Origin of the sequence: Microbispora corallina (genome assembly GCF_016863035.1) — a bacterium.
Taxonomy (GTDB): domain Bacteria; phylum Actinomycetota; class Actinomycetes; order Streptosporangiales; family Streptosporangiaceae; genus Microbispora; species Microbispora corallina.
In genome coordinates this window covers 1-112,670 of sequence record NZ_BOOC01000034.1, presented here as the reverse complement: position 1 = coordinate 112,670, position 112,670 = coordinate 1, and the positions used below count along the sequence as shown (strand labels likewise).

Annotated in this window: 103 protein-coding genes, 1 pseudogene and 1 riboswitch (1 of these 105 running past the window's edge); of the genes and pseudogenes, 52 read left to right on the top strand and 52 right to left on the bottom strand. The window is 73.1% G+C overall.

Annotated features, from left to right (window positions below):
• Positions 1-1,034, bottom strand: the 5' portion of a protein-coding gene (locus tag Mco01_RS29925) for an FAD-dependent monooxygenase (protein WP_204060207.1). It extends 439 nt beyond the left edge of the window; 1,034 of the gene's 1,473 nt are visible here — the first part of the coding sequence; it begins with the start codon at positions 1,032-1,034; the stop codon falls past the left edge of the window.
• A 108-nt stretch (positions 1,035-1,142) separates the two neighbouring features.
• Here Mco01_RS29925 and Mco01_RS29920 point away from each other — a divergent pair, with 108 nt between their 5' ends.
• Positions 1,143-2,150 carry an NAD-dependent epimerase/dehydratase family protein gene (locus Mco01_RS29920; protein WP_204060206.1) on the top strand — a complete coding sequence of 336 codons (1,008 nt, stop codon included), beginning with the start codon at positions 1,143-1,145 and terminating at the stop codon, positions 2,148-2,150.
• A 49-nt stretch (positions 2,151-2,199) separates the two neighbouring features.
• Here the strand turns inward: Mco01_RS29920 and Mco01_RS29915 are convergent, their stop codons facing one another.
• Positions 2,200-3,036 carry a class I SAM-dependent methyltransferase gene (locus Mco01_RS29915; protein WP_239104001.1) on the bottom strand — a complete coding sequence of 279 codons (837 nt, stop codon included), beginning with the start codon at positions 3,034-3,036 and terminating at the stop codon, positions 2,200-2,202.
• Positions 3,037-3,108: 72 nt separating this feature from the next.
• On the opposite strand from Mco01_RS29915, the gene Mco01_RS29910 reads away from it, so the two are divergent.
• Positions 3,109-3,711: a TetR/AcrR family transcriptional regulator gene (locus Mco01_RS29910; RefSeq protein ID WP_204060205.1), complete on the top strand. Its 603-nt coding sequence runs from the start codon at positions 3,109-3,111 to the stop codon at positions 3,709-3,711.
• Between the two features lie 93 nt (positions 3,712-3,804).
• Positions 3,805-4,398 (top strand): TetR/AcrR family transcriptional regulator, encoded by a 594-nt coding sequence (locus Mco01_RS29905; protein ID WP_204060204.1) that lies wholly within the window; start codon positions 3,805-3,807, stop codon positions 4,396-4,398.
• 5 nt (positions 4,399-4,403) lie between these two features.
• Here the strand turns inward: Mco01_RS29905 and Mco01_RS29900 are convergent, their stop codons facing one another.
• Together Mco01_RS29900 and Mco01_RS29895 are read right to left on the bottom strand one after the other, a co-directional pair.
• Positions 4,404-5,807 (bottom strand): sensor histidine kinase, encoded by a 1,404-nt coding sequence (locus Mco01_RS29900; protein ID WP_204060203.1) that lies wholly within the window; start codon positions 5,805-5,807, stop codon positions 4,404-4,406.
• A gap of 173 nt (positions 5,808-5,980) precedes the next feature.
• A complete protein-coding gene (locus Mco01_RS29895) occupies positions 5,981-6,469 on the bottom strand; it encodes a winged helix-turn-helix transcriptional regulator (protein ID WP_239104000.1) in 489 nt (162 codons plus the stop codon).
• A gap of 85 nt (positions 6,470-6,554) precedes the next feature.
• Between Mco01_RS29895 and Mco01_RS29890 the strand changes: the two genes are divergently transcribed.
• From Mco01_RS29890 to Mco01_RS29880, 3 genes are all read left to right on the top strand, one after another.
• Positions 6,555-7,379, top strand: coding sequence for an MBL fold metallo-hydrolase (locus Mco01_RS29890; RefSeq protein WP_204060201.1), 825 nt, complete (start codon positions 6,555-6,557; stop codon positions 7,377-7,379).
• Between the two features lie 119 nt (positions 7,380-7,498).
• Positions 7,499-7,945, top strand: a complete 447-nt coding sequence (locus tag Mco01_RS29885; RefSeq protein ID WP_204060200.1) for a MarR family winged helix-turn-helix transcriptional regulator — start codon at positions 7,499-7,501, stop codon at positions 7,943-7,945.
• Positions 7,938-9,353: an MFS transporter gene (locus Mco01_RS29880; protein WP_204060199.1), complete on the top strand. Its 1,416-nt coding sequence runs from the start codon at positions 7,938-7,940 to the stop codon at positions 9,351-9,353. Before Mco01_RS29885 ends, Mco01_RS29880 begins: the two co-directional genes overlap by 8 nt.
• A 58-nt stretch (positions 9,354-9,411) precedes the next feature.
• Here Mco01_RS29880 and Mco01_RS29875 read toward each other — a convergent pair whose 3' ends face one another.
• From Mco01_RS29875 to Mco01_RS29865, 3 genes are all read right to left on the bottom strand, one after another.
• Entirely contained in the window at positions 9,412-10,557 is a 1,146-nt protein-coding gene (locus tag Mco01_RS29875) for an RNA polymerase sigma factor (protein WP_204060198.1), read from the bottom strand.
• On the bottom strand, positions 10,554-10,964 hold the full coding sequence (locus Mco01_RS29870) for a YciI family protein (protein ID WP_204060226.1): 411 nt from the start codon (positions 10,962-10,964) through the stop codon (positions 10,554-10,556). The genes Mco01_RS29875 and Mco01_RS29870 overlap by 4 nt, the downstream gene beginning before the upstream one ends.
• Before the next feature lie 121 nt (positions 10,965-11,085).
• On the bottom strand, positions 11,086-11,493 hold the full coding sequence (locus Mco01_RS29865; RefSeq protein ID WP_204060197.1) for a MerR family transcriptional regulator: 408 nt from the start codon (positions 11,491-11,493) through the stop codon (positions 11,086-11,088).
• Between the two features lie 59 nt (positions 11,494-11,552).
• On the opposite strand from Mco01_RS29865, the gene Mco01_RS29860 reads away from it, so the two are divergent.
• On the top strand, positions 11,553-12,260 hold the full coding sequence (locus tag Mco01_RS29860; protein ID WP_204060196.1) for an SDR family oxidoreductase: 708 nt from the start codon (positions 11,553-11,555) through the stop codon (positions 12,258-12,260).
• Between the two features lie 192 nt (positions 12,261-12,452).
• Here Mco01_RS29860 and Mco01_RS29855 read toward each other — a convergent pair whose 3' ends face one another.
• The gene (locus tag Mco01_RS29855; protein WP_239104006.1) at positions 12,453-12,806 is read right to left on the bottom strand and encodes a YciI family protein; all 354 of its coding nucleotides are present in this window, start codon (positions 12,804-12,806) and stop codon (positions 12,453-12,455) included.
• Positions 12,807-12,952: 146 nt separating this feature from the next.
• Complete coding sequence (locus Mco01_RS29850) at positions 12,953-14,398, bottom strand: MFS transporter (protein ID WP_204060194.1); 1,446 nt, start codon at positions 14,396-14,398, stop codon at positions 12,953-12,955.
• Positions 14,399-14,561: 163 nt separating this feature from the next.
• Between Mco01_RS29850 and Mco01_RS29845 the strand changes: the two genes are divergently transcribed.
• Positions 14,562-15,146 (top strand): TetR/AcrR family transcriptional regulator, encoded by a 585-nt coding sequence (locus Mco01_RS29845; RefSeq protein WP_204060193.1) that lies wholly within the window; start codon positions 14,562-14,564, stop codon positions 15,144-15,146.
• Positions 15,147-15,210: 64 nt separating this feature from the next.
• Complete coding sequence (locus Mco01_RS29840) at positions 15,211-15,906, top strand: DUF1275 family protein (RefSeq protein ID WP_204060192.1); 696 nt, start codon at positions 15,211-15,213, stop codon at positions 15,904-15,906.
• 24 nt (positions 15,907-15,930) lie between these two features.
• On the opposite strand, the gene Mco01_RS29835 is transcribed toward Mco01_RS29840, so the two are convergent.
• Together Mco01_RS29835 and Mco01_RS29830 are read right to left on the bottom strand one after the other, a co-directional pair.
• Positions 15,931-16,587, bottom strand: a complete 657-nt coding sequence (locus Mco01_RS29835; RefSeq protein ID WP_204060191.1) for a response regulator transcription factor — start codon at positions 16,585-16,587, stop codon at positions 15,931-15,933.
• Positions 16,584-17,732, bottom strand: a complete 1,149-nt coding sequence (locus Mco01_RS29830; protein ID WP_204060190.1) for a sensor histidine kinase — start codon at positions 17,730-17,732, stop codon at positions 16,584-16,586. Before Mco01_RS29830 ends, Mco01_RS29835 begins: the two co-directional genes overlap by 4 nt.
• Positions 17,733-17,818: 86 nt before the next feature.
• Here Mco01_RS29830 and Mco01_RS29825 point away from each other — a divergent pair, with 86 nt between their 5' ends.
• Positions 17,819-19,306: a DUF1349 domain-containing protein gene (locus Mco01_RS29825; protein ID WP_204060189.1), complete on the top strand. Its 1,488-nt coding sequence runs from the start codon at positions 17,819-17,821 to the stop codon at positions 19,304-19,306.
• Between the two features lie 18 nt (positions 19,307-19,324).
• On the opposite strand, the gene Mco01_RS29820 is transcribed toward Mco01_RS29825, so the two are convergent.
• The gene (locus Mco01_RS29820) at positions 19,325-20,497 is read right to left on the bottom strand and encodes an FAD-dependent oxidoreductase (protein WP_239104005.1); all 1,173 of its coding nucleotides are present in this window, start codon (positions 20,495-20,497) and stop codon (positions 19,325-19,327) included.
• A gap of 102 nt (positions 20,498-20,599) precedes the next feature.
• Between Mco01_RS29820 and Mco01_RS29815 the strand changes: the two genes are divergently transcribed.
• The 4 genes from Mco01_RS29815 (at position 20,600) to Mco01_RS29800 (ending at position 24,541) form a co-directional block, all read left to right on the top strand.
• Entirely contained in the window at positions 20,600-21,061 is a 462-nt protein-coding gene (locus Mco01_RS29815) for a MarR family winged helix-turn-helix transcriptional regulator (protein ID WP_051457632.1), read from the top strand.
• Between the two features lie 109 nt (positions 21,062-21,170).
• The gene (locus tag Mco01_RS29810; protein ID WP_204060187.1) at positions 21,171-21,773 is read left to right on the top strand and encodes a PadR family transcriptional regulator; all 603 of its coding nucleotides are present in this window, start codon (positions 21,171-21,173) and stop codon (positions 21,771-21,773) included.
• A 48-nt stretch (positions 21,774-21,821) separates the two neighbouring features.
• Entirely contained in the window at positions 21,822-22,202 is a 381-nt protein-coding gene (locus Mco01_RS29805) for a winged helix-turn-helix transcriptional regulator (RefSeq protein WP_204060186.1), read from the top strand.
• A 65-nt stretch (positions 22,203-22,267) separates the two neighbouring features.
• Positions 22,268-24,541, top strand: coding sequence for an LLM class flavin-dependent oxidoreductase (locus Mco01_RS29800; protein WP_204060185.1), 2,274 nt, complete (start codon positions 22,268-22,270; stop codon positions 24,539-24,541).
• A 50-nt stretch (positions 24,542-24,591) separates the two neighbouring features.
• Here Mco01_RS29800 and Mco01_RS29795 read toward each other — a convergent pair whose 3' ends face one another.
• A complete protein-coding gene (locus Mco01_RS29795) occupies positions 24,592-25,359 on the bottom strand; it encodes an SDR family oxidoreductase (RefSeq protein ID WP_204060184.1) in 768 nt (255 codons plus the stop codon).
• Positions 25,360-25,432: 73 nt separating this feature from the next.
• A complete protein-coding gene (locus Mco01_RS29790; RefSeq protein ID WP_204060183.1) occupies positions 25,433-25,987 on the bottom strand; it encodes a DUF302 domain-containing protein in 555 nt (184 codons plus the stop codon).
• Between the two features lie 254 nt (positions 25,988-26,241).
• Here Mco01_RS29790 and Mco01_RS29785 point away from each other — a divergent pair, with 254 nt between their 5' ends.
• Positions 26,242-26,739, top strand: a complete 498-nt coding sequence (locus tag Mco01_RS29785; protein ID WP_204060182.1) for a winged helix-turn-helix transcriptional regulator — start codon at positions 26,242-26,244, stop codon at positions 26,737-26,739.
• 32 nt (positions 26,740-26,771) lie between these two features.
• Here the strand turns inward: Mco01_RS29785 and Mco01_RS29780 are convergent, their stop codons facing one another.
• Positions 26,772-27,755 (bottom strand): SAM-dependent methyltransferase, encoded by a 984-nt coding sequence (locus tag Mco01_RS29780; protein ID WP_204060181.1) that lies wholly within the window; start codon positions 27,753-27,755, stop codon positions 26,772-26,774.
• 401 nt (positions 27,756-28,156) lie between these two features.
• On the opposite strand from Mco01_RS29780, the gene Mco01_RS29775 reads away from it, so the two are divergent.
• Complete coding sequence (locus Mco01_RS29775; protein ID WP_204060180.1) at positions 28,157-28,858, top strand: hemerythrin domain-containing protein; 702 nt, start codon at positions 28,157-28,159, stop codon at positions 28,856-28,858.
• A gap of 94 nt (positions 28,859-28,952) precedes the next feature.
• Here Mco01_RS29775 and Mco01_RS29770 read toward each other — a convergent pair whose 3' ends face one another.
• Genes Mco01_RS29770 through Mco01_RS29760 form a run of 3 tightly spaced genes read right to left on the bottom strand, consistent with a single transcriptional unit; the run spans position 28,953 to position 31,359 of the window.
• Positions 28,953-30,230, bottom strand: a complete 1,278-nt coding sequence (locus tag Mco01_RS29770) for an RNA polymerase sigma factor (protein ID WP_204060225.1) — start codon at positions 30,228-30,230, stop codon at positions 28,953-28,955.
• A 33-nt stretch (positions 30,231-30,263) separates the two neighbouring features.
• Positions 30,264-30,635: a YciI family protein gene (locus Mco01_RS29765; RefSeq protein ID WP_036319340.1), complete on the bottom strand. Its 372-nt coding sequence runs from the start codon at positions 30,633-30,635 to the stop codon at positions 30,264-30,266.
• A gap of 34 nt (positions 30,636-30,669) precedes the next feature.
• A complete protein-coding gene (locus Mco01_RS29760) occupies positions 30,670-31,359 on the bottom strand; it encodes a DUF998 domain-containing protein (protein WP_204060179.1) in 690 nt (229 codons plus the stop codon).
• Positions 31,360-31,942: 583 nt separating this feature from the next.
• Here Mco01_RS29760 and Mco01_RS29755 point away from each other — a divergent pair.
• The gene (locus tag Mco01_RS29755) at positions 31,943-32,575 is read left to right on the top strand and encodes a TetR/AcrR family transcriptional regulator C-terminal domain-containing protein (RefSeq protein WP_204060178.1); all 633 of its coding nucleotides are present in this window, start codon (positions 31,943-31,945) and stop codon (positions 32,573-32,575) included.
• A 60-nt stretch (positions 32,576-32,635) separates the two neighbouring features.
• Here the strand turns inward: Mco01_RS29755 and rox are convergent, their stop codons facing one another.
• Positions 32,636-34,099 (bottom strand): rifampin monooxygenase, encoded by a 1,464-nt coding sequence (rox, locus tag Mco01_RS29750; RefSeq protein WP_204060177.1) that lies wholly within the window; start codon positions 34,097-34,099, stop codon positions 32,636-32,638.
• 226 nt (positions 34,100-34,325) lie between these two features.
• On the bottom strand, positions 34,326-38,432 hold the full coding sequence (locus tag Mco01_RS29745) for a SpoIIE family protein phosphatase (protein WP_204060176.1): 4,107 nt from the start codon (positions 38,430-38,432) through the stop codon (positions 34,326-34,328).
• Positions 38,433-38,627: 195 nt separating this feature from the next.
• Here Mco01_RS29745 and Mco01_RS29740 point away from each other — a divergent pair, with 195 nt between their 5' ends.
• The 3 genes from Mco01_RS29740 to Mco01_RS29730 all read left to right on the top strand — a co-directional run bounded on the left by Mco01_RS29740 (position 38,628) and on the right by Mco01_RS29730 (position 40,787).
• A complete protein-coding gene (locus Mco01_RS29740) occupies positions 38,628-38,984 on the top strand; it encodes an STAS domain-containing protein (RefSeq protein ID WP_204060175.1) in 357 nt (118 codons plus the stop codon).
• Entirely contained in the window at positions 38,981-39,952 is a 972-nt protein-coding gene (locus Mco01_RS29735) for a sigma-70 family RNA polymerase sigma factor (RefSeq protein WP_204060174.1), read from the top strand. The genes Mco01_RS29740 and Mco01_RS29735 overlap by 4 nt, the downstream gene beginning before the upstream one ends.
• A gap of 76 nt (positions 39,953-40,028) precedes the next feature.
• The gene (locus Mco01_RS29730; RefSeq protein ID WP_204060173.1) at positions 40,029-40,787 is read left to right on the top strand and encodes an alpha/beta fold hydrolase; all 759 of its coding nucleotides are present in this window, start codon (positions 40,029-40,031) and stop codon (positions 40,785-40,787) included.
• 38 nt (positions 40,788-40,825) lie between these two features.
• Here the strand turns inward: Mco01_RS29730 and Mco01_RS29725 are convergent, their stop codons facing one another.
• The 3 genes from Mco01_RS29725 to Mco01_RS29715 form a co-directional block, all read right to left on the bottom strand.
• Positions 40,826-42,316, bottom strand: coding sequence for an AAA family ATPase (locus tag Mco01_RS29725; RefSeq protein ID WP_204060172.1), 1,491 nt, complete (start codon positions 42,314-42,316; stop codon positions 40,826-40,828).
• Positions 42,317-42,384: 68 nt separating this feature from the next.
• Entirely contained in the window at positions 42,385-43,200 is an 816-nt protein-coding gene (locus tag Mco01_RS29720; RefSeq protein WP_204060171.1) for an alpha/beta fold hydrolase, read from the bottom strand.
• 212 nt (positions 43,201-43,412) lie between these two features.
• Entirely contained in the window at positions 43,413-43,895 is a 483-nt protein-coding gene (locus Mco01_RS29715; protein ID WP_204060170.1) for a hypothetical protein, read from the bottom strand.
• 178 nt (positions 43,896-44,073) lie between these two features.
• Between Mco01_RS29715 and Mco01_RS29710 the strand changes: the two genes are divergently transcribed.
• Both Mco01_RS29710 and Mco01_RS29705 read left to right on the top strand, forming a co-directional pair.
• Positions 44,074-45,777 carry a sensor histidine kinase gene (locus tag Mco01_RS29710; RefSeq protein ID WP_204060169.1) on the top strand — a complete coding sequence of 568 codons (1,704 nt, stop codon included), beginning with the start codon at positions 44,074-44,076 and terminating at the stop codon, positions 45,775-45,777.
• Positions 45,774-46,421 (top strand): response regulator transcription factor, encoded by a 648-nt coding sequence (locus Mco01_RS29705; RefSeq protein WP_204060168.1) that lies wholly within the window; start codon positions 45,774-45,776, stop codon positions 46,419-46,421. Before Mco01_RS29710 ends, Mco01_RS29705 begins: the two co-directional genes overlap by 4 nt.
• A 54-nt stretch (positions 46,422-46,475) precedes the next feature.
• On the opposite strand, the gene Mco01_RS29700 is transcribed toward Mco01_RS29705, so the two are convergent.
• A complete protein-coding gene (locus tag Mco01_RS29700; protein WP_204060167.1) occupies positions 46,476-47,384 on the bottom strand; it encodes an alpha/beta fold hydrolase in 909 nt (302 codons plus the stop codon).
• Here Mco01_RS29700 and Mco01_RS29695 point away from each other — a divergent pair.
• Complete coding sequence (locus tag Mco01_RS29695) at positions 47,383-47,673, top strand: hypothetical protein (protein ID WP_204060166.1); 291 nt, start codon at positions 47,383-47,385, stop codon at positions 47,671-47,673. The two genes, Mco01_RS29700 and Mco01_RS29695, sit on opposite strands and share 2 nt — an antisense overlap.
• On the opposite strand, the gene Mco01_RS29690 is transcribed toward Mco01_RS29695, so the two are convergent.
• Positions 47,603-48,556: a nuclear transport factor 2 family protein gene (locus tag Mco01_RS29690; RefSeq protein WP_204060165.1), complete on the bottom strand. Its 954-nt coding sequence runs from the start codon at positions 48,554-48,556 to the stop codon at positions 47,603-47,605. The genes Mco01_RS29695 and Mco01_RS29690 overlap by 71 nt on opposite strands.
• Before the next feature lie 106 nt (positions 48,557-48,662).
• On the opposite strand from Mco01_RS29690, the gene Mco01_RS29685 reads away from it, so the two are divergent.
• A complete protein-coding gene (locus Mco01_RS29685; RefSeq protein WP_204060164.1) occupies positions 48,663-49,271 on the top strand; it encodes a TetR/AcrR family transcriptional regulator in 609 nt (202 codons plus the stop codon).
• Positions 49,272-49,430: 159 nt separating this feature from the next.
• A complete protein-coding gene (locus tag Mco01_RS29680; RefSeq protein WP_204060163.1) occupies positions 49,431-50,006 on the top strand; it encodes a hypothetical protein in 576 nt (191 codons plus the stop codon).
• Here the strand turns inward: Mco01_RS29680 and Mco01_RS29675 are convergent.
• Positions 49,990-51,264 (bottom strand): FAD-binding oxidoreductase, encoded by a 1,275-nt coding sequence (locus tag Mco01_RS29675; protein ID WP_204060162.1) that lies wholly within the window; start codon positions 51,262-51,264, stop codon positions 49,990-49,992. The genes Mco01_RS29680 and Mco01_RS29675 overlap by 17 nt on opposite strands.
• A 298-nt stretch (positions 51,265-51,562) precedes the next feature.
• On the opposite strand from Mco01_RS29675, the gene Mco01_RS29670 reads away from it, so the two are divergent.
• On the top strand, positions 51,563-52,024 hold the full coding sequence (locus Mco01_RS29670; protein WP_204060161.1) for a MarR family winged helix-turn-helix transcriptional regulator: 462 nt from the start codon (positions 51,563-51,565) through the stop codon (positions 52,022-52,024).
• Between the two features lie 96 nt (positions 52,025-52,120).
• Here the strand turns inward: Mco01_RS29670 and Mco01_RS29665 are convergent, their stop codons facing one another.
• The 6 genes from Mco01_RS29665 to Mco01_RS29640 form a co-directional block, all read right to left on the bottom strand.
• Positions 52,121-52,339, bottom strand: a complete 219-nt coding sequence (locus Mco01_RS29665) for an EF-hand domain-containing protein (RefSeq protein ID WP_204060160.1) — start codon at positions 52,337-52,339, stop codon at positions 52,121-52,123.
• 116 nt (positions 52,340-52,455) lie between these two features.
• Entirely contained in the window at positions 52,456-55,722 is a 3,267-nt protein-coding gene (locus tag Mco01_RS29660) for an AfsR/SARP family transcriptional regulator (protein WP_204060159.1), read from the bottom strand.
• A gap of 63 nt (positions 55,723-55,785) precedes the next feature.
• Positions 55,786-56,925 carry a serine hydrolase domain-containing protein gene (locus tag Mco01_RS29655; protein WP_204060158.1) on the bottom strand — a complete coding sequence of 380 codons (1,140 nt, stop codon included), beginning with the start codon at positions 56,923-56,925 and terminating at the stop codon, positions 55,786-55,788.
• Positions 56,926-56,962: 37 nt separating this feature from the next.
• Complete coding sequence (locus Mco01_RS29650) at positions 56,963-57,559, bottom strand: NADPH-dependent FMN reductase (protein WP_204060157.1); 597 nt, start codon at positions 57,557-57,559, stop codon at positions 56,963-56,965.
• A gap of 198 nt (positions 57,560-57,757) precedes the next feature.
• Entirely contained in the window at positions 57,758-58,567 is an 810-nt protein-coding gene (locus tag Mco01_RS29645) for a glycoside hydrolase family 25 protein (protein WP_204060156.1), read from the bottom strand.
• Between the two features lie 11 nt (positions 58,568-58,578).
• Positions 58,579-58,716: riboswitch (cyclic di-AMP (ydaO/yuaA leader) on the bottom strand.
• A 195-nt stretch (positions 58,717-58,911) separates the two neighbouring features.
• Positions 58,912-59,790 carry an alpha/beta fold hydrolase gene (locus Mco01_RS29640; RefSeq protein ID WP_204060155.1) on the bottom strand — a complete coding sequence of 293 codons (879 nt, stop codon included), beginning with the start codon at positions 59,788-59,790 and terminating at the stop codon, positions 58,912-58,914.
• 113 nt (positions 59,791-59,903) lie between these two features.
• Here Mco01_RS29640 and Mco01_RS29635 point away from each other — a divergent pair, with 113 nt between their 5' ends.
• The 4 genes from Mco01_RS29635 to Mco01_RS29620 all read left to right on the top strand — a co-directional run bounded on the left by Mco01_RS29635 (position 59,904) and on the right by Mco01_RS29620 (position 69,161).
• Complete coding sequence (locus Mco01_RS29635; RefSeq protein WP_204060154.1) at positions 59,904-61,898, top strand: AfsR/SARP family transcriptional regulator; 1,995 nt, start codon at positions 59,904-59,906, stop codon at positions 61,896-61,898.
• 107 nt (positions 61,899-62,005) lie between these two features.
• Positions 62,006-63,544 (top strand): TIGR02677 family protein, encoded by a 1,539-nt coding sequence (locus Mco01_RS29630; protein WP_204060153.1) that lies wholly within the window; start codon positions 62,006-62,008, stop codon positions 63,542-63,544.
• An 80-nt stretch (positions 63,545-63,624) separates the two neighbouring features.
• Complete coding sequence (locus tag Mco01_RS29625) at positions 63,625-64,992, top strand: DUF2398 family protein (RefSeq protein WP_204060152.1); 1,368 nt, start codon at positions 63,625-63,627, stop codon at positions 64,990-64,992.
• Complete coding sequence (locus tag Mco01_RS29620; RefSeq protein ID WP_204060151.1) at positions 64,989-69,161, top strand: SbcC/MukB-like Walker B domain-containing protein; 4,173 nt, start codon at positions 64,989-64,991, stop codon at positions 69,159-69,161. Before Mco01_RS29625 ends, Mco01_RS29620 begins: the two co-directional genes overlap by 4 nt.
• Positions 69,162-69,211: 50 nt before the next feature.
• On the opposite strand, the gene Mco01_RS29615 is transcribed toward Mco01_RS29620, so the two are convergent.
• Entirely contained in the window at positions 69,212-69,769 is a 558-nt protein-coding gene (locus Mco01_RS29615; protein ID WP_204060150.1) for a DUF1772 domain-containing protein, read from the bottom strand.
• Positions 69,770-70,063: 294 nt separating this feature from the next.
• Between Mco01_RS29615 and sigJ the strand changes: the two genes are divergently transcribed.
• Positions 70,064-70,936 (top strand): RNA polymerase sigma factor SigJ, encoded by an 873-nt coding sequence (gene sigJ, locus Mco01_RS29610; protein ID WP_204060149.1) that lies wholly within the window; start codon positions 70,064-70,066, stop codon positions 70,934-70,936.
• Positions 70,937-71,013: 77 nt separating this feature from the next.
• Here the strand turns inward: sigJ and Mco01_RS29605 are convergent, their stop codons facing one another.
• Complete coding sequence (locus tag Mco01_RS29605; RefSeq protein WP_204060148.1) at positions 71,014-71,466, bottom strand: iron chaperone; 453 nt, start codon at positions 71,464-71,466, stop codon at positions 71,014-71,016.
• Between the two features lie 76 nt (positions 71,467-71,542).
• On the bottom strand, positions 71,543-71,899 hold the full coding sequence (locus Mco01_RS29600; protein ID WP_204060147.1) for a VOC family protein: 357 nt from the start codon (positions 71,897-71,899) through the stop codon (positions 71,543-71,545).
• Positions 71,900-72,078: 179 nt separating this feature from the next.
• On the opposite strand from Mco01_RS29600, the gene Mco01_RS29595 reads away from it, so the two are divergent.
• Positions 72,079-74,883, top strand: coding sequence for an ATP-binding protein (locus Mco01_RS29595; RefSeq protein ID WP_204060146.1), 2,805 nt, complete (start codon positions 72,079-72,081; stop codon positions 74,881-74,883).
• Positions 74,884-74,952: 69 nt separating this feature from the next.
• Here Mco01_RS29595 and Mco01_RS29590 read toward each other — a convergent pair whose 3' ends face one another.
• The 3 genes from Mco01_RS29590 to Mco01_RS29580 all read right to left on the bottom strand — a co-directional run bounded on the left by Mco01_RS29590 (position 74,953) and on the right by Mco01_RS29580 (position 77,822).
• A complete protein-coding gene (locus Mco01_RS29590; protein WP_239103999.1) occupies positions 74,953-75,870 on the bottom strand; it encodes an NADP-dependent oxidoreductase in 918 nt (305 codons plus the stop codon).
• A gap of 112 nt (positions 75,871-75,982) precedes the next feature.
• Complete coding sequence (locus Mco01_RS29585) at positions 75,983-76,582, bottom strand: TetR/AcrR family transcriptional regulator (protein ID WP_204060144.1); 600 nt, start codon at positions 76,580-76,582, stop codon at positions 75,983-75,985.
• A 256-nt stretch (positions 76,583-76,838) separates the two neighbouring features.
• The gene (locus tag Mco01_RS29580; protein ID WP_204060143.1) at positions 76,839-77,822 is read right to left on the bottom strand and encodes an ArsR/SmtB family transcription factor; all 984 of its coding nucleotides are present in this window, start codon (positions 77,820-77,822) and stop codon (positions 76,839-76,841) included.
• Positions 77,823-78,011: 189 nt separating this feature from the next.
• Here Mco01_RS29580 and ligD point away from each other — a divergent pair, with 189 nt between their 5' ends.
• The 3 genes from ligD to Mco01_RS29565 all read left to right on the top strand — a co-directional run bounded on the left by ligD (position 78,012) and on the right by Mco01_RS29565 (position 81,043).
• A complete protein-coding gene (ligD, locus tag Mco01_RS29575) occupies positions 78,012-79,025 on the top strand; it encodes a non-homologous end-joining DNA ligase (RefSeq protein WP_204060142.1) in 1,014 nt (337 codons plus the stop codon).
• A gap of 160 nt (positions 79,026-79,185) precedes the next feature.
• Complete coding sequence (locus tag Mco01_RS29570) at positions 79,186-79,977, top strand: alpha/beta fold hydrolase (RefSeq protein WP_204060141.1); 792 nt, start codon at positions 79,186-79,188, stop codon at positions 79,975-79,977.
• A 190-nt stretch (positions 79,978-80,167) separates the two neighbouring features.
• Positions 80,168-81,043: an HD domain-containing protein gene (locus tag Mco01_RS29565; RefSeq protein WP_204060140.1), complete on the top strand. Its 876-nt coding sequence runs from the start codon at positions 80,168-80,170 to the stop codon at positions 81,041-81,043.
• 896 nt (positions 81,044-81,939) lie between these two features.
• On the opposite strand, the gene Mco01_RS29560 is transcribed toward Mco01_RS29565, so the two are convergent.
• From Mco01_RS29560 to Mco01_RS29540, 5 genes and pseudogenes are all read right to left on the bottom strand, one after another.
• Entirely contained in the window at positions 81,940-83,427 is a 1,488-nt protein-coding gene (locus Mco01_RS29560; RefSeq protein WP_204060139.1) for a hypothetical protein, read from the bottom strand.
• 380 nt (positions 83,428-83,807) lie between these two features.
• Complete coding sequence (locus tag Mco01_RS29555) at positions 83,808-84,077, bottom strand: hypothetical protein (protein ID WP_204060138.1); 270 nt, start codon at positions 84,075-84,077, stop codon at positions 83,808-83,810.
• Positions 84,074-84,253: pseudogene (locus Mco01_RS29550) on the bottom strand (transposase); the annotation flags it as partial. The gene Mco01_RS29555 and the pseudogene Mco01_RS29550, both read right to left, overlap by 4 nt.
• 145 nt (positions 84,254-84,398) lie before the next feature.
• Entirely contained in the window at positions 84,399-85,133 is a 735-nt protein-coding gene (locus Mco01_RS29545) for a phosphotransferase enzyme family protein (RefSeq protein ID WP_204060136.1), read from the bottom strand.
• An 87-nt stretch (positions 85,134-85,220) separates the two neighbouring features.
• Entirely contained in the window at positions 85,221-86,171 is a 951-nt protein-coding gene (locus Mco01_RS29540) for a helix-turn-helix transcriptional regulator (RefSeq protein WP_204060135.1), read from the bottom strand.
• A gap of 175 nt (positions 86,172-86,346) precedes the next feature.
• On the opposite strand from Mco01_RS29540, the gene Mco01_RS29535 reads away from it, so the two are divergent.
• Both Mco01_RS29535 and Mco01_RS29530 read left to right on the top strand, forming a co-directional pair.
• Positions 86,347-86,796: a carboxymuconolactone decarboxylase family protein gene (locus Mco01_RS29535; RefSeq protein WP_204060134.1), complete on the top strand. Its 450-nt coding sequence runs from the start codon at positions 86,347-86,349 to the stop codon at positions 86,794-86,796.
• A gap of 178 nt (positions 86,797-86,974) precedes the next feature.
• Entirely contained in the window at positions 86,975-87,574 is a 600-nt protein-coding gene (locus tag Mco01_RS29530) for a YdeI/OmpD-associated family protein (protein ID WP_204060133.1), read from the top strand.
• Positions 87,575-87,762: 188 nt separating this feature from the next.
• Here the strand turns inward: Mco01_RS29530 and Mco01_RS29525 are convergent, their stop codons facing one another.
• From Mco01_RS29525 to Mco01_RS29515, 3 genes are all read right to left on the bottom strand, one after another.
• On the bottom strand, positions 87,763-88,191 hold the full coding sequence (locus Mco01_RS29525) for an ATP-binding cassette domain-containing protein (protein WP_204060132.1): 429 nt from the start codon (positions 88,189-88,191) through the stop codon (positions 87,763-87,765).
• Positions 88,192-88,267: 76 nt separating this feature from the next.
• Positions 88,268-88,744 (bottom strand): hypothetical protein, encoded by a 477-nt coding sequence (locus tag Mco01_RS29520; RefSeq protein ID WP_204060131.1) that lies wholly within the window; start codon positions 88,742-88,744, stop codon positions 88,268-88,270.
• Between the two features lie 60 nt (positions 88,745-88,804).
• Positions 88,805-92,335 carry a S8 family serine peptidase gene (locus Mco01_RS29515; protein WP_204060130.1) on the bottom strand — a complete coding sequence of 1,177 codons (3,531 nt, stop codon included), beginning with the start codon at positions 92,333-92,335 and terminating at the stop codon, positions 88,805-88,807.
• 323 nt (positions 92,336-92,658) lie between these two features.
• Here Mco01_RS29515 and Mco01_RS29510 point away from each other — a divergent pair, with 323 nt between their 5' ends.
• Entirely contained in the window at positions 92,659-94,032 is a 1,374-nt protein-coding gene (locus Mco01_RS29510) for an FAD-binding oxidoreductase (protein WP_204060129.1), read from the top strand.
• 11 nt (positions 94,033-94,043) lie between these two features.
• On the opposite strand, the gene Mco01_RS29505 is transcribed toward Mco01_RS29510, so the two are convergent.
• From Mco01_RS29505 to Mco01_RS29495, 3 genes are all read right to left on the bottom strand, one after another.
• Complete coding sequence (locus Mco01_RS29505; RefSeq protein WP_204060128.1) at positions 94,044-95,585, bottom strand: multicopper oxidase family protein; 1,542 nt, start codon at positions 95,583-95,585, stop codon at positions 94,044-94,046.
• A 10-nt stretch (positions 95,586-95,595) separates the two neighbouring features.
• Positions 95,596-96,066 (bottom strand): hypothetical protein, encoded by a 471-nt coding sequence (locus Mco01_RS29500; protein WP_204060127.1) that lies wholly within the window; start codon positions 96,064-96,066, stop codon positions 95,596-95,598.
• A 123-nt stretch (positions 96,067-96,189) separates the two neighbouring features.
• On the bottom strand, positions 96,190-97,401 hold the full coding sequence (locus Mco01_RS29495) for an MFS transporter (RefSeq protein ID WP_204060126.1): 1,212 nt from the start codon (positions 97,399-97,401) through the stop codon (positions 96,190-96,192).
• A gap of 99 nt (positions 97,402-97,500) precedes the next feature.
• Here Mco01_RS29495 and Mco01_RS29490 point away from each other — a divergent pair, with 99 nt between their 5' ends.
• From Mco01_RS29490 to Mco01_RS29440, 11 genes are all read left to right on the top strand, one after another.
• Positions 97,501-98,586 carry a helix-turn-helix domain-containing protein gene (locus Mco01_RS29490; protein ID WP_239103998.1) on the top strand — a complete coding sequence of 362 codons (1,086 nt, stop codon included), beginning with the start codon at positions 97,501-97,503 and terminating at the stop codon, positions 98,584-98,586.
• A 59-nt stretch (positions 98,587-98,645) separates the two neighbouring features.
• Positions 98,646-99,200 (top strand): ArsR/SmtB family transcription factor, encoded by a 555-nt coding sequence (locus Mco01_RS29485; protein ID WP_204060125.1) that lies wholly within the window; start codon positions 98,646-98,648, stop codon positions 99,198-99,200.
• The gene (locus Mco01_RS29480; protein ID WP_204060124.1) at positions 99,197-100,501 is read left to right on the top strand and encodes an MFS transporter; all 1,305 of its coding nucleotides are present in this window, start codon (positions 99,197-99,199) and stop codon (positions 100,499-100,501) included. The genes Mco01_RS29485 and Mco01_RS29480 overlap by 4 nt, the downstream gene beginning before the upstream one ends.
• A 261-nt stretch (positions 100,502-100,762) precedes the next feature.
• A complete protein-coding gene (locus tag Mco01_RS29475) occupies positions 100,763-101,602 on the top strand; it encodes a helix-turn-helix domain-containing protein (RefSeq protein ID WP_204060123.1) in 840 nt (279 codons plus the stop codon).
• A 64-nt stretch (positions 101,603-101,666) separates the two neighbouring features.
• Positions 101,667-102,248 carry a dihydrofolate reductase family protein gene (locus Mco01_RS29470; RefSeq protein ID WP_204060122.1) on the top strand — a complete coding sequence of 194 codons (582 nt, stop codon included), beginning with the start codon at positions 101,667-101,669 and terminating at the stop codon, positions 102,246-102,248.
• Between the two features lie 58 nt (positions 102,249-102,306).
• Entirely contained in the window at positions 102,307-102,954 is a 648-nt protein-coding gene (locus Mco01_RS29465; RefSeq protein WP_204060121.1) for a TetR/AcrR family transcriptional regulator, read from the top strand.
• Positions 102,951-103,577: a VC0807 family protein gene (locus Mco01_RS29460; protein WP_204060120.1), complete on the top strand. Its 627-nt coding sequence runs from the start codon at positions 102,951-102,953 to the stop codon at positions 103,575-103,577. The genes Mco01_RS29465 and Mco01_RS29460 overlap by 4 nt, the downstream gene beginning before the upstream one ends.
• A complete protein-coding gene (locus tag Mco01_RS29455) occupies positions 103,570-104,319 on the top strand; it encodes an SDR family NAD(P)-dependent oxidoreductase (protein WP_204060119.1) in 750 nt (249 codons plus the stop codon). Before Mco01_RS29460 ends, Mco01_RS29455 begins: the two co-directional genes overlap by 8 nt.
• A 154-nt stretch (positions 104,320-104,473) precedes the next feature.
• Positions 104,474-105,679, top strand: a complete 1,206-nt coding sequence (trpB, locus tag Mco01_RS29450) for a tryptophan synthase subunit beta (RefSeq protein ID WP_204060118.1) — start codon at positions 104,474-104,476, stop codon at positions 105,677-105,679.
• Positions 105,676-106,491 carry a tryptophan synthase subunit alpha gene (gene trpA / locus Mco01_RS29445; RefSeq protein WP_204060117.1) on the top strand — a complete coding sequence of 272 codons (816 nt, stop codon included), beginning with the start codon at positions 105,676-105,678 and terminating at the stop codon, positions 106,489-106,491. Before trpB ends, trpA begins: the two co-directional genes overlap by 4 nt.
• A complete protein-coding gene (locus Mco01_RS29440) occupies positions 106,488-107,243 on the top strand; it encodes a GntR family transcriptional regulator (RefSeq protein ID WP_204060116.1) in 756 nt (251 codons plus the stop codon). Before trpA ends, Mco01_RS29440 begins: the two co-directional genes overlap by 4 nt.
• Before the next feature lie 25 nt (positions 107,244-107,268).
• Here Mco01_RS29440 and Mco01_RS29435 read toward each other — a convergent pair whose 3' ends face one another.
• Complete coding sequence (locus Mco01_RS29435) at positions 107,269-107,961, bottom strand: alpha/beta fold hydrolase (protein WP_204060115.1); 693 nt, start codon at positions 107,959-107,961, stop codon at positions 107,269-107,271.
• Positions 107,962-108,023: 62 nt separating this feature from the next.
• Between Mco01_RS29435 and Mco01_RS29430 the strand changes: the two genes are divergently transcribed.
• Both Mco01_RS29430 and Mco01_RS29425 read left to right on the top strand, forming a co-directional pair.
• A complete protein-coding gene (locus Mco01_RS29430) occupies positions 108,024-108,578 on the top strand; it encodes a TetR/AcrR family transcriptional regulator (RefSeq protein WP_204060114.1) in 555 nt (184 codons plus the stop codon).
• A 71-nt stretch (positions 108,579-108,649) separates the two neighbouring features.
• Positions 108,650-111,016: an ABC transporter permease gene (locus Mco01_RS29425; protein WP_204060113.1), complete on the top strand. Its 2,367-nt coding sequence runs from the start codon at positions 108,650-108,652 to the stop codon at positions 111,014-111,016.
• Positions 111,017-111,110: 94 nt separating this feature from the next.
• Here the strand turns inward: Mco01_RS29425 and Mco01_RS29420 are convergent, their stop codons facing one another.
• Positions 111,111-111,509 (bottom strand): winged helix-turn-helix transcriptional regulator, encoded by a 399-nt coding sequence (locus tag Mco01_RS29420; protein WP_239103997.1) that lies wholly within the window; start codon positions 111,507-111,509, stop codon positions 111,111-111,113.
• A gap of 226 nt (positions 111,510-111,735) precedes the next feature.
• Between Mco01_RS29420 and Mco01_RS29415 the strand changes: the two genes are divergently transcribed.
• On the top strand, positions 111,736-112,305 hold the full coding sequence (locus tag Mco01_RS29415; protein ID WP_204060111.1) for a YceI family protein: 570 nt from the start codon (positions 111,736-111,738) through the stop codon (positions 112,303-112,305).
• 120 nt (positions 112,306-112,425) lie between these two features.
• On the opposite strand, the gene Mco01_RS29410 is transcribed toward Mco01_RS29415, so the two are convergent.
• On the bottom strand, positions 112,426-112,670 hold a 245-nt coding region (locus Mco01_RS29410; RefSeq protein WP_204060110.1), incomplete at its 5' end, for a hypothetical protein.

The window sequence follows — 112,670 nt, the reverse complement described above, 5'->3', positions numbered from 1 at the left end:
AGGCCGAGGACCGAGGCGGCGACCGGGAGGCGCTCCTCCTCGTAGGTGGCGAGCAGGCGGCCGGGGGCGCCGGCGAGGACGGCGGCCAGCTTCCAGCCGAGGTTGTAGGCGTCCTGCACCCCGGTGTTGAGGCCCTGACCGCCGGCGGGGGAGTGCACGTGGGCGGCGTCGCCGGCCAGGAACACCCGTCCGGCGCGGAACCGCTCGGCCATCCGGATGTTCACCCGGTAGACGGACGTCCAGCCCGCCCCGGTGAGGCGGACGCCGGCCCCGGCCCGGTCCAGGACGGCCTGGAACGTCTCAAGCGTCGGCTCGGGAAGATCCTCCTCGCCGTCCGCAGTGGCGGGAACGGGGGCGGTGAGCTGGAAGTCGCCCGTTCCGGGCAGCGGGCAGAGGGCGACGTCCAGGCTGCGGGTGGCCGGGTCGCCCCACATGTGCCAGTGGTCGCGGTCGAGGTCGCCGGTCGTGACGTCGCCGAGCAGCATCCGCTCCGCCGGGCGGGTCTCGCCGTGGAAGCCGACGCCGGCCGCCTTGCGGACCGTGCTGCGGCCCCCGTCGGCGCCGACCAGGTACGCGGCGCGGATCCGCTCCCCGTCCTCCAGGACGGCGGTGACGCCGTCCTCGTCCTGGTCGAGCCCGGTCAGCCGGGCGCCGTGCCGTACCCGGTGCCCGAGACCGGCCAGGCGCTCGCGCAGCACGCGCTCGGTGCGCCACTGCGGCTGCATGATCACCATGGGGTACGGCACGGCGGCGGTGGGGAGGCGGGGCTCGTGCATGCGCCCCTCCCACACGACCTGTCCGCGGTGGTAGGTCCGCAGCGGCGGGTACACGGCGCCGGTGGCGAGGAGCGCGCCGGTCACGCCGAGGTCGTCGAAGACCTCCAGTGTGCGCGGCTGGAGGCCCTTGCCCCGGGAGCCGGGGCGTTCGGCGACGGCGTCGACGAGCAGCAGGTCGACGCCGCGCCGGGCGAGGTCGACGGCGAGGGTGAGGCCGGTCGGGCCGGCTCCCACGATGAGAACGGTGGTCTGCGTCATGGAGCCACCGTGGCCGCCGCCGCTGCCGTTTCGCTGTCATCCCCCTGCCGGGACGAAGCCGCCCCGGGCGCGTCGCCGGCGTTCCCGGGCACCCGGGACAATCGGACGATGCGCATTCTTGTACTGGGCGGGACGTCGTTCGTCGGCCGCTGGGTGGTGACCCGTGCCGTGGAGCGGGGATGGCGGGTCACGACCTTCAACCGGGGGCTGCGCGGCTGGGCGCACCCGCAGGCCGAACGGGTGACGGGGGACCGGCTCAGCGCGGACGACCTGGCGCGGCTCGCCGAGGGCCGCTGGGACGCGGTCGTCGACACCTGGGCGGGCGCGCCGCGGGTGGTGCGCGACAGCGCGCGGGCGCTGAGCGGACGGGCGGAGCGGTACCTGTACGTGTCGAGCCGCGCGCTGTACGAACCGCCGCTCCCGCCGGGCCTCGACGAGACCCACCCCACGGTCGCGTCGTCCCCCGACGCCGGCACCGCCGGGTACGCCCACGACAAGCGGGGCGGGGAACTGGCCGTCGAGGAGTCCTTCGGCGACCGGGCCGTGCTGGCGCGTGCCGGGCTCATCCTCGGGCCGTACGAGGACAGGGGCCGCCTGCCGTACTGGCTGCGGCGGGCGCAGCAGGGCGGCGAGATGCTCGCGCCGGGGCCGCGCGACCTGCCCCTGCGGTACGTCGACGCCCGGGACCTGGCCACGTGGCTGCTCGACGCGGCCGGAGGAGGGGTCTCGGGGCCGGTCAACCTGGTCAACCCGGAGGGGCACGCCACCACCGGGACCCTGCTGGAGGCCGCCGTCGCGGTGACCGGAGGCGTGGCCAGGCTCGTCTGGGCCGACTGGCCGGTGATCGAGGCCGCGGGCGTGGACCGGTGGATCGCCCTGCCCGGGTGGGTCCCGCCCGAGCCCGATCTGGCCGGTCTCGTCCACACGGACACCGCGCGGGCCGAGGCGACCGGGCTGCGCTGCCGCCCCGTCGAGGAGACGGTCGCGGACACCTGGCGGTGGCTTACTGAGGCGGGCGGTCCGCCGCCGCTGCCGCCCGGCGAGCCGCCCCTCGGCATCGACCCGGACAGGGAACGGGCCGTCATCGCCGCCTGGCGCGACGCCGCGACCGCCTGACCTGTCCGCCCACCCGGTGCCCGGCGTCGTCGTGCGTACCGGGGGTGGGTCAGGCCGCGCCGGCGCGCGTCGCCGTCGCCGCCAGGGTGACGTACGGCATGGTGAAGCCGCCCCCGATCTCGTCGATGGCGGCCCCGACGGCCTCCAGCACCTCGGCGAGCGCGTCCGGGGGCAGCCGGGTGAGGACGCCGGTGGTGGGCAGATGGTCCAGCCATTCGTCGCGGGTGTAGGACTGCTCCCAGTCGAACCGCCACTGCTCCGGTTCGCCGAAGCCGCCCGCCCGCCGGATCCCGTCGGCGGCGGTGGCGAACATCGTCTGGTAGATCTCCAGGGCGGTCCTGGCCGGCCCGGAGCTGACCGGCGAGCCGGGCGCCACCCGCCGGATCACCGCGGTGAAGGCGTCCGTCACCTCGGGCGGGGCGTCGAACGCGTGCCCGAACACGGCCAGCCGGCCGCCGGGCCGCAGGACCCGCGCCGCCTTCGCCGCGCCCGCGACCGGGTCCACCCAGTGCCAGGCCTGGCCGGCGACGACCGCGTCGAACAGCCGGCCCGCCGGGTCCCACGCCTCGAACGTCGCCACCTCGGCCTCGACGCCGGTGTGCCGGGCGAACTCCGTCATCCGGGCGTCCGGGTCGACCCCGAGCACGCGGCAGCCGGCCGCCTGGAACTGCCGGGCGGCGATGCCGGTGCCGCAGCCGACGTCGAGCACGTCGCGGCCGGGGCTGCCGGCCACGATCCGCTCCACCAGGGCCTCCGGGTAGCGGGGCCGGGCCCGGTCGTACCGCGCCGGATCCACGCCGAACGACTCCGCCATCTCCCGGACCTGGTGCGGCTCACGGGGCGCCTGTCCGGAGGGAAGGGGGTGCTCCTCGGGTATAGTGGGCATGCGCCCACCCTAGTGGGCATGTGCCCACTCGGTCAACGGGGGGCCGGCCACGAGGCATGGGAGGGACGACGGGTGCCGACCGGGGTGCACATCCGCGACGCGCGCCGGCACCTGTTCGACGCCGCCGAGCGCGTCCTGCTGCGGGACGGGCCGAGCGCGCTGACCAGCCGGGCCGTCACCGACGAGGCGGGGGTCGCCAAGGGCGTCCTGCACCGGCACTTCGCCGACTTCGACGCCTTCCTCGCCGAGCTCGTGCGCGATCGCATCGCCCGGGTCGAGCGCCTGGCCGCCGCTCTGCGCGCGTCCGCGGGGACCGGCACCGTGGCGGGCAATCTCACCGGCGCGCTGATCGACCTGTTCGACGGGGTCGCGGTGGCGATCGTCGGCCTCGTCGTCTTCCGGGACGAGCTGCGCGTCCGGCTGCGTGCGGGCCGGCCGGCTGCGGGCGTCCCGGTCCTGGCGGAGGCCGGCGCGATGATCGCCGCCTACCTCTCCGAGGAGCGTGAGCTGGGCCGGATCGCGGCCGACGCCGACGTCGACTCCCTCGCGCTCTCGCTCATCGGGGCCGGGCACCTGCTGTTCGCCGGCGGGGAGGGCGCGCCGCCCGGCCCTGAGGCCGTCGACAGGGTCGTCGGCGCCGTCGTCGCCGACGTCGTGCAGAGACGGCTCCTCTGAAACGCGCTCCGACCTGGTTCGACCTGGCCCGCCTGCGCCGCGTCACGCCGGCCGCGGCAGAATGGACCGGCAGGTCCAGAAGGGGGAGGGGTCGTGGGGGCGGTGACGGCGAAGGGGGCCGCGACCCGGCAGCGGATCGTGGAGGGCGCGGCGGCGGCGATCCGCGACATCGGCGTGATGGACACCACGCTCGACGACGTACGGGCGCGGACGGCCACCAGCAAGAGCCAGCTGTTCCACTACTTCCCCGGCGGCAAGGAGGAGCTGCTCCTGGCCGTGGCCCGGTTCGAGGCCGACCGGGTGCTCTCCGACCAGCAGCCCTACCTCGGCGACCTCACGTCCTGGGCGTCCTGGCAGGCCTGGCGCGACCAGGTGGTGGACCGCTACCGCCGGCAGGGGCGGCAGTGCCCGCTCAACGTGGTGATGTCCCAGGTGGGCCACAGCACGCCGGGCGCCCAGGCGGTGGTGACCGAGCTGATGCGCCGCTGGGAGTCGGAGATCGCCGCCGGCGTCCGGCACATGCAGGCCGCCGGGGAGATCGGCCCGGCCGTCCAGCCGGAGGAGGCGGCGGCCGCGCTGCTGGCCGGGATCCAGGGCGGCGTCCTGCTCCACCTGTCCACCGGGCGGCTCACCCACCTGGAGGCGGCGCTGGACATGGGCATCCGGCACCTGCGCGGCAGCCCCTGAGCCGATCAACCGTCCGTGGCGCCCGGCCCGTCTCGCGGACGGTCCTCCAGGGGGAGCCGCAGGACGAACCGGGCGCCGTGCGGGGCGTCCTCGACCACGAGCGTCCCCCCGTGGGCCGTGGCGATGTCGCGGGAGATGGCCAGGCCGAGCCCGCTGCCCCCGGGCTCGCGGCGCCGGGCGTCGTCCAGGCGGACGAAGCGCTCGAAGACGCGTTCCCGGTCCTGGGGCGCGATGCCGTCGCCGTCGTCGGTCACCGTGACGACGGCCAGCCCGTCGCCCCGCTCGGCGGTCACGTCGATGCGGGAGGCCGCGTGGCGGCAGGCGTTGGCCAGGAGGTTCTGCAGGATCCGCGCGAGCTGGATCCGGTTGCCGCGCACCGTCATCCCGGGGCGGGCGCAGACGTGGATCGTCACCCTGTCGCAGTGGAGCGGCGCCTCCTCCCGGACGAGTGCGCTCAAATCGAGCGGCTCCTGCGCCGCCGGGTCGCCCGCGCGGAGCCGGGCCAGCACCAGCAGGTCGTCCACGATCGTCTCCAGCCGCCGGCTGACCGCCAGGGCGTCCCTGACGGTCACCTGGGCGTCCACCTCGCCGGGATAGAGCACGGCCTCCTCCAGGAGGGCACGCAGCCCGGCCAGCGGGCTCCGCAGCTCGTGGGAGGTGGTGGAGGCGAACCGGCGCTGGTGGTTCACCGCCTCCTCCAGCCGTTCGAGCGTCCGGTTCGCGGTGCGGGCGAGCAGCGTGTACTCGGTCCGGCCGGGCGGCTCGGGCACCCTCCGGCTGAGATCGCTCACCGTGATGTCGGCCATGGCCTCGCGGATCTCCGCCACGGGGCGCAGCGATCGGCCCGCCATCCACCAGTTCCCCCACGCCACCAGACCGGTGGTCAGCAGGATCCCGGCGGCGGTGAGGATCTGGAGGCGGTTCCCGGCCAGGATGGGCGGCTGAGCCATCCCCGCGTACACGACGTGGGGCTCGCCCCGCCACACCTGCTGCACGTAGAGCGGAGGGGGCAGCACGGCGCTGACCAGGACGCATCCGCCGTCGGGGAGGCACGTCACCCCGTCCTGGATCCGGTCGCCGTCCGGAGGCCACAACGTGCTCAGGCGCGGCATGCCCGCCGCCGCGTCGCTGGCGGCCACAATCCGTCCGCGGGTGTCGACGAGCTGGAGGAGGTCGACGGCGCCCCGGACGGCGGGAGTCGGCGGCGGGGCGCCGGGCCGGAAGGCGCCGATCCAGTCGGTCGCGGCCCGCTGCGCCTCCCGGAAGGCGTGGATCTGCAGCCGGTCCATCGCGAGGAAGTCGGCGGTGGCCCCGATCACGCCGAGGAACAGCAGGGTCAGCAGGGCGACGGTCATCGTGGTGCGGCCGCGAAGGGATCGGGGACGTGGCGAAAGGCGTCTGCTTCCCACAAGATCTCCCTTTCGCCCCCAAAAACCCCCTAATGACGGTATTCGGCGCGGGAATGGTGGGGCAAACGAGAGGCCCGGGAGCAGACCGGAACAAAGCCCGATCATTACCCGCCCCAGACCCCGCCGCCTCCCGAAGCCACGCTCCGTCGGCCTCTTGGGACATGGCCGACGGGCTACGAGGAGCCGTTGGCGGCGAGGTAGGCCGCGTTCAGGCGCTCGCGAACACTCGGTGATCGCGCCGGCAGTTCGGAGCCGAGGTGCTCGCGGCGAAGCTCGTCCATGAACTCCTGCCAGAGCGCGGGGCCGCCTTGTTCGAGCAGCACGGCGCGAGCGTTCAGCGCGCTGCTCGTGGGCCGGTGGCGAAGTCCCCAGCTGCCCAGCTGCGCGAACACCGGTACGAGTTGGATCGCGGGTTCGGTCAGGCTGTAGCGCGCCCGCTGGCCGGGCCGGGCGTCCTCGCGGGTGAGCAGTCCCGACCTGACGAGTCGCTTGAGGCGGTCGGCGAGGATGTTGGAGGCGATCCCCTCGATCGACTTGGCCTGCAGCTCCCGGAAGTAGCGGCGGTCTCCGAAGACGATGTCGCGAAGGACGATCAGGGTCCAGCGATCGCCGAACGCCTCGATGGCGGCGTTGATCGGGCACTCCGACCGTGGCTCATTCACTTCGCCCATACTGCTTGCAATCTACCACCGCCGGGCACTACCGTCTCGAACGAGCGGTTGCAAATCACAAGCGGAAGGGGCCGCCGTGCTGAGGCAGGTCGCGGAGGGCGTGCTGATCCACGAGAGCGAGTTCTGCCGGAGCAACGCCGTCGTCGTGCAGGGCCGCGCCGGTGTGCTGCTCGTCGACCCCGGGGTGCAGGGCCACGAGATGGCCTGCCTCGCGAACGACCTTCGCGAACCGAGCCGGCCCGTTGTGGCGGGTTTCTCGACGCATCCGCACTGGGATCACCTGCTCTGGCACCCCGGGCTCGGCGCGGCGCCTCGCTACGGCACGGCCCGCTGCGCGGCCACCGTCCGGGATCGGCTGTCGGACCCGGGTGCGAAGGCCCGCGTCGCCCAACTGATACCGCCGGACATCGTCGAGCAGGTGCCGCTGGACCTGCTCGGCCTCATCACCGGCGTGCCCGCCGGCACCGCGCGGATCCCCTGGGACGGCCCTCAGGTCCGGATCATCGAGCACCAGGCGCACGCCCCGGGCCACGCGGCGCTGCTGATCGAGGAGCACGGCGTTCTCGTCGCCGGCGACATGCTGTCCGATGTCCTGGTTCCGATGCTCGACCTGAACGCCGCGGACCCGATCGAGGACTACCTCGACGCGCTGCTGCTGCTCGAGGGCGCGGCGGACGGCGTCGACGTCCTCGTCCCCGGTCACGGGTCCGTCGGCGGAGCCGATCAGGTACGCGCACGCGTCGACCGGGATCGCGCGTACGTGCACGCCCTGCGTGACGCCCAGGTGTCCGGCGATCCGCGGATCGGCCCATCGGCCACCTATGACTGGGTGTCCGGCGTGCACGAACGGCAACTCCAGCACCTCGCCCGGCGAAGCGAGCGCGACGGTACGCACGGCTAGCTCGCGGCAGCACCGGCCCGGCTTCCCCGAGGGGCGGCGCCCTGGCGCGGACGAGTGACGCAGCTCATGCTGTACAGGTTGAACTGTACAGCTGAACCTGTGGACGTTACGGTGGGGGCATGAGCGAGAACCCGAGCCTGTCGCCTTCCGCGGTCCAGGCGTCGCGCGAGATCCGGACGGTCATCAGCCGCCTGCGGCGCCGCATCCTGAAAGCCTCCGAGGTCGAGGACATCACCTTGGGCCAGGCGTCCGTCCTGGCCCGTCTGTCCGGCAAGGAGGGCGTCACGGCGAGCGAGCTCGCCTCCGCCGAAGGCGTGCGGCACCAGTCGATGACGGCCACGGTCGCATCGCTCGCCGCGATGGGGCTGGTGGAGCGGACCCCCGACCCGGACGACGGGCGGCGCCTGCTGATCGCGCTGACCGCGGAGGGCCACCGCCGGGTGGAGGAGGGGCGGCAGGCCCGGAAGGAATGGCTCGCCGGCCAGTTGCAGGACAAGTGCACGGAGGAAGAACGGCAGACGGTGATCGCCGCCATGGCCGTCCTGGCGCGGCTGACCCATGACTGATTCGAAGGCGGCCACTCTACGAGCGACGGACACGCCGGGTTTCGACCGGCGGCTGCTGCCGCCGATGCTGCTGGGCTCGGTCCTCAACCCGATCAACTCAACGATCATCTCCGTCGCGCTCGTCCCCATTGGAACGGCCCTCGGCGCGCCGGTGTCGCAGACCGCGTGGCTGGTCTCCGCCCTCTACCTGGCCACCGCGCTCGGGCAGCCGGTCGTGGGCCGGCTCGTCGACATCTTCGGACCGCGCAGGCTCTTCCTCCTCAGCACCGGCCTCATCGGCGTCGCCGGAGTCGCCGGCGCCCTGGCGCCGAACCTGGGGGTGCTGATCGTCGCGCGCGTCCTGCTGGGTTTCGGCACCTGCGCCGGCTATCCCGCCGCGATGGCGCTGCTGCGCAGCGAGGCCAGGCGCACCGGACGGGACAGTCCCGCCGGGGTGCTGACCGCCCTGGCGGTCGCCAACCAGACCATCGCCGTGGTCGGCCCGCTGCTGGGCGGCCTGCTCATCGCGGCGGGCGGCTGGCGCGCCACCTTCGCGCTGAACGTGCCGCTGGCCCTCGCGGCCGTCCTGCTGGGGCTGCTGCGGCTGCCCAAGACGGCCGGAACGGGCGCGCCGCAGCCCGGGCGCCTGGCCGCCCGCCTCGACCTGCCCGGCATGGGCCTGTTCGCCGCGATGCTCATCGCGCTGCTGCTCTTCCTGATGAACCTGCACCTGCGCGACTGGTATCTGGCGGTGATCGCCGTCGCCGCGGGCACCGCGTTCGCGGCGCGGGAGTTGCGGGCCGCCACTCCCTTCATCGACCTGCGAGTGCTCGGGGGCAACACGCCGCTCCTGGCCACCTACGGGCGCGCGCTCGTCACCTACGTCGTCGCCTACGCCTTCCTCTACGGCTTCAGCCAGTGGACCGAGGAGGGGTACGGGCTGACGCCCTTCCACGCCGGGCTGGCGCAGATCCCCCTGTTCCTGATGGCGATCGGCGTCTCGGTCGTCTCCGGGCGGCGCCCGGGCGTGCGCGCCAAGCTGCTGGTCGGCGCGGCCGGGCAGATCGTCGCCTGCCTGGTGATGCTGACGCTCACCGGGACGAGTCCCCTGTGGCTGCTGATCCTCGTCGCCCTGCTCTTCGGCGTCCCCCAGGGGCTGAACAACCTGGCCCTGCAGAACTCCGTCTACGTCCAGGCCGACCCCGAGCGCACCGCCTCCTCGGCCGGGCTGCTGCGCACCTTCGCCTACCTCGGCTCGATGGTGGCGTCCTCCGCGACCGCCGCGTCCTTCGGGCGGCACGCCGACACCGGCGGCATGCACCGGCTCGCCTGGGTCATGCTCGGCTCCGGCGCGGTCTACCTCCTGCTGACCGTCTTCGACCGCACGCTCGGCCGCGTGGCGGCGACGGACGCCCCGGCGGCGAACTAGACCTCGTCGCTCGCGGCCCGGACCCGTGAGATCTTCGGGGACAGCGCCGACGCCGCACTCACGGACGCAGCAACTGCCGTACCCGTGCCGCCTCCCGAGTGAGGTGGTCGCGCTCCGGCACGCTGGCGGCGGCGTGGGAGGCCTCGGCGTACAGCTCGGCGGCGCGCGCGAGGTCGCCGGCGCGTTCGTGCAGGTACGCCGTCACCGCGGTGTAGCGGGGCAGGCCGGGGTCCACGCCGGCCAGCGCCGCCAGACCGGCCCGCGGTCCGTCGGCCTCGCCGACCGCCACCGCCCGGTTGAGCCGCACCACCGGGCTGCCGGTGAGGCGCAGCAGTTCGTCGTACCACTCCACGATCTGCACCCAGTCGGTCTCGCAGGCACTGCGGGCGTCGGCGTGCAGGGCGGCGATCGCGGCCTGCGCCTGGTATTCGCCGAGCCGGTCGCGGGCCAGCGCGGTCTGCAGGATCGTCACCCCCTCGGCGATCAGGCCGGTGTCCCAGTGGGATCGGTCCTGCTCAGCGAGCGGCACCAGGCGACCTCCCGGGCCGGTGCGAGAGGCGCGGCGGGCATGGTGCAGCAGCATGAGCGCGAGCAGCCCCGCGACCTCGGGCTCGCCGGTCAGGGCGGCGAGCTGGCGGGTGAGGCGGATCGCCTCGGCAGCCAGGTCGACGTCTCCGCCGTACCCCTCGTTGAAGACGAGGTAGACGACCCGCAGCACCGTCGCGAGGTCGCCGGGCTGGTCGAGCGGCAGGCCCGCGATCCGCCGCTTGGCCCGGCTGATCCGCTGCGCCATGGTGGCCTCGGGGACCAGGTGTGCCGCCGCGATCTGCCGCGTGGTGAGGCCGCCGACCGCGCGCAGCGTCAGGGCGACGGCCGAGGCCGGCGGAAGGGTGGGGTGGGCGCACAGGAAGTAGAGCCGCAGCGTGTCGTCCGTGGCGGGCGCCGGACCGGCGGGGGGCTCGACCTCCACGGCGAGCTCCCGCCCCCGCCGCGACGCCTCGGCACGGGCGGCGTCGAGGAACCTGTGCCACGCCGCCGTGACGAGCCACGCCTTCGGGTCCCGCGGTGGATCGTCCGGCCAGATCTCCAGCGCCCGGAGCAGGGCCTCCTGAACGGCGTCCTCGGCCGACGCGAAGTCGGCTCCGCGCCGGACGAGGACACCGATCACCGCGGGCACGAGCTCCCGCAGCAGCGACTCGTTCACTCGATGACCGTGAGTCGCTCGGCGAAGAGCGGCCGCACCTCGAGCCACTCGTGGATCGGCTCGCCGCGGGGCCCGGGAGCGGCGGACAGCTCCCCGGCCAGCTCGACCGCGCGGTCCCAGGACTCCACGTCGATGATCATCCAGCCGGCGATGAGGTCCTTGGTCTCGGCGAACGGGCCATCGGTCACCGGCGGGCGCCCCTCGCCGTCGTACCGCACGAACGTGCCCTCGGGTGACAGCGCCTGCTCGTCGACGAACTCACCCGTCTGCTCCAGGCGGGCCGCGAAGTCGCGCATGTACTGCACGTGCGCGTCGACCTCCTCCGGCGTCCACTGGTCCATCGACCCGTAGTCGACGACGGGGACCGGGCCACCTCGGTAGTGCTTCAGCAGCAGGTACTTCACGATGGTTCTCCTTCTGGGTCGCGCGGCCCGTCGTGGCCGCTCGTGTCCCTGGGACGGAGCCGCCACCACATTCTCGACACCCCGAAGCACGTCGACTCCCAGAACCTTCTTCCGACCGTCGCGATCACCGTGTCGCGGTGTGGTTCGCCTGCGCGGCGGCGTCCTGGCCGGCGATCCATCTACAGCCGCTTGCCGGACTTCCGGAGAACAGGATGACCGCGTCGAGGCGGTCACGGGTGCGGGTCAACGCGGCGATCTGGGCGTCGATGCGATCACGCTCGGCGGTCAGCCGGGCCCGTGACTCCGGTGTGCTGACCTTGGCCTCGACGCAGGGCAGCAGCTCGGCGATGGTCCGGCTGGACAGGCCGGCCGCGTAGAGCATCTGGATCAGTTGAACCCGGTCGGCCGCGGACTCGGGATAGTGGCGCTGCCCGGAGCCGCTCCGGTCCGCCTCCAGCAGCCCCTGCTCCTCGTAGTAGCGCAGGGCCCGTACGCTGACGCCCGACCGCGCCGCCAACTCTCCGATACGCACCGTGACCTCCGTCACAAGACTTGCCTCTGACGTCAACGTCAGGTTTTAGGTTATCCGGCATGCAGATCAACGGAGCACACGTGCTGGTGACCGGCGCCAACCGCGGTCTGGGCCGGCAGTTCGCCCTTTCCCTTCTCGAGCGCGGCGCAGGAAAGGTGTACGCGACCGCCCGCCGCCCGGACCTCATCGACGTGCCGGGGGTCGTCCCGCTGCGACTCGACGTCACCGATCCTGCGTCGATCGCCGACGCGGCGGCAGCGGCACCCGACGTCACGATCGTCATCAACAACGCGGGAATCCTGACCGGGGCGAACCTGGTCACCGGGAACCTGGACATGATCCGCCACGAGATGGACACGCACTTCTACGGCACCCTCAACGTGATCCGCGCCTTCGCACCCCAGTTGGCCGACGGCGCGATCCTCAACGTGCTGTCCGCGATCTCGTGGCTCGCCTACGACGGCGCGGGCGCCTACCACGCGGCCAAGGCCGCCGAGTGGGCGCTCACCAACGGCGTCCGCCTGGAACTGGCCGGCCAGCGCACCCTGGTGACGGGGCTGCACCTGGGCTCCGCGGACACCGACATGATGGCCTGGTACGACGGCGACAAGACCGCCCCCGAGGTGATCGTCGCGGCAGCCCTGGACGGCATCGAGGCGCACCGGCCCGAAGTGCTCGCCGACGACTGGAGCCGTCAGGTGAAGGCATGGCTGTCGGAGGACCCGGAGGTCGTCTACCGGGAAGCGGCGGCGGCCCTCTCCACCTGACCTGCCGGCTGAGAAAGTCGCGGACAGGCCGCAGCCCGTACGGGGAGTCGTGCTCGCCCGCCAGGCCGTGTCTTCGCCGTTCCCGCCTGGAGCAGGTCCCGGAGGGGATCCAAGTGCCCCACCGTGGTCCCGGCCGGCTTCGCACTCCGGCCGGGGACCACGTGGTGACACGGGCTGCACCTCCCGAAGGCCCTAGGCCTCCGGGCCCGACTGGTGGACGACGGGCCGGACCTCCATCGCGAAGTAGCGGGCGTCCGGCCAGCTCGCGGCGATCTCCACGGCCCGCTCGGTGCTGTCGCACTCCACGAGCAGGTAGCCGGCGAACTGCTCCTTGGCCTCGATGAACGGCCCGTCGGTGACCGCTGGGACGCCGCCGCGGACCCGGACCGTCCTGGTCTGGGCCGGGTCGGCCAGCGCCTCGCCGCGCAGCAGTTCACCGGAGGCGGACAGCTCCTTCATGATGGCGTCGACCTGGTCGAACAGCTCGGTGCGCTCGCCCTCGGACAGCTCGTCGACGTATCCGGGGCGGTTGTGAATCAGGATCATGTACTTCACGGTCACTCCTTGCGATGAGATTCGGGCGTCCCTTCGGAGACCTCTCACCGGATGGTCGGAGCCGTCCGCGCGTCTTCGACGTCTCCGCGTGACCGATTTTCGCGTGTCCGTTTTCCGGTGTCCGCCGGTCCCCGAGCTCAGCGCACCGGCTCCGGGACCCGTTCCGGCTCCTCCGCACGCCGGCGTGCGGAGCGGCGCGCGGACGGGACGAGCAGCGCCAGCGCGAGGGTCACCGCCGAGACCGCCGTCAGCAGCAGGAAGGCGTGGGTCCACCCCGACTCGTACGGCAGGCCGTCGGGTGCGGAGCTCCCCGTGATGACGGAGCTGACGACCGCCGCGCCGATCGACCCGCCGATGGTGCGGATGTTGGCGTTCATGCCGCCGGCCGCGCCCGTCTGGTGCGCCGGAACGCTCCCGACGACGAGGTTGGTCATCGCGGCGTACGCGAGGCCGAGGCCGAGCCCGAGGACCGCCCCGGCGACCCCGAGCTGCCAGAGCCGCTCGTGATATACGGCGAACCCGGCGCAGGCGAGCAGGCTGGACGCGGATCCGGCGACGAGCTGCGCCTTCGGCCCGGCCACCGAGGAGATCGGGCCGCTGAGCGAGCCGCCGGCGGCCATCGTGACGAGCATGGGGGCCATCAGCAGCCCGGCCTCGGTCACGCCGGCTCCGAAGCCGTACCCGGTGGAGGCGGGGATCTGCATGAACTGCGGCAGGAACGCGACGACGGAGAACATGCCAGCCCCGAACAGCAGCGCCACCAGGTTGGTCGTCCACACGGCGGGGATCCGCATCATGCGCATGTCGATCAGCGGGGAGCGCGAGCGCAGCTCGACCGCCACCCACGCCACGAGGAGCACCGCCGCGACGGCGAGCAGCGCGAGCACGCGCCAGGACGCCCAGCCCCATGCCGGGGCCTCGCTCAGCGGGATAAGCAGCGCGACCAGCCAGGCCGACAGCAGCACGGCCGCCCCCCAGTTCACCCGCCCGGGCGTGCGGACCGGGGACCGCGGGACGTACCGGCGGGCCAGGACGGCCGCCACCGTCACGACGGCCATCGGCAGGAGGAACAGCCAGCGCCAGCCGAGCCCGTCCACGACCGGGCCGGCCAGTACGACGCCGAGCCCGCCACCGGCGGCGATCAGGGCCGACAGGCCGCCGATCGCCGAGGGCACCCGCTGGGCGGGGAACTCGTCCCGGACGATCCCGAACGACGCGGGGAAGATCGCCCCGCCGAGCCCCTGGAGAACCCGCGCGGCGATCAGCACGGGCAGGTTGGGGGCGAGGGCCGCCACCAGGCAGCCCAGCGCGACCGCGCCGAGGCTGACCAGCAGCGTCCGCTCCTTGCCGATCATGTCGCCGATCCGGCCGATGAGCGGGGTGGCCACCGAGGCCGCCAGCAGCCACGCGGTCAGCACCCAGGTCACCGCGCTCTGGGTGGTGTGCAGATCGTGCTGGATCGTGGGCAGCGCCGGACCCACCAGCGACTGCAACATCGAGAACGCGCCCGTCGCGGCCGACAGCACGAGGAACGTGGGCCGGGTCGAGGCGCGCGCGGGTGAGGGTACGACAGTGGATGCCATGGAAGTCCTTCGGACCGGGAGTGAAGGCCGCTCGGAGGGCGGCGCAAGAACAGGCGCCGGCGAGGGCGCGGCAGAATGGTCGGCCTGATAAAGTCGAGGCCTGCCTCCACATTAGCGGAGGGGTGCCTCCACTTCAACCCGAGACGGAGTCTGGGAGGAATCGGTGACGGACAAGGCGCCCGGACACCCCCGGGTCGCGGTGCGCCGGCCGCAGCGGGCCGACGCGCGGCGCAACTTCGACGCCCTGCTGCAGGCGGCGCGGGAGGCGTTCGCCGAGCACGGGACCGACGCGTCCCTGGAGGACATCGCGCGCCGCGCGGGCGTCGGGATCGGCACGCTCTACCGCAACTTCCCCACCCGGCAGGACCTGTTCGACAGCGTGTACGTCGGGGAGGTCGAGGAGCTGTGCCGGGCCGCGGACGAACTGGCCGGGCTCCCGCCCTGGGAGGCGCTGGTGGCGTGGCTGCGCCGCTTCGTCGGCTACATCGGCACGAAGCGGGCGCTCTACGAGTCCCTCAACCGCGACTCGGACATGATCCGGTCCTGCCGCGAGGCCATGTACGCCGCGGGTGAGCCCCTGCTCGCACGGGCCCAGGAGACCGGGTACGCCCGATCCGACATCGGCTTCGACGACCTCCTGCGCATGATCGCCGGGATCACCGGGACCGGGTACGCCGACGACGCGCAGCGCGAGCGGGTGCTCGGCGTCGCGCTCGACGGCCTGCGGGCTCGGCCGTCCGGCGGGTAGGGGAGCGCCCCGGGCGGGGAATGCCCTGAGGACCGGTGCCGTCCCGGCGACGAAGGGCGCGAACATGGGCACAGCGGCCACGCCGAGACCGATGGACGCGTGGCGGATGGTCATGGCGACGGCCCTGACCATGGCGGCCGGGGCGACCAACGCGATCGGCTTCGTCCTGCTGGGCGGGGTGTTCGCCAGCGTCATGACGGGCAACCTGGTGGTGCTCGGCCTGGCGGCGGCCGAGCCCGACCCGGTGCTGGCGGCCCGGGCCGGCGCCGCGTTCGGCGGGTTCGTCCTGGGGGTGGCGGCGGGCGCGCGCGCCATGGGGTCCCTCGCCGCGGGGAGGCCGAAGTGGCGCGAGCGGCTGGCCCTGGTGCTGGCCGGGGAGACGGTGCTGCTGGTCGCCGTCCTGGCCGTCTCGTCGGCGGCCGGAGGACGGCCCGGGGAGATCCTCCGGCTGTGCATGGTGGCGGCGGCCTCGCTCGCGATGGGGGTGCAGAGCGGCGCCTCGCGGACGTTCGGCATCCCCGGCCTGTCGACGACCTTCTTCACGGGCACGCTGACCGGCGTGCTGACCGGGCTGGTGAGCGAGGGGGTCGTCCGGCTGCACAGCGTGGTGCTGCTCGCGGGGCTGGCGGCGGGCGCCGCGGCGGCCGGGTGGCTCGCGTTCCACGCCCCGGCGGCCGCGCCCGTCCTCCCCGTCGCCCTGGTGGCCGCCGCGCTCACCGTGGTGGCGGCGCGGGAGGCGCCGGTGGGCGCCGGCCCCTGACGGGACGGTTCGACCGGGAGGAATTCAGGCCAGCCGGTACCCCACGCCGGGCGTCGTCGTGATGACGGGCGGCTCGCCCAGCTTGCGGCGCAGCCGGCCGATCGTCACGGTCACCGTATTGGTGAACGGGTCGGCGTTCTCGTCCCAGACCTGCTCCAGCAGGGCCTCCGCGCTGAGGAAGCCGGGGCTCGCCCGCATCAGCGCCTGCAGCAGGGCGAACTCCTTCACCGAGAGGTTCAGCTGCCGGCCGTCGCGCACGGCGGTCCGGCGCACCGGGTCCACCTCGATCCCCGCCGCGCGCAGCGTGCGCGGGTGGGCGTCCGGCCTGCGGCGGGCCAGCGCGTGGACGCGCAGGACCAGCTCGGGGAAGTGGAACGGCTTGGTGAGGTAGTCGTCCGCTCCGAGGGTCAGGCCGCTGACGCGGTCGCCGGGCTCCCCGGCCGCCGTCAGCATCAGCACCATCGGGCGGTCGCGCCGCTCGGTGATCGTCCGGCACAGCGCGTCGCCGTGCAGGCCGGGCAGATCCCGGTCGAGGACCACCACGTCGTACGCCGTGAGGTCGAGTTTCGCGGCGGCCGTCAGCCCGTCGTAGGTGACGTCGACGGCCATTCCCTGGTCGCGCAGGCCCTCGGCGACGACCTCGGCGAGCGGCCGCGCGTCCTCGACGACCAGGATCCTCATGCCGGCACCCCGGCCGGGACGGCCGGCAGCGCGACGGACACCCGCAGGCCGCCCCGCGGCCGGGCGAGCAGGTCGAGCCGTCCGCCGTGCGCCGCCGCGATCGCGGCGACGATGGACAGCCCGAGGCCGGAGCCGTTGTCCGACCCGGTGCGGTCCGCGCCGAGCCGCTCGAAGGGCCGCGCGAGGCGGTCCACGTCCCGCTGGTCGAGGACCCGTCCGCCGGTCTGCACGACGAGCCGGACCTCGGCCGCCTCCCGGAAGGTCTCGACGCGGATCCAGCCGCCCTCCTCGTTGTGCGTCACGGCGTTGTCGACCACGTTGCCCACCATCCGGGCCAGCAGGGCGGCGTCGCCGCGGATGGCCGTTCCCGCGCCCAGATCACTGGTCACCGTCAGCCGGCTCGCCGCGATCTCCTCGCCGCGGCCTGTCAGCGCCCGCGCGACCAGCTCGTCCACGTCCACCTGGGGGTCGGCGTCGGGGGAGCGGGCCAGCGCCCCGTGCTCCGCCCGGGCCAGAACGAGGAGGCCGTCGAGCAGCCGGTCGACCAGATCCAGCTGCACGCGGAGCCGGTCGCCGAGGACGAGCGTCTGCCGGGGCACGCCGGGCTTGGCGACCGCGACGTCCAGCGACGCCCGCATGGTGGCCAACGGGGTCCGCAGCTCGTGCGACGCGTTGGCGACGAACCTGCGCTGGGCGGCGAACGACGTCTCCAGCCGCTCCAGCAGGCCGTCGACGGTGTCGGCGAGGTCCTTCACCTCGTCCGCCGGGCCGCTGACGCCCAGCCGCTCGTGGAGATTGTCGGCCGATATGCGCCGGGTCGCCGCGGTGATCAGCCGCAGCGGGCGCAGCACCCGCCTGGCCAGCACCCGGCCGACCACGAGGGAGACGGCGGCCATCACGACCAGCGCCAGCGCCGAGCCGATCAGGATCTGCCGGGAGTGGTCCGCGCCCGCATCGGCCAGATGACCGGGCAGGTCGTGGACGCCGCCGTCGCCGGCGGGGCCCTGTCCGGGGGCGACCCTGGTCACCTTCTCCCCGGAGAACAGGAAGGCCAGGGCCAGCAGCCCGATGCCGGACATGAGGAACACCCCGGCGTACAGGATCGTGAATCGGAGCCCCACGGTCCCGTTGCGCAGCCTGATCATCCCTCCAGCATGCCCGGCCCGGCCTAACAGCGGGATGACAGGCGGCGTTCGGCCCGTGTGAGGCCCGCGCCCGTAGGAACGACGGCATGCCCTTCAGACAAGTCCTTCACCGGGAGTGGACCGCCTTCCGCCGCCCCGGCCGGCTGATCGCCCTGGCGGCGGCGGCCCTCGCCGTGATCGCCCTCGGCCTGCTCCAGTCCTTCGGCAACCGGGTGGACTGCGGCGGACCGTGCCCCACCCCGCCCACCACCGCGGACGGCTCGACCGTCGGCGACCAGTTCTGGTTCCTGCACCGCGGCCTCGGCCCGTACGGCTCCGTCACCGTGCGGTTGACCTCGATGACCGGCACGATCACCTACCCCCCGCCTCGCCACGACCGGATCGTCTCCGGCCTGGTGCCCTGGGCCAAGGCCGGGATCATCGTCAAGGACGGCGTCCGGCAGGGCTCCTCCTACGCGGCGCTCATGATGACCGGCCGCCACGGCGTGCGGATGCAGTACGACTACGACCACGACATCGCCGGGAGCGCGGGCGGCCTCGGGCCGGGCTCCTCGCGCTGGCTGCGCCTGACGAGGGCCGGCGACACGATCACCGGTTCGGAGTCCGCGGACGGCCGGCGGTGGCGCACGGTCGGGACCGTGAAACTGGCCGGCCTCCCGGCGACGGCGCAGGTCGGGCTGTTCGCCACCTCGCCCGGCGACCTCACGCTGCGCCGGGTCGGGCTGGGCGGGGCCGTCGAGGAGGTCCGCTTCACGCAGGCCACCGGCGTCTTCGACCACGTCGCCGTGGACGGGGCGACCGCCGGCGGGTGGCGCAGCGAGGCCGTCGGCGAGATGAACCACACCGACTGGGAGAGGTACCACAACGCCTCCGGCGCCGTGGAGAAGGACGGCGTCGTCACCGTGAGCGGGGCCGGTGACATCGGCCCGAGCGCCGACGACGGCGCCCGGCCCGTCGAGAGCACCCTGCTGGGTCTGGCGATCGCCCTGATCGTCGTCATCGTCGTCGCCGCCCGGTTCGGCGCCCGTACCGAAAGGGCGGCGTCCCGCCGGGCCCTGACCGCCCGGGCCGTGGTGGCCGGCGCCGCGACGTTCGTGACCGGGCTCGCCGCCGTCGGCGTGGTCGTGCCGGCCGGCGTCGCGATCCTGGAGGGAAACGGCGTCCCCGTCCAGCCGATCTCCCTGCTGACCGGCGTCCGGGTCGTCGCCGGCGTCGCGGCGGTGCTCGCGCTGTGCGCCGTCCTGGCGTACGGGCTCGGCGTCCTGCTCCGGCGCGGCTGGGCGGCGATCCTCGTCGCGCTGGCGTTCGTCGCCGCGCCCTACGCGCTGACCGCGGTCCCGCTGCTGCCCGACGCGGTGTCGGACTGGCTGCTGCGGCTCACCCCGGCCGCGGGCTTCGCCGTCGCGCAGACCAGGGTCGCGTACCCCCAGGTGGTCGCCCACTACGCGCCGTCCGCCGGGTACCTCCCGCTCCCCGCCTGGGCGGGCCTCGCCGTGCTGGGCGCGTACACGCTGATCGTGGTGTGGCCGGCCGTGAACCGGGCCCCGGCCGACCGGCCCGTGGACTGGCGCTGATCCAGTGGCAGGCCGGGGTCAGGAACGCCGGGGCATGAACGGCTGGGACAGCGACGCGGTCACGGCCGCGAAGCCGTAGTCCAGCATCTCGGCCTCGTAGCCGCGCACGGCCTCCAGCGGGGAGACCTGCCCGGACGCGGCCGCGGTGAGGGCGCGCAGCAGCGTCTGCGCGTCCCGCAGCGCGGTGTTGGCGCCCTCGCCGCGGCCGGGCGACATGCTGTGGATCGCGTCGCCGAGCAGCGTCACGCGGGTCGCCGGCCACGGGGCGACCGGCCGAGCCGAGCGCAGGGCCACGGGGAACGTGGCGGGCGCGTCCGCCTCGTCGACGACTCGACGGGCCGCCGGGTGGAAGTCCTCGATCATCTGCCGCGCCAGGCCGTGCAACGTCTCCCCGTCCGCCTCACGGAACGCCCGGGGATCCTCCGCACCCGGCACGGTCCACCCGCCCGGCTCGGCGGCCGAGACCATCCACGCGAGGTAGTCGGGCATCGGGGTCAGCCGTACGGACGGGGACAGGCGGGCGACCGCCTCCGGCAGCGGTTCGCGGGTGCGGCAGGTGACGACCGACATCGCCCTGCCGTCGGGGGCGATCACCCGGTTGAAGGTGTCGAGGAGGACCTCGGGCAGCCATTCCAGCGTCTGCCCGGTCAGCGGCGTACGGCCGTAGACGAAGCCGCCGATGTCGTCGACCTCGGCGTCCGGGAGCAACTGGCGTCGCACCCGGGAGTAGGTGCCGTCGGCGCCGACGAGCAGGTCCGCGACGGCCGAGGTCCCATCGGCGAAATGGGCCCGCACGCCGCCGTCCACCAGGTCGTACCGGACGAACTCCGCGCCGAAGCGCCGCACGTCCTCCAGGCCGGACAGCAGGATCTCCCGCAGCGTGAGGCGGTTGACGCCGAAGGAGCGGTCGTGGGGGAGCGGCGGGATGGGCTTGCCGAACTTGGGGGCCAGCAGGTGGTCCAGGAAGGTCATCCGGGTGGCGGGCCGGATGGCGGTCGCCACGCACAGCTCGAACAGGTCGGCGGGCAGGCAGGCGCGCAGGGCGTCGGCGCCCTCCTCCTTGAGGGAGAGGCGCCAGCCCTGGCCGCGGAAGTGCTGCGAGGCGTCGCGCTCGTACACGGTGACGCCGACGCCGGCCTTCTTCAGCCCCTGGGCGAGGCAGAGGCCGCCGACGCCGCCGCCGATGATCATCACGTTCACGCGGGGTCCTTGGAGGGAGAGGGTGGGGGAGCGAGCCCACCGTACGGCAATCGCTGTCACGACAGCAACCGTCGCGGCAGCTAATGTTGGCCCATGGAACCTCGCGAGAACACAGGCGTTCCCTTCGGGCTCGTGCTGGGCGGCGGCTCACTGCTCAACCAGGTGGGCAGGGAGCTGCGCACGACGGTCGACGCGCTGCTGGCCCCCTTCGACCTGACCGCGCAGCAGGCCGCGGTGCTCCTGCACGCGTCGCGCCAGGAGACCAGCCCCAACCGGCTGGCCGCGGAGGTCGGCACCGACACGGCCGGGATGACGCGGCTGCTCGACCGACTGGAGGCCAAGGGACTGCTCGCGCGCCGCCCGCATCCGGGCGACCGGCGGTCGGTCGTGGTCGAGGTGACGCCCGAGGGCCGGGCCCTCGCGCCCCGGCTGGCGCCGGTCTTCGGCACGGCGAGCGCCCGGCTGCTGTCGGGGTTCTCCGAGGAGGAGGTGCTCCAGGTGACCGGCCTGCTGCGGCGGATGCTCGACAACCTCACCGGCCGGGGGAGGTCCTGAACGCGGCCGGTGAGCATGCGGAGCATCCGGGCGCGCCATCCGGGCGCGCCGCCCGCTAGGGTCGCCTTCGGGGGATCGTCCTGCCGGGAAGATGAGGGGTCGAGGGGGCGTGGACAAGCGGCGCAAGGTGGCCAACCCGCTGGCGCTGGCGGTGCTGGCGGAGCTGCTGACGGGGCCCATGCATCCGTACGAGATGGGCCGGCGGCTCCAGGAGCACGGCAAGGACCGGCACATCAAGTACAACCGCGGGTCGCTGTACATGGTGGTCGAGCAGCTCCACAAGGCCGGGTTCGTGGCCGAGCAGGAGACCGTCCGGGACACCCAGCGGCCCGAGCGGACCCTGTACGCCCTGACCGGCGAGGGCCGCACCGAGCTGTTCGACTGGCTGCGCGACCTCCTGGCCACCCCGCGGCCGGAGTACCCGCGTTTCGGCGTCGCGCTGTCCCTGCTCGGGGCGCTCCCTCCGGAGGAGGCGGCCGGCCTGCTCCGGCGGCGGCTGGACGCGCTGACGCGGGAGGCCGAGGAGATCCGCGCGGCCGTCCGGGAGGCCGCGGACGGCGGCGTGGTGTGGGTGTTCCTGGCGGACGACGAGTACCGGGTGGCCGTGCTCGACGCGGAAAGCCGCTTCGTGACCGGATTGATCGCCTCGCTGGAGGACCCCGACTACGTCCGGGGCTGGCACGAGTTCTTCGGCGGGACCACCGGCGCCTGACCTGCTTCGTTTTCCGAAGGGACATCGAAAAGGCGTTAGCCTGGACGTATGCCCGGCACATCCGAGACCGCCCCTAACGACACCGTCTCCGAGCCCTGCCTGCGCGGCGACGCCGCGCTGGCCCGCGCGTTCACCTTCCTCGGGAAGCGCTGGAACGCCGTGCTCCTCGGCGTCCTCGGGCGCGGGCCGGCGGGGTTCCGGGAGCTGTCGCGCGCGATCGGGCGGATCTCCGACTCCGTCCTGTCCGAGCGGCTCGCCGAGCTCACCCGCGCCGGCCTGATCGCCCGCACCGTCGACGAGGGCCCGCCCGTCTCCGTCTCGTACGCCCTGACCGACTGCGGCGGGGCCCTCATGCCCGCGCTCGAGCAGATCTCCCAGTGGGCGCAGGAGAACCTGCCGCCCGAGGGACGGCGGCAGGCGGGGGAATAGGCCCATCGCCGAACTCGCTAGGAGATGTGTAGTCACTTCTAATCTCGAAGCGAGGAACAAGGGTCATGGCGGACTACGGACACGAACCGGCCTTCGGCACGTTCATCACCCCGCGCAGCGACCGGCCGGGGGACGTCGTCGCCCTCGCGCGGCTGAGCGAGCGGGCGGGACTCGACCTGGTCACCTTCCAGGACCACCCGTACCAGGCGGCGTTCCTGGACACCTGGACGCTGCTGACCTGGGTGGCCGCGCAGACCGAACGGGTACGGGTGTCGGCCAACGTGATCAACCTGCCGCTGCGGCCGCCGGCGGTGCTCGCGCGGTCCGCGGCGAGCCTCGACCTGCTGTCGGGCGGGCGGTTCGAGCTCGGCCTGGGGGCGGGCGCGTTCTGGGACGCCATCGAGGCGATGGGCGGCCCCCGACGCACTCCGGGTGAGTCGATCGACGCCCTGAGCGAGGCGATCGACGTCATCCGGGCGGTGTGGGACCCCTCCGAGCGCGGCGGGGTGCGCGTCGACGGCGAGCACTACCGGGTCCGGGGCGCCAAGCGCGGTCCCGCGCCGGCGCACGACATCTCCATCTGGCTGGGCGCCCTCAAGCCGCGCATGCTGCGGCTCATCGGCGCCAAGGCGGACGGCTGGCTCCCCAGCCTCCCCTACATGAAGGACGGGGACCTGGAGCGGGGCAACACGATCATCGACGAGGCGGCCGCCGAGGCGGGCCGCGACCCCCGCGAGATCCGCCGCCTGCTCAACGTCGGCGGGACCTTCGCGCCGACCGGCCGGGGATTCCTCCAGGGACCCCCTGAGCAGTGGGTGGACGACCTGCTGCCGCTGGTGCTGGAGCAGGGCGTGAGCACCTTCATCCTGTTCGGCGACGAGCCCCGCGCGATCGAGGTGTGGGGCGGGGAGGTCGCGCCCGCCCTCCGCGAGGCCGTGGCGCGCGAACGCGGAGCCTCCGGCACGGCGGCGGGGGAGGTGGTGCGCCCAAAAGCACGGGCGCTCCGGCGTGACGGCATCGACTACGACGGCCTCCCCGCGGCGCTGCGGGGCAAGGCCGTCGAACCCGGCGACCGGCGCTACGCCTCGGTGCGCTCCACCTACATGCGCTCCGGATCACCCGGGCTGGTGATCCGGCCGGAAAGCGTGGAGGACGTCGTCGCGGCGCTCGGCTTCGCCCGGGCGCAGGACGTCCCGCTCGCCATCCGCAGCGGCGGCCACGGCATCAGCGGCCGCTCCACCAACGACGGCGGCGTCGTCGTGGACCTCGGCCGGCTCAACGGGATCGAGGTCCTCGACCCGGCGACCGGCCGCATCCGGCTCGGCCCCGGCGCCCGCTGGGGTCACGTCGCCGAGGCCCTGCACCCGTACGGGCTGGCGATGAGCTCGGGCGACTTCGGGGACGTCGGCGTGGGCGGCCTGGCCACGGCCGGGGGCATCGGGTTCCTCGCCCGCAGGCACGGCCTGACCATCGACCACGTCGTGGCGGCCGACCTCGTGCTCGCCGACGGCACCGAGGTGCGCGCCGACGCCGAGACGCATCCCGACCTGCTGTGGGCCGTGCGGGGCGCCGGCGGCAACGTCGGCGTCGTCACCGCGATCGAGCTTGAGGCCTACCCGCTGCGCGACGTCGTCTACGCGAGGATGGTCTTCGACGCCGCCGCCACCGCGCCGCTGCTCGAACAGTGGGGCCGCCTCCAGGAGGAGGCGCCGCGCGAGCTGACCGGCTTCCTCTACCTGTCGGCTCAGCGGGGCGCATCGCCGATCGCGCAGCTCGTCAGCGTGTACGCCGGCGACGACACACAGGCGGCCACCGACGTGCTCACCCCTCTGCTGGGACTCGGACCGCTCCTCGACCAGCAGGCCGCGATCGTCCCCTACGCCGCGATCGTCCCGGCGAGCGACACCCCGCACAACGGCGGCGTGGACCGGCCGCTCCTCGGCAGCGGCCTCGCCGGCCACCTCAGCCCCGAGATCGCCCGCCGGATCGAGGCGGGGCTGCGCGACCGGGACATCCACTGGGTGGCGATCCGCTCCGTCGGCGGCGCGGTCAACGACGTCGACCCCCTGGCGACGGCCTACGCCCACCGCCACCAGAACTTCTCGCTCTCGTCGGTCGGGGGACGGCAGGCGGTCTTCCTGCGCCACTGGGACGCGCTGCGCCCCCACCTCGACGGTCTCTACCTCAACTTCGAGACCGACACGCGCCCGGAGCGGCTGCACGACGCCTTCCCTGGCGAGACGCTCATCCGGCTCCGCCGGATCAAGGCGCGCTACGACCCCGGAAACGTCTTCGACCAGAACTTCCCCATCCCCCCGGAGGCGCCCGGCGAAGCGTGAGGGTGGCCCCGACGGCCGGGCGGAAGGCGTGTGCGGTGGGCGCACCACGACTACCACTCGATCTGGGCCGTCAGGAAGGGCTCGTTCTCGGGAGCCTCCTTGCGGGCCCGCAGGACCCGCTCGGCGGGTGCGCCGACCGGCACACGCAGCGGAGGTTCAGGCTGCTCGATCGTGTCAGCTACCGCGGCTGCCACCTCCTCGGGGGTGACGGACTCGCCGCGGAGGACGGCGAGCGCCTCGTACAGCGGGGTGTACGGGTCGTCCGCCTTCAGGAACACCTTGGCACGCTCGGCGCCACCCGAGGAGACCGCGCCGGGCTGCACCACGCTCACCTTGATGCCGAAGTGACGGGTCTCGATGGCGAGCGTCTCCGCGAGCGCCTCCAGCGCCCATTTGCTGGCGCCGTAAGGGCCGATCATCGGCAGCACGAGCCGCCCCTGGATGCTGGAGATGAAGACGAGGCGGCCGGCTCCCCTTTCGCGCATCGCCGGGAGCACGCCTTGCGCCACCCGCAGCGCACCCAGGGCGTTGAGCTGGAAGAGGCGTTCGACCTCCGCAAGCGGGACGCTCTCCAGAGGCGCGCGCACCGTCTCGCCGGCATTGCTGACCACCACGTCGATGTCGCCGGCGTCGCGGATGGCCTCGTCCACGCTTTCCTGGTCGGTGACGTCAAGGCGCAGGCGCCGGTCGACAGGCAGGTCGGCCAGCGTTTCCGGACGGCGCGCGGTGGCGACAACCCGGTGACCCCGGCCTGCCAGCTCGACGGCGACAGCCCGGCCGATGCCCTTTGAGGCGCCGGTGATGAGCACAGCGGACATGACGGATCTCCTCCTCATGAAGTGGTGTTCTCGAACCGGCCCTGCGCTTGGACGCGGGTCGATGGCCGCATCTCTACCTCGTCGCACCACCCGCCGGGACGAGCCGTTCCGGCACAGGTACGCCGAGGTGGTCGAGGAGGGCGGCGACCTTCCGGTCGAGTTCGACGCCGACGGCCGCTATCTCCGGATCGCCGAAGGAGGCGAACTGGGCGCTCGGCTGGTCGAAGGAGAAGCGCGTCACTCCGCGCGCGTCCTCGTAGATCGTGGTGCGCAGCGGAGCGTAGAGCAGGACACCGGGATCGTGATGGAACATCCGCTGAGCGATGGTCTGGTTGCCCATCAGGTACTGCACGCTGCGCCACCGGTCGCCGGAGCCGTGCATGATCGCCGTGTTGTCCAGACTCCAGAAGATCATGAAGCCGTGGGGCGCGTTGTCCGCGACGGTTCGCAGCACGGCGTCCCAGTCGGCACCGGAGAGGCGCAGGCGTTCGAACTCCGCCATGTCGAGCGGCGGCACCGCCCGCTCGTACCTCTCCCGGAAGGCCGCGAACGGCATGCCCGTGTCCACGGTCAGCCGGTGGGCCTCGTGCGCGACGTCATGCACAGGGTGGGCCTGGATGGCCGTCATGGTGATCCCCCCTCACCGGTGCCGGGGCGGCCCGGCAGCCCCCGCAGAAGTCCCTCCAGCTGCGACGTTACGTCTACAACTTGTGAAATGCAAGCCAGGGTGCGCGGCGGCGTTGAAGAGGCGGTCGCCCGGTGAGCGGCGTGAGGCCGCGTGCCAGGTCGAAGCGCCCCGGAGCGGGGGCCGTACCCTCTGCCAGGCCTCCGAGCTAGACTTGCTTCATGCAAGCCAGTGTCGGGGGCGAGAGGAGGCTTGGGATGACCACAACGCCACAGATGCCCGTTCCCTGCCCGATCGGCCGGGCCGTCGGCCTGCTGGGCGAGCGGTGGACGTTGCTCATCCTGCGCAACGCCAACCTGGGCACCACCCGCTTCGACGCCTTCCGCGCCGAGCTCGGCATCGCCGACAACATCCTGTCCAACAGACTCGCCCGGCTGGTCGAGGCCGGACTGCTCACGCGGGTGCCGTACCGCGACGGGGGACGCACCCGGTACGAGTACCGGCTGACGACCGCGGGGGCCGAGGTGCTGCCGGTGCTGCACGCTCTGGCCGTCTGGGGCGAGGAACACACCGAGCCGGCCGAGCCGACCGGCTCGATGCAGGTGATCCACCAAAGGTGCGGCCAGATCACCACCCCCGGCAGGGTGTGTGACGGCTGCGGCGAGCACGTCCCGCGCGAGGAGGAGGCCTGGATCCGCCCCTGGCTCTCTCCCGACCCGATCACCTTGGCCAGCCCGGTCGCCACCGGCACCTGACATCAAACCAAGCGTGAGCGGCGGTGGGGACGTCAGGAGATCGGGCGGCGCGCGGCGACCAGGACGGGCCCTCCGGGGACGGTCGGGAAGCGCCGGACGTCGTCCAGGCCGGCGGCGGTCAGGTCCTCGGCCATGCGGTCCGTGTCACAGGCGTTGCCGCCGTTGCGGACGGCGGTCCAGCGGCCGACCGCCGCGCGCAGGGGGTCGGCGGCGGGCGGGTTGGTGCCCGTCACGATCCACCCGCCGGGCCTCAGCGCACCGGTCAGCCGGGGCAGGGCGGCCTCCAGCGTCTCCTGGGCCAGGAACGGCGCGGGAAGCCACACCAGGTCGTACGCGCCGACCTCGGTCAGCTCGGCGACGTCCTGATGACGCAGGGTGATCCTTTCGGCGACGTCCGGCGCACCGGCCAGCTCCGTGCGGGCGAGGTCCAGGGCGCGCCGGAGGATGTCGACGCCCACGACGGACACCCGGGGCAGCTCCCTGGCCAGGGCGACGGCCAGCGCCGCCACGCCCGTGCCGACGTCCAGGACGCGTCCGTCCGCCGTGTCCAGGCGTTCGGCGAGCCCGGTCAGCCTGGGCACCACCCGGGTGGCCAGGGCGCGTCCGGTCGCGGCCGACGCCCGGCCCTGGTTCAGCAGCACCTCGTCGTCCAGCTCGGCCCAGCCGCCGCCCGCCGGGGCGGACGCCTGCGCCGCGGCGGCGACCGCCTGGCGCAGCGAGCTCAGCCGGGCCTCGACGGCGCTCCGCCCGGCCGGCCCGTCGGCGGGGACGAGTGAGGGATGCGGGACCGGCGTCGCGCCGTCCCAGGACAGCAGCCCGGCGGCCTCCAGCACGGCGGTGCGCCGGGGCGACGCCGCGAGGACCTCGGTGAGCGGCGCCGACAGGGCGTCCCGCATCGTGCCGAGCGCGGCGGCCAGGGCCCACGCCGAGGCCTCCAGCGCGGCCATCGGGTCCGGGCCGAGAGGATGCGGCGTCTCGCGGTGCACGACGCCGGGCGGAGACTGCGGTTCGGACATGTGGAGAACACCTTTCCCGTGCGCGGTGCCGTAGAGAGCGGCTCACGACCGGCTCGACGAGGAGACGACGGCCTTCCGTTTCTCCGGCCGAAGTATCGCCGTAAACCGTTCGAAACGTGACATCAACAATCGGTCGATACGGTCCCACCGAGCTCGCCCCTCGCACCCCCGGGGGCATGCGTGACGAGGCGCTTCACGATCTTAGATTATGTCAAGAATCTATCCTGTGATAGGAAAGGGACTCCACGCCTCCGGGGGCAAAGGACAGGGGAGACCACGGAGGCGTGACCGCCCCCAGGCGGTCGGAGAGCACTGCCTTCGTTCGCATCGCGCTCGCATGCCTGTCCGCGCCGGGCCCGCTGTGGCCGAGCCGAGCCGATCGACCAGCTATTGGAGAAAGAATGTCCAGCACCCCCGTGCGGTTGGCCGACAGCCGTGACATGTACGTGGCCCATCGGGTCTTCCGGCGCGAGTTCGCGGCCGCGCCTGACCTGGTGCGCCGTGTGGAACCGGGGGACGTCTCCCGCGCCCGGCTGATCGCCGACCATGTCGCGAAGCTGACCCACGAGCTGGACCGGCATCACCAGGGTGAGGATCGGCTGGTGTGGCCCAAGCTGCTGGAACGGGCGCCGACGGAGATCCTGCCGATCGTGGAGACCATGGAGCGTCAGCACAAGGTGCTGCACGACGCGTTGGTGCAGGTGGACACCGCACTCGACCGGTGGCGGCCCCGGGCCGACGCGGGCGACCGCGACGCGCTCGCCGCCGCGCTCGACGCCATGCTTCCGCCGCTGGGCGAGCACCTGGACACCGAGGAGCGGCACGTCCTGCCGCTGATCGACACGTACATCACAGAGGCCGAGTGGGCACAGGTGGCTGAGGAAGCCGTCAAGGATCAGCCGAAGAAGGCACTGCTGGTGAACCTAGGGATGGCCCTCTACGACGCCGACCCCGCCCACCTGGAGGTCGTCAAGGGCGCCATGCCGCCGCCGGTGTGGTTCGTCGTCACCCGGCTCGGTCCCCGCGCGTACGCCAGGTACGCCCGGCGGATCCACGGCACCCCCACGCCCGCCAGGTTCGACGAAGATCGCAGCCGCCGGTAGCTCGGCGGTATCGCGGCGACGGGCCCCTACCCGCCGCTCCCGCCGGCCGTGCCCACCGGCGGGCGCGACCCCCTGTTCAGGCCGTCCGGCCTGGTCAGCAGGCGGCGGCGCGGGCCAGGAAGACGGCCCGCTCCCGTTCGTTGCGGGTCAGGGCCGCGGCCCTTTCGAACTCCCGCCTCGCCTCCTCCGTACGGCCCAGCCTGGCCAGCAGGTCCCCCCGTACGGCGGGCAGCTGGGGGTAGGACGCGAGCGCCCGCTCGCCGGCCAGGGCGTCGGCGATGCGCAGGCCCTCGGCGGGACCGGCGGCCATGCCCACGGCGACCGCGCGGTTGAGCTCGACCACGGGGGAGGGCGAGACGTGCGCGAGGACCCGGTAGAGCGCGGCGATCCGCTCCCAGTCGGTGTCCTCGGCCCGCGCGGCGCGGGCGTGACAGGCGGCGATGGCGGCCTGCAGCGTGTAGGGGCCGCCGCCCAGCGCCTCGGCCCGGGCGAGCGCGGCCAGGCCGTGACGGACGAGGAGCCGGTCCCACCGGCGGCGGTCCTGGTCGAGCAGCAGGATCGGCTCGCCGGACGGGCCGATGCGCGCCGGGATCCGGGACGCCTGGATCTCCATGAGGGCCACCAGGCCGTGCGCCTCCGGCTCGTCGGGGACGAGCCCGGCGAGGACGCGGCCGAGGCGCATCGCCTCCTCGCAGAGCGACGGCCGCACCCAGTCGTCCCCGGCGGTCGCCGAGTAGCCCTCGTTGAACACCAGGTAGACGACCTCCAGGACCGAGGCCAGCCGGGCGGCCAGCTCTTCCGGGGCGGGCAGCTCGAACCGGACCCGCTTGGCCGCGAGCGTCCGCTTGGCCCGGACGACGCGCTGGCCGACCGTCGGCTCGGGAACCAGGAAGGCCCGGGCGATCTCCTCGGTCGTCAGGCCGCACAGGAGGCGGAGCGTGAGCGCCACCCGGGCCTCGGTCGACAGGACGGGATGGCAGGCGGTGAAGACGAGGCGCAGCATGTCGTCGCCGATGTGGTCGTCGAGGGCGTCGTCCAGGTCGGGCTCGGCCTCCTGGCGGGCCCGCAGATCGCGGCCCAGCTCCCCGAGCTTGTCCTCGTACCGCGTCCGGCGGCGCAGCAGGTCCACGGCCCGGTGCTTGGCGGTGGCCATCAGCCAGGCCCCCGGGTTGCCGGGCACGCCCTCACGGGGCCACCGCTCCAGCGCGATCAGCAGGGCGTCCTGCGCGATCTCCTCGGCGACGCCGACGTCCCGGACGAGCCGGGCGATCCCGGCGACCAGCCGGGCCGACTCCATCCGCCAGACCGTCTCCACCGCGTGCCGGGCGGCGTCGTGGTCGTGCTCGTACGGAGGGGGATCGGCGGCCGTCATGGCCACCGATCCAACCATCCGCGGCTCGCGCGCTCAGGCAGGGGGGCCGAAGTCCTCCGGCCCGAACACCTTCAAGATGCGGGCGTCGCCCTCCCAGCCGGCCCACAGGTCACGGTGCAGCCGCACGAAGCGGGAGGTCCACTCCACGACCTCCTCCTTCGACCTGACCTCGTAGAGGGCGTAGCTGATCATCTCCTTCGCCTCGGCGAACGGGCCGTCCGTGACGCTGAGGCTCCCGCCGGCCAGCCGGACGCGGGACCCCGCGGCGCTGGGGGCGAGGCCGGCGGTGTCGAGCAGCACGCCCGCGCCGACGGCCTCCTCGCCGAGCTTGGCGATGGCCTCCATCAGGTCGGGCGGCGGCGGGGTGTCCGGCTGGGCGGCCTCGAGCAGGACCAGGTAGCGCATGGTCGATCTCCTTCGATCGGTGAGTTCAGGCGGTTCAGGCGCCGGCGCGACGATAGAGGTGGACGGCGAGGGCGGCGACCCAGGCCCAGGCGAGCACGACCGCCGCGGTGAAGGACAGGACGGTCGCCGGGGAACCGGCCCCCGAGGCGATGCCGGCGAACGCCGCGAGGACGGCCACGCCCGTCACCCGGGAGAACGCCGCCCAGCCCCGGCGCCCTTCCCGGGAGAACCGGGCGGCGATCACCAGGCAGGCCGCCACCAGGCAGGCGAAGCCCACCCCGCCCGAGGCCAGGTGCAGCAGCCCGTGCCAGCTGACCTGTCCGGGGCCCTCCGGGGTGCCGGCGGGGAAGCCCATCGCGGGATCCGCCCGGAACGCCCCCGCGGCCAGCAGGCTCGCCCCGTACGCCCCGGCGAGCCGGGGCGCCCAGACGGCGCCGCGGCCCGGGCGCAGCGCCCGCCGCAGCCCGGCGGCGAACGCGATCGTCATGAGCCCGGTGAGCACGAAGGTCGCGACGTGGATCCATCCCAGGTCGCCGTTGCTCAGCAGGCTCCAGGAGTGCCGGGACGGGTCGAAGCCGTCGCGGGTCAGCGCCTCCGTCAGCGACACGACGACGTAGAACGGCCCCGCGAGCACGCCGTACCCGAGGAGGCTCCTGGTGGTGGCGGTCGCCGGGTCGCACACGGGGGCGTCCGTCGCCGTCGCGAGGTGGGTCTGCTGGGTCATCGCCCGTTCTCCTTCCGAGTCCGGGGACCGGCTCCGGGCCGGCCCTCCACTACGGCCTCGAACGGGAGGACCCGGCTTCGACATCGGCGCCGATTTTTCTCCGGAATTTTTTCAGATGGGGACGGCGACGGAACGCCGGCGGGTCATGGAAGCACGACGAGCCGCCTGCCTTTGAGGTCGGTACGCCGCCAGGCCGTAGGGCAGGCGGATGCCGCCGACCTCGTGCAGGACCGCTGCCTTCATCCCAGCTCTTGACCGAACAAGCGGGCGATCCGGGTCTGCCACGCCGCCAGGACGCGAGGCGCACGGGCCGGAGAGTGGTTGAACCCATGGTGCTGCGAACGGTGGTGCGATCGGTGGTGCGTGAGCGAGTGCCCCCGTCCATGGCCGTGGCGGGCCTCGCCCTGGTGGCCGGCCGGCCGCTCGGTGTGCGCGGGAATCGCGGGAACGCGATGGGTCGCCCGGTGCAGCAGGTCGCGGAGCGAGTGCCGGTGTCTCATCGGTGCCTCCTCAGGCGCATGAGTCTCTATCAATGATAGAGAACTCTATCATTGATAGAGTCCGGGAGGGAGGTGCCGGAAGATTGGCTCTGGACAAGCAGCGGATCGTCACCGAGGCCGTCGCGCTACTGGACGCCGAGGGTCTCGACGGCGTGACCACGCGCAAACTGGCCGCCCGGCTCGGCGTGCAGTCGCCCACCCTTTACTGGCACATCCCCAACAAGGCGGCGCTGGTCACCGCGATCGCCGAGGCGATTCTTGAGCAGCAGTTTTCCGAGCCGGCGCCGCCCGCGCCGGAGGAGTGCTGGCAGGACTGGCTGATCGGCCTGGCCGAGCGGCTGCGGCGCGCGTTGCTGGCCCACCCGGACGGAGCCCGGATCATCGCGGCCTCCCAGCTGTCCCTCAAGATGGCCGCCATCTCCGAACTGGCGATGAGCACACTGGTCGGGCGGGGCATTCCCTTGCGGCAGGCTCGCCTGATCGTGTTGACGGTGTTGCGCTTCACCGTCGGCTACGTCCTGGAGGAACAGGCCGGCCGCCCCGACGCCGACGCCCTGGACGGCTTCGACATGGCCGCGTACGCCGCGGCGTACCCCACCTTGATAGCCGGTGTGGCCGAGTACTTCCAGCCTGGCCGCACCGTGGACGATCTGTTCCGCGACTGTCTGGAACAGATCGTCCACGGTCCTGCGGCGCAGTCCGGCCCCACGTCCTGACCGGTCAGCCGCTCCGCAGGCGAGTGAGCCCTCGGGCGCGGCGTGGCCCTGGCGGCGACATCAGTCGGCGGGCCTGCCGAACCAGCGGGAGAGGTGGTCGTCCAGGTCCTGCTGATCGTCGCCGATCCAGGCGACGTGGCCGTCGGGGCGCAGCAGGACGCACGGAACATCCAGTGCCGCAGTGGGATCCGCGAGGTGGTCGACCCGGTCCGACCAGCCGCCGGCGGTCAGGCGTTCGGTGCGGTCCAGCAGCAGGCCGCGGCCGCGATGCAGCAGACCGTAGAGGCGGCCCTGTTTCACGTCGATGTCGCGCAGGCGGCGGCCGAGCAGGTCGGGACCCTCGCCGAAGTCGTACCGGATGCCGATCGCGGTGATCTTCTCGATCAGGTGGCGGTTCACCTCGTCGAAGTCCATCAGTTCGGTGAGCAGCCTGCGCACGGCCTGCGGGCCCGGCTCGACGGACAGCAGTTCCATCTGGGCGCGGGTGTTGTCCAGCACGTCCTCGGCGACCGGACGACGTTCGGCCTGGTAGGTGTCCAGCAGTGTCTCCGGCGCCCAGCCGCGGATCTGCGCGGCCAGTTTCCAGCCGAGATTGAACGCGTCCTGAACGCCCAGATTGAGGCCCTGCCCGCCGATGGGGGGATGGATGTGCGCCGCGTCGCCGGCCAGGAGCACCCTCCCGACGCGATAACGTTCGGCCAGCCGGGTGGCATCCCCGAACCGGGACAGCCAGCGCGGGGAGTGCACGCCGAAATCGGTTCCGGCGATGGTGCGCAACTGGCGCTTGAAATCGTCGAGGGTGGGCGGTACCGCGCGGTCGCCGACTTCTGCGGCGGGGACCACGACGCTGTAGACCCCTTCGCCGAAGGGCCTGAGCCAGAACCGCTTGTGGGTCACGCTGATCTCGGCCACCTTGGCGGCGATCTCCTCCTGCGGTACACCCACGTTCATCTCGCCCATGAGCGTGTCGGTCCGTGAGGGCTCGCCGGGGAAGCCGACGCCGAGCAGTTTGCGCACCGTGCTGCGGGCGCCGTCACAGCCGACGAGGTAACGCGAACGCAGCCGTTCCCCGTCGGCCAGTTCGACGGTCACGCCCTCGTCGTCCTGCTCGAAACCGGTGACCGCGGAGCCGCGCCGGACCTGCGCGCCCAGGTCGATCGCGTGTTCTTCGAGCAGGCGGACGATGACCGGCTGCGGGATGCCCAGCAGATAGGCGTGCGCGGAATCCAGGCCCTCGGGCGCGGGTTTGGCGATGGCGGCGAAGAAGCCGCCGGCCGGACGCCGTCGTCCGTGTTCGAGGATGCGCTCCAGCAGTCCGCGCATCGCCATCAGCTCGAGACTGCGAATGTGCAGACCGACTATGCGGACGAAGGAGACGGGCTCGGTCTCCTTCTCCAGAACGAGTACCCGCACATCGTGCAGCCGCAGTTCGGCGGCCAGCATCGCACCGGCCGGCCCGCACCCGGTGATGATCACGTCGAACGTGAGGGGCGGGTGATCGGCGGTGTACCGCGGAGAGTCCATAGGTGGTGCCTTTCGGGAGTGCCTTGGTGGAGAGGCGCTCCCGGCGACACCTACGTCAATCGCCCGACCGTGGCGCGAAGGGGGAGCACCCACATCGATACAGCGTTCATGGGTCTCACCTCCTTGGGCGGTGTCACGGTCGACTGCAAGGTACAAGCCCGGGTGTCATCCCGTCCAATCCATTTCCAGCCACGTGATCACGGCTCCGATACCTCGCGAGGCCTGCTCACCGGTGGATTTCCGTCCGCATGGTGATGGTGGTCCCCGCGTCGCCTGTTTCGACGGAGACGTGGGCCATGAGCGCCCGCATGAGGGCCAGGCCCCGCCCGCGGTAGTCGTCCCCGCGCGGCCGCGGCGTCCGCCACCGGCCGGTGTCGGCGACGGCCAGGTGGATCTCGTCCGCGGTGGCGAAGGCGACCAGCCGCACCCGCTGCCCCGGCGTGTCCCGGTGGCCGTGCTCGATCGCGTTCGCGCACGCCTCCCCGGCGGCGACCAGGATGTCCCCGAGCAGCCGGGGGGTGATGCCGAGCTGGTCGAGCCAGCGGCGCAGCGCGGTGCGCACGGGCGCGAGCTGCGCGGAGTCGGCGGGGAACGTCACCTCCAGCGGGCGGGGGTGGCGGTACAGCAGCAGCGCGACGTCGTCGTCGTACCCCTCGGGCGGCTCCAGGCCCTTCATGATCCGGTTGGCCAGGGACTCCAGGGAGTCGTTCAGTCCCTGGCGGGCCGCGTCGGCCGCCTGGCCGATCCCGGCGTCGATGGGCCGGCGGCGCCGTTCCACCAGGCCGTCGGTGTACAGCAGCAGTGTGCCGGTGGCCGGCAGCAGGCAGGTGGCCTCGGGCCGGTCCTCCTCCCGGCGGACGGCGAGCGGCATCGACCGGGCCCGGTCGAGCAGCTGCGTCGACCCGTCCGGACGGGTCAGGATGCCCGGCGGATGGCCGGCGCTGCTGTAGGTGAGCCGGCCGGTCTCCGGGTCGAGGATCCCGCAGAAGACCGTGGCGCACAGGGCTCCCGGGATCATGCGGGCGAACCGGTCGAGCGTCATGAGCGCCTGCGCGGGGCCCGACGACAGCAGTAGCGCGCGGCAGGCGCTGCGCAGCTGCCCCATCACCGTGGCCGCCTGAAGCCCGCGGCCGACGCAGTCGCCCACGACGATGCCGATCCGGCCGTCGGGCAGCTCCACGGTGTCGTACCAGTCGCCGCCGACCTCCAGCGGTCGCGCGGCCGGCTCGTAGCGGACGGCGAAGCCGGGCGGCAGCTCCGCGGGCCCGAGGATCGCGCGCTGCAGCGCCAGCGCCGTCTCCCGCTGCTGCTCGAAGGTGTGGATGCGGTGCAGCGCCTGGCCGAGGTGCCCGGCGAGCACGGCGAGCAGCGTGTGGTCCTCCGCGACGAGCGGGCGCGCCCGGGCGGGCTCGATCCACAGCACGAGCGGGCCGGCCGGGTGGTCGAGGGCGATGCCGGGCCCGGCGGGGTCGCCGGTGACGACGGGCTGCAACGCGGTGCCGCCGCGCAGGCGCTCCATGGCGGTCATCAGCGCGGGGTCCGGCTCGGCCCGGACCCCTTCCGCGGCCGCGGAGGTCACCAGCGGCTCCCGGGCGCCGTCCCACATCGCGGCGAGCACGCGGCGGGCCTGCCAGATCTCCCGCAGCTCGTCGACCGCGGCCCGCAGGGCCTCCGGCAGGCTGTCGGCCCGGGACAGGCGCACCCCCAGGGCGGCGAGGGCGGCCTCCCGCTGCGCCGTGAACCGCTCGGCCGTCACGTCGCGCAGCGTGCCGACGATCACGCGTCGCCCGCTGCCGGGGTCCTCCACCTGGTTGAAGGTGGCGGCCACCCAGATCCGGCGTCCGTCCCGGTGCCGGACGGGAGTCATGATGCTGCCCCGCGGACGGCCCACCAGCAGCCCGTACGCCTCGCCCACCTGGCGGTGGCCCTCGGGGTCGTCGGTCTCCGAGGGCCACCAGGGGTAGGGCGGGGCGTAGGGAAGGCCCTCCGGGCCGTACCCCAGGATGTCGGCGAAGGCCGCGTTGGTCTCCAGGACCGTTCCCGCCGCGTCGCAGACGAAGAACGCCTCCTGCATCGCGTCGATCAGGGCCGCGCGCCAGCCCGCCTGGTGGCTGCGCAGGCGGGCCAGCTCGATGTTGGCCCGGACCCGGGCCAGCAGGTCGGCCGCCGAGAACGGCTTGACCAGGTAGTCGTCGGCTCCCGCCTCCAGTCCCTCGATCGAGGCCTCCTGACCGGCGCGGGCCGACAGCAGCAGCACGGGGATGCCCGCGGTGCGCGGGTCGCCCCGCAGCGCGGCGACGAGCTGGAGGCCGTCCAGCCGGGGCATCATCACGTCGGTGACCACCAGGTCCGGCGGGGCGGCGCGGACGGCCTCCAGCGCGGCCTCGCCGTCGGTCACGGTGTCGACGTCGTAGCGCGGCTGGAGCAGGCGCCGCAGGTACTCCCGCATGTCCGCGTTGTCGTCGGCGACCAGCACCCGCGCCCGGCGCCCGCCGTCGAACGGCGCGGAGACCTCGCCGATCTGATCCTCCTGGTCGCCGGGGGTGCCCGGCAGCCAGCCCAGCGCCTCCTGGACGAACGGGGTCGCGGTCGCCGACACGGCCGCGCCCCCGCCGGCCGCCGGGGCCGTGCTCCCGGCCGGCAGGTGACCGTGCCCGTACGGCACCCGCAGGGTGAAGACGGTCCCCCTGCCCTCGGCGCTGTCGGCCGTGATCGTGCCGCCGTGCAGCGCCAACAGCTCCCGCACCAGGGCCAGGCCGATGCCGCTGCCCTCGTTGGACCGCGATCGCGCGTTCTCGATGCGGTGGAACCGCTCGAACAGCCGGGGCATCTCCCTGCCCGGCACCCCGATGCCGGTGTCGGAGACCCGCACCACCGCCTCGCCGTCGCCGGGCCGCACCTCGACGCGGATCGCGCCCTCGAAGGTGAACTTCAGCGCGTTGCTCAGCAGGTTGAGGACGACCTTCTCCCACATGCCGGGGTCGACGTACACCGGCTCCGGCAGCGGCGGGCAGTCGACCTCGAAGGTGAGCCCGGCCTTCTCGACGGCGGCGCGGAACACGCCGGCCAGCTCGGCCGTGAACGCGGACAGGTCGACGGGCTCGAATCCGGCCTGCATCCGGCCCGCCTCGATGCGGGAGAAGTCCAGCAGGGTGTTGACCAGCTTGCCCAGCCGCAGCCCGTTGCGGTGGATGACGTCGAGCTCCTCGCGGGCCCGTCCCCCGCCGGCGGGGAGCTGAGCCCGCAGCTCCTCCAGGGGTCCCATGATCAGCGTCAGCGGCGTGCGGAACTCGTGGCTGATGTTGGAGAAGAACGCCGTCTTGGCCCGGTCGAGCTCGGCCAGCTCCTCCGCCCGCCGCTGCTGGGCGCGGTAGGCCACCGCCCCGTTGACGAGGGCCGCGGTCTGCCGGGCCACCAGGTCGAGGAACGTCCGGTACGCCTCGTCGAGCGCCCGCCCCGCGCTGGCGGCCAGCACGATCACGCCGGCCGGCGCGGATCCGGTCTCGCCCGGCAGCGGCAGCACCACCGCCTGCGTGGGCGGCGTCTGCCAGCCGCCCGACGGCAGCTCGCCGAACCGCTCCATCACGTCGTCGACGGCGACGGGCCGGCCCGTGGCCAGCGCCTCCTCCAGCGGCCAGCCGTCCAGGGCCCCGGCGCCGCGCGGGCTGGTGGCGGCCAGGTCGAGGCCCGCGCCGTCGGGCCGGCGCAGGTAGACGGCCGCGTACGGCACGTCGCGCGCGGCGCGCTCCAGCGCCCCCGCGACCAGATGGCAGGCCTCCTCGACGCTCCGCCCGATGCCGGCCTGCGCGCCCAGGTCCTGCAGGGCCGCGAGCCGCCGCCCCGCGATGACCCGTTCGGTGGTGTCGCTGACGGCCGTGAAGACCCCGCGTACGGTGCCGTCGTCGTCGTGGAGGGGGCTGTAGGAGTAGGTCCAGTACGTCTCCTCCCAGTAGCCGTGCCGGTTCATCGGCAGGAGGAGGTCCTCCGACCAGGTGGCCTCGCCCGAGGCCGTCACCGACTCCAGCATGGGCCCGATGATGTGCCAGATCTCCGTCCACACGTGCTCGCCCGGCTTGGCGAGGGCCGGGTGCTTGGTGCCGAGCAGGGGCAGGTACGCGTCGTTGTAGAGGAACCGCAGGTCGGGACCCCACCACACGATCATGGGGAAGCGGGACGTGAGGCAGATCCGGGCGGCTGTGCGCAGGCTCGCGGGCCACTGCGCGGGATCGCCCATAGGGGTGTCCTCCCAGGCGAACTCCCGCATGCGCCGGGCCATCTCGCTGGCACCGGGGAAGATCAGGTCCCGTGGCCCGCTCCGCCCGGCATCGCTCATCCGCTCGTCCTCCCTGGTCCGGACGTCCCCGACCCGGGCGGATCACGGACGCCGCCGCGGCCCGGCCCTCCGCCCGGGGACCGCCGGGGCTGCGGCGTTTCGTAGGATAAGGCCGCGCGACCCCTGTCAGGGCGGTCGCCGTTCCGTCCGTCCAGATGGGGAGTCACCGACGACACCCGCGAGCAGGAGCTTCCGGTGCCCGACACGCCGCTGACCGTCACGACCCATCCCCACGAGGCGGGACTCGTCCTGCTCCACGTGGCGGGGGATCTCGACTTCCACACGGCGGGCTCCTTCCGGCGGGCGATCGAGGACCTGCCCGAGAGCCGCGGCCCCGGCGTCGTGATCGATCTGTCCGGGGTGACGTACTGCGACTCCACCGGCCTCACGATGCTGGTGCGGGCCTATCACCACACCCGGAGCAGCGGCACCCCGCTCGTCCTGACCGGCCCCGACGACAAACTCACCCGAATGCTGAGCATCGTCGGGCTCGACCGGCTGTTCACCGTCTTCGACACCCCGGAGGCGGCCGTGGCCGCCCTCACCGCGTGAGGCCGGACCTCACCACGCTGGCCGAACGGCACCGGGGAGAGCTGACCGGCTACTGCTACCGCATGCTCGGCTCGCCGTTCGAGGCGGAGGACGCGGTCCAGGAGACGTTCCTGAGGGCCTGGCGCGTCCTCGACCGGTACGACGAGAGCCGGGGCTCGGCCCGGACCTGGCTGTACCGCATCGCCACCGGCATCTGCCTCGACATGCTGAAGGGCGCCCGTAGGCGGGCCCGGGCCGTGGACCTCGGCCCCGCCTCCGCGCCGGGGCCCGACATCGGCGCGCCCCTGCCGGACGGCGCGTGGGTGCTGCCGGTCCCCGACGGCCGCGTCCTGCCGGAGGGCGGCGACCCGGCCGAGATCGCCGTCACCCGGGAGACCGTGGCGCTGGCGTTCGTGGCCGCCCTCCAGCACCTGCCGCCCCGCCAGCGGGCCGTGCTCATCCTGCGCGACGTGCTGTGCTGGCGGGCCGCCGAGGTGGCCGGGCTCCTCGGCGCGACCGTGGCCTCGGTCAACAGCGGCCTCCAGCGGGCCCGCGCGGCGATGGCCGCAGCGGGGGAGCCGGCGGGGGAGCCGGGGGCCGAGCCGTACCGGCCGCTGGACGAGGGGCAGCGGCGCCTGCTCGCCCGCTACGTCGAGGCGTTCGAGCGGTACGACGTCGAGGCCCTGGTCGCCCTCCTGCACGAGGACGCCACCATGTCCATGCCGCCGTTCGCCTGGTGGCTGTCGGGCCGGGCGGACATCCGCGCCGCCCTGGTCCACTCCGCGGGCCCGTGCGCGGGGTCGCGGCTCGTGCCCACGGCGGCCAACGGCATGCCGGCGTTCGGGCACTACCTGCCGGACGGCGACGGCGGGCATCGGCCGTTCGCGCTCGTGGTGCTGGAGGTCCGCGAGGGGCGGGTGGCCGGCCTGACCTCCTACCTCGACGGCCCGCGCCTGTTCCCCCTCTTCGGGCTGCCGCCGTCGCCCTGACCAGGGCTGGGATGAGTTCCGGCCGCCCGCGTCGTATCACCTCCCGGCAGACGACACGAGACGAGAGGACACGATCATGGCGGACCACATCGAGGTCAACGGCGTGCGGACCTGGTACGACCGGCAGGGCGCCGGGGAGCCCCTGGTGCTGCTGCACGGCGGGTTCAGCGACGCGCGCGACTTCGCCGGCAACCTCGCCACGCTGGCCGGCCGGTTCACGGTGTTCACCCCCGAACGGCGCGGCCACGGCCACACCCCCGACGTCGAGGGGCCGATCACGCTCGACCTGATGGCCGAGGACACGGCCGCGTTCATCGACAAGGCCGTCGGGGGCCCCGCGCACCTCGCGGGCTACAGCATCGGCGCGACCGTCGCCCTGCTGGTCGCCCTGCGCCGCCCCGACCTCGTGCGCCGCCTGGTCCTGATCAGCTGCGGCATCACCCGGGAGAGCTGGATCTTCACCCCCACCGCCGGCGCCCAGATGCCCGAACAGGTCGTGGCCGCGTACGCCGAGGTCTCCCCGGACGGCCGGGACCACTTCCCCGTGGTGGTCGGCAAGATCGTCGAGGCGGCCGCGACTGAGCCGCCGCCGCTGACAGAGGAGGACCTGCCGTCGGTGACCGCGCGGACGCTCGTCGTGGCGGCCGACGACGACATGGTCCACCTGGAGCACACCCTCGCGCTCTATCGGGGCGTGCCCGGCGCGGAGCTCGCCGTCGTCCCGGGGACCTCGCACGTGCTCCTGCACGAGAAGCCCGAGCTGTGCACGCGGATCGTGGCCGCGTTCCTGACGGAGGAGCCCCGCCCGACGTTCATCCCGATCCGCCGGGCCTGACCCGCTCCGCGCCCGCTCGCGTCAGACGATCGGGACGGTCAGGGGCCGCCGACGTCGATGTGGAAGGAACTGGAGAAGGAGGAGCCGGCCGCGAACCCCGGTCCGAAGACGGGCCCGCCGGTCTCGTCCTCGTCGCCGGGGGCGTGCTCGCCCGAGCCCAGCAGGGCCCGGGTCAGCGACTCGCGCTCGGCCAGCATCTCCTCCAGCGCCCGCCCCACGTGCCCGTCGGTCAGCACCGGCGCGTCGCCGCCGTCGTCGAGCGCGGACAGCACCGCCCGGCGCAGCAGTTCCTTGAAGAACGACGCCGTCGCGCCCTCGGTCCGCGCCACGACCGGCTCGAGGTCGGCCTCCAGCCGCAGGTCGCGGGCGTACAGGCGGAGCAGTGCCGCCCGGCCGGCGGCGTCCGGCTTGGGGATCTCCACCGCCAGGTCGACCCGGCCAGGGCGGTCGGCCAGGGCGCGTTCCAGCACGTCGGCCCGGTTCGTGGTCAGCACGAACGTCACGTCCGCGTCCGCGCCCACGCCGTCCATCGCGTCGAGCAGGGCGAACAGCAGCGGGTTGCCGTCCTCCGTGTACGACCGGTCGCGGGCCACCAGATCCACGTCCTCCAGGACGACCATGGCCGGCTGCAGCCGGCGGGCCAGCCCGGCGGCCTGGGAGACGTACCGGATGGCGGTGCCGGTCATCACGATCACCGTGCACTGGCGCATACGGCCCATGAGGTAGCGGACCGTGTGGGTCTTGCCGGTGCCGGGCGGGCCGTGCAGCAGCAGGCCGCGCTTGAGGTGCTGGCCGTGCGCGCGCAGCCGGTCGGCCCGCTCGGCGATGCCGGCGATGTGCCGCTCGATCACGTCGAGGACGCCGTCGGGGAGGACGACCTGCTCGGCGGCGAGGTCCGGCCGGGGGAGGAACGTGACGAGGTCGTTGCCCCGGTGCTCGCTCCAGGTGAACGACAGCACCTGCCCCTGGTACACGTCGTCGGCCCGCATGAGCCGCTCGATCTCGTCACGGGTGGCCGTGGCGCTCTGCCGGTCCGGGGCGAGCACGACGACCTGGCAGTGCGGCCGCCCGTGCTCCTGGGGGCCGCGCAGCCCCACCACGACGGGGACGCCGCCGGGGGAGCGGGTCAGGACCAGGCCGAGCGAGATCACCTCGGTCGTCAGGGCGGGCCCGACGGCGGCCGTGGCGTAGTCGACCGCCCCCGGCTCGAAGCGCTCCCACCCGCGGGCGGCGCCGGCCAGCATGTCGATGACCTCGTTGTGCTCACGCCCCTGGCCGGCGATCCCGAACCACTCCGCCGCCGGCGTGCGGGCCGCCAGGTACGCCTCGGCGCCCCGCTGCAGGTTCACGTGCTCCCAGGTGGGGAAGCTCTCGACCACGCTCACGACGTGCTTCAGGTCGCACCCCAGGTGCCCGGTGACCCGGGCCACCAGCTCGGGCGTCTCCCGCCCCTCCTCCAGCCGTCTGTGGGCGTCCTGCACGAGGTCGCTCAGGGCACGGGCCAGGGTCCGGGCGTCGCTGAGATCCATACGTGCAACCTTGACAGGGTTCGGAGCACTTCGCCGTGGATTGTCCTGCTCCGGTCATTTCCTCCTGGTCAGCTCTTGAGGAACGCCAGCAGGTCGTCGTTCAGCTCGTCGCGGTGGGTGACGAACAGGCCGTGCCCCCCGGTGGCGTACTCCTTGTACACGGCCCCCGGCACGAGCGACGCCGTACGACGGCCGGTGCGGGCAACCGGCGCCGACATGTCGGCGGCCCCGTGGACGACCAGCGCGGGCAGGGTGAGCGCACGCAGGGCGTCCCGGTGGTCGGCGTGGAAGAGGGACGCGAACAGCCGCGCGGTGGCCCAGGGCGACGTCGACAGGCACTGGGCGATCGTCCAGTCGATGAGGGCCGGCGAGACGGGGTGACCGAGGTGGGTGGCGTACCAGACCTGCGCCTGACGGGCGAACCAGGCCGGCCGGTCGGTGCGGAACTGGGCGAGCGTGGCCTGGAGGGCCGTCTCCGGCGCCCCATCCGGGTTGTCGGCGGTCTGCTTGAGGAAGGGGAGCACGCCGGAGACGAACGCCACCCGCGCTACCCGGTCCTCGCCGTGGCGGGCGAGGTAGCGGGCGGCCTCGGCGGCCCCGGCCGAGTGCCCGACCAGCGTGAACCCGCGCAGGCCCAGATGCTCGACCAGGTCGGCGACGTCGTCGGCCACGGTGTCCAGGTCGTAGCCGCCGGAGGGCCGGTCGGAGCGGCCGTGTCCCCGCCGGTCGAGCGTGACGCACCGGTACCCCCGCTCCACGAAGAACGGGATCTGGTACTCCCACATGTCGCCGCTCAGCGCCCAGCTCGCCAGGAAGAGGATCGGCTCCCCGGTCCCGTGCTCCTCGTAGGCCAGGCGGACCCCGTCGGCGGTCTCGAAGAACATGGCGCCCTCCCATGGCGTCGTCGTGCGGCTGACATCAGCAGTGTCGCCGGACGGCGGAGGGAGATCGATTACCTCACAGGTCATGCGGGCCCGCCCGCCATGGTCAGGCCAGGCCCGACGAGCTTGCGCAGGTTGAGGCCCTTCTGCCAGGCCGTACGCCAGGAGGCGAGGTGGCGCGCGGCCCGCTGGCCGCGCACGGCCGCGGGCCACTGTCAGCCGAGGATTGCGGAGAGGTCGCCGGCGAACACGGCGACGACGCCGAGGATCGCGATGACGAAGCCGATGATGCCGAAGGCGCGCGCCGCACCGGCCTGCGGGCGGGCACCCTTGGTCAGGCCGGCGAGCCAGGCCGCCGTGGCGCCGAAGATCGCCGGGGCGCCCGACCAGAAGAACGGCACCGTGACGAGGGACAGCGCGCCCAGCACGATCGCGCCGACGCGGGCCCGGGACGGGGACTTCATCAGGGGCAGCGCGATGGCGATGGCGATGGCGAGCGAGGCCACGCCGACAACCGAGATGCTCTCGATGCTGCTGATGGCGCCCTCGGGAAGGTACGGGTCGGTGTCGGTGAACAGGATGCTGCCGACCTGCGCGGCGATGTTGACGACGGTCGACAGGACGAACGCGCCGCCGACGAGCAGCGGGGCGGACAGGCCGCGAGTGGTGGCGGGGCGGTCGTTCGTGGCGGCGGACATGACGATTTGCCTCCCTGAGCATGGGCACCGGCCGATCCGGGGCACCACCACCGTGCGGCCGGCCGCGTCCCGCGAAACAGGCCCGTGCCGTCCCGCCGCGTCCCGGAGTGTCCCGCCGCGATCCCGTGCCTGCGCGACACCCTAGGCCGCCCCCCGTCTCGTATAGCACTATGAAGCGATGACCGACGCCGCCGCCAGCCCCCGCGGGTTGCCGCGCGCCGTCGTGTTGGCGGGGCTGGCGACCGCGGCGGGCATTGTGCCGGCGGTGCACGGGTTCGACTACGCGACGCTGCCCACCGGCGCGGTGTACGGCTTGGGCTGGCCGGCCTTCGGCATTGTCGCGGCGCTGCTGCTGGACCGTGAACCCCACTCGCGGCTCGGCCGGGTGTGCGCCGGCCTCGCCGTGGTGCCGACGCTGGTCGCCGCGGCCGCCTGGCTCGCCGGCGACGACCCGTCCGGCTGGGTCCGCCTCGAGCGCGGCTGGGGCTGGCTGGGCGTCGCGCCCGTCGTCGTCGCGTGCGCCGTCGTCGCCTGGGGCTTCGACCGCGTCGCCGGCCGCATGTCCCGGCGCCGCCTGGTCTGGCTGGTCACCGCGTCGGCCGCGCTCGTGGCCGCAGTGCTGATCGCCTCCGGCGCGGGCGGCCAGCGGGCGGCGGCGAGCGTGGAGGCGCTGGGCGTGGTGAGCATGGCCGGGGTGGTGTACCGCCTGGCGACCGTCCGCGAGCTGCGCCCCGTCGACGAGCCGGCCGTGGACGCGGCGATCGCGCTCCTCACGCTGCTCGGCGGGGCCGCCGTCGGCACGGTCGTGCGAGCGGTCGCGCAACGGGCCGGCACCCCGGGCCCGGACGTGTCCGGCGCGTTCGCCGCCATCGTCTCCGCCGTCCTCATCCTGCCGGCCGGCCTGTGGCTGCGCCGGGCATTCCTGGCCCGCCGCTACGGCCGCGGCACGATCTCGCCGGCCGACGTCGAGCAGATCACCGCCGACCTGCACGCCCAAGCCGACGTCCGGGCACTGCTGGCCAAGGCCGCGGCCATGATCGCCGCCGCGAGCGGGCACCGGCGGGTCGACCTCGTCCTCGGCCCGGACGCGCCGGAGCCGCCGGCGCATTGGGTGCTGTACCCCCTCGTCGTCGGCGGCGACCGGGTCGGCACCGTGTTCCTCGAGCCGCGCCATCCGGAGGGCCCCGAACCGTGGCAGGAGCGCGTCGTACGCCAGCTGCTGCCCACCGTCGCCCTGGTCGCCAAGGCGGTGAGCCTCGCCGTCGAGGCCAACCACGCCCGCCGCGACGTGGCCCGCCAGCGCGACGCCGAGCGCGCCCGCATCCTGGGAGACCTGCACGACGGCCTTGGCCCCACGCTCGTCGGCCTGAGCATGCGCGTGCGCGCCGAGGTGCGACGCCGCCCGACCCCGCTGCTGGAGTCTTTGGCCGTCGAGCTCGCCGACTGCCGTGGCGACCTGCGGCGTATCGTCTCCGGCCTCACGCCGTCGGTGCTCGACGAGGCCGGCCTGCCCACCGCGCTGCACCGCCTCGTCGGCTCGTTCGACGGCCAGGGCCCCACGGTGACGCTTGACAGCCGGATCGGCGAGCCGCTCGACCCGCCGGTCACGGTCGCGGTCTACCGGACCGTGGCCGAGGGCATCACCAACGCCCTGCGCCACGCCCGCGCCGAGCGGATCGCCGTCGACGTTCGTACCGAGCCTGGCGGCCGCGTCCGCGCCGAGGTCCGCGACGACGGCGCCGGCGGCCCGATAACCCCCGGCGTCGGCCTGTCGTCCCTGCGCCGCCGCGCCGAAGAGCTCGGCGGCTCGCTGCTGGTCGAGGCCGGCCCACACGGCACCCGCCTGTGCCTGGACCTGCCCTCCGCTGGAGGACCGTCATGATCCGCGTCCTCGTGGTCGACGACCATCCGATCGTGCTGTCCGGGCTGTCGGCCCTCGTCGAGTCCGACGACGGACTGGAGCTGGTCGCCGCCGCCCGCCGCGCCGCCGACGCGCTGGCCCTGACCGAGCGGCCCGAGATCACACCGCCTGACATCGCGCTGCTCGATCTGCAGCTGCCCGACGGCGACGGCATCACGCTCGGGGCCGATCTCAAGCGGCGCTGGCCAGCGCTGCGGGTCGTCGTGTTCACCATGCACGCCGACGACCGGTCGGTGACGCGCAGCCTCGGGTCGGGCCTGGACGGGTACCTTCTCAAGGACTCCGACCCCGACGACGTGCTCGCCGCAATCCATTCCGCCGCCCGCGGCACCCTGGTCCTCGGCCGCGGCGCGCAAGCCGCCGTGGTCGCCGCCGCGGCCGCTGCCCCGCCGCCGGCCGCGCTCGCCGCGTTGGACTCCCGCGACCTGGAGATCCTGGAGCTGCTCGTGCAGGGCCTGCCGACCTCCCAGGTGGCCGCCCGCCTGTTCCTGGCGCCGAAGACCATCCGCAACCGCGTATCGGTCATGCTCGACAAGCTGGCCGTTGCCACCCGCGACGAGGCGATCGCGCTCGGCCGCGCCGCCGGGCTCGGCAAAGCGAAATAGCCGAGGCAACGCGCCTGCCCCGGCCGGGTGAGCCATGCGGACCCGACCACCAGGTCAGGCCGGGCCGCCGATCCGCCGCAGGAGGTCGCCGACCGCCTGGAGGACGGCGTCGGGGCGCTCCTCGTGGATCCAGCCGTGTCCGGCGTCGCCGAGGAGGCGGTGCTCACCTCCGGGGACCGACGCGGCGAGCTCGGCGTGCAGGGCTCGCTTGCCGTCGTTGATCTGGCGCAGGAGGTGCTCCGGCCAGAGCGCGGCCTGGGTGGCGTCGTGGCCCAGGGCGGAGATCACGATCGTCGGCACGCCGGGGACCGCGGGCGCCCGCCGGATCTCCCCGGCGACGACGTCGTGCAGGTTGAGGCCCTCCTGCCAGGCCGTACGCCAGGAGGCGAGGTGGCGGGCGGCCAGCGGGCCGCGCACGGCCGCGGGCCACGCCGCGAAGTGCTCGTCGAGCTGCCCGCGGGCGACGCGGAGCTGTTCCTCGGCCGGCTCCGGCAGGTCCCGAGACTCCATCAGCTCCAGCATCTCCCGCACCTCCCGGGGCGCTCGGGGGAGCATGTCCTCGTGGAACGGGTCGAGCAGGAGCAGGCCCGCCACCTCGTCGGGGAAGCGCTGCGCGTAGTGACGGGCGTAGGCCGCGCCCAGAGAGTGGCCGACCAGCACGCGGGGGGACGGCACGCCGGCGGCCCGCAGCAGGCCGGACAGCTCATCGGTCACCTCGCCGGCCGTCCTGGGCAGGGCGACCGGCTCGCTCCAGCCGGTGCCCGCGCGATCGTAGACCACGCTGGTGGTCAGCTCGGCGACGCGCTCGTGCGTGTTCAGGTAGTCGAGGCCGAACAGACCCGCTCCCGGGAGGAACACCACGGCCGGGCCGCCGTTCCCGGAGCGGTAGAGCATCAGCCGCCGCCCGTCCACGTCGTACAGGCGTCCCAGTGGCGGCGTGTCCGTCTCTGTCACGGGGGTCATGTCCACTCCTCAATCGCCCGCCATGGCCGTCCTGCTGGCCGAGTTCGGCGCGTACCTCGACCACGACCAGGCCGACCCCGCCGCTGACCAGGTCGGCTACCGCCAGCACGCGGTGTGGCTCACCCCCCAGGAGCGCGCCGAGCTGATCGAGGACATGCGGGCGGCGATCGTGTCCCGGCTGGCCAACGCGCCCGCCCCCGGCCGGGTGCGCCACCTGCTCAGCCCGATCCTCTTCCCCGCCGAGGTCTCCGGCGAGGTTTCCGGCGAGATGGCGGGCGGCGACGCGTAAGCCTCGGGAGGGGTGCCTGGCATTCCGGCTGGTCGGAGCGGCCGTGCCCTCGCCGGTCGAGCGTGAACGCGCGTTCAGTGTCGCGTCCCATGGCCTCCGTGGCCGCCAGGATGTTGGCGTAGTCGCGTAGACGGGCGATCCGCCCGTTGCGCACGGTGAGCACAACGATGTTGGGGAGCGCGAACTCGCCGGTGGACGCGCTGGTCCCGAGGGCCTCCTGCTCGACGATGATCGTTTCCGGATCGCCGGTGTCGTGGACGGCGATAGTGCGGTATCGCTCGTACTTCAGCGGACCGGCCTTCCACCCCGCGGTTATCCAGTTCACGATCTCGTCCCGGCCGTCAAGCCGGGACGGGACGCCTGGGCGGGTGAACGGGAACTCATGGACCGCGTCGAGGGCGTACAGGCGCCTCAGGTCATCGGCGGACTGGCTGATGGAGGCGTGGCGGAAACGTTCCAGAACCTCACGCGGACCGGCTTCCTGCCCGCCGAGCGGCGCTCGCCGGGCAGACACCTTGCGGTAGCTGATCTTCCAGCCGTCGGGTTGGCGCGTGACGATGTCGTCGTAGACGACGCTGCCGGCCGTTCCGTCGGCCTTGATGCCGATTCCCTTGGATCGGACCCGGGCCGAGTGGTCGTCGATCTGAGTGATCACGATGTTGGTGACGTGATGGCCGACCGGGTTGGTCTCCCCCTGGGCGAGCGCGGCCTCACGGATGGTCGCGACCCCCTGCAACGAGCCGAGGCCGAAGTCGTCCAGGTCATAGGTGACGTCCGGGGTCAGCAGTTCGCCTGCCCGGTCCAGCTCGCCGGCGTCGGTGAGGTGGCCGTGGAGGTTGATCAGGTCGGTGATGTCGATCCGGTCCTGTTCCCTCAGCGTCATCGGGACGGCCCTCCATGTCCTGGGGCGCTATGCCATTAAGGTGAGGCATAGTCCGGTTAGATGGGCACGGTACCGGACTGTGTCCCCGGTTAGCAAGGGTGTGGTGATGGTGCCGGCAGGTCATGATCCGCGTTTGGGCGTCGAGCGTCCGAGGCGTGCGGACGCCCGACGCAACTACGAGCGGTTGGTCGAGCAGGCGAAAGTCGCGTTCGCCGAGTTCGGCGTGGACGCCTCGCTGGACGACATCGCTCGGCGGGCAGGGGTGGCAAGCGGGACGCTGTATCGGCATTTCCCCACTCGGCTGGATCTCATCGAAGCGGTGCTCTCCGAGCAGATAGCCGAGTTGGTCGACCTTGGTCGCCGGCTGCTGGCGGCCGAGGACGGGTTCGGCGCGTTGTCCACGTGGTTGCGTGCCGCAATCACGCATGGCCTGACCTATCGAGGTCTGTCGACCGCGGTGATGACCTCGGCGCTCGACCGCGGGAAGGGTCTGGTGTCAACCTGGCATGCGGAGATGTTCGAGGTGGGAACCGCGTTGCTGGCGAGGGCGCGGCAGTCAGGTGTGATCGTCGCGGATGCGGACGACGCGGATGTACTGAAGATGATCGGCGCCATCGCCTGGGCCGCCCAGGACGCCCCGGACAGCATGGCTCAAGCCGACCGCCTCCTCGCCCTCCTGCTGAACGGACTACGTCACGGCTCCGTCCGGCGATGACCAGAGCAGTGCCCGACGGCGGCGATCAGGCGTGGGGAGGGCGCGGCAGGGATTCCGGCTCAGCCGAAAATCACCGACGGTGTACGCCCTCGGGCGGTGCGTGAACTCCAGCGACCCGTTGATCGTCTTCTCTTCGTCGAGACGAGGAAGGACGACCCGATGGCCCCTCTGCGCAATGTCGCCTCCGCGCCCTGGTGGGCGGGGGTGAGCGGGCTCGCCGCCGTGGTCGCGCTCGTCGCCGCCGCGGTGTTCTGGTGGTTTCCGCGGCCGGCCGGCCCAGCTCCCGCCGTGGTCGCGGCGACCGGCTCCTCCTCGCCGTCCGCGACGGCCGGGACCGCCGGGACGGCGCACCCGGTACGGCGGGCCGGGACGCTGACCGTCCACACGGGCTGGGGGTACGACCTCGACGCCACCGGCCGGGGCCCCTGGCCGTACGTCAAAGGCAGGTGGGGCGAGCGGGAGGACGTCGGCTACTACGTGTTCGAGGGCGACCCCCGGGTCACGGCCCGGGCCGACGGGGACCGGGTGGCGGTGCTGCCCCCGGCGGCCTCCTACGACTACCGGGACTGCGCCGCGGCGGCCTTCACCGGCGCCGCCGACCACCCCCCGACCGGCCCGGACGTGCAGCCCGGACGGGGGATCTGCGTGCGGACCTCGGACGACCACCTGGCCCTGCTGACGGTCACCGCGTACGACCGGGACGGGGTCACCGTGAACGTCACGGTGTGGCAGTAGCCCCCGGCGCGGCGTGGGCGGGTGGGATGTTGTGATTGAGCCGGAAGGTGTTGTCCGGATCATAGACGGCCTTGATCTCGGTGAGCCGCTGGTAGTCCTTGGGCTCGTACGCCGAGCGCACCTCCTTGGCGGCGTCCTCGCCGTTCATGAAGTTCAGGAGACGGCCGCCGGTGCTCCACGGGACGAGCGCGTCGAGCATGCGTTTGTGTGCCGGCCGGATTTCGGTGATGTCGGCACGTTCCAGCCGGGAGACCACGTTGAACAGGTATCGCGCGTCCCGGTTGCCCACGGCGTTGGCGGCGGCCGAGGGGAGGGCGAGCCGGCCGCCGAGGTGACGCAGTTCGAAGAGGTGCGGCAGCGACGTGTGGGGTGGGGCCAGATCGAGGATGGTGCGTACCGCCGTGGTGTCGAGCTCGCCGAGCAGGGCGGTGCCGGCCTCGATGAACCCGGGAAAAGGCGGATCGGCGTAGATGGACCCGGATTCCGTGTAGGGCAGTACGCCGAGGGTGTCGCTCATCGGGCCGAGAGCCCGCAACGGCTCGACCAGGTTCTCGGCGGCATCGAGCACGTCCGCGGCGTAGGCGATGCGGACATGGACGGCCTGCCGGCCTCGCAAGGCCTCCGGGAACGCGGGGATGTCCGGATAGGACATCTGCATGATCGATGAGCTCATCTCATCGGGCACGGTGGCCGTCCAGCGCAGGTAGGTGTCGAACACCTCGGCGGCCAGTTCGCCGGGGAACTGCAGGGATCCGCCGTAGAGAGTGGTGATCGGCACGAGGCCGATCTCGATGCCGGTCACCACACCGAAGTTGTCCCGGCCGCCGCGCAGTCCCCAGAACAGGTCCGGGTAGGACTTCTCGGTGACGTGCCGCAGCCGGCCGTCCGCCGTCACGACGTCGATGCTGTGCACGTGATCGGCTGCGTAGCCGTAGCGCCGGGAGAGCAGACCAAGCCCTCCGGCCAGGGTGTAGGACACCACGGAGAGGCCCGGATAGGAGCCGGACAGCGGCGCCAGCCCAGCGGGCGCGGTCTCGTGGATCACTTCGTCCCAGCGGGTTCCGGCTGCCACCCAGGCCGTGTTCGCCTCGGGGTTGACCCGGACACCCGTCATCCGAGTGGTGGTGATCAGCACGCCGCCCTCACCGGCGATGCCGGCTGACGCATGTCCGGTGCCCTGCACGGCCACCGGGAGCGCGTGGCTTGTCGCGAATTCCACCGCGGCCAGCACGTCCGCCGTTCCGGTCGCGCCGACCACGAGGTCGGGCCGATGCTGACGAGCGAGCTGGTATCCGGCCCGTTCGGTGTCGTAGCCCTCGTCCTCGGGTGTGAGCACCGGGCCTCTCACCCGCTCAGCCAGGGCCTTGACCTCGGTTGGGTCGATGTCGGCGGGCGGGACGCGTCGTGGGGGCGAACTGCTCATGATCATTCCTCTGGCTTGTCGGTATCGGTACTCGATCGGCCGGAGCGGCCATAGACAGTAAGGTGACCGTACTATCTTGCGGCGCGGTATTGTCAAGTCGCCTGACGAATTACGGCGGAAGGGGGTGCCCGGCATGGCGACGCGCGCCGGAAGGCAGGGCGGCCAAGGTGTGAACGAGATCCCGCTTCCCGCCTTGTTCACGCAGGCCAAGGACGTCACGCTCGCGGTGCTGCACCGGCGGCTCGACGAGGAGGGATTCGAGGGGATCCGTTACAGCCATGGCGCCGTTTTCCGGTTCATCGACGCCGAGGGCTCGCGGCTGACCGTGCTCGCCGAACGCTCAGGGCTTTCGAAGCAAGCACTGGGTGAGGTGGTCACCGAGCTCGAGCGGCACGGCTACGTCGAGAGGACGACCGATCCAGACGACCACCGTGCCAAGATCATCCGGCTGACCGAGCGGGGAACGGAGGCACAGGTTGCCGCCGCTCGAATCCTCGGGGACATCGAGCGGCGATGGGCGCAGCACCTCGGCCGGGATCGGATCACCGGCATGCGCAGAGTGCTGGAAGAGGTCGTCCGCTTCGAACGAGGCTAGGCAGCGGACGGCCCGTGTCGGCGCGGTCGCAGTTGTCGTCCTTGGATGAGGCACGAGGGCCCCGGCGGGTGGCCGGGACCCTCGTCCGGGTTCCGGTCAGGCTCGGCCCGACAGCCGGATGAACTCCTCCAGGGAGAACCGGCCGTCCGCGTCGACGTCCGCGACCCGGTCGAGCTCGGCGATCGCCTCGGCGGGCAGGCCGGGGAAGTGAGCGAGAAGCTCGTCCTCGGTGATGTAGCCGTCGCCGTCGTCGTCGAGGGAGGCGAACTGGCGTCTGAGATCGGCCAGCCGTTCCTGGGTCAGTTCGTCCGACACTGTGACCTGCCTTCCGGGGAAAGTGTGCGTGTCCAGCAGACAAACTATGACGGATCCGACGTTCTACCACGTCACCGGGCCTCCGCCGCCCCGCCCGCGCCGCAGGCCGGAAGGGGTCAGGCGACCTCGGCCCGGTCGAGGAGCGAGCGGGCCTCCCCGGGCTCCAGCTCCCGCCCTCGGGCGAGCGCCTCGGCGAAGGCGTCGTCCCCGAGGGCGGCCCGGGCGGCTGCCGTCGCCCGTTCCGTGTCGCCGCGCTCGGCGGGGGAGATCGCGATGCCCGCGGACGCGCGGACTCCCGCGGCCGCTCCCAGCAGCAGGGCGGCGTGGCGGGGGCGGCCGTCGAGGGCGACGGCGGCGGCCAGGCCGGACAGCGCCTGGGCCACGTCGCCCACGGCGCCGAGCTCCCGCGCGACGCCGAACGCCTCCGCGTGGCGGGCGAGGGCGGCCGCCGCGTTCCCCCGCAGCTCCTCGACGTACCCCAGCTCGACGAGCACGCTCGGCAGGTACAGCGGCCGGCCCGGGCCGGCGTCCTGGCGCTCGGCGGCGTCCATCAGCGTGCGCAGGTGGATCTCGGCGGCGTCGAGGTCGCCCTCCCTGCGCGCCGCGAACGCCAGCCCCATCTCCGCGAACACGGCGCCGAGCGGGGAGCCCTGCTCGGTGGCCAGCCGCAGGCCCTCGCGGCAGTAGTCGCGGGCCCGCGCGTGGTCTCCGCTCTGCATGGCGATCCAGCCGAGCCACGACAGGCGCCCGGCGACGTCGGGCCACAGCTCCAGCTCCTCGGCCATGCGCAGCCCGTCGCGGTGCAGCCGGACGGCTCGCTCGTGGTCGCCGGTCAGCCCGGCGTGCGCGCCCAGCCACTCGGTGGCCTGCAGCAGCCCCCAGCGGTCGCCGAGCCGGCGGAACAGCGCCTCGCTGCGCGCGCCGTCCCGTTCGAGCGCGGCCTGGTCGCCCCTGATGTGCGCGTGCTTGGCCCGCAGGGCCAGCGCGGCCGCCTCCCCCCACGCGTCGCCGAGCGCGCGGAAGGCGTCCGCCGCCTGGTCGATGCGGCGCCCGGTGGCGTCCACGTCCCCGAGGTCGATCTCGGCGTAGGCGAGGAACCACTGCGCCCTGGCCCGTCCGCGGGGGTCGTCCACCCGCTCGTACGGTCGGAGGGCGGCGTCATGGCGGTCCGGCCAGTCCGCGGTGTCGCCGAGCAGGAACGCGATGCCGGTCTCCCAGGCCCCGACCCGGGCCCGCAGGGCCGGGGCGGCCTCGCCGCCCGCGTCGAGGGCGGCCTGGAGCGACCGCCGGGCCTCGGCGAGCCTGCCGCGGAGGAACCAGTACCAGGTCAGCGCGCCGGCCAGCCGCAACGCCAGGTCGGCGGCGCCGTCGCGGGCCGCGGCGTCGAGCGCCCCGCGCAGGTTGGCGGCCTCCGCGTCCAGCCGGCGGAGCCATCGCCGCTGCTCCGGGCCGTACAGGTGCGGCTCGGCCCGCTCGGCCAGCTCGGCGTAGTGGAGGCCGTGCCGCCGCCGTACCCGCCGCAGCTCGTCCGCCTCGCGCATCCGGTCCAGGCAGTAGGCGGCCACCGATTCGAGCAGCCGGTAGCGGGGCCCGTCGTCGTCACGCTCGGCCACCACGACGAGCGAGCGGTCCACCAGCCGGGCCAGGACGTCGCGGACCTCCTCGGCGGCGACGCCGTCCCCCGAGCAGACCGCCTCGGCGCCCTCCGCTGTGCAGCCGTCGGCGTGGACGGCCAGCCGGCGCAGCACGACTTGCTCGGAGGGGGTGAGCAGCTGCCAGCTCCAGTCGATCATGGCCATGAGCGTCTGCTGCCGGGGCGGGGCGCCCCGGTGCCCGGTGGCCAGCAGGCGGAACCGGTCGTCGAGCCCGGCCATCAGACCGCGCATCCCGAGGGCCCGTACGCGGGTGGCGGCCAGCTCCAGCGCCAGCGGGATGCCGTCGAGCCGCCGGCAGAGCACCGCGACGGCCTCGGCGTTGGCCGGCGTGAGCGCGAACCCGCGCGCGGCCGCGGCGGCCCGGGCGACGAACAGCCGCACCGCGCTGAACCGTTCCAGCTCCGCCGGATCGTTGTGGTGGGCGGGTTCCGGAGCCTCCAGGGGCGGCACCGGCCACACGACCTCGCCGGGCAGGCCGAGCGGCTCGCGGCTGGTGGCGAGGACGCGCAGTCCGGGGGCGGAGCGCAGCAGGATCGCCGTGAGCTCGGCGACGTCCTCGATCACGTGCTCGCAGTTGTCGAGGACGAGCAGCAGCCGCCGGGCCCGTACGGCGCGGGCGAGCCGCTGGGCGGGCGTCGGCGACTCGTGCGGCGCGGCGACGTCCCGGACGTCCAGCACGGCCATGACCGTGTCGGCCAGCGCGTCGAGGGCCTTTCCGGGCGTGGGGGGACGGTCGAGGGCGCCCAGCTCGACCAGCCAGGCGCCGTCGGGGAACGGCCCGCCGGGCGGGCCGGCGACCTCCACCGCGAGCCGGGTCTTGCCCACCCCGCCCGACCCGGTCAGCGTGAGCAGCCGGCTGCGCTCCAGCAGCGCCCGCAGCTCGGCGACCGCGTCCTCCCGGCCGACGAGGCCGGTGACCGCGCTCGGCAGGTTGCCTGCGGGCCGCGGGGCGGCTGCCGCCGTCGCCGGCGCGGGCCCGTCCAGTTCGGGATCCTGCAGCAGGATCGCCCGGTGCAGGTTCGCCAGGTCGGGGCCGGGCACCAGCCCCAGCTCCTCGTCCAGCCGGGCGCGCGCCTCCTCGTAGCTGGCGAGCGCGTCGGTCTGCCGCCCCGACCGGTACAGGGCGAGCATGTGCAGGGTCCGCGCCCGCTCCCGCAGCGGGTGGCGGTCGAGCAGGTCCGCGAGGTCGGCGGCGACCTCGGCCGCCATGCCGAGCGCGAGCCGCGCCCGCGCCAGGTCCTCCAGCGCGGTGAGCCGCAGCTCCTCCAGGCGCGCGACGGCGGCCCGGGCGAACGGCTCGTCGGCGACGTCGGCGAACGCCGGCCCGCGCCACAGGCCGAGGGCGCCGGACAGCAGTTCGGCCTTCTCCTCGGGGCCCGGGGCCTCGCGCGCCTCGGCGGCCAGGCGCTCGAACCGGCCGGCGTCCACTGCGTCCGCGCCGGCCCTGAGCAGGTACCCGGGCGGCGGCGACACGACGAGGGCGCGGGCCCCGGGCTCGGCGTCCTCCAGCGCGCGGCGCAGCTGGGAGACCTTGGCGGACAGCGCCCCCGGCGGGTTGCCCGGCAGGTCGTCGCCCCACAGGTGCTCCACCAGCCGGTCGGCGGAGACGGGCCGCCCGGGGTCGACGAGCAGCGCGGCCAGCAGGGCGCGCACCTTGAGCCCGGGCACCGTGACGGCGTCCCCCCGGTCGTTCCAGACGGCCAGCGGCCCGAGGACCCCGAAGCGCATGACCGTCACCATAACGGGAGGCGGCGCCTCCCGCCGTCCGGAAGAGGCGGGAGGCGCCGGGGCTCAGCTCGCGGGGAGGGCCTTCGCGATGATCGACGCGATGTGGTGGAAGGTGGTGTAGTCGCCCGCCGTCACCCGGTTCTTGGCCACGGCGATCGCGATCCCGCTCGTGTGGTCGGCGTAGGCGGCGGTGCCGCCGCTTCCGGCCATGCCGAACAGGGCCGGGCCGTCGAGGGGACCGGGGAAGCCGATGTCGTAGCCCAGCCCCCGGGTGACCGGCGCACCGGTGATCTCGTCGACGCCGCTGATCGAAGGAGCGGTGATCTCGCGGAGCCGCTCGGGCGAGATCAGCCGTACTCCGCCGGTCCCGCCCATGAGGGCGGCGTACATCCGCGCGACGGCGCGGGCGCTCATGACCCCGCCGGCCGGGATGTCGGCCGTGAGCACGTCGCGCCGGTTGCAGTAGGCGGCGGTGGGCAAGGCGGCCGGAGGCGCCGCCGTCCATCCGTTCACCACCCGGAAGAACGGCACCTGCTCGGCCATCGCCGCCATCATCTCCGGGGTGAACTCCATGCCGCCCTCCGGCTCCTCAAGGCGGGCGACGCGGCCCAGCTCGGACTCGGGGACGCCGAAGAACATCTCGTCCGCGACGCCGAGCGGTCCCGCCACCTCCTCCCTGAGCACCCGCGAGATCGGCCGCCCGGTGGCGCGCCGCACGATCTCTCCCACGATGAAGCCGTACGACTGGGGGTGGTAGCCGGTCCTGGTCCCCGGCTCCCACCAGGGGGCGGCATCCGCGATGAGCGCGCACATGCCGTCCCAGTCGGTGAGGTCCTCGGGGGTGGTCTCCACGGGCAGGCCCGGCACGCCCACCGAGTGAGTGAGCGCGTCCTTCACCGTCGCCCGTTCCTTGCCGTGCGCGGCGAACTCGGGCCACAGGTCGGCGATCCGCGTGTCGTACCCGAGGACGCCCTGCTCCACGAGCACGTGGACCACGGCGGAGGTCGCCCCTTTGCCGGTGGAGGTGACGTGAAAAGGGGTGCCGGCGGTGACGGGGCGTCCCGTCTCCGCGTCGGCGACGCCGGCGACGGCGTCGGCCACGAGGTCCCCGTGCCGGTACACGGCGACCTGGAGCCCGCGCTCCGCGCCCGACTCGACCAGCTGGTCGACGGCGTCCTGCACCTGCCGCTGAACATCGTTCATCCCGGTGTTCCTTCCAGGGCTTGGGGGGATACGCGCGTCAGCGCGTGTAGGGGGTCCTGGCGCGGGCGTCGCGCAGCGCGTACGCCCACCAGGTCAGCTCGTCCAGCACAGTGGTCGCGGCGGTGTTGCAGGCCGCCGTCGGCAGCGGCCAGCTGCCGTCGGCCGCGAACAGCTCCCAGTAGCACGGCAGGCTCACGACGGCCTGGACGGGCACCGCGTGCAGCTCGCCGAACACCTCCCGCAGCTGCGCGGCCGCGTGCAGGCCGCCCGACTCCCTGCCGTACGCGACGAAGGCGACGGGCTTGGCCTGCCATTCCTCGTAGTACCAGTCGATGGCGGTCTTCAGCGGAGCCGGGAAGCTCCGGTTGTACTCGGGCGTGACCACCACGAAGGCGTCGGCCGCCGTGAGGCGCGGGGCCAGTGCCCGTACGCGATCGGGCACGGCCTCGTCGTGGTCGGTGAGGGTGTCGGGCAGCCGCGCCTCGGCCAGGTCGATCACGTCGAGCTCGAGCTCGCGGCGCCGCCGCGCCCGTGCGGCGAACCAGGCGGCGGCCGTCGGGCCGAACCGGCCGTTGCGGGTGCTGCCGATGATGACCGCCACCCGCAACGGCGTGCCGTCCCGTGTCTCCGGCATCTCCGGCCTCCCTCGGGCTGTCCGTCCACCACGACGATCGTGCCCGAGGGGGTTTACGGTCTGTTTACGCCGGCCTGCCGGGAGGCCGCGCCCCCGGCGTCAACCGGCGAGCGCCTTGTGACGGCCTCGGTGACGGCCTCGGTGACGGCCTCGGTGACGGCCTCGGTGACGGCCTCGGTGACGGCCTCAGTGACGGCCTCAGTGACGGCCGAGTGCGCGCAGCTGGTCGGGTGTCAGCGAGGAGACGTTCTGGTCGATGGGAGTGTCCGTGTACTGGTGGATGACCCAGGTCTTCCAGTCGGCCGGGGGCGTGACCGAGCCCTTCGGGATGCCGTAGTAGGCCACCCACAGCGGGTACTGGCCGAGCCCGTGGCCGTAGCGGTCGGCGAAGTTCCACCCGCTGTAGAACATCGGGGTGACGCCGGTCTTCTCCTTCACGTGGGCCAGCCACGTCTTCGCCCAGGCGTTCACGTGCTGGACGGACTCGCCGTCACTGGTCTCGAGGTCCAGCACCAGCAGGTCCCCGGGGCGGGCCTGCTGCCGGTTCACCACCGACAGGAAGTAGTCGGCCTCCGCGACGGGGTCGTTCGACGGGTGGCCGTAGTGGTAGACCCCGCGCACGATGCCCTTCTTGGCCAGCTCGGCCCAGTGGCGGGCGAAGGCGGGGTCGACGAAGTCGAGGCCCTCGGTGGCCTTGATGATGCCGAACTTGGCCGGGCTGGCCTTCCAGTCGTGGTCGGCCTCGTATCCGGAGACGTCCTGCCCGTAGGTGGTAGCGGCCCGGGCCGATCCGGCCTTCACGTCGTGGTCGGCGCCGTTGCCTGCCGGGTTCGCGGCGTCGAGGGTGGCGGCGTGCGCCGGTCCCGCCACGAGGGCGGGGACGGCGGCGGCCGTGCCGGCCGCCAGGGCTGCGGAGAGGGCCAGGGTCGCGCCGGCGAGGGCGGGACGGGACGAGCCCAGCCGCTGTTTCAGCGCGTGGGCGGCCCAGCTGAGCCGATGGGTGGGCATGTGGGGTTGACTCCTTCTTCCATGCCGCCTACCGGGTTAGCTGACGGGTTCGGGCAGGAAGTGCCCTACGGGGCGCGGTCGCGCTCCGATTCACCCCGGAAGAGGTGGGTCCCCGGCTCCGCGAGGTGCGGATTCGGCGGCCGCGCGCTCCAACGGGACGGGGTCCCACGGAAGCGCGCGGTCCGGGCAACGTGCCGGCAAGGGATACGACGGAGAGGACATCGTTCCGCATACCGGCGTTGACTAAAGGTACACACAATCCCAGAAAGGTGTAAATAGGACAAACCACTCAGTAAGGAATGATCTGGACGGGCGCGTCGAGTTGTCCTCATTCCCCGGGGGGTTCAGCGGGCGAGCAGGGTCCGCAGGGCGCCGGCGACCTCGTCCGGGGCCTCCTCCGCCATGAAGTGGCCCCAGCCGACCGTTGTGTGGTCCAGGTCGGGCGCCCACGCGCGCCACAGGGCGGCGGCGTCGTAGCCGAGGGCGGAGCCCCAGTCCTGCTGCAGCACGGCGACGGGCATCCGCAGCCGGGTGCCGGCGTCCCGGTCGGCCCGGTCGTGCTCGACGTCGACGCCGGCGGACGCGCGGTAGTCGGCCACGATCGAGGGCACCGCCGCGCGGCAGGCGTCGAGGTAGGCGGCGCGGACGTCGGCCGGGACGGCTCGCGGGTCGCCGCTCCACTGATCGAGGAAGTGGCCGAAGAAGGCGTCCGCGGTGGCGGCGATCATTTGCTCCGGCAGCCCCGGCGGCTGGGCCATCAGGTACAGGTGGAAGCCGACGGCAGCCGTGACGCCGTGCATCACGTCCCACATGTCGAGGGTCGGCAGGATGTCGAGGCAGGCCAGGTGGGTGACCGCCCGCGGGTGGTCGAGCGCGGCCCGGAAGGCGACGAGCGCCCCCCGGTCGTGCCCGGCCAGGGCGAACCGCTCGTGCCCCAGGGCGCGTGCCAGGGCCACGACGTCGGCGGCCATCGTGCGCTTGGCGTAGGTCGAGGGGCCGGCCTCGGCCGGTTTGTCGCTGGCGCCGTAGCCGCGCAGGTCGGGGCAGATCACGGTGTGGTCGGCGGCGAGGACGGCGGCCACGTGCCGCCACATCAGGTGCGTCTGGGGGAAGCCGTGGAGCAGCACGATCGGGCTGCCCGAGCCGCCGACCGCGGCGTTCAGGGACACGCCGTCGGCTACCGGGACGCGCACGTAGTCGAATCCGGAGATGGCCAGTCTCATGATCACTTTCCTTTTCGCAGGTGAGCGGGCGCGTCCCAGCCTCCCGGGGGCGGATGAGCATCCGATGAGCGCGCTACCGTGACCGGGAGCAGGCGCGGAGAGGACGGTCGTGAGTGGGGGTCACGTTCGGGGTGCTGGGCCCGGTGACGGCCTGGGACGGCGGCGGTGACGCCGTCGCCCTGAAGGGGCCGCGGCACCGCGCCGTGCTGGCCCGCCTGATCGTCGCCCGCGGCCGCGTCGTCCCGGTGACCCACCTGGTGGACGACCTGTGGGAGGACCCGCCTCCGGACGCGGTGGGCGCGGTGCGCACGTTCGTGGCCGCGCTGCGCCGCGCGCTCGAGCCCGGACGCCGTCCGCGCGGCCCCGCCCGGCTGCTGGTCACCGAGGGACCGGGGTACGCGCTGCGGGCCGCTCCGGAGGCCGTGGACGCCTGGCGGTTCGAGGGGTCGGTGGCCGAGGCCGCCGCGCTGCCGCCCGGAGAGGCGCTCGCCCGCCTGGAGGAGGCGCTGAGGTGGTGGCGAGGCCCGGCGTACGCCGACTTCGCCGGCCACGACTGGACGCGCGCCGAACGCTCCCGCCTGACCGAGCTGCGGCTGCACGCCGCCGAGCGGCGGGCGGAGACCCGGCTGGCCCTGGGCAGGGCGGGTGAGGCGGTGCCCGACCTCGACGCGCACGTGGCCGAGCACCCCTGGCGCGAGGAGGGCTGGCGGCTGCTCGCGCTCGCCCTCTACCGGACTGGGCGTCAGGGCGACGCGCTCGCCGTCCTGCGCCGGGCGCGCACGCTCCTGGTCGAGCAGCTCGGGGTGGATCCCGGCCCGGACCTGCGCCGCCTGGAGGCCGACATCCTCCACCACGCCGACCGCCTCGACCCGGACGCCGCCGGCCCCGCGGGGCGGGTGTGGGCGCGGGCGGCCGCCGTCTACGACCGTACGGTGGCCTCCGGGGCGAGGGCCCGGCTGGAGTCGACGGTGGGCCTCCTGCGCACCCTCGCGGTGACCGGCGGCGACGGCCTGGAGGCGGCCCGCGAGCACCGGCTCGCCGCCGTCGCCGCGGCCGAGGAGCTGGGCGACGTGGAGCTCACGGCCCGTGTGATCGGCGCGTACGACGTCCCGGCGATCTGGACCCGCGTCGACGACCCGGCGCAGGCCGCGCGGGTCGTCGCGGCGGCGGAGCGGACCCTGGCCCGCCTCCCCGGCGGGGCGCACGACGGCGTGCGGGCCCGCCTGCTGGCCACGATCGCCCTGGAGTCCCGCGGAACCCGTTCCGCCCGCGGGCCCGAGGCCGCGCGTCAGGCGGTGGGGATCGCCCGCCGCCTGAACGACCCCGCGCTGCTGGCGTTCGCCCTGAACGGCGAGTTCATGCAGACGTTCCACCGCGCGGGCCTGGCGCCCGAACGGGACGGGATCGGCGCCGAGCTGGTCGATCTGTCGGCCCGGCACGGCCTCGTCACCTACGAGGTGCTCGGCCATCTCGTGCGCATGCAGGCCCGTTCCGCGCTCGCCGACTTCGGCGGCGCGGACGGGCACGCGGCCGCCGCGGACCGGCTGTCGGAACGGCACGAGCTGCCGCTGGTGGGGGTGTTCACCGGGTGGTACCGGGCGCTGCGGCTCGCCGCCGCGCTCCGAGCGCCGGGAGCCGAGACGACGGGGGCGGAGAGGGCGGAGGCCGAGGTGGAGGCGGCCTACCGGGACGCCGTCGCACGGCTCGACGGGGCCGGCATGCCCGGGCTGGTGCGGGGCCTGCCCGCGCTCACGCAGCTGTCCCTGCGCGTACGGCGAGGGCTGCCCATGGAGGAAGACGCTGACTGGGGGCCGTACGAGCCGTGGGCCCGGCCCCTGGTCCTGCTGGCCCGCGGCCGGCGCGAGGAGGCCGCGGCGGCGCTGCGCGCGGCACCAGATCCGCCCCGTGACCTGCTGTTCGAGGCCATGTGGTGCCTCACGGGCCGCGCGGCCGTCGCCCTCGGCGACCGGGAGACGATGGAGCGGGCCCGTGACGCGCTCGCGCCCGCGGCCGGCGAGCTGGCCGGGGCGGGCAGCGGCCTGCTCACTCTCGGTCCGGTCGCCGGTCACCTCGCCGCGCTCTCCGCCGCCCTCGGCACCCCGGGATAGGTGCCGGCGCGCTGCTCGTCGCACCTCGGGCGTACTCGTGCCATACCGGTGCAGCCGAGCGTCGTCGCGTCGGAACTGTCGGTGGCGTGCGGGATACTCACGTGGTCATGGCAGATTCACGGGGTGGAAACAGGGCGCTCGATCTCGACGCGCTCGCGGTGGGGGACAGGTTCCGGCTGTTCAACTTCACCCACAGGGACGACTACGTCGTCTATCTGTGGGTGCTCAGGGCGATGGACCGGCTGCGCGCCGTGCACCGCGTCCAGGTGGGCAGCGAGGACGTCGCGGCGGCGATGGCGGAGCTGGCGCTGGCGCACGACGGGGTTCCCATGGTCGACGGCTCGCTCCGGGGCCGGCTCGACGCCCTCGCCGCCGACGGGATCGTCCACCGGCTGGAGGACGCGTCCCGGGCGGGCTCGCTGGAGCGCTACCGCAACCGGCAGTCCGTCTACCAGTTCAGCGAGCTCGGCTACCGGGCGTTCACGGCGGTGGAAGACGTCCTGGCGGCCCGCGTCCGCGACGCCAACCTGTCCCGCCTGGTGTTCTCCGACATCCTCGACGACCTGAGGTCGCTCGCCGCGGCCAACCGCGCCGGCGACGAGGAGCAGGTCTACCGGCGCATCTCCCGGCTCGACCAGGTCATGGAGGACATGGTGCGCCGGTCGGCCCGGTTCCACGTCACCCTCGGCGAGATCGTCACCTCGACGGAGGCGTCGCCCGAGCTGTTCCTCCGCTACAAGAATGCCCTGCTCACCCACATGACCGACGTCATGGCGGAGCTCGACCGCCACCTGCCCCGCCTGCACCGGGCCGTCCTCGACGTGGAGGCCACCGGCGTCGCCACCATGCTGGTGCGTGCGGCCGACGCCGACGACAGGCCGTTCCTCAGCCCGGGGGAGCGGATGGAGGACTGGAAGCGCCGCTGGGAGGTCCTGCGCGCCTGGTTCACGGCGGAGCCGGGCGCGGAGTCCGGCGCCGCCGAGCTGCGCCGCGCGACCCGCGCCGCCGTGTCCGGGGTCGTGGCCCTGCTCCGGCAGCTCACCGAGGCCCAGCGCGGCGGGGTGAACCGCGCCTCCGAGCTGCGGCATCTCGCGGAGTGGATCTGCGACACCCCCGACGAGGACGCGGCGTACGCGCTGGCGGCGGCGGCGTTCAACCTGGGGTCGGCCCGGCACATGGGCGGGGCCTACGACGACGTGGAGCAGATCTCGCCGCGGGCCACCTGGTGGGACGCGCCCGGCGTCGAGGTCGCGCTCACGCCCTTCCGTACGGGGCGGCAGGCCGGGCCGGGCATCCCGCAGCCCGTCCGGGTCGATCCGCGCAGGCGCGCCGACCTGCGCCGCGAGCAGATCGCGGCCAGGGCGGCCGAGCGCAGGGCCGCCCGGAGCCTGGCGGAGCGCGGACCACACGGTCGGGCGCTCGACGAGGCCGAGACCCGCGTGCTGCTGGCGCTGCTGACCAGGGCGCTGGAGGCCCGCTCGGTGGTGTCCGGACGGCTGGGGTCCGGCGACGGCAGCGACGACACCGTGGTCCTCCGGCTCGTGCCCCACTCCGCGGGCAGCAGCGTGCGGACTCCGCACGGCCTGCTGCACCTGCCGGGGTTCGCCCTCGAGATCGCGCCCCGCGCTGGGACCGCCCATGCCTGAGCCCCTCGCCGCCGCCGGCGTCCCGCCCATCGACCCCGCCGCCCACGTACGGCAGATCGCGCCGCGTTCGGGGAGCGCCCATGCCTGAGCCTCTGGCCGCCGCCGGCGTCGCTCCCGCAGATCTCGGCGGCTACCAGGAAGCGGTGCGGCTCGTGCTGACGAGCGACCTGATCACGACCGTCCACCCTCGTCCCGGTGTGCTTGAACGCGTGCTGCCCTGGGCCGACCAGCTGACCCGCGACCTTCGCGACCTGTTCGGCTACACGCTCATCGCGACCACCCGCCAGGTACGGCTGATCCGGCGGTTCGACGCTCTCGACCCGTCGCGGGGGAAGATCTTCGCCAACAGGGCGGCCAGGCCCTTCGACCGCAGGCGGCTCGCGTACCTCTGCCTGGTGCTCGGCTCCTTCCAGCGCTCCCGGGTGGAGATCAGCCTGGCGGACCTGGTGCGCCTGTTCGCCCCCGCGGCCAACTCCATCCCGGGGCTCGGCTTCGATCCGCTGGTCACCGGCCATAAGGCGGCGGTCGTGGACGTGATCGGCTGGCTGGTGGAGCGCGGCGCGCTGAACCTGTCGGACGGCTCCGTCGAGGCGTGGGCGCGTGGCGACGGGGGAGACGCCCTCTACGACATCGACCACGACATCTGCGCGGCGATCTTCCGCCCGTCCCGCCCGATACAGCACCTGACCAGCGCCGCCGGCCTGCTCGACGGCCTGGACGGCGGCGCCGAGGCACGGGTGCGCCGGCTCCTGCTGGAGCGGCCCGTCGTCTACTACGCCGACCTCGACGCGGAGGCCGCCGCCGTCCTGCGACGCGACGACCTCGTCGACAACCTGGCACGCCTCACCGGCCTGGTGGTGGAGCGCCGCGCCGAGGGCGTGCTGCTCGCCGACCCGGGCGGCAGATTCACCGACCGGGCCTTCCCCGGCAGGGGCGGCGCCGTCAACCGGGCGGCCGGGCTCCTGCTCGCCCGCATCGCCGACGCGCTCGAAGAGGAGCGGTCCGCCCCGGCCTCCACCGGGACGTTCGAACGGCTGGAGCCGCCGGTGGAGGCGGACGTCCAGCGTGACCTCCTCGCCCGCGTCGACTCGGCGCTGCCGCAGGCCGGCGTCGTCCGGGACCTCGCGTGGTCGTCCGGCCAGACGCCGCCGATGCCGCCGGACCGTCCCGACCCGCTCGTCCTCCTCGAACGCCACCGGCTCGAGGCGCTGATCGAGGACCTGTACGAGACGTTCGGCGCGGCCTCGTTCACCGGCGCCTGGCAGCAGGACCCCCACGGCCTGCTCGACGCCGCGCTCGACCTGCTGGCTGACCTGCGTCTGGTCCGGCCGGTGCCCGGCGGGGTGCTGCTGCTCCCGGCCGCCGTCCGCTACCGCAACATCACGATGGCGATCCCGGCGCCGCCCAGGGGCCAGACGGATCTGTTCGAAGGAGGAGACCCGGCATGACCCGGTTCAAGCCGTCCCGTGCCGGCCTGATCAACATCTGGGACTACACCGACGAGGAGTTCGCCTTCGCGGACGGCCGGCTGGTGCTGCGCGGGCACAACGGCTCCGGCAAGACCAAGGCCCTCGAGGTGCTGTTCCCCTTCATCCTCGACGGCGTGGTCGACGCCCGCCGGCTCGACCCGTTCAGCGGCGAGAACCGCACGATGAAGTCCAACCTGCTCTACCGGGGGCAGGAGTCCGAGTACGGCTTCGTGTGGATGGAGTTCGCGGACGGGCGGCGGACGGTCACCCTGATCGTCGCCATGCACGCCCACCGGGACCGGCCCGACGTGAAGCGGACCTATTTCGTCACGGCCAAACGCGTGGGCGTCGACTTCGGGCTCCTCTCGGAGGAGGCCCGGCCGCTGACCGACCAGCAGCTCAAGCGCGTGCTCGAACCCGGCGCGGCCCGATCCAACGCCACCGACTACCGCGACGCGGTCGACGCGGCACTGTTCGGCCTCGGGCGGGAACGGTACACGCAACTGCTCGACCTGCTGCTCGCGCTGCGCCGTCCGCTGCTGGCCAAGGACCTCGACCCGGTCAAGGTCTCCGACACGCTCACGGCCGGACTGAGCCCCGTATCCGACGACCTGATCGAGCAGGCGGCCCGCGACTTCGACAATCTGGCGGCCGTCCAGCGCCTGGCCGAGGACCTCGCGGCGGCCGACTCCGCCGCCCGCGACTTCCTGGCCAGCTACGCCGACTACCTGCGAGTCGGCGTGCGCGGGTGTCTCGACCGGATCGAGGCGCGCACCGAGCAGGCCGTACGGCCGGCCGTGCTGGTCGGCGAGGCGCGGGCCGAGATGCGCCGCGCCGAGGCGGCCCAGCGGGAGGCGGAGGAGGCGTGCGCCGCCGCGGTCGCGGAGCAGAAGAGGCTGGAGGCCCGGCTCGACGCCCTCAAGCGGCACGAGGCCTACACCGCCCAGGGCGAGCTGGAGAGCCTGCGCGCCCGGGTCGCCCAGGGGGCCCAGGAGATCGCCCGGATGCGGGAGGCGAACGCCAGGGGCGCCCGGCACGTCGCGGACCTGCGCCGCGAGGCCGCCGAGCTCGACCGCGAGCTGGCCGAGGCCAGGGAGGCGGCCGGGCGCCAGGCGGCGGCGAAGGCGGAGGCCGCCGACCTCGCCGGGATCCCGCGGGACGAGGGGGGCGACGTCCCGGAGATCAGGGCCCGGGCCGTCGCCCGGCTCCAGGACGTCGAGGACGTCCGCCGCGGCCTGCGGAAGGTCGAGGAGGCCGAACGCGAACGCGGCCGGGCCGAGCAGGCCGTGCAGCGGGCGCAGCAGAAGATCGACGCGGGCGGGCACGCGTGTGAGAAGGCCGAGCACGCCCTCGCCGAGGCGGTCGGCCGGGCCGAGGCCGACCTGCGCGCCTGGGCCGGCAGGTGGACCGGCCGCGCCGAGCTCGCCGAGCCCGTCGTGCCTCCGGGCGACGGCGACGCCCTGGCCGAGAGCCTGGCCAGGCTACGGGAGCCCGGGGCGCCCAGTCTGGGCGAGGTGTTCGGCGACCTCGTCGAGGCGCGCCGCTCCGCGCTCGCCGCAGAGGCGGCCGGGCTGGACGCGACACTGGAACGCCTCACCGTGGAGATCACGCGGCTGACGGCGGAGCGGGACGAGGTCGCGTCCGAGCGGGACGACGCGCCCCCGCTCGTTCGGCAGGCCGATCGCGAGGGGCGGCCGGGAGCGCCGCTGTGGCGGCTGGTGCGTTTCGCCGAGGAGGTCGGGCACGCCGACGCCGCCGCCGTGGAAGGGGCCCTGGAGGCAGCGGGGCTGCTCACCGCGTGGATCCATCCCGACCCCCGGCTGACCGTGGAGGCGCTGGAGAAGGCGGAGCCCGACGCGTACCTGCTGCCGGCCCCGCCCGGGCTGCGGCCGGCCGGGCCGACGCTGGCGAGCGTGCTGGTGCCCGAGGATCAGGGCGCTGTGCCGGCGGAGGTCGTCTCCGGCGTGCTCGCGTCGATCGCGCTGACCGAGGAGATCGATCCGGCGTCGGGCACGCCGGCGGTCAGCACCCGGGGACAGTTCGGTGTGGGCGTTCACCTGGGCGTCCGGGCCAAGGACGCGCCGGAGTACATCGGCGCCACCCATCGGGCGGCCCGCCGGGCCAACCGCCTCGCCAAGTACGGCCGGGAGATCGGCGACAGGTCCGGTGATCGCGAGCGGGCCCTGGCGGCCCGCGCCTCCCTCCGTCAGCGGCTCGACGACCTCGGCCGGGCGCGGGGTGAGCTGAGGCCGATCGGCCGGGACATCCCCGGCGCCGCGGCGGCGCTGGCCCAGACGTCGGCGCTGCTCGCCGCGGCCCGTACGGAGCTGGCCGAGGCCGCCACCGCCCTCGACGCCGCCACCGCCGAGATGGACGCTGAACGGCGGCGCCTCCGGCAGACGGCGGCCGACCTGACCATGCCGTCCGCCTCCGACGAGGTCGAGGCGGTCGCCGCCGCCATCGGCGACTTCACCGCGGCGGCGGACCGCCACGCCCAGCAGCTGGCCGCGGTCGGGAGACTGGACAGAGACCTCGCCGGGCGGCTCCGAACCGTCGAACGGCTGGAGGCCGAGCTCGCCGCCGCGTCCGACGACCTGGCGGACAAGGAGGAGGCACACCTGGCCCTCGCCGAACGCCTGGCCGCCGCCGAGGAGGCGCTCAGCGCGCCGCTCAAGGAGATCCTCGACCAGATCGGCGACGCCGAGCGGGCCCTGGCCGCGGCGACCGGCGCCGCCCGGGCCGCCGAGCAGCGGGCCCGGGACGAGCACGACGCGCTGGTGAAGGCCAAGGTCTCCTACGAGCACGGAAGCGCCTCGCTCGTGTCCGCGCTGCGTGAGCTGCTCGACCAGCTCGCCTCCTTCGCGCCGTTCACCCAGCCGGAGCTGCGGCCGGTGCTGGGCGTCGCCGCCGCGCCGGTGTGGCCCGACACGGCACGGTGGCCCGAGCCCGAACGGGCCGCCGCCGACGTCGTCGAGCGGCTGGCCGGCGAGGACGCGGTCACGGCGGTGCGGGCCGTGCTGCCGGACGGCGCGGCGGACCTCCTCGCCCTTTACGAGACGGCGGCGGCGGGGCGGCAACCGGGGGAGGCTGCCCGCAAGCGGGCCCGCGACCGGATGTCCCAGGCCCTCAAGGAGTTCGGCGAGGCGCTGAACGCCTGCGAGGAGGACTACCGGCTCGACTGGGAGCAGGGCGAGTCGCTCGTCCTGGTCCGGGTCCACGACGCCGACGGCCGTCACCCGGTGGCCGTCTTCGCCCGGCGCGTGGCGGAGCGCGCCGAGGAGCAGGGCGTGCTGCTGGAGGAACGCGAGCGCAGGGTCCTGGAGGACGAGCTGCTCGCGGGCCTGGCCCAGCAGGTCTTCGACCGCGTGATGCTGGCGAAGGACCTGGTCAAGGGCATGGACGCGGACACCAGGTCCCGGCCGATGTCGACCGGCACGACTGTGGGCATCCGGTGGGTCGTCTCCGACAGGGTCACCGACGCCCAGCGCGAGGTCTCCGAGCTGCTCGGCCGCGACGATCTCGGGCCCGCCCGGCTGGCCGACCTCCGGCGGCTCCTGAGGCAGATGATCCACGAGTACCGGGCCGGGCACCCTCGGGCGACGTACAAGGAGGCGCTGTCGGCCGTCCTCGACTACCGCGCCTGGCGCTCGTTCGAACTGCGGCTCAAGGTCCCGGGGGAGGAGGAGGTCAAGCTGAGCAGGAAGCGCCACTCCCAGATGTCGGGCGGCGAGAAGTCGGCCGCCATCCACCTGCCGCTGTTCGCCGCCGCCAACGCCCTGTACGGATCGGCCGCGCCCACCTGCCCCCGCATGATCGCGCTCGACGAGGCGTTCGCCGGCATCGACGACGTCTACAAGCCCGACCTGCTCGGGCTGACCGTGCGCTACGACCTCGACGTGTTCATGACCGGCCACGACCTGTGGGTCCGGTACGACACGGTGCCCGCGGCGGCCCACTACGACATGCACAGCGACAAGGCGTCCCACACGGTCTCGGCCATGCTCGTCCTGTGGGACGGGTGCGAACTCGTCGACTCCGCCGCCGGGTTCTCCGGCAACGACGAGCTCGCGGGAGAGATCCTGGGATTCCCGCCGACCCGCCGCGTCCCGGAGGAGGACGGCGTCCTGATACCGGCCGGCGGCGAGTGACGGGCCGGCCCTCCGTGGGCCGGGGCCGGGCACTCACCGCGAGGCTGCACTCACCGCGAGGCGGGGTCATCAGCGCGGGCGGCGGAGCCGTGCCCGCCGCGGTCGGTGGCGAGCGCGACGCAGGCCAGCACGGCCGAGCCCAGGCCGAGGCCGGTGCGCACCCAGTTCCAGCGGTACCAGGTCGCCAGCTGGGCGTGCACCTCCTGTGGCGGAAAGGACGGGTCGAGCAGGGCGAGGTTCGCACCGACGAAGTAGATCGGCAGGAGCGCGATCGTCCCCGCCATGCCGGCCGTCGCCAGCACCCAGAGGAGCCTGCCGGGCCGGTGACGCCTCACGCCGGTGTACGTGACGATGCCCAGCAGCACCGCGGAGGAGAGCTCGAAGGGGAAGACCGTCGCTCCCGTGACCGGCCCGGACACCGCGAACCGCGCCAGGAACGCGGCCGGGTCCATCGCCCGCCATTCCGGGACGAGCACGGTCTGGCTGAGCAGCGCGCCGCCCGCGAAGGCCGCCGTGCTGGCGACCGCCATCGTGTCGATGACGCCACCTCGCCGTCCCGGGCCGGCGACGTCGCCGGAAGAGGACAAGGTCTGCCGGGTCCAGGTCATCGTTCCACTCCTCGTCGTCTCGGCGTACCGACGGCCACCGCCCGGCGTCCGCGGAGACCGGCCTCGCCGACGCCGGTCGGCGCGTACGGCCGGTGCCGCGCGCACGGGCAAGGACCGTGGGCGCGTGCGGGCCGGGCACCTGCGGCGGGCACGGGCGGCGACCGTGCAGCGCGTGCGCCCTTGAGCGGGCGTGTGCGGGCGGTGCGCTCGTACCGCCGGTGACCGGGATCGCGTCACATCGGCCGCGTCTGTTCTGTCAGTGATATGACAGATCGCGACGAGGGATTGTGACCGATGGACGACGACTGGCTGGCGGCACGGTTCGAGGCCCACCGCCCTCATCTGTGCACGGTCGCCTACCGCATCCTCGGTTCGGTCAGCGAGGCCGAGGACGCGGTGCAGGAGGCCTGGCTGCGCATGAGCCGCGCCGACACGGACGAGGTGGCGAACCCGGGCGGGTGGTTCACGACGATCGTGGCCCGGGTGGCGCTGAACATGCTGCAGTCGCGGAGGGCGAGGCGCGAGGAACCGCTGGCCGTGTACGTGCCCGACCCGGTGGTGAGGGCCCCAGACGGAGCCGACCCCGAGCAGCAGGCGCTGGTGGCCGACTCGGTGAGCCTGGCGCTGCTTGTCGTGCTCGACACGCTGGCTCCGGCCGAGCGGCTCGCCTTCGTGCTGCACGACATGTTCAGCCTGCCTTTCGATGAGATCGCCGCCGTCGTGGGCCGCTCCCCGGCCGCGGCCCGGCAGCTCGCAAGCCGGGCGCGACGCCGCGTCCAGGGCGCCACCGTTCCCGACGCCGACGTCCCCCGTCAGCGGGAGGTCGTCGACGCCTTCCTCGCGGCGGCGCGCGACGGCGACTTCGAGGCGCTGCTCGCCCTGCTCGACCCCGATGTGACGCTGCGGGCCGACGTCGGCGCCCAACCCCCGGGCGCGTCGCGGGTGATCTGCGGCGCGGCCGCCGTGGCCGGGCAGGCACTCGCCTTCGCGTGGCGCGCGGAGCTGGCCCGTCCCGCACTGGTGAACGGAGCGGCCGGGGTGCTCGTGGCCGACGGCGACCGGCCGGTGGCGGTCATGGGCTTCGCCGTCGCGCGGGGGAGGATCAAGGAGATCGACATCCTCGCCGACCCCGCCCGGCTGCGCCTGCTCGACCTTCCCCGCCTCTGACCCCACGGCGAGCGATCGTCGACCTCCGCACCCTCGGCTCACCCCGGGGGTCGTGGGCAACCGATGACGGCCGCGTCTCAGCTGACCGCCTGCTTCACCAGCACACCGATCCGCGCCTCCACCTCGGGCGTCATCTCGGTCAGGGCGAAGGCGACCGGCCACATCGCGTCCTCGTCCAGTTTCGCCTGGTCGCTGAACCCGAGTGTCGCGTAACGCGTCTTGAACTTCTCCGCGGGCTGGAAGTGGCAGACGATCTTGTCGTTCAGCGCGTAGGCGGGCATCCCGTACCAGAGCCTCGGTGCCAGTTCCGGAGCGCCGGCCATGATGACGGTATGGACGCGCTCGGCCATGATCCGGTCCGCGTCCCGCATCTCGGCGATCTTCGCGAGGACGTCCCGCGCCGCCTCCGCCGCCTTCTCCGCGCGCGAGCCCCGTCGCGCCGCCTTCTTCCCTTCTTCGGCGTGCGCCTTCATCGCGGCCCGCTCCTCGGCCGTGAATCCCTCGTACCTGCTGTCTTCGGTGGTGCTCATGGCGGAACTTCTCCTTGAAAACATTGATATCCGGCTCGTCGAGTGCCTCGGACGGGTGCAGCCTCCCAGATGAAGGTCAGCGGTCCTGCAGCAGCCCGAGGACGTTGCCGTCGGGGTCGACGACGGTGGCCACCAGGCGGCCGCCGCCCACCTCGTGCGCGGCCTCCTTCACAGTGGCCCCGGCGGCGACCACCTCGGCCAGCTTCGCCTCGATGTCCGGTACGTGCCAGTAGGCCACCGGTGAGGTCATGCCCTGCGGCCCACCGTCCGGCACCAGTCCGATGTGCTGGCCCTCGGCGTCGAAGCCGACGTAGTAGGGCGAGTCGGTCTGCGGCGGGTTGCCGAGCAGGGCCGCGTACACCGTCTTGGCCCTGGCCAGGTCGGCCACGGGGTGCAGCACGGTCCTGATCACCGGAGGGAAAGCGTCGGTCATGGTCACTCCTGTGGTGGTGGGTCACATCGACCCGCTGTCTGCGTGGTCACAGCTTTCTCCCGCGCCTGGCGGGTCCGCATCCGTGGTGAGTACGGAACCGGCCACGGATCGGCGGCACGGATGGCGCACGGTGCCCATTGCGGGGGGAGCACGATTGGGGATGCGACAAAATGGTGGCGATGGTGACAGGAGTGGAGATCTCGCCTCGGGAAGCCGAGGTGCTGGAACTGGTCGGGGCCCATCTCAGCAACGCCGAGATCGCGGCACGGCTGTGCATCTCGGTGCGTACGGTCGAGAGCCACGTCTCCTCGCTGCTGCGCAAGCTGGAGGTTCCGGACCGGCGTGAGCTCGCCCGGCGTGCGCCCGAGCCGGCCGCCGCCGCTCCGTCGCATCCGGAACCGGTCCTGCCGACCCGGCTGACCTCGTTCGTCGGGCGGGTTCGCGAGCGGACCGAGCTGATCCAGATGATCGGCACCCACCGCCAGGTGACCGCGGCCGGTCCCGGTGGAGTGGGCAAGACCCGGCTCGCGCTGGCGGTGGCCGCGGAGGCGGCCGGCGACTACGCCGACGGGGTGTGGTTCGTCGACCTCGTCCCGGTCACCGATCCGGGCATGATCGCGTCCGCGGTCGCCGGGGCGCTCGGTCTCGGTGAGCAACTCGGCCGTGACATGACCGAGTCCGTGGTCGCCGCGCTGGCCGACCGTCACGCGCTGCTGGTGCTGGACAACTGCGAGCACGTGGCCGACGGGGTGGCGCTGTTTCTCGAACGGCTGCTGGCGACGTGCCCTCGGGTGACGGTGCTGGCGACCAGCCGGGCCCGGCTGATGGTCCCGTTCGAACGGGTGTATCCGGTCCCGCCGCTGTCACTGCCGGCCGACGGCGAGTCGGACGCGGTCGCGTTGTTCATGGAGCGGGCGGCGGCGGTCGGCCGGCCGCTGGATCCTCCGCTGCGCGACCAGATCGCCGCGATCTGCGAGCGGCTGGACGGAATGGCGCTGGCGATCGAGCTCGCCGCCGCCCGGTATCCCACGCTCGGGCTCGACGGCATCACCGCCGCCCTGTCCCACCCCCTGCGGATGCTCACGGGCGGCTCCCGCGCCGATGAGAGGCACCGTTCGGTCCGGACGACGCTGGACTGGAGTCACGCCCTGCTGGAGCCGGCCGACCGGGCGCTGCTTCGCCAGGTGTCGGTGTTCGTGGCGCCGTTCACCACTGCGGCGGCGGCCGAGGTGACCGGGGGCGAGGAGGGCCTGGTCGCCGACGGCCTGGCCCGGCTCGCCGAGCAGAGCCTGCTGGTGGTGACGGCGTCCCCCGGCGGGACGCGATACCGAGCGCTGGAGACCATCCGCCAGTACGCGACGGAGCGGCTCGCCGAGGCCGGCGAGCTGGACGACGTCCGATCCCGGCACCTTCGCTGGTGCCTCGCCGAGGCCGCCGGCCTGAGCGTGGTGGGAGAGGACTGGCGGGCCCGGTTCGACCTGGTGGCCGACGACCTCCGCGCGGCCCTGGCGTGGGCGGCCGAGCGGCCGGAGCGGCGCGCGGACGCGTACGCGCTCGCCCGGCACCTGGCGGAGCTGACCTTCACCCGTCACCTGACCGGCGAGTCGCAGCGGCGCTATGAGCAGGCGGCCGGGCTCGCGGCCGGCCCCTCCGTCGCCGCGTCGATGCTTCGGCAGGCCGCGGCCGTGGCCGGCTGCCGGACGATCGGCGATGACATGTACCGCCTCCGCCTGGCCGCCGCCGACGCCGCCCGCGAATCCGGCGACACCGCCGGAGCCGCCGCCGACCTGGCGACCGCCGCCACCATCGCGTTCCGGTTCTCGACCACGTTCGTACGGCTTCCGTCCCCCGAGGAGGCACTCGTGCTGGTCAGCGAGGCGCGAGAGACGGCCGGCGACGATCCGGCCGCGCGGGCCGCGGTGGCACTGGCCGAGGCCGCTGTGCTCACCGACGCGTTCGGCGCCGCCCAGGGGCCGCCCGGCAACGCCGTACCCGAGACGATCGCGCGCGCCGAGCGCGCGGTCGAGCTCGCCCGCCGGACCGGCGACCCGCTCGCCGAGTCGGCCGCGCTCGACGCGCTCACCGGAGCCCAGAGCTGGGCCGGCGACACGTTCGCCACCGCGGCCACGGCACGGCGCCGCATCACGCTCCTGACATCCCTGCCGATCTCTCCGGCCGGCACCCACGAGCTGATCGACGCGCTCAGCATGGCCACCGAGGCCGCTCTCGGCGCGGGGGACGTGCCAGGCGCTCTCCGATGGGCACGCCGGCTGGCCGGACACCCGTCGCTGGCGGAGGTCGGTCACCGCGCCACGTGCCGGCTGCTGATGGTCGACGCGCTGGCGGGAGACGTCGACGAGGCGCTCACCGGCAGCGTCCGGTTCCTCGACGCGTGGCGGCGGGCGGGCAGCCCCGCCCGGACGCTCTTCCGCCCGGCGGTGGCCGGCGTCGCGATGATCCACGGCCTCCGCGACGACCGGGACGCCCGGCGCGAATGGCAGGAGGTCCTGGACGAGCTCCACACCCCACCCGAGCACACGTACGGCTACGGGGCGGTCTTCGACGCGATGCTCCTGCTGCACCGCGGGCGGGCGGAGGAGGCGCTGGAGCGGACGGCCCCGGATGCCAGGCAGGTGTGGAAGTGGGTCACCTGGATCTGGCACCACTGGTATGTCGCGCTCCGCACCGAGGCCGCCGTGCTCGCCGGGAGCCCCGACGCTCGCGACCGTGTGGCCGAGGCCCGGACCACTGTGGCCGGCAACCCGGTCGCCGACGCCATCGTGGAGCGGGCCGAAGCCCTGCTCGACGGCGACCAGGAGGCGCTGCTCGCCACGGCGGACGCGTTCGACGCCGCCGGCTGCCGCTACCAGTCCGCCCGGACCCTGGTGCTGGCCGGCGGCGACCATGCCGTGCGCGGCGCGGCCGCGCTCGCCGGCCTCGGCTTCGCCCCGATGGCCCCTGCCCGGCGCCGCACGACTCCGTGAGGGAGCGCCAAGGGCAGGCCTTGAGACGGGTGGCTCCGACATGGGAAAGCGCTCATCCGCGTATCGACGTCAGCGGAACCGCAGGACGAACCGCCCGCGAACGCCGCGCCGTTCGAGCGAGTGATGCGCGTCGGCAGCTCGGGAGGCGGGCAGTTCGCCGGCCACCCGGACGGTGAGCCGTCCTTCACCGGCGAGTTCGGCGAGCTGGTCGAGCTCGGCCGCGGCCCCGGCGTAGTCGCGGACGAAGATCGGGATGACGCGGACCCGGTCGGTCCCGTCACCCTGGTAACCGCGGACGGTGACGACGGCGCCGCCGTCCCTGACGGCAGGGAGCACGGCGGCCTCCAGCACGGCGGCGTCGACGAGCCCGTCGACGCCGGCCGGGTGGTTGCGGCGGACCATTGCGGCGAAGTCGTCCCCCCGCGGCACGACCTCGTCGGCTCCGCACTCGCGGACGAAGGTCTCGTCCTGCTGGGCGGCGTCGGCGATGACGATCAGCCCGGCCTGCTTGGCGAGCTGGACGACATACCCGCCGACGGTGCCGGCGGCGCCGGTGACGGCGACCGTCGCGCCGGCCGGGAGCGCCAGCGTGTCGAGTGCGAGCCGGGCGGTGAGCCCGTTCATCGGGAGGGTGGCGGCCTGGACGTCCGAGAGCCCGGCCGGGATCTTCGCGGCCGAGCGTGCCGGCACGACGAGGTCTGCCCGGTAGCCGCCGTGCTCGCCCGAGGGCACCACGATGGCCATTACGGCGTCCCCGATCGCGAACGGACGGTCGATGTCCGGGCCGATGTCGGTGATCACACCGGCGACCTCCATGCCCGGCACCCGCACCGCGTCCGCCTCATCCTGCCGCGGACGAGAACGGATGATCGCGTCGGTCGGGTTCACGGTGGCGCTGCTCACCTGGATCCTGACCTGACCGGGACCGATCGGTTCGGCCGCCAGGTCGAGCTCGTTGAGAGCGTCCGGTCCGCCTGGCTGTGTCACTCCGATCGCATGAACCATGATTGTTCGTGCCTTTCGTTGGTGCCTGCGTGGTGATGGGCAGGGCCGACCGCGCCGCCGGCAGCTGTCGCGGCGTGCGCTCAACCCGGTTCGGCTACGGCGACGTGGGGGCGTGAAGACCCTGGAGCAGCAGGGTGCACACCTCGTCAAGCTCGGTGACGATGCCGGGGTTCTGCCATTCGGCCGCGTGGCCGAGGTGGTGGAACTTGGCGGTGGCGTTGAAGACCACGCGGGCGGTGGCCTGCGCGTCGTCGGTGGGAAGGCTGCCGTCGGCGGCGCCGTCGGCGACGATGGCCGTCAGCTGGCCCAAGAGGTCGGTGACGTGGTCGGTGGCGACGCCGCTGTGCGCGGCCGCGAGGATCGCATAGGCGGCGAACAGCTCCGGGTCCTCGCGAATCTTGGCCTGCTTCCCGGCCAGGACGGCGTGCAGCCAGGTACGCAGGCGCTGCGCCGGCGGGACCGCGCTGTCGGCGGCGATGACGGCGAGGGCGTCGCGGCTGCGGTCGAGCCAACGCCTGGTCACGGCCTCGCGCAGCGCCTGTTTGGAGGGGAAGTGCTTGTAGACGGCGGCGTGGCTGACCCCGAGTGTCCGGGCGACGTCGACGACGGTCGCCTTGTCCGGTCCGTGGCGGCGCAGGATCTCCTCGGTGGCCGCCAGGATGGCGTTCGCGTCCAGTGGGGTTCGGGCGGGCATCAGCGCCTGCCGCCCGTCGGCTCGTCGCCGGCGCTGTGTCCGTACACGCCGGACATGCCCGCGCAACCGCGCCCGACCGCCCCCACACCGACGTCGGCGCCGGGTGCTCTGTGCTCCATGCGAGAGACGCTAGGCGGGCTGGTAACAGATGTCAAAATTTGTAACCTGCTACCTCCCACTCACCACCGCGTGACCGCAGCGAACCCGGCAACGGAAGCGGGGGCGTCCAGGAAGGTCCGTCGCGGGCCGAGCGATCTCAGCGGCCGCCCTCCAGCAGGCCGACGCCGAGTGGGGCGACCGCGTGGATCACCGACTGGCGGTGCCGCCGTGTGGTGATCAGCCCGGCCTCGCGCAGGACGGCCGCGTGCCTGCTGGCCGTCGCCGGGGGGACGCGCAGCCGCCGGGCCAGTTCGCTGGTGGTGCACTCGCCCTCGGCCACCGCCTCGAGGACCTGGGCGCGGGTGACGCCGAGCAGGGCGGGCAGGGCGCGGCTCCGCCGGCGCTCCGCCCCGTCGTCCGTCCAGCCGGGCTCGTGCTCGATGGGGTAGACCAGCCGGGGCGGGAGGGTGGTGTCGAGCAGGGTGGTGGGCGCTCCCCAGCAGAAGAAGGCCGGCTGCAGGAGCAGGCCGCGGCCGTCGAGGTGGATGTCGTGCTCGGCCGGGAAGTCCAGTTCGAGCACCGGGTAGCTCCAGCGCGCCGAGGGATGCAGGGTGGCCAGAACGCGCTCCCAGCCGTACGCGGCGAGCGTGCGCGACCTGCGGATCCGGTCGTGCTCGACCTGCGCACGGATGTGCTCCCAGTACGGCGAGAGGCAGGCGGCGTGGTAGTCGCGCAGCGCGTCCGCCACCCGGCCGACCTGGGCGGCGTCGCCGTCCGCGAGGCGCCGCATCCATGCCCGGACGGGACGGTGGGGGTGGCGGCGGACGAGTTCGGCCATGTCGTCGCCCAGTCTCGTCCGGGGAGTGCCGCGCACCGCCTCCACGCCCTCCTCCACCGAGGCGACGAGGCGGCCGGGCGTCATGAAGTCGGCGGAGTACCCCTTCGGCGGAGCGAGGTCGGCCAGGAGGCGGGCCGAGGACGGCAGGCGGGTGCGGGCCCGCCTCCTCCACTCGCCGAAGAACACGGCCCCGCGCGGCTGGCGCAGACGGTAGAGGCTCAGCAGCGTCTCCCACATGGGGTCGGGTCCCGGAGCGATGGTCGTACGTGCCAGGTCGTCGCTGGTGAAGTGGATCCTCAGCACCGCCGCCCCCTCGCGTGACGGATCTCCCGCGGCCGGGGCGGTCTCGGCCCGGGACCGCCCGCGGGATGTGCGGTACCCGCCGATTCCTCCCGGACACCCGCCGATTCCTCCCGGACACCCGCCGCTCCTCCTCTCGGATGGAGTTCCAGGCAGCCGCTAGGGATCTCCGCGGCGGGTACCGCACCCTTCGTGGTGCACCTCCCGCCGTACCGGCCGATGATGGCGCAACTGGGGACGCTTCCGGACGACGACGCCGCCTGGGGACACGAGATGAAATGGGACGGCGTGCGCGCCCTCGCGTACGTGGAGAACCGCGCCCTGCGCCTGGTCTCCCGCAACGGCCGCGACATCACGACGGCCTACCCCGAGCTGTACGCCATGGCAGGCGCCACGGGCGGCCGCGACGTCGTGCTGGACGGGGAGATCGTCGCGTTCGACGAGGCCGGGCGGCCGTCGTTCGGCGCGTTGCAGCCCCGCATGCACCAGCGGCAGCCCGCGAGGATCGCGCAGCTGGTGGCGTCGGTGCCGGTGACGTTCCTGGCGTTCGACGTGCTCCACGTCGGCGCCGACCCGGCGATCGCGATGCCGTACGTGGAACGGCGCGGCCTGCTGGAGGGGATCTTGACGCCGGGGCCGCGCTGGCAGGTGCCGGTGTGGTTCGCCGAGGCCGGGCGCACGGCGCTGGAGTCGTCCCGGCGGCTCGGTCTGGAGGGGATCGTCGCCAAGCGGCTGGACTCGCCGTACCGGCCGGGCCGGCGGTCGCCGGACTGGACGAAGGTGAAGAACGTCGCGACGCAGGAGGTCGTGATCGGCGGATGGAAGCCCGGCGCGGGCCGGCGCTCCGGCATGATCGGCTCGCTGCTCATGGGCGTGCACGACGAGGCCGGACGCCTGATCTACGTGGGGCACGTCGGCACCGGCTTCACGGAGGCCGCGCTGCGGGATCTGCTGGAGCGGCTGGCTCCGCTGGAGCGGCCCGCTGCCCCGTTCGCCGACGTGGTGCCGCGGGAGCACGCACGGGGTGCCCGGTGGGTCGAGCCGCGGCTCGTGGGGGAGGTGCAGTACGCCGAGTGGACGGACGACGGCCGGCTGCGCCACCCGTCCTGGCGCGGGCTGCGGTGGGACAAGCCGCCCCAGGAGGTGAACCTCGCGGAGGCGCGCCGGGCACGCGAGGGACGGGACGGCACGGCCGAGGCCGGGTGAGGCGCGGACGGGTGCCGGCCGGAGGCGCCCGCGGGCCGACCCCCGTGCCAAGGTGCATGCCGAGGACGGTGACGGCGGCGCCACGCCGTTTCCGGGAAACCGTCGGACGTCTCCCGTACCGTTGCTGTGGCTCTCGGGTACGGCGGAAAGGCTGACAGACATGACCGCGACCATCACGTCCAAGGACGGCACGACCCTCGCCGTCGACACGGCCGGGCAGGGCGCGCCCGTGATCCTCGTGGGAGGCGCGTTCAACGACCGCTCGACCGTGGCCGGGCTCGGCGCCGAGCTCGCGTCCGGTTTCACCGTGGTGACCTACGACCGGCGCGGCCGCGGGGCCAGCGACGACAAGGGCGACGATTATTCGGTCGCCAACGAGGTCGACGACCTGGCGGCCGTCATCGAGCACGTCGGCGGCCGGGCCTCGCTGTTCGGTCACTCGTCGGGGGCCATCCTGGTGCTGGAGGGGGTCATGCGCGGCCTGCCGGTCGACCGGGTCGCCGTGTACGAGCCGCCGTACCGTACGGACGAGCACCAGCCCGGCCCGCCGGCCGACCTCTACGACCGGCTCACGGCGGTGGTCGCCGCCGGCGACCGCGACGGCGCGGTGGAGCTGTTCCTCGGCGAGGCGGTCGGCGTCCCGGCCGAGGCGATCGCCGGGATGAAGGCCGGCGAGGCGTGGTCGTTCCTCGCCGACAAGGCGCCGAGCCTGCCCTACGACGTGCTGCTCAGCACGCCCTGGCAGGTGATGCCGTTCGACCGGATCGCCGGGATCGGCGTGCCGGTGCTGGCGATCTACGGCGACCAGACCGCGCCGAACCTGGCCGCGGGGACGGAGGCCGTCGCGGCGACCGTGCCGGGCGCAGAGCTGACGGTGATGCCTGGAGAGGACCACGCGGTCTTGCAGCGCCCGGCGGCTCTCGCGCCGATTCTGGCCGCGTTCTACGGCTGAGCGCGTCCGCCCGCCCGTCATCGGGCGCCGTCCCGCATTCCGGTCAGACCCGTGCTCGTCGAACGCCGGGCCGTTCGACGGCCGTCCGCTACCCTGAGCAGACGGCCGGGCGCACAGCGAGGACAGGGACGCCGACGGCGGCCCGAGTGGTGCCCCGGGGCCGGTGGGCGGACGATGCGAGGGCGGCCCGATGGCGAGGGACACATCTGACGACACCGGCGTCGCGTCGCCGGCGGTCACGGGCGGCGGCGCCGGACCAGACGCGCGGACGCTGCTGGCGGTGATGCGCGAGCTGGTGTTCCCGCCGTACGGGATCGAACGGTCCTCGGCGGTGCCGCAGAACGTCAACCGCTACGAGAACGACGCGGAGCACTCCTTCGCCCTGGGCCTGGTGGCCGTCTGCCTCGCCCCGCTCGTCGACGAGGGTCTCGACCTGGGCAGGGTCGCGCGGTACGCGCTGGTGCACGACCTGCCCGAGGTCCACGCAGGAGACGTGTCCGTCTACGCGGACGCCGCGGAACGGGAGAAGAAGGCCGTACGGGAGGAGGAGGCACGGGAGATCATCGCCCGTGACTTCGGTGAGACGTTTCCCTGGGTCATCGAGGACCTGTACGACTACAAGGCCCAGGAGGACCCGGAAAGCAGGTTCGTCTACGCGCTCGACAAGCTGCTCCCGCACGTCAACGTGTTGCTGGCGGACCATCACCCGGTCCGGCCCTCCTGGGCCGACTACAGGCGCACGGAGGTCGTGGCCCGGTGGAAGATACGGAGGAGCTGCCCGGCCCTGCTCCCGTTGTTCGAGGAGCTGTGCCAGGAGTTCGCGCGTCGCCCCCATCTCTTCTCCGACGGGGCCTCACTTCGGGTGGGATATGACGATCGTCGCGACGGCGAGCAGGGCCGCGCCGGTGACGGCGCACAGCACCCGCCAGTGCAGCGGGAACGACGGCCCGAGCACGGCGGGCAGGGCGACGAGGAATGCCCCCGCCGAGCTGGCCGACACCCGCAGGAGCAGCCGCGGCCGCGACCGGCGGACGACGACGGGGAACCCCGCACTCGTGGTCAGTGAGTCGCCCGGCCGCTCCTGATCCTCCCGCCCGTCGGCGGCCAGCGTGATCGTCACCCGGGTGAGCGCGTCGAAGCCGAGGATCTCGGGCCGCAGCCAGAACTCCACGGTGTCGTAGCGGTGCGCCACCTCGTAGGAGGCGTCGGAGGAGACGGTGAGGAACGTGCCGGCGGTCGCGCAGGCGAGCCGTCTCACGGTCTCGGAGTAGCTGTCGGAGTAGAAGCCGACCCGCAGCTTGACCGAGTCGCCGTCGCTGAGACGCAGCCGCCCCGCCGCGTCCAGCGGAGCCCTCGACCTGTCGTTCAGGAGCGGCTCCTCCGTGCGGACGAAGTACGAGGACCTGAAGGTGGGATGCCGGGCGAGCCGCCTGGCCACCTCCAGCCACAGATACGCCTCGTCTCCCTGCCGTTCGTGCACGTGCAGGTCGGGGAAGCGGGCCGTCGCCGGGTAGAAGCGACCGTTGTGGGCCTCGGTCAGCTTGTCGACGAACCACCGGCCCTTGGCCCTGATCTCCGTCTGGGCCAGCGGGAACTCCTCCAGGTTGGCGAAGTCGCCCGCCCGCAGCCGGAACAGGACCATGTCGGCGACGCAGTCGGCGGCGACCACCGCGGCGAAGCGGACGGGGACGACGAACGGCGTCTCCTGCGGCGTGTCGACGTCGGCCATGAACGCCACGAGGCAGCGCCGGCCGACGGCCGAGCCGTCCGCGACCGCCTGCAGCAGGCCGCCGGCCACGTAGTCGGCCTCGTACCGGAACTGGATGGCCGCCCCCCGCGGCAACGCCAGCGTCGACAGGATGTCCTCGGCGTACCGTCGCCGCGCGTTGGACGACAGCAGCAGGACGGTGGGGCGGACGCCGGGCGTGTCCGCGGTGTTGTCACGGTGCGGTACGGAGAGCGTCATCGCACGGCGTCCAATCGGTCCTCGAGCGCGAGGAACCGCGGCCACACCCGGTCCCTCGGCAGCTCGTCGAGGCCCAGCCTCATGGCCGGCTCGTAGCGGATCCCCCGAGCGGCCAGGTCGCCGTGCTCACCGACGATGATCGGCTCCGTGGCCCCGGCGGACTGGTCTCCGGTCAGGTCGAGGACGAGCCGCCGCGGGTCGTGGTCGCGGCCCACCTCCACCCAGCAGTGATGGCTCACTCCCTCCGCGTGGTCGCCGTCGAACCGCAGCCGTCCCTGGCAGTAGACGGGCTCGGCCAGCAGGTCGGACCGCAGCTTGCGGGCGAGCCAGACGGAGGTGACCCCGCACTGCCCTCGGGAATCGCCGCCGGAGTCGGGGGCGGCCTGATACCGGGGATGCGCCGTGGCGTCCGACCAGCCCGTCTCCAGCGTCCTGCGGTAGCCGAGCAGCCGGGTCCGCCACTCCGGCGAGGCGAGGTCCGTCGCCGGCGACGCGATGTGGTCGCCGCCCGAGTGGTCGCGGCGGGGCACCGTGATCAGCCCTCCGAGGGCCGCGGCACGCCGCTTCGCCGCGCCTGTCACACCGAGAACCATGAGGACGTTGTCGGGCGTGTCGAGCGACTGAGGGATCGAGTCCCCCGATATCCGGCGCGTCTGGAAAAGGCCCTTCTCGTCGTAGCGGTAGGCGACGGGTGACAGAGCGATGGGAGTGAATCCCGACGCGAGGAAAGCGGCGCCGTCGAAACCGAGCATGGGGTTGTACGCGGTGACGACGTACTCGGCCGCGTTTCTCGCCCTGATCTCCCGCACGGCGCGGCTGACCGTCAGGCTCATGAGATTCGCCGGAATGCCGGCGATGCCGTGCATTCTCGTGAGGACCATTGTCTCGCGCGGCCCGGCTTTCAGCCCGTGCCCCGCCAGGGCGTCCAGCACGTACTGCCGGTCGCAGCGCGAGAACGCCACATAGGTGAGCGGCATGGTGGCGCCGGGGAGGAAGAGCCCGAACTGGAGGACGGTGTCCGCCCGCTCACTGCGCAGGTAGTGCAGGCGCGACTGGACGACGTGGCCGGCGCTGGGCCTGACCTCGGCGAAGCGCAGGCCGGTGCGGTAGCCGTCGGTGAACGACAGGCTCAGGTCGCGGCGCACCTTCTCCACGTTGAGGAGTACGGAGGCGTGGGCCTGGTACGCCGCCTCCTGCGCCCACTGGCGCACCTCGGCCGCCCGGACGACCGCCTGCAGCCGGACCTCCTCGTACACCTTGTCGGGCGACCAGCCGACCAGGGCCTGCCTGCTCAACCGGGGCAGGTGGAGGCGCACCTGGATCTCCAGGGAGCGCACGTCGGTCCCGACCGTCTCGGCGTCGGCCCGGATCCGTCCCCGCGCCGCCTCGACGAAGGTCTCCACATCCGGGTCGCGCAGTCCCTCCACCCGGGAGTTCTCGCTTCGGGCTTTCTCCGTTCGCGGCGTACACGTGATCTCGGACACGTCTTCTCCCGCAGTCAGCGAGAACTCCGTCAGATGCGCCGTCAAGAATAGAACTCGGCCCGGGCCCTGTCAGGGCACCAGCCGAGTTGGTATCGCCTTTTGTCGGCCCGCCCTATTCACCGCGACCACGGCGGTTATCCGCCAGGCCGCAGAATGATCGCGAATTCGCCGGGAACGGAGGACGGAGAAATTGCATTCGTCCCAGCCGACCCAGCCTCATCTCTGCGTGAGTGTTTGAGAAGGGCCGATGGTCACCGGGGCAGATAGGTCGTGTACTCCTTGAGCAGGGCGGTCAGTTCCGCCGGCAGATCGGCGGTGATCGCCAGGTCTTCGGCGGAGCTGAATGCGCCGACCATGTCCCGGACATCCATGACTTCTGATCAGGTCGGGCCGGCCGATGCCCAGTTCTCGCGCCAGGCCCAGATCCCGGTCGGCACCCAGGCGGTGTGCTGATAGGTGCCGACCGAGGCGCTGTCGGTGACGAACTCGGTAACCGCGACGGTGGTGTAGAAGCCCGTCGCGAGATAGAGCGAGATCGAGCGGATGCGAATCGCCGCGTACATGAACACCAGGGGCGCAAGATAGCCGGTGGACGCCAGTGGCAGGAACGCCCAGACGGTCCGGACCACCTGTCTGGTCGATGTCGTCATGCCTGGCATGAGCGCCTCCGGACGCGAGCCCGTATGACCGATACGACGGCCGCCCAGCGGATCATCGCCTCGGACGTCGCCGGGTGGCGCTCATAGTCACGCGCCAGCCGTCGGTGGCTGGTCAGCCAGGCAAGCGACCTCTCCACCACCCAGCGCCGGGCGATCACCGCGAAGCCGACCTGGCCAGGCGCCACCCTGGCAGACGGTGTGCTGGTACTGCCGTTATCCGCTGGGGGCCTGCTGGCCCTCGGCCGATCAGCCACCCGCCAGCCGGGGCCGGCGCTGGACCGACTGCGGATAACACCACTCACAATGACGTTCTCAGACGGCTCGGACTTCGGCGAGCCGCTTGACTGCGAACTCGTCGTCCCAGCAGACGGCGGCCTCCCACGCGGCCGACGCCTGCGCGGCGATGTCGTACGCGCCGTCGTCGAAGCCGGCGGCGTTGTCGGGCAGCACCAGGTCGAGGTCGGGGACATCGACGTGCGATTCATCCCAGTCGATCAGTGCGACCCGATCCGCGGTGATACGGACATTGCCAAGGTTGTTGGAGTCGCCGTGGACAACGCATGTCCGACGTCCGGCGAGCCGCGCCCACGCTGCCCGGCATCGAGCGACACCCTCAGGGGGCATCGCGCCGAGGTCGATCTTCGTCCCGGTCTCGGCGTGCAGGAGGTCGATCGACGATCGCCAGCCCGGGCGCTGCGGCCAGCCCCGCGTCAAGTGATGCAGCCGGCGGAGCGTGTCGGCCACACGACACCAGTCGGCCTTTGTTTCGGGCGCCCCGCCCTCCACGTAGGTCATCACCACCAGACCGTCGGCGAACAGCCGGCCATCCGTCGTCGGAATCGGCACCGGCACGGCCAGGCCCTCACGGTCGAGGTGGTGGAGGAGCTCGGTCTCCCAGGCGAGATCAGCGTCGCTCCTGGCACCGAGACGACCGACCGCGAGGCGCCCGTTGACGCGCACACTCCACACATCGTTGGCGACTCCGCCGGCGAGCGGTTCGACGCGAGCGACGTCGTCACCCCACCGCCCGAGTGCCTCCCACCCCATCGCCACATCGTATGGGGGTTCTCCCGTCCCGGCGGCGGTACCGTCTGGCCCCCGCCACCGGACGGTTTCGCGGTCGGCGGGTTTTTGTTACTGGTTGTCCTTGAGGAGTTGTCGTGTGCGGGTGAGGAATGCCTGGCGGACCTCTTCCGGGTGCAGTATCTGGAGTGGCCGGCCGAGGCTGAGCAGGTAGCGGGCCAGGCCGTCGGCGTCTGGCCCGCCGATGTCGATGATCGTGGCGTCATCTCCGTCCGGGTGGTGGACGCCGACCGTTGGTGGCACCAGCCTGCGGGCCTCATCGGCCGGTACGGCCAGGCGGATGGTCACCCGCACCGGGTAGGCCCTCCGCGCGATGCCCGTGCTGACCATCTGTGCTGGATCGGGCGGGTCGGGCAGGGCTGTGGCCTGCCCGGTGGCTTTGGCATCGATGATGCGGTCGGCACGGAAGGTGCGCCAGTCCTGCCGCGTCAGGTCGTAGGCGAGGAGGTACCAGCGGCGGCCTGTGTAGATGAGCCGGTAGGGGTCCACTTGTCGGGTGGACGTCGTTCCGGCCCTGTCGCCGTAGGTCAACTGGGTGCGTTCGCCTCGCCGGCACGCGGTGGCCAGGTCGAGCAGCAGCGCGGGGGAGATCTGGTTGTCGTCGGGTCGTGCGGTGTGGGTGAACGCGGCGTCCAGCTCGCCGAGCCGGCCTGCGATCCTGGCCGGCAGCACCTGGCGTAGTTTCAGCAGCGCCGACAGGGCTGCCTGGTCGCTGCCGGAGACTCCGCTGAAGGCGGCGGTGCGCAGCCCGACAGCGACCGCGAGGGCCTCCTCCTCGTCAAGGATCAGCGGCGGAATGCTGGTTCCTGGCCCGAGGTGGTAGCCGCCCCATGGGCCCATCTCCGATTCGATGCCGTAGCCGAGTTCACGTAGCCGCGCGATGTCCCGGCGAACCGTCCGTTCGGTGATCTCCAGCTGGGCGGAAAGATCAGCGCACGTCCAGGACTGCCGCGTTGACAGCAAAGACAGCAGCCGCAGCAGCCGCGCCGAGGTGGTGACCACGGCTAACAGTCTGCTGGACAACCAGGACCGTTTCTGACCGGGTCATACCGTAACGTCGCCGCCATGACCGAGAACGCCTCGGCCGAAAAGTCAATTACGGCCACGATGACCTCCCGCCAAGGTGCGTCAGATGACGGGCCGGATGGACGCACGTAACCGACGAGGAGCAGGACCCATGGAAGCACGCATGAAGAACGTGGCGAATCCCGACCTGATCACAGCGATCCAGCATCTCCAGAAGGCGATTCACGCCGGTGGAGTCGACCCGCTCGTGCTCGAACTGGTCCACCTGCGGGCCAGCCAGATCAACGGCTGCAGCCCATGTGTGTTCGCCGGCGTTCAGACGGCGAAGAAGCACGGAGAGACCGAGGAGCGGCTGCACAACGTGGTCGCCTGGCGCGAGGCCCCGTTCTTCACCGAGGAGGAGCGGGCAGCGCTCGCGCTGACCGAGGCCGCCACCCGGATCCAGGACGGCGCGACAGGCGTGACCGACGAGATCTGGGACGCTGCTGCCGACCACTTCGACGAGAAGCAGATGTCCGCGATCATCCTGAACATCGCACTCACCAACTTCTTCAACCGGATCAACCACACGATCCGGGAGCCGGCCGGCAAGACCTGGTGAAGACGGGCGGGCGTCATCCGTCGAGAGGCCACGGTGGCGACGTGGCGAAGGACGTGATCGGCCGGCTCCACCGGCTGACCGATGCGGCGCCACTTCGGGCAGGCCCCCGTCCTGGGCTCCCACCTTCGGGTGACCGCCGGCAACCATACCTTTGATGATCACCAGGGGCACATGACCGATGAGCGACGAACTACCGGAACTGACCGTTACCGATGCCCGAGCCTGGCGGGAGTGGCTCAGCAGGCACCACGACAGCTCGGCAGGGGTGTGGCTGGTCCTCGCCAAGCAGAACACGACCGGGCCGACCAGCCTGACCTATGACCAGGCGCTCGACGAAGCCCTGTGCCACGGCTGGATCGACGGTCGGCTACGACGGCGGGATGAGATCACCTTCTGCCGGCGCTTCACCCCTCGCGGAAGGCAGAGTCCCTGGTCAGCGCGGAACGTTTCCATCGTCACCCGTCTGATCAGCGCGGGCCGGATGCATCCGGCCGGAATGACCGAGGTCGAACGCGCCAAGGCCGACGGCCGCTGGGACACGGCCTACGCGGGACAAGCCGGCATCGAGGTACCAGCCGACCTGGCCGCCGCGTTGGCCGCGAAACCCCAGGCACAAGCGATGTTCGACATCCTCACCGCCCAGAACCGCTACGCCGTTCTCTATCGGATCGCGAATGCCAAACGCGCCGAGACCCGAGCCCGCCGTATCACCCAGTTCGTTGACATGCTCGCCCGCGGCGAGACGATCCACCCGCAAAAGCGCGCCCTCGGCAGTTGAATGCCGGCCGGCTCGTCTCCCCGCCTCGCTCCTCCACGCCCACGCACATGGCGGCTCGGCGCCTACGACCTGGTGCCGGTGATCAGGCGTTCGCGCGGTTGAACATGCTGGTCCGCGGGCGCGCTCGCGCACCAGCATCCGCCATCGTCGTCACGATCTGGCGGCTGTGCCGGTACTCGCGGAGTTCCTTACGGAAGATCGCCCGGATGCGCGTCGTGCTCATCGGCGCGCCCGATGCGATCTTTCGGGTCAGGCGCCTCGTACAGGCCGGCGAAGTATTCGAGGTTCTCGGCCACGGTGAGACGCAGGTAGAGGCCCGGCGATTCGGGCATGATCGCAATCCGGCGGCGGATCTCCACCTCGTTCTCGGGCGCGAGCGGCACTCCCGCGATGGTCGCCGAGCCCGAGGTCGGCGCGATGAGGGTGCCGAGTGTCCGTACCGTGGTCGTCTTCCCGGCTCCGTGCGGGCCGAGGACACCGAACACCTCTCCGGAGCCGACCTCGAACGAGACCTCCAGGAAGGCGGTACGTTCGCCGGAGCGTTTGGTCAGGCGGTGGACGGCGATCGCCGGGCCGCTGTTCTCGACGGCCGGAGCCGCCCTCCGGTCCAAGGTCACCAGGCGCTCATCTCGTCCGTCGGGATCGATCGCACCTTACTGAATCGGATCCCTGACGCGGAAAGGCTCTCTGACTTCAGGCCGGACCGCGACGGGCCGCCAGGAGCAGCGCCCCGGCGCACGACAGGTACGCGAGTCCGTACGCGATCGGCGTCCACCCGCCCAGGGTGAGCATGTCGAACGGGCCGAGAGAGAAGTCGGGCTGGGAGCCCGCGCTCAGATCTGCGGGGGTGGGGACGTAGAGGAGGCCGGGCAGGGCCGCCGCGATGTCCACCAGGCCCAGCAGGACGGCGATCGCGGCGACGGCCCGGGTCCCGAGGCGGAACACCCGGCACAGCAGGGCCGCCAGGATCACGAGGAGCACCATGAGCGGTCCCGTGACGAGATCGGCCACGAGCCAGGTGCGAGCGGAGTAGCCGGCGACCCGCAGCCCGAGCATCTCGATCGGGAGGGCGATCCGGCCCCTGCTCATCTCGACGGCCTGCAGAACGAGGGGGAGGGCACCCAGCGCGACGCCCACCGGCGCCCAGATCAACGGACGATGATCGGCCATCGCACGAGTATGCCGTGCGGGGGAGACCGGCCCGCCGGAGAGGCGGGCCGGTCTCGGGGGTTACGCGCCCGCCTTGTCCGGACGCTCGGTGACCCGGATCGCGTTCACGATGGGGTCGCCCTCGTGGGGCCGGAAGACCACGTCGAGCCGGCCGCCGGTGACCTTCACCGTGTACTGGCGCGTCACCGCCGTGTTCTCACCGGCCTCCTTGGCCAGGTCGAGCCCCTGGATGACCGGGATGCCCGCGACGGCGACGTCGAAGACGCGCTTGCCCGGCTTCTTGTGCCGGGTCTCGGCGAAGCCCAGCTCCACGGTGTAGACGCCGTCCGGAAGACGGTCGAACCGGTAGGCCCGCATGTCCTCGCTGGCGCTGCGGAACAGTCCCTGCTCGGACGTGCCCTTGACATCGGCGGACGACGTGCTCGCCTTGGTGTCGTCGCCCACGTAGCCGTACCCGCCAGGGGTGTACTCCCGGTCGGCGGTCCACGTGTCGCCGGCCGCGTCGACCACGTTCTTGCCGCCGCCCGCCTCGACGGCGACCTGGACCTTCGGCACCACGACGACCACGCTGACCGGGACGACCGGCGCCCGGCCGCTCGACGAGCGCACGAGCAGCACGCCGGTGCGGACGGCGCCGGGGGACAGGTCCGCGCTGGAGGCGGTGACCCGGAGCGTCACGGACGCGCCCGCCTTGATGCTCCCGCTCGCCGGGGTCACGCTGAGCCAGGTCTGCGCCGGGTCGTTCTCGACGGTGTACGTCGCGTCGGAGCCCAGGTTGGACAGGTCGAAGGTCGCGTTCCTGGTGGCCGAGGCCGGCATCACCAGGGTGACCTGGCCCGTGGACGCGGTGACCCGGCCGGTGGCCAGGGCGGCGTCCACCTGGGTCCGCCCGCCGGCGGCGACGCTGACCTCCTTGGTGATGGTGCCGTAGTCGTCCGCCGAGATCTCCACGTGGTGGTCGCCGGCGGGCACCTGCCCGAGGAAGGCGCCGTCGGGGCCCGTGGTGAAGGCGACGTCGTCGACCTTCACGGTCGCGCCGGCCAGCGGGCCGCCGTCGTTGGCGTCGGTGACGGTGCCGGCGACCAGACCGTGCCCGCGGGCCGCGATGGTCAGGCTCTGGCCGTCGCGCAGGACCGGGCTGTCGAACGAGTACTGGAACGCGTCGGTGCCGTCGCCGTTCTCGATGCCGACCGTGGCCTTCTCCCCGGCCTCGAAGCCGCTGTCGATCCCGCGGTAGCGGAACCCGACGGAGCCGTCCTCACCGAGCAGCGCCTCGAACGAGATGAGCGCGTCCACGCCGTAGAACCGGGCGTTGCGCCACTCCACCACGAAGGTGCGGTTCGGCGCGGTGCCGATCGTGGCGGTGTAGAGCGCGCCCTCGCCCTCGAACAGGCCGAGGTCGGTCCAGTACGGATAGATGGCGGCGTTCGGGTCGGCGCCGGAGGGCAGCGACCCGTGGGTCGGGAAGGAGTAGGTGTTGTCGCCGAAGCTCAGGAACCCGTTGGTGCTGACCAGGCCGCTGGTGTAGGTCTTGCCGTAGAACGGGAAGGCGAACGGCAGCGTGATCTTCTGGGTGTCGTCGTCGTAGCTGAGGGGCTCCAGGTGGGTGCCCTCGACGTACGGCTCGGCGCCGCTCCTGCAGGTGTGGCCGAACCCGTCGATGTGGCTCGCCAGCTCGATGTCCCTGGTCATCTCGCCGGTCACCGTGACGGGCACGGTGGCGTCCTCGGCGCACAGGGAGTCCGCCGCGACCTTCAGGTCGTAGGTCTTGTGCGGCAGCTGCAGCTCGTAGTGGCCGCGGGCGTCGGTGACGGCGGTGGCCGGCGTGCCCGCGGCGGTCACCGTGGCGCCCGCCTCGGGCAGGCCCACGCTGGTGACCGTTCCCGACACCGTGCTCAGGGTCTCGGCCGTGAGCGTCACGTCCTCGGTGACCGTCTTGTCGGTGCCGACGGTGACGGTCCGGGTGACGTCGTCGTAGCCGAACTTGCGCACGGTGAGCTCGTAGTCGCCGCTGAGCAGGCGGGGCAGGCTGTAGGTGCCGTCCTGCGCGGTGGAGACGGTGCGGTCCAGCGGGCCGGAGACCTCGACGGTCGCGCCGGTGACGGGGGAGCCGCCGGACGTGACCGTCCCGGTCAGCGTGCCCAGCTCACCGGCGGGGGTCGCCTTGACGGCCGCGTACGCGTCGAGCATGCCCTCGCCCCAGACGAAGTTGTCCGCGGCGGTGCCGCCGCAGCCCTCGTCGTCGACGTCGATCGCCGTGTGGTCGAGCAGCGCCCGGGTGCTCTCGATGTCGCCCCGCAGATAGGGGGAGGCCGACCACATGAGCGCCACGGTTGCGGCGACGTGCGGGCTGGCCATCGAGGTGCCCGACTTCAGCCCGTACCCGTTGCCGGGCACCGCCGAGCGGATGTCGACGCCGGGGGCCGAGATGTTCGGCTTGATCTCGCCGTTCTCGCCCGGGCCCTTCGAGGAGAAGTACGCGATGTTGCCGCTGGAGTCGAAGGCCCCGGCGCTGTAGCTGGCGACGTACCCGCCCGGCGTGCCGGTGGTGCCGCAGGCCGGCCCCGAGTTGCCGTTGGAGAAGGCGGGGAAGATGCCGGCGGCGACCCACGCCTCGACCATGTCCTTGTACCAGAGGTTGATGCCCTCGCCGCCCCAGGAGTTGTTGACGATGTCGGGCGCCAGGTCGGGGCGGGGGTTCTGGCCGTTCAGGTCGGTGGGCGCGAGGATCCACTGCCCGGCGGCGAGCAGCGTGTAGTCGGGGCACCCCGTGGTGAGGCAGCCCTTGGCCGCGATCCACTTGGCTCCGGGGGCGACGCCGATGCCGTTGGCCCCGCCGTCCCCGCCGTCCCCGCCGACCATGGTGCCCATGGTGTGGGTGCCATGGCCGCGGTCGTCGCACGGCGCCTGGTCGGGGCAGGCGTGCGCCGGGTCGAACCAGTTGTAGTTGTGGTCGACGGCGCCGCCCGGCTGGGTGCCGCGGTAGTGGGAGATCAGGGCGGGGTGGTCCCACTGGACGCCGGTGTCGATGCTGGCGATGACGACGCCCTCGCCGTGGTCGCCGAGCTCGTTCCACACCTTCGGGGCGTTGATGCGGTCGACGTTCCACTCGACGGAGGCGGCCGCGGCCTGCGCCTTGGCCGGCTGCGGGTCGGGCAGGGGCACGGTACGGGACGGCTCGATCGCCGTCACCTCGGGCAGCGCGGCGATCTCGGCGGCCAGCTTCTCGTCACCGGTCACCCTGACGGTGTTGACGATCCAGAAGGGGGTGAAATCGGCGTGCGCCTTCGTGAGGAGCTTGCGCAGGCCGGCCTGGGAGGACGCGGCGGTCTCCGACTTCAGCCGGTAGACCTGCCGCCCCTTGTCGTTCTTGTTCTTCGCCGTACGGGCGGCGCCGAGGTCGGCGCGGTCCTTGAGCCGTACCCAGAAGGTGGCCTTTCCGTGAGCGGACAGGTCGTTCTGGACCACCCGATCGACCTTGTCCGGTCCGGGTGTGGCCGATGCTGCGCCGGACGCGGCGTTCTGCGGGAGCAGCAGGGCGAGGGCGGCGGTCCCGATCAGGACCGCACGCCGGATGTGCGGGAGTGACACAAGCTCTCCTATGTGGGCACAGAGGCACCCACAGGGGGGAAAAGGGATTAGTGGGGTTCAGGTGAACTTCCGGGGAAGTATCGTGGTCGATCTTGTCGGTTTAGGCAATACCGGGGCAAATAGTTCAACGCGATTTAACAAGCGCCTGAACGGCGGAGTCGGGACAGCCGGAAGGTGCGCCTACCGCCGCGAATGTCCCGTCTCGGCGGAACGACCCAAAGATCCACCGCGATGTCCTCGTGGACGGTCCTGCCCGCCGGCGGCTTTCGGGACGTCGGGGAGGCGTGACCGTCGGCTCCGTTTGCCCAGGTAAGGGAGGGGACGTGCACCCCGAGATCGCGTTACGCACCCTGGCCGACGGCTTCGACGGCGAGGTGATCCTGCCCCAGGACGCCGGTTACGAGTCGGCCCGCCGCGTCTGGAACCAGTCGATCGACCGCAAACCCACCGCGATCGCCCGCTGCCGTACCCGGGACGACGCCGTCGCGGCGCTGGCGCTCGCCCGTGAGACCGGTCTCGAGCTCGCCGTACGCGGCGGCGGGCACGGCTTCCCCGGCTTCTCGACGACCGAGGGAGGCCTCGTCCTCGACCTCGGTCCGATGAAGCAGATCGCCGTCGACGCCGGCCGGCGGACGGCCGTGGTCGGTCCCGGTGTCCGATGGGGCGAGCTCGCAGCGGCGGCGGCGCGCCACGGCCTCGCGCCGGTCGGCGGCCACGTGGCCGACGTGGGCGTCGCCGGGCTGACGCTGGGAGGGGGCAACGGCTGGTTCTCCCGGATCTTCGGGCTGGCCTGCGACAACCTCGTCGCGGCCGACGTCCTCACCGCCTCCGGGCGGGTCGTCCGGGCGAGCGCCGACGAGAACGAGGACCTGTTCTGGGGCCTGCGCGGCGGCGGGGGGAATCTTGGGATCGTCCTCGAGTTCACCCTGCGCCTGCACCCGGTCGACCTGCTGCTCGCCGGGATGGTCCTGCACCGGCTGGACGACGCGGCCGACGTGCTCCGGTTCCTCTCCGAGTACGGCGCCGGCGCTCCCGACGAGGTCAACGTCGCGGCCGCGGTCCTCGCCGCCCCGCCCGCGCCGTTCGTGCCGGAGGAGCTCCACGGCAGGCCCGTGCTCGCGCTGGCGATGTGTCATGTCGGGCCCCTCGCCGACGGGGAGCGCGCGCTCGCGGCGGTGCGCGGAGCCGGCAGGCCCTTCGCCGACCTGGTCGAGCCGACCACCTTCGAGGTCCTCCAGCACATGTTCGACGCGCAGGGACGGCCCACGCCCTACCACATGCGCTCTCACCTGGGCGGACGACTGACCGGAGACCTGATCGACGCCGTGGTCGAGGCCGGCGGCGGCCTGACCTCGCCGGACAGCGGGGTCCTCCTCCTGCCGATGGGCGGCGCCGCGGGCAGGGTCGCCACCGACGCCACCGCCTTCCGGCACCGGGAGGCCTCCTACTGCCTGGAGATCGGGGCCGCCTGGCGGGCGGGCGACGAGGACCCGCGCCGGCACGCCGACTGGGCCGACCGGACCTGGGCGGCGACCCGGTCATGGGCGACCGGGGTGGAGGTCAACCACCTCGGCGACGAGGGGCCGGAGGGGGTTCGCCGGGCCTACGGGGACAACTACGACCGGCTGGCCCGGATCAAGCGGACATGGGATCCGGAGAACCTGTTCCGGCTCAACCAGAACGTCCCCCCGGCCTGACGCCACGGGGGTCACTCCGGCGCGTTGCCGTCAGGCCCGCCGACGGTGAACGGCGTGGTGACCCCCTCGTACATCAGGTGGGCGACCAGCCCCTCGGTCGCGTGCGGCAGGTTGTGGCAGTGGTCCATCCAGATCCCGGGGTTGTCGGCGACGAAGGCGATGTCGTAGGTCTCCCCGTCGCCGACGTCGAGCGAGTCCACCCACCACGGGCTTCCCGTCGCGCGTACGCCGTCGCGGGCCAGCACGACGGCGTGGTGGCCGTGCAGGTGCATGGGGTGCGGCTCGCCGCTGTCGTTCGCGATGCGCACCCGCACCACGTCGCCCTCCGCCACCACGAACATCGGCACGTCGGGGAACATGTGGCCGTTGATCGTCCACCAGACGCCGGGACGCCCGTCAAGGAAGCCCGGGCGGCGCCCGATGTCGTAGGTGAAGCGCCGATCCGGACTGTCCGGGTCGAAGCCGATCGGCGCCGGCCGTCCGTAGGAGAGCGGGTCGAGCGTCGTCGTGGGCCGGGGGGCGGCGGGCGGGTCGTACGAGCGGGAGCCGAGCACGACGCCGGTCGGGCCGCCGATGTGGACCCGCACCGGCGCGCCGTCCGCGGGCATGGTCACCTCGATGTCGGCGCGGCCTCCCGCCGTCACCGGCACGGCGGCGTCCCGTACCGGAGAGGGCTCGTTCAGGTCGGTGCCGTCGACGGCGACCAGCCGGAACGGCGCGCCGCCGACCCACACCGGCGTCTCGCCGTTCTCCGTGTTGATCACGCGGACCCGCACACGGTCGCCGGGAAGCGCCCGCACGCGGACGTCGCCCTCGCGCCCGTTGACGGTCCTGGCCCCGTCGTAGAGGTGCAGCAGCGCCACGGTGTCGACCGTACGGGCGGGTGGGCGCACCGCCGGAGCCACCACCAGGGCGCCGAGCAGACCGCGGCGGACCTGCTCGTGGGAGACCTGGTGGGAGTGGTACCAGAAGGTGCCGGCCTGGTCGGCCACGAAGCGGTAGACGAACGACCCGCCCACCCTGACCGCGTCCTGGGTCACGCCGGCGACCCCGTCCTCGGCGTTGGGCACGTCGAGGCCGTGCCAGTGCAGGGTGATGCCGTCCGGCACGGACTCGTTGACGAGCGTGACCTGCACCAGTTGCCCGGCGGTCGCGTGGATGACCGGGCCGGGCGAGGTGCCGTTGAGCGTGTAGCCGTCCACCGAGCGGCCGCCGGCCAGCCGGAAACGCTCCCGGCGAGCGGTCAGCGTCACCGCGACGTCGGCCGGGCGGCCCGGGTCGGGCGTGAACGAGGTGACGCTGCGGCCCGCGGGGGTGTGGCCGGCGTGCCCGTGCATGCCGGCCCCCATCAGGTGAGCGGAGTGGTCCGGGAGGCCGGCCGCGGGGGCCGGTGTCCGGCCCCCGTAGTCGGCGTACCCCATGTCCATCACGGAGTACGTGTCCGGCGTCAGACTCCCCACCCACAGCCAGACCAGCGGGCCGAGCAGGGCGACGGTCGCGGCGCCCGCGACGGCCAGGCGGACGCGGGCGCCACGACGGCGGGTCTCGTTCATGCGACTGCCGTCAGCCGGCGGTCCCGACGCGGGCCTGCGACTGGGCGGGCGCGGTCACGGACGCGGCGCGGCCGCGCCGGGCGGCGTAGACGGCGGCGCTGAACAGCAGCAGGGCGTTGACGCCGTGCAGGGCGCCCAGGGCGGAGATCTCGTGGCCGAGCAGGCCCAGGGAGACCTGGACCACGACGAGCAGGACCACCAGGCCGGCCGCCTTCACCGCTCCGGGGAGCCCGGTGAAGAACGACGAGATCAGCAGGAGCAGCGCGATCAGCGGGATGACCATCATGCCGTTGATGCCGTGGACCATGAAGCCGACGACCTCGGGGAAGGGCGACGCGTCGCTCTCCATGGCCGCCTTGTCGAGCACGCCGCCCTGCTCGACCCACTTGCCCAGCCCGGCGTCGGCGAGGACCACCATGCTCGCCTGTACGGCGACCTCGACCGCGACGAGGTAAGCCAGGATCTTGTACACGAGTTTCATGACGTTCTTCCCATCGGGGACCCGAGGAGGTCTCTTGCTTCCTCCTGCCTCGACCGGCGTCCGTCTCCGCACGCCGGCCACACGCGGTCACGGTAGGGAGGGCCGCTTGGTTCCCACTTGGAGTCAGGTTGCGATCCGCTGGTGCCGTGATCCTTTCTCGGTGGCGACGGCGGAGGCGGACAGGAGCGTCGCAGCGGCGAGGCTGCCCCAGAGGGGGGCCGAGCCGCGGGAGGCGAGAGCGGTGATGACCGCCGGGGAGACGGCGAGGCCGAAGCCCGTGGAGAGCTGGAAGCGGGCGAGGGCGCGTCCCAGGAGATGGGCCGGGGCGAGGGCGGTGACGAGCGCGGTGGCGCTGCCGGCGTAGACGATCTCGCCGATGGTGCAGACCACGGACACCGCGGCGACCGCCGCGGCACTCCAGCCGTGTCCGAGTGAGGTGGCCGCGAGGAAGCCGAGGTAGGACGCGGCGATTACCACGCCGGCGAGAGCCAGCACGGTCCGCCGGGAGAAGCGGGACACCAGGACGGTGACCGGAACCTGCAGGGTGACCACCAGCACGGTGTTCGCCACGAAGATGGCCGCCGACCACACCGGGGACGCATGCATCTGTGTCACCAGGACCAGGGGGAGCGCGATTTCGGGGACGTTGAGGCAGAAGACGTAGATCACGTTGGCGGCCAGCAGCGCGCGCATCCGGGGTGCGGGCCCGTCCGCCCTGTCCGGATGAGCAGCCGGATGCGTGCGCAGGCGGACCGACCATGCCAAGGCCGCCGCGCCGAGATAGGCGAGCCCGGTGACGGCTGCCAGCGCCTGCAACGCGGTGGCGCCGCCCGCCAGGCATGCGGTGGCGAGGAGGGCGCCCGCGCCAAGGCCGGCGTTGCGCAGGGCGCGGCCTCCCGCGAGAGCGGCGTCACGTTCGCGGCCGTGGGCGACCGTGGCCACGAGGGCCGCATGGGCCACAGGCCACGCCTGGTTGCCGATGCCGAGGAAGAGTGCCGCCGTCGAAAACAGCCAGACATGCCCCGCCGGGGCGGCCAGCAGGAGCGCCACCCCCAGCACCCGCACCAGCATCGACGCCGCCACGACCGTGCTGCGTGCGCCCCGGTCCAGCCATCGGCCGACCGCGGGCATGCACACCAGACCCACGACGACGCCGGCCGTCATGGCGATGCCGGTGGCCGGCGCCGAGAGCCTCAGCACCGTCACGCCGTAGAGCAGCAGAAAGGGCCGCAGCATGCCGGTGCCGAGAGCGTCCACGGCCAGGGCGACGGCATAGCGGGGGCCTCCGGAGGCACGGACGAGGGCACGCGGCTCGATCTTGGTGGTGGTTGCCATGGCGTCAACGATGCGTTGGGCCGCCGGGTCGACTGCGTCGATTGACGGACACCGTCAACCGACGCGGTCGCCGGCCGTCCGACCAGCGATGATGAGAGCATGACGTTGAGGATCGACATCGGCGGCCTGCCGTCCGGGCGACTGCGGTTCGCCGCCTCCCCGCTGGCCGAGCTGACCGCGATGCTGCACGTCCTGGCCGAACCCGGGCATCACCCGCAGCTCGCCGGATGGGCCGCCGACGTCTGGGCCGGGCTGCGGCCTGAGCTGGCCGAGCGGCTCAGGGAGGCGGAGTTCCTCTGGCGTTCCTCACGAGCCGACTTCCTGGTCCCCGCTCGTCCCCGGCTGACCCTCGCCGAGGAGTTGGACGACGTCGACCGGATCGACGACGAAACCTATGTGACCGCCGCGCTCATCACCACGTGCGGCAGCAACCGGGTCCACTTCGCCGCGCCGTCACCGCTCGCCGACGCGACGGCGCGCGAGCGGGCCCTGGACCTCGCCCAGGCCCGCGGCGCACTCCAGGAGGCCTTCGCGGAACGACTGCTCGCGGACCCCGCAGCCGTGCGGTCGCGGGTGCGTCACACCCTCGAACAGTGCGCCGAGGCCTTCTTCGACGCCGCCTGGACGGGCGTCGCCGGACGACTCGCCGCCGACCTGCGCCTGAAGAACGACCTGCTGAAGCGCCAGGGCATCGGGGCGGCACTCGCGTCGATCTCCAGCGCCGTCACCCTGTCGCCGGACGGCGACCGCATCGTCGTGGACAAGCTGCTGGACAACGCGACGGCCGCCCACGACAGCGGGGTCACCTTCCTCCCCAGCGTCTTCGGCCGTCCGCATCTGGTGGTGGTCCACGCGCCCGGGTGGCAACCGGTGGTGCAGTACCCCGTGGCCGAGGCAGGTCCATCGGAGCCGGTGTCGCTGGAAACGGTCACGCTACGGCTGGAGGCACTCGCGCATCCGGTACGGCTGCGGCTGCTGCGCACCCTGGCCCGCGGCCCGCACACCACCGGTGAGCTGGCCGACGCCTGGGAACTGTCGCCCCCGGAGGTTTCCCGCCACCTCGCTGTCCTGCGCCGCGCGGGCCTGCTCACGGCCCGGCGGCAGGGCCGTTACGTCCGTTACACCGTTAATCTGCCCGATTTGACCGCGCTGGGGGCCGACCTGCTGGCGGCCGTCCTGCGCTGAGTGGTCTGCCGGTTCCATATCGCTAGGCCCAAACTCCTTGCGACAATGGTCAAGGATCGTTGACCATTGTCCGCGTGTCTACCGATGATCTCCCCGAGACGTTTCACGTCACCACTGACGAGCAGCTACGCGCCGTCTCCAATCTCACGCGTCACCGGATCATGGCCCTGCTCCGCTTCGAACCGGCGACGATCACGCAGATCGCCCAGCGGATGGGTCTCGCGAAGGGGAGTTCCAGCTATCACGTGCGGCTGCTGGAGCGGGCCGGCCTGGTGAAGGTGGTGGAGACGCGGAAAGTGAGAGGGGTCACCGAGCGGTACTACGCGATGGCCGCGCGGTCGATCGAGCTGCCGCATCCAGGGCCGGGGCAGCCGGACGTGCTGCTGCGGAGTGCGGTGGCGGACCTGGAGGCGTCACCGGTGGATGGTGAGCGGCACGTACGAATGGCACATCTGCGATTAACCGAGGAGCAGTTCACCGAGCTGGGGGCGCGCCTGCAGGCACTGGCGGATGAGTACCGGGCGCTGTCTGATCCATCGCTTCCAGACGTGTCGCTGATCTTCGCGCTGTTCCGGCCGACTCCGCGCCAGCAGGTCGAGGAGGACGCCAAATGACATCAAACCCGATCAATGATGGAGCGAAGCTGCCGGCTGGCTTCGGGCGACTGTGGACCGCGCAGACGGTGTCCTCGCTCGGTGACGGCGTGACGCATGCCGCGCTGCCGCTGCTGGCAGTGACGTTGACCCGGGATCCGATGGCGCTGGCCGTCGTCACGGCCGCAGGGACACTACCCTGGCTGCTCTTCGGGGTGCTCGGCGGTGCGCTGGTGGACCGCTGGGACCGCCGCCGCACGATGTGGGTCACGGACGCCGCGCGTGCGGTGCTGCTCGTCATACCCGCTGCTGCGGCGGCGCTCGACGTGCTGAGCATCCCGCTGCTGGCGGCCCTCGCGTTCCTGCTCGCCCTCGGCGGGCTGTTCTTCGACACGGCCGCCACGGCGTACGTGCCGGATATGCTCGGCCGCGACCCTACGCTCCTGGAGCGCGCCAACGCTCGCCTGCGCGGCGCCCAGACCGCGGCGTCCGGCTTCGCCGGGCCACCTGCGGGCAGTGCGCTGCTCGCGCTCGGACGTGCGGTTCCGCTGCTCGCCGACGCGGTGTCGTTCGCGCTGTCCGCACTGCTCGTCCGGTCGCTGCCCGCCGTGCCGCGGCCGGCCGCACGCGCCCGCGAGTCGCTGCTCCGGCAGGCGCGGGCCGGGGCCTCCTACGTCTTCCAGGACCGGCTGCTGCTCGGGCTCGCACTCCGCCCGGCGGTCGGGAACGTCGCTTTCCTCGCCGTGGAGACCATCCTGGCCCTGTTCGCCCGCGAACGTCTCGGCGTCGGCGCCTTCGGCTTCGGTCTGCTCCTCACCGCCGAGGCCACCGGCGGCCTGCTCGGCGCGGGCATCGCCTCCTTCCTCGGCCGGCGCTTGGGCACCGGCACCGCGCTGACCTGCACCGCCACAATCGAGGGCCTCGCCATCCTGGGGCTCGCCTCCGCCCCGAACCCGTACGTGGCCGGGCTCGCGCTCGCTGTCTGCGGGGCGGGCATGGGCGCGACGATGGTGCTCGGCCCCTCCCTCCGGCAGGCCATCGTCCCGGCCCCCCTGATGGGCCGCGTCGCCTCGACCTCCCGCATGCTCGCCATGTGCGCCGCCCCCTTCGGCGCCTTCCTCGGCGGCTGGCTGGCCACCACCTTCGACCTGCGCACCCCGCTCTACGCCGCCGCCGGCCTCCTGCTCACCGTGACCGCCGTCACCGCGACCATGACCAGCAATCGCCGTGTCGAGACCGCACTGCGCAGCGCGCGCCAGAAAGCCGACCCGGCCGACCAGCCCCCGGCCAGAGAGATCGCTGTGCAGACCACATCCAGGTGACCCTCCTACCACTCCTCAAGCCCCCGGCGAGGGCTTGATCGCGGTCTGTCCGGCGGAGTTCTGGGCGGGAGTTGCTCGTCGTGTTCAGCGGTGCGACAGGAACAGCAGCAGTTGGTTGATCTCGTGGTCGACTGCGTGCTGTTCGGTTGCCGATAGAGGCCGGAACAACGTCAGCCGTACCTCCCATCGGCGGTGCGGTTCAGCACAGGCTGGACCGTTCGGCGCTCGATGCCGCGGCGGGGCGTCGGCGATACTGCGGGCGTGGAGTACGTGTCCCGAGTGCCGCGACCGCCGCTGGACGGGCTGATCGACGACCTTTACTACCTGGAGGGTGCGCCACCGTACGCCCGGCTGATGCTGCCGCCGATGCCGGCGGCGTTGCTCATCGTCAACCTCGGGGCGCCGTTCCGCATCCGGGCCGGCACCGACATCGAGACGGCCGAGTACGCCGACGGCTGCGTGATCACCATGCCCACCCGCGCCTTCGAGTTCGGCTATCCGCCGGGGACCCGGTCGGTCGGCGTGCACTTCAAGCCGTGGGGGCCGGCGCCGTTCCTGCCGATGCCCGCGGCCGAGCTGTGTGACCGGCCGGTGACGGTGGAGCAGGTTTGGGGCCGGCCCGCCGTTGCTGAGCTGCGGGACCGGCTGGCCACGGCGGCCGGGCCGCACGAGATGCTGACGCTGCTCGAGGAGGAGCTGATGCGTCGGCTGTGCGAGACCGCCGGCCTGGGGCTGGTCCGCCATACGAGCGGCGTCATCGCGGCGACCAGCGGGGCGGTGGCGATCGGCGACCTAGGCGTGGCAGCCGGTGTCAGCAGCACTCATCTGGCACAGCGGTTCAAGGAGCTCATCGGCGTCACGCCGAAGCGGCTGGCCCGCACCTACCGCTTCACCGCCGCCGTGTTCGCGATCGACCCCGCCGGACCGATCGACTGGGGCGACCTCGCCGGTGGCGCAGGCTACTTCGACCAGGCCCACTTCGGCCACGAGTTCCGGGCGTTCACCGGGCTCACGCCGACCCGGTACATCGAAGTCCGGCGGCGGTTCCTGCGCGAACATCCCGGCCACGTGATGGACGGCTGGCCGCTGCCGGCCGATTGATTTCGTACAAGAGCGGCAGCTCACGACACGCTAATTTGGGCACCCCGAAGCAGAGGAGAGCCCCGTGGGCAAGGTGGTCATGTACAGCTCGGTGTCGGTGGACGGCTTCGTCGCGGACGAGAATGACCAGCCCGGGCCGTTGTTCGACTGGTTGTCCAGCGGTGACGTCCCGTTGGACGAGAGCGGCGAGCTGAAGGTGTCGCAGACGTCCTACGACTACACCCGGGCGTACTGGGACCAGATCGGAGTCACGATCGTCGGCCGCCACGTCTTCGACCTGACGGACGGCTGGGACGGGAAGCCGCCGAGCGGGATCGACCACGTGGTCGTCGTGACACACCGGCCGCAGCCCGAGGGCTGGGACCCCGAGGCGCCGTTTCACTTCGTCGACGGCGTCGAGGCAGCCGTGGCCACGGCGCAGGAGCTTGCGGGTGACCGCATGGTCGAGGTCGCCGCCGGCGACGTCGGTGGCCAGGTGCTCGCCGCGGGCCTGATCGACGAGGTGCGCATGGACGTCGTACCCGTCGTGTTCGGGTCCGGCAAGCGCTACTTCGGGTCGGTCCACGCCCAGCACCTGCTGGAGGATCCTGACGTGGTGATTCGGGGCAACCGGGTGCTTCACCTGCGTTATCGGGTGCGCCGTTGACCGGTCGTCCACCGCGACGACGAACCGGTCCGTCGTTGCCGGGAGGTGGCGTGCTACGGTGATTACCGTGCGGTCAGAAAAAATACCGAACGGTAAGTCGGAGCGGACGTTCGTCGACATCGCGCGCCGCGCGCAACTGGTGGAGTGCGCCATCGATGCCATCGCCGAGCTCGGGTTGCCCAAGGCGTCGCTGGCGGAGGTCGCCAAACGGGCAGGCGTCACCAAAACCACGATCTTCTACCACTTCACCAGCCGTGAGGAGCTCATCCACGAGGTGTTCGCCTCGGTCCTGCGGCAGGGCGCCGAGTTCATGGCGGAGCGGACGACAAGCGGGCAAAGCGCGGCGGCGGAGCTCCAGACCTACATCGAGGCCAACGTCGCCTACATCGACACGCACCGCAAACAGGTACGGGTGCTGACCGCGATCGCGATGAACTTCACCGACGCGGACGGTCGGACCCGGTTGCCGCACGACGCGTCCGTGTACGGCACGAGCCTGGCGCCGCTGCAGGCGATCCTCGAACGCGGCCAGCGCGCAGGCGAGTTCCGCGACTTCAGCACGCGCACCATGGCCATGACCGTCCGCGCGGCCATCGACGTCATCGGCCCGCAGCTCAGCGTCATCCCGGACCTCGATCTCGACGCCTACGCGCGGGACCTGGTGTCGCTTTTCCGGCACGCGACCACGCAGGAGGCACGGCCGTGACCGGTGAGCGGCGCTCGGGCGCGGTGCTCGCGCTGGCGTTGGACGTCGTCATCCCGCTGGCAGTGTTCTACCTGGCGCGCGGCGCCGGGGTGAACCAGTGGCTGGCGCTGCTGCTGGCCGCCCTCGCGCCCGCGGCCGGGATCGGCTGGACGTGGGCCAGGCAGCGCCGCCTCGACGCGACCGGAGTGTTCGTCATCGTCAGCATGGCACTGTCGTTGCTGGTCGCGTTCGTCACCGGCGATGCCCGCGTGCTGCTGGCCCGCGAGAGCTGGCTGACCGGGGCGGTCGGGCTGTGGATCCTCGGCTCGCTGGCCACCGGGCGGCCGTTCCTGCTGGACGTGGCCGGGAAGGTCAGCCCCGCCGGTGTCGCGCGACGGGTCGATTCGCTGTGGGCCGGCAACCGGGTGTTCCGGCGCTGGGTGATGCTGGCCAGCCTCGCGTGGGGGGCGGCGTTCCTGCTCGACGCGGCGATCCGGGTGGTGTTCGCCTACACCCTCACCGTGGACAGCGTGCCCGCTGCGGGCACCGGGGCACTGATCGTCCTGATCGCGCTCGCCCAGGGCGCTGTGATGGTGCACGGCAGGCGCAGCGGCGCCCTGGCCCTGATGAGGAACCATGGCTGACCCGCGCGTGATCCTGGTCACCGGCGGGGCCCACGGCATCGGCGCGGCGATGGTTCGCCGCTTCACCGCTGCGGGCCACCAGGTCGCGGTGGCCGACGTCGACCGCGGTGAGGGACTTGACCTGGCCGCGCGGACTGGCTGCCACTTCGTCCAGGCCGACGTCGCCGTCCTGGAGGACAACCAGGCCGCCGTCGCCGAGGCGGTGAACCGCTTCGGCCGGCTCGACACGGTCTGTCTCAACGCCGGCATCCCCGGCGAGCAGGGTCTCGGCGACGACTTCGACGCCGAGAAGTATCACCGCTCGATGCGCGTCAACCTCGACGGCCCCGTCTACGGCGCGAACGCCGCGATACCCCACCTGCGCCAGTGTGGCGGCGCCATCGTGATCACATCGAGCCTCGCGGGCGTCACGGCATCTCCCGACCCGTACTACGCGACGGCCAAGCACGCGCTCATCGGTCTCACCCGCTCGCTGGCGCTGCTCCTGCAGCCCGATGGGATCACCGTCAACGCACTGTGCCCCGGGTTCACTGACACCCGTCTCGTCGCCGTCCACCGCGGCACGCTCACGGGGTACGGAATCGCAATCGCCGAACCCGACCACGTCGCCGCGGCAGCAGAACACGTCCTCGACTCCGGCAGGACGGGGGAAGCGTGGAACATACAGGCGGACCAACCACCCGTGCCGGTGCAGTTCCCGCACATCACGCTGAGCATGCGAGATTCTCGATCTTCAGGCTGACCACACCGGCCGCCACCCCGAGCACCCGCTTGAGCACCACGCTCGTCTGGACTCATGACACGTTTCTTACCGGCACGTCTGGTGGCGCCGCCACGTCGCCTGTGTCACTGTTATAGAACTCATTCAAGGAGTTCTAGAACGATCGGAGCGTGGCATGCAAGTTGTGCCGCCGTGGCGTGAGCCGGTCCCGCGCGACCGGACGATGGGCGAGCCCCGAGCACGTGGGCGATTCGGCGAGTACGGCGGGCGGTACGCGCCCGAGTCCCTGGTGGAGGCGTGCCGCCAGGTGGACGAGGCGTTCCGGGAGGCCTGGGCGGACCCGGGGTTCCGCGGCGACCTGGCGCGGCTGCTCGCCGTGCACGCCGGACGCCCGACGCCGCTCACCCCGGCCCGCCGGCTGTCGGACGCGCTGGGCGTGGAGCTGTACCTCAAGCGCGAGGATCTCACCCACACCGGATCCCACAAGATCAACAACGTTCTGGGCCAGGCCCTGCTGGCCACCCGGATGGGACGGCGCAGGCTGATCGCCGAGACCGGAGCGGGACAGCACGGGGTGGCCACCGCGACCGCCGCCGCGCTGCTCGGCCTGGAGGCCACGGTATTCATGGGCGAGCGCGACATCGAGCGGCAGGCGCTGAACGTCTTCCGGATGCGCATGCTGGGCGCCGAGGTCGTCCCGGTGACCACGGGCAGCCGTACCCTCAAGGACGCGACCAGCGAGGCCATGCGGCACTGGGTGGGCGCGACCGGCGACTCGCACTACTGCATCGGCTCGGTCGTCGGTCCGGATCCGTACCCCTGGATGGTGAGGGAGTTCCAGCGGGTCATCGGCGACGAGGCTCGCGCGCAGTGCGCCGCCGAGTTGCGGACCGGCGTGCCGGACCACGTCGTCGCGTGCGTCGGCGGCGGCTCCAACGCGGCCGGCACGTTCGCCGGATTCGCCGACACCTCGGCGCGCCTGGTCGGGGTCGAGGCGGAGGGCGGAGCCGGGGCGGCCCGCGGCCGGCTCGGCGTCCTGCACGGCTGCCGTTCGCTGTTCCTGCAGGACGACGACGGGCAGATCACCCAGGCGCACTCCATCGCCGCCGGGCTCGACTACCCGGGTGTCGGCCCGGAGCACGCTCACCTGCGCGACCTGGGCCGGGCCCGCTACGTCACGGTGAGCGACGACGAGGCGCTCGGCGCGGCGGTACGGCTGGCGCGCGCCGAGGGCATCGTCCCGGCGCTCGAATCGGCGCACGCCCTCGCCTGGGTGATCCGCGCGGCGGGCGACGGCGACCTGCCCGCGGGATCGACGGTGCTGATGACGTTGTCCGGCCGGGGCGACAAGGACGTCTCAACCTTCAAGGAGCTGCTGTGACGAACCCCACCCTGGCCGCGGGTACGGTCGAACGCCACCTGCGTGCCCGCCGGGCCACCGGCCGCGGCCTGCTCATGCCGTACGTCACCGGGGGAATCACGCCCGGCTGGACGGATTACCTGCCGGCGTTCGCCGCAGCCGGGGCGGACGCGATCGAGGTCGGCCTGCCCTTCTCCGACCCCACGCTGGACGGCGCCACCATCCAGCAGGCCGGCGAGGCGGCACTGGCCCGGGGGGCGAGCACCCGGCGGATCCTCTCCGACCTGTCCGGCCTGCCGGACCTGGGCGTTCCGCTGGTCGTCAGCACCTACTACAACCTGGTGCTGCACGACGGTCCCGAGGCGTTCTGCGCCGCGCTGCGCCGGGCCGGCGTCGGCGGCCTCATCGTGCCCGACCTGCCGGTGCACGAGGCGGACGAGCTGACGGACGTGGCCGAGGCGGCCGGGATCGAGCTTGTCCTGCTGGCGTCGCCGGCGACGCCGCAGCCGCGGCTGGCGGAGATCTCGGGCCGCAGCCGCGGATTCGTCTACGCGGTGTCGCTGATGGGCACCACCGGTGAGCGGGCGTCCCTCGCTGCTTCGTCGGCCGAGCTCACCGAGCGGATCAGGCGCGTCACCGACCGGCCGGTCTTGCTAGGATTTGGCATTTCCACCCCCGACCAGGCACGCGAGGCCCGCCGGCACGCCGACGGCGTGGTGGTCGGCGCCGCGGTCATGCGGCGGGTGCTCGACGGGGCTGGGCCGGACGACCTGCGGGCCTTCCTCGCGACCCTGCGGCAGGCCCTCGACCAGGAGTGTGACCGACCACGATGACCGCCGCCGCCGGGCACGAGGCGAGATACCGCGCCATCGCCGCCGACCTCGCCGCGAAGATCCGGTCGGGACACTACGCCCCCGGTGAGGCCCTGCCGCCGCAACGGGAGCTGAGCGCCTCCTACGGGGTGACCCTCATGACGCTGCGCCAGGCGTTGCGGGAGCTCAGCGACGAGAGGCTGATCGTGCAGCAGCCCGGCAAGGGCACGTTCGTCGCCCCGCCCCACCTGGCGTACCAGCTCGACTCGCTCCGCAGCCTGGTCGACGACCTGCGTCAACAGGGCCACGACGTGCGCACCTCCGTGGCCGGGCGGGCGGTGCGCCGGGCTCCCGCCCGGATCGCCGCGGAGCTGCGGCTGCGTCCCGGCGACACCGCCCTGCGGCTGGAGCGGGTCCGCGAGTTCGCGGGACGTCCCGCCGTGCACCAGGTGTCCTGGGTCCGCCGGCCGGTGGCCGACCTGATCCGCGACCGCGACTTCACCGCCGTCTCCCTCTACACGGCCCTCACCGACGCGGGGGTGACGGTCGCCCGGGCGTCCGAGGTGGTCAGGCCCGGCCTGCTCGACCCCGCCGCCGCCCGCCACCTCCACGAGCCGCAGGGCAGTCCGGTGCTCGTCAGCACCCGGATCACCTACGCGCTCGACGCCACGCCCGTGGTGTCCGACCACGCCACCATCCTCGGCAGCATGATGGAGATCCGCACCGAACGCGCCGCCACCGGCCTCTCCCTCACCTGGGGCGCCACCAGCTGAGAACCTGTGAGGCGCACGGGCGCGGTCACGGCTCCAGGACCAGGGACGCGACCTCCCGGGGCCGGGACAGGAACGGGTGGTGCCCGGCGTCGACCTCCACGACCCGGCCGGCCCGCCGGCCCAGCGCGCGTTGCACGGCGGGCGGGGTGCCGTTGTCGCGGGCGCACACCAGGTAGGTGGACGGGATGTGCCGCCAGGCCGCCGCCGCCACCGGCTGCGCGGTCGCGACGGCCGTCTGCCGGACGAGCCTCGCGAGCCCCTGCTCGACGTCCTCCTCGGCGCAGTCCTGCAGGAACGTCCGCGCCGCGAGCTCCCGCCGGACGCCGAAGGTGCCGTCGGGGGTCAGGTCGAGGTACGGCGCGGGGGCGCCGTCGCCGAACGAGGCCAGACTCTCACCGGCCTCCGGGAGGAAGCTCGCGACGAACAGCAGGTGGCGGACCTGGGGGAGCCCGGCGGCCGCCTCGCTCACGACGACGCCGCCGTAGCTGTGCGCCACCACCACGGCGGGCTCGTCCGACGCCGCGATGTGCGCCCGCACCGCCGCCACGTCGTCGGGCAGGGACGGCCCGCCGTCGCCCGGCGCCCGTCCGGTCTCCCCGCAGCTCGGCAACGGCGGAGCGGTGCAGACCACACCGCCGTCCGCGAGGTGGGCGGCGGTCCTCCGCCACCACCACGCTCCGTCCCGTACGCAGGCTCCATGGACGAACACGACCCGCACGTCTGCCCTCCCGTCCTCCCGACGCATAATAAGCGTAACGGTCATTACGTGAAAGGGCTTCTATGGGCAGGCGTCCGCAGCGGGAGATCAGGGAGCGGCTGCTGGCGGCCTGCACAGACCATGTGCTGGCCCACGGCCTGGGATCCGGCCTTCCCGCGCTGGCGGCCACCGCCGGCACCTCGCCGCGCATGCTCGTCTACCACTTCGGCACACGTGAACGGCTGCTCCGCGAGGTGCTGGGGGAGGCGCGGCGGCGCCAGCTCCACCTGTTCCGCGAGGCGCTGGCGCCGCGGGACGAGCCGTACGAGCGGACCCTCGGCCGGGCCTGGGCGACGGTGACCGGCCCGGAGGGGGCGTCGTTCGTCCGGCTGTTCGCCCGCGTCCACGACGACCCCGCGCTGTGGCCGGAGTTCCGCCGTGCCGCGACCACCGACTGGCTGGACGTCCTGGAGGAGGGCCTGCGGACGGGACACGGCGACGACGCCTCCGCTCTGGCGACCACGACCCTGGCCGTCGTCCGCGGTCTGCTGCTCGACCGGGACGCGACCGGCGACACCGTTCGTACGGACGCGGCGTTCGCCGCGTTCCTCCGGTTCCTCGAAACCGCCCGGTCCTGACGACGACGGCGGCCGTGCGGAGTGGTGCTAGCACACTTCACCGCGTGACCGGGCCATAGCAGAGTCTGAGCGTGGGTTTCCTGGGAGCCTGGCTCGCGCTGGAACTGCGGCGGCGGTGGCGGGCGATGCTTGCGCTGGCCCTCGTATTGGCGTTCGCGCTGGCCACCGTGCTGACCGCGGTGGCGGGGGCGCGCCGCGGGGCGAGCGCGCTCGACAGACTGCGGGCGGTGACCCGGCCCGCGGACGCCCTGGTGTCCAACCAGGAGCCGGATCTCGACTGGAACCGGGTGCGCGCGCTGCCGGGGGTCGAGGGGGTCGCTCCCTACGCGATCGCCGGGATCCACGTCGACGACATGCCGCTCAACTGGCAGTGCGTGCCACCCGTGGACGCCGCCATGTGGCGGGACCTGGAACGTCCGGTGGTGCTCGCGGGGCGGCTGCCGGATCCGCGCCGGGCGGACGAGGTCGTGGTGCAGTGGCGGTTCACCCGGTTGTACGGCAAGGGCGTGGGGGACACCGTCCGAATCCAGCTGGACACGCCCGAGGAGGTCGACCTCGTCGCGGAGTCCGGAGGGGCGACGCGGGGCGGGCACGGGCCGACGGTGACGGCGACCATCGTGGGGATCATCAGGTCGCCGTACTTCTTCGACGGCGTCGACGGCCCTGGTGTCGTGCTCCCGTCACCTGGTCTTTTCCAGAAATATCGTGACAACTTACTGGGGGCTCACCACAAGGGATTCTCCATCGCCCTGGTCAGGCTCGCGGACGGCGCCGCCGGAGTGGAGCGGCTCCGGACGCAGATGGCCACGCTCATTGGACACCCGGTACAGATCGACACCCTGGCCGAGACGGGACGGCACTACGACCAACTGCTGGACTACGAGGCGGTGAGCCTGCTCGCGTTCGCCATCGCCGCCCTCGCCGCCGCGACGTTGCTGGTCGGGCAGCATCTCCTGCGGTCGACCGGCGGCGTCCTCGCCGACCTGCGGACCCTGCGGGCGAGCGGGCTGACGCCCCGGCAGGAGGCCCTCGCGGCGGCCCTCGGGCCGGTCGCGGCCACGACCGCGGGGACGGTCCTCGGAGTGTTGGGAGCGGCGGCCGCCTCCCCCTGGATGCCGATCGGGGCCGCCGCCAACTTCGAGCCCCGTCCGGGGGCCGATTTCGATCCGGTGGTCCTGCTGCCGCCGCTGGTCGTCGTCCCCCTGCTGGTCGCGGTCACCACTGTCGTCGCCGCCCGGATCGCGCGGTCCGCCGCCGTACGGACCCGGACGCCGCCCGCGTCGGCCCTGGTGTCGGCGGCCACGCGGGCCGGACTGCCGGTGCCGGTGGTGACCGGTCTCCGGTACGCACTGGGCCGCGGGCAGGGGCTCCCGATCCGTTCCGCGCTGTTCGGGACGCTGGCGGGGGTCCTCGGCGTGACGGCCGCGTTCACCTTCTCCGCCGGCGTGCAGGACGCGTCCGAGCATCCCGAGCGGTTCGGGCAGACCCATCACCTCCTCGTCTTCCTCGGGTACAACGGGGAGGGTTCGGCCGGGGTGTTGCCCAAGGTGGCCGCTCACCCCGACGTGCTGGCCGTCGCCGACGCGCGCGTCGGCGCGGCCTCCACGGGAGGCAACGCCTATGTGGTGTACGGGTCGAGGCCCGTCCGGAACGCCGTCCCGTCGGTCGTGGTGAGCGGCCACCCCCCGGTGACCGACGCCGACGTCCTGCTCGGCGTCACCACGGCGGAGCGCCTGCGGGCCGGGGTCGGTGACGTGGTCAGGATCACCGGGCGGAAGGCGTCGGCCGACTTCCGGGTCTCGGCGATCGGGTTCCTGCCCATCGGCGTCTCCAACACCTACGACGACGGGGCCCTGGTCACGGCCGCGGGCTACGACCGGGTCTTCCGGACCTTCGACCTGCACCTGGGCCTGGTCGTGTTCCGCCCGGGCGCCGACGCCGGCGCCGCCGCCGCACGGCTGTCCCGGCTGGTGGGCCCTAAGATCGGCCTGGTACCCGCGATCATGCCGCCGCAGATGAGCGAGGTCAGGGACGTCCGGATCCTGCCGGCGGCACTCGCGGTCTTCCTGGCCGCGCTGGCCGTCGCCGCCGCCGCGCACGCGGTGACGATCACGGGGCGCAGGAGGCGGCACGACATCGCGGTCCTGCGGGCCCTCGGCATGACGCGCCCCCAGGCGCGCCTGATCATGCTGACCCAGGCGGGCACGCTCGGCGCCTTCGGCCTGCTCGCCGGCGTCCCCCTCGGCCTGATCGCGGGCCGGGGGCTCTGGCGCCTGGTGACCCATGACTACACCCCGATGGTCTACGTGCCCCCGGTCCCGGTCGCGACGCTGGCCCTCATTGCCCCCGTGACCCTGGCGGCCGCCGCGGCCATCGCCGCCCAGCCCGCCCGCTCAATGGCCCGCCTCGCGGTCTCCCGGATCCTCAGGACGGAGTGAGCCGGCCGGGGACTACCAGCCCGGCCAGTTCGCACAACGAGGACGTGCTCGCTGCGGCGGCCGACATCGGGCAGATCAGGGCGATCCAGAATCTCTAGTGCGCGTCGTACTCGATGCGGGCCTTGTCGATGTCGTCGATGTGATCGAGGGCCCAGCCGAGCAGCGCCGACACGGTGTCCAGCAGGGTCTCGCCGAGCGGGGTGAGCTCGTACTCGACACGGGGCGGCACCACCGGATGCACGGCACGGGTGACGAGGCCGTCACGTTCCAGCCCCCGCAGGGTCGCGGTGAGCATGCGCTGGCTGACGCCCGGGATGGCGCGCCGCAGCTCGTTGAAGCGCCGCGGCTCCTTGCCGAGCTCGGCGATGACGCTGATCGCCCACTTCTCGCCGACCCGGTCCAGGACCTCGCGTACCCGGCAGGTCGCGTCGTCGCGCGCGGCCAGGAGCGCGGGAACCCGTTCGCGCCCCAGGTCGCCATCGGAGGTGTTCACGATGCGGCCTCCACCTCCGGGGCAGGACACCACACAGGGAAAGAATATCCCACTCTCCAGGTAGGTCCAGTGGAGATCGCCGGCGTAGGTCACCTCCATGTGCCCGCGGTGAGGAAAAAGTGCCTTCTTGCTGGTGGCGAGGCCGGGTGCGCACGATGGGCTCGGTTCCGACGCGACATCCGTCATCGGCCGGAGAGCGTACGGTCAAACCAGACAGGGAGACCCCATGACCACCTCAGCCGTCCACATTCCGGGATACGTCGCCGGGACGTGGGACATCGACCCCGCGCACTCGCTCGTCGGCTTCAGCGTGCGGCACTTCGGGATCAGCAAGGTCCACGGCCGCTTCAACGCGTTCCGGGCCGAAATCGTGACAGGGGAGTCACCCCTGGACTCCAGCGTCTCGGCCACGATCGAACTCGGCTCCATCGACACCGGCAACGCCCAGCGGGACGAGCACGTGCGCTCCGCCGACTTCTTCGATGTTGCCGAAAATCCCTATTTGACCTACCGGTCAACACGGGTGAGGGACGACGGCGATCACTTCACTCTTGAGGGTGAGCTGACTCTGAAAGGCGTTACCCGGCAGGTCTCGTTGGAGCTTGAGGTCCTCGGCTTCACGCCGGACCCCGCCAGCCCCGACAGGGGTGTGCGCGCGGGCTATTCGGCCACCACCGAGATCAACCGTCACGATTTCGGCGTCAGCTTCAACAGCCCCCTTCCCGGTGGCGGCATGCTTCTCGGCGACCTGGTGCGGATTCAGCTCGAGATCCAGGCGGTGCTGCGCACCGGCTAGAGGCCCTCATCGGTGGACGGCCAGGACGATCTTCCCTTGTACGTGGCCCCGCTCGAAGCGCGCGGCGACGCGGAGCAGCGCCTCGCCCGGCCCCCAAGCGGTGAGATGGGGCGAGAGGTCCTACGGCTGGGGCGACAGGGTCTGCGCCTCGCGGGTGGCGGCCTGCGCCTCGTCCGATCGGCCGGCGGCGGTCAGGCGGGCGGCGAGGTTGTTCAGGGCGGTGGCGAGCGCGTGCCTCGCCTCCTCCGATCCCGAGCTCGCGAGGAGCGCCCGGTACACATCGGTGACGGCGGCCGCCAGCGTGACGGCTTCCTCGCCGGGAGACAGGTACCCGGACAGGTACATCAGATTGGCCGCCACGTCGG

What these genes read in the sequence shown, in the direction of transcription:
- Mco01_RS29920 (WP_204060206.1), top strand. Translation starts at nt 1,143, where the DNA reads ATGCGCATTCTTGTACTGGGCGGGACGTCGTTCGTCGGCCGCTGGGTG.
- Mco01_RS29915 (WP_239104001.1), bottom strand. Translation starts at nt 3,036, where the DNA reads ATGCCCACTATACCCGAGGAGCACCCCCTTCCCTCCGGACAGGCGCCC.
- Mco01_RS29885 (WP_204060200.1), top strand. Translation starts at nt 7,499, where the DNA reads ATGAGCGAGAACCCGAGCCTGTCGCCTTCCGCGGTCCAGGCGTCGCGC.
- Mco01_RS29880 (WP_204060199.1), top strand. Translation starts at nt 7,938, where the DNA reads ATGACTGATTCGAAGGCGGCCACTCTACGAGCGACGGACACGCCGGGT.
- Mco01_RS29860 (WP_204060196.1), top strand. Translation starts at nt 11,553, where the DNA reads ATGCAGATCAACGGAGCACACGTGCTGGTGACCGGCGCCAACCGCGGT.
- Mco01_RS29855 (WP_239104006.1), bottom strand. Translation starts at nt 12,806, where the DNA reads ATGATCCTGATTCACAACCGCCCCGGATACGTCGACGAGCTGTCCGAG.
- Mco01_RS29850 (WP_204060194.1), bottom strand. Translation starts at nt 14,398, where the DNA reads ATGGCATCCACTGTCGTACCCTCACCCGCGCGCGCCTCGACCCGGCCC.
- Mco01_RS29840 (WP_204060192.1), top strand. Translation starts at nt 15,211, where the DNA reads ATGGGCACAGCGGCCACGCCGAGACCGATGGACGCGTGGCGGATGGTC.
- Mco01_RS29835 (WP_204060191.1), bottom strand. Translation starts at nt 16,587, where the DNA reads ATGAGGATCCTGGTCGTCGAGGACGCGCGGCCGCTCGCCGAGGTCGTC.
- Mco01_RS29830 (WP_204060190.1), bottom strand. Translation starts at nt 17,732, where the DNA reads ATGATCAGGCTGCGCAACGGGACCGTGGGGCTCCGATTCACGATCCTG.
- Mco01_RS29825 (WP_204060189.1), top strand. Translation starts at nt 17,819, where the DNA reads ATGCCCTTCAGACAAGTCCTTCACCGGGAGTGGACCGCCTTCCGCCGC.
- Mco01_RS29820 (WP_239104005.1), bottom strand. Translation starts at nt 20,497, where the DNA reads ATGATCATCGGCGGCGGCGTCGGCGGCCTCTGCCTCGCCCAGGGGCTG.
- Mco01_RS29815 (WP_051457632.1), top strand. Translation starts at nt 20,600, where the DNA reads ATGGAACCTCGCGAGAACACAGGCGTTCCCTTCGGGCTCGTGCTGGGC.
- Mco01_RS29805 (WP_204060186.1), top strand. Translation starts at nt 21,822, where the DNA reads ATGCCCGGCACATCCGAGACCGCCCCTAACGACACCGTCTCCGAGCCC.
- Mco01_RS29800 (WP_204060185.1), top strand. Translation starts at nt 22,268, where the DNA reads ATGGCGGACTACGGACACGAACCGGCCTTCGGCACGTTCATCACCCCG.
- Mco01_RS29795 (WP_204060184.1), bottom strand. Translation starts at nt 25,359, where the DNA reads ATGTCCGCTGTGCTCATCACCGGCGCCTCAAAGGGCATCGGCCGGGCT.
- Mco01_RS29790 (WP_204060183.1), bottom strand. Translation starts at nt 25,987, where the DNA reads ATGACGGCCATCCAGGCCCACCCTGTGCATGACGTCGCGCACGAGGCC.
- Mco01_RS29785 (WP_204060182.1), top strand. Translation starts at nt 26,242, where the DNA reads ATGACCACAACGCCACAGATGCCCGTTCCCTGCCCGATCGGCCGGGCC.
- Mco01_RS29780 (WP_204060181.1), bottom strand. Translation starts at nt 27,755, where the DNA reads ATGTCCGAACCGCAGTCTCCGCCCGGCGTCGTGCACCGCGAGACGCCG.
- Mco01_RS29775 (WP_204060180.1), top strand. Translation starts at nt 28,157, where the DNA reads ATGTCCAGCACCCCCGTGCGGTTGGCCGACAGCCGTGACATGTACGTG.
- Mco01_RS29770 (WP_204060225.1), bottom strand. Translation starts at nt 30,230, where the DNA reads ATGACGGCCGCCGATCCCCCTCCGTACGAGCACGACCACGACGCCGCC.
- Mco01_RS29765 (WP_036319340.1), bottom strand. Translation starts at nt 30,635, where the DNA reads ATGCGCTACCTGGTCCTGCTCGAGGCCGCCCAGCCGGACACCCCGCCG.
- Mco01_RS29760 (WP_204060179.1), bottom strand. Translation starts at nt 31,359, where the DNA reads ATGACCCAGCAGACCCACCTCGCGACGGCGACGGACGCCCCCGTGTGC.
- rox (WP_204060177.1), bottom strand. Translation starts at nt 34,099, where the DNA reads ATGGACTCTCCGCGGTACACCGCCGATCACCCGCCCCTCACGTTCGAC.
- Mco01_RS29745 (WP_204060176.1), bottom strand. Translation starts at nt 38,432, where the DNA reads ATGAGCGATGCCGGGCGGAGCGGGCCACGGGACCTGATCTTCCCCGGT.
- Mco01_RS29730 (WP_204060173.1), top strand. Translation starts at nt 40,029, where the DNA reads ATGGCGGACCACATCGAGGTCAACGGCGTGCGGACCTGGTACGACCGG.
- Mco01_RS29725 (WP_204060172.1), bottom strand. Translation starts at nt 42,316, where the DNA reads ATGGATCTCAGCGACGCCCGGACCCTGGCCCGTGCCCTGAGCGACCTC.
- Mco01_RS29720 (WP_204060171.1), bottom strand. Translation starts at nt 43,200, where the DNA reads ATGTTCTTCGAGACCGCCGACGGGGTCCGCCTGGCCTACGAGGAGCAC.
- Mco01_RS29715 (WP_204060170.1), bottom strand. Translation starts at nt 43,895, where the DNA reads ATGTCCGCCGCCACGAACGACCGCCCCGCCACCACTCGCGGCCTGTCC.
- Mco01_RS29710 (WP_204060169.1), top strand. Translation starts at nt 44,074, where the DNA reads ATGACCGACGCCGCCGCCAGCCCCCGCGGGTTGCCGCGCGCCGTCGTG.
- Mco01_RS29705 (WP_204060168.1), top strand. Translation starts at nt 45,774, where the DNA reads ATGATCCGCGTCCTCGTGGTCGACGACCATCCGATCGTGCTGTCCGGG.
- Mco01_RS29695 (WP_204060166.1), top strand. Translation starts at nt 47,383, where the DNA reads ATGTCCACTCCTCAATCGCCCGCCATGGCCGTCCTGCTGGCCGAGTTC.
- Mco01_RS29700 (WP_204060167.1), bottom strand. Translation starts at nt 47,384, where the DNA reads ATGACCCCCGTGACAGAGACGGACACGCCGCCACTGGGACGCCTGTAC.
- Mco01_RS29690 (WP_204060165.1), bottom strand. Translation starts at nt 48,556, where the DNA reads ATGACGCTGAGGGAACAGGACCGGATCGACATCACCGACCTGATCAAC.
- Mco01_RS29685 (WP_204060164.1), top strand. Translation starts at nt 48,663, where the DNA reads ATGGTGCCGGCAGGTCATGATCCGCGTTTGGGCGTCGAGCGTCCGAGG.
- Mco01_RS29680 (WP_204060163.1), top strand. Translation starts at nt 49,431, where the DNA reads ATGGCCCCTCTGCGCAATGTCGCCTCCGCGCCCTGGTGGGCGGGGGTG.
- Mco01_RS29670 (WP_204060161.1), top strand. Translation starts at nt 51,563, where the DNA reads ATGGCGACGCGCGCCGGAAGGCAGGGCGGCCAAGGTGTGAACGAGATC.
- Mco01_RS29660 (WP_204060159.1), bottom strand. Translation starts at nt 55,722, where the DNA reads ATGCGCTTCGGGGTCCTCGGGCCGCTGGCCGTCTGGAACGACCGGGGG.
- Mco01_RS29655 (WP_204060158.1), bottom strand. Translation starts at nt 56,925, where the DNA reads ATGAACGATGTTCAGCGGCAGGTGCAGGACGCCGTCGACCAGCTGGTC.
- Mco01_RS29650 (WP_204060157.1), bottom strand. Translation starts at nt 57,559, where the DNA reads ATGCCGGAGACACGGGACGGCACGCCGTTGCGGGTGGCGGTCATCATC.
- Mco01_RS29645 (WP_204060156.1), bottom strand. Translation starts at nt 58,567, where the DNA reads ATGCCCACCCATCGGCTCAGCTGGGCCGCCCACGCGCTGAAACAGCGG.
- Mco01_RS29640 (WP_204060155.1), bottom strand. Translation starts at nt 59,790, where the DNA reads ATGAGACTGGCCATCTCCGGATTCGACTACGTGCGCGTCCCGGTAGCC.
- Mco01_RS29630 (WP_204060153.1), top strand. Translation starts at nt 62,006, where the DNA reads ATGGCAGATTCACGGGGTGGAAACAGGGCGCTCGATCTCGACGCGCTC.
- Mco01_RS29625 (WP_204060152.1), top strand. Translation starts at nt 63,625, where the DNA reads ATGCCTGAGCCTCTGGCCGCCGCCGGCGTCGCTCCCGCAGATCTCGGC.
- Mco01_RS29620 (WP_204060151.1), top strand. Translation starts at nt 64,989, where the DNA reads ATGACCCGGTTCAAGCCGTCCCGTGCCGGCCTGATCAACATCTGGGAC.
- Mco01_RS29615 (WP_204060150.1), bottom strand. Translation starts at nt 69,769, where the DNA reads ATGACCTGGACCCGGCAGACCTTGTCCTCTTCCGGCGACGTCGCCGGC.
- sigJ (WP_204060149.1), top strand. Translation starts at nt 70,064, where the DNA reads ATGGACGACGACTGGCTGGCGGCACGGTTCGAGGCCCACCGCCCTCAT.
- Mco01_RS29605 (WP_204060148.1), bottom strand. Translation starts at nt 71,466, where the DNA reads ATGAGCACCACCGAAGACAGCAGGTACGAGGGATTCACGGCCGAGGAG.
- Mco01_RS29600 (WP_204060147.1), bottom strand. Translation starts at nt 71,899, where the DNA reads ATGACCGACGCTTTCCCTCCGGTGATCAGGACCGTGCTGCACCCCGTG.
- Mco01_RS29595 (WP_204060146.1), top strand. Translation starts at nt 72,079, where the DNA reads ATGGTGACAGGAGTGGAGATCTCGCCTCGGGAAGCCGAGGTGCTGGAA.
- Mco01_RS29585 (WP_204060144.1), bottom strand. Translation starts at nt 76,582, where the DNA reads ATGCCCGCCCGAACCCCACTGGACGCGAACGCCATCCTGGCGGCCACC.
- Mco01_RS29570 (WP_204060141.1), top strand. Translation starts at nt 79,186, where the DNA reads ATGACCGCGACCATCACGTCCAAGGACGGCACGACCCTCGCCGTCGAC.
- Mco01_RS29565 (WP_204060140.1), top strand. Translation starts at nt 80,168, where the DNA reads ATGGCGAGGGACACATCTGACGACACCGGCGTCGCGTCGCCGGCGGTC.
- Mco01_RS29555 (WP_204060138.1), bottom strand. Translation starts at nt 84,077, where the DNA reads ATGACGACATCGACCAGACAGGTGGTCCGGACCGTCTGGGCGTTCCTG.
- Mco01_RS29545 (WP_204060136.1), bottom strand. Translation starts at nt 85,133, where the DNA reads ATGGGGTGGGAGGCACTCGGGCGGTGGGGTGACGACGTCGCTCGCGTC.
- Mco01_RS29535 (WP_204060134.1), top strand. Translation starts at nt 86,347, where the DNA reads ATGGAAGCACGCATGAAGAACGTGGCGAATCCCGACCTGATCACAGCG.
- Mco01_RS29530 (WP_204060133.1), top strand. Translation starts at nt 86,975, where the DNA reads ATGAGCGACGAACTACCGGAACTGACCGTTACCGATGCCCGAGCCTGG.
- Mco01_RS29520 (WP_204060131.1), bottom strand. Translation starts at nt 88,744, where the DNA reads ATGGCCGATCATCGTCCGTTGATCTGGGCGCCGGTGGGCGTCGCGCTG.
- Mco01_RS29505 (WP_204060128.1), bottom strand. Translation starts at nt 95,585, where the DNA reads ATGAACGAGACCCGCCGTCGTGGCGCCCGCGTCCGCCTGGCCGTCGCG.
- Mco01_RS29500 (WP_204060127.1), bottom strand. Translation starts at nt 96,066, where the DNA reads ATGAAACTCGTGTACAAGATCCTGGCTTACCTCGTCGCGGTCGAGGTC.
- Mco01_RS29495 (WP_204060126.1), bottom strand. Translation starts at nt 97,401, where the DNA reads ATGGCAACCACCACCAAGATCGAGCCGCGTGCCCTCGTCCGTGCCTCC.
- Mco01_RS29490 (WP_239103998.1), top strand. Translation starts at nt 97,501, where the DNA reads ATGACGTTGAGGATCGACATCGGCGGCCTGCCGTCCGGGCGACTGCGG.
- Mco01_RS29480 (WP_204060124.1), top strand. Translation starts at nt 99,197, where the DNA reads ATGACATCAAACCCGATCAATGATGGAGCGAAGCTGCCGGCTGGCTTC.
- Mco01_RS29455 (WP_204060119.1), top strand. Translation starts at nt 103,570, where the DNA reads ATGGCTGACCCGCGCGTGATCCTGGTCACCGGCGGGGCCCACGGCATC.
- trpB (WP_204060118.1), top strand. Translation starts at nt 104,474, where the DNA reads ATGCAAGTTGTGCCGCCGTGGCGTGAGCCGGTCCCGCGCGACCGGACG.
- Mco01_RS29440 (WP_204060116.1), top strand. Translation starts at nt 106,488, where the DNA reads ATGACCGCCGCCGCCGGGCACGAGGCGAGATACCGCGCCATCGCCGCC.
- Mco01_RS29430 (WP_204060114.1), top strand. Translation starts at nt 108,024, where the DNA reads ATGGGCAGGCGTCCGCAGCGGGAGATCAGGGAGCGGCTGCTGGCGGCC.
- Mco01_RS29415 (WP_204060111.1), top strand. Translation starts at nt 111,736, where the DNA reads ATGACCACCTCAGCCGTCCACATTCCGGGATACGTCGCCGGGACGTGG.